Origin of the sequence: Methanocella arvoryzae MRE50, from assembly GCF_000063445.1 — an archaeon.
GTDB lineage: Archaea > Halobacteriota > Methanocellia > Methanocellales > Methanocellaceae > Methanocella_A > Methanocella_A arvoryzae.
Genome location: NC_009464.1, coordinates 737854 through 850620, shown reverse-complemented (window position 1 = coordinate 850620; position 112767 = coordinate 737854). Strand labels below are relative to the sequence as shown.

The 112767-nt window shown below is 55.0% G+C and carries 117 protein-coding genes, 1 tRNA gene and 1 pseudogene (1 of these 119 only partly in view); 62 read left to right on the top strand and 57 right to left on the bottom strand.

From position 1 onward, the window contains the following. Window positions 1-519, top strand: partial view of a metallophosphoesterase gene (locus RCI_RS04405; protein WP_012035194.1) — the 3' portion only. Its footprint begins 6 nt before the window's first position; the window shows 519 of its 525 coding nt (coding positions 7-525); the start codon falls outside the window, past its left edge; its stop codon occupies window positions 517-519. Window positions 520-525: 6 nt separating this feature from the next. On the opposite strand, the gene RCI_RS04400 is transcribed toward RCI_RS04405, so the two are convergent. Beyond that, window positions 526-798, bottom strand: coding sequence for a hypothetical protein (locus RCI_RS04400; protein WP_231844940.1), 273 nt, complete (start codon window positions 796-798; stop codon window positions 526-528). 257 nt (window positions 799-1055) lie between these two features. Between RCI_RS04400 and RCI_RS04395 the strand changes: the two genes are divergently transcribed. From RCI_RS04395 to RCI_RS04385, 3 genes are read left to right on the top strand one after another with little or no spacing between them, the layout of a single operon-like run. Continuing rightward, window positions 1056-1361, top strand: coding sequence for a hypothetical protein (locus RCI_RS04395; RefSeq protein WP_012035192.1), 306 nt, complete (start codon window positions 1056-1058; stop codon window positions 1359-1361). A gap of 6 nt (window positions 1362-1367) precedes the next feature. Continuing rightward, on the top strand, window positions 1368-1862 hold the full coding sequence (locus tag RCI_RS04390) for an NOB1 family endonuclease (protein WP_012035191.1): 495 nt from the start codon (window positions 1368-1370) through the stop codon (window positions 1860-1862). Between the two features lies 1 nt (window position 1863). Further along, window positions 1864-2487, top strand: a complete 624-nt coding sequence (locus RCI_RS04385) for an orotate phosphoribosyltransferase-like protein (protein ID WP_012035190.1) — start codon at window positions 1864-1866, stop codon at window positions 2485-2487. 56 nt (window positions 2488-2543) lie between these two features. Here RCI_RS04385 and RCI_RS04380 read toward each other — a convergent pair whose 3' ends face one another. Further along, on the bottom strand, window positions 2544-3737 hold the full coding sequence (locus RCI_RS04380) for a glutathione-independent formaldehyde dehydrogenase (RefSeq protein WP_012035189.1): 1194 nt from the start codon (window positions 3735-3737) through the stop codon (window positions 2544-2546). 250 nt (window positions 3738-3987) lie between these two features. Beyond that, a complete protein-coding gene (locus tag RCI_RS04375) occupies window positions 3988-4539 on the bottom strand; it encodes a nicotinamide-nucleotide adenylyltransferase (protein WP_012035188.1) in 552 nt (183 codons plus the stop codon). A 130-nt stretch (window positions 4540-4669) separates the two neighbouring features. Between RCI_RS04375 and RCI_RS04370 the strand changes: the two genes are divergently transcribed. From RCI_RS04370 to RCI_RS04345, 6 genes are all read left to right on the top strand, one after another. Beyond that, the gene (locus tag RCI_RS04370) at window positions 4670-5296 is read left to right on the top strand and encodes a CDP-alcohol phosphatidyltransferase family protein (RefSeq protein ID WP_012035187.1); all 627 of its coding nucleotides are present in this window, start codon (window positions 4670-4672) and stop codon (window positions 5294-5296) included. Between the two features lie 309 nt (window positions 5297-5605). Continuing rightward, complete coding sequence (locus tag RCI_RS04365; protein WP_231844939.1) at window positions 5606-6271, top strand: PHP domain-containing protein; 666 nt, start codon at window positions 5606-5608, stop codon at window positions 6269-6271. Between the two features lie 150 nt (window positions 6272-6421). Continuing rightward, on the top strand, window positions 6422-6970 hold the full coding sequence (locus tag RCI_RS04360; protein WP_012035185.1) for a hypothetical protein: 549 nt from the start codon (window positions 6422-6424) through the stop codon (window positions 6968-6970). 106 nt (window positions 6971-7076) lie between these two features. Then, window positions 7077-8513, top strand: coding sequence for an alanine/glycine:cation symporter family protein (locus tag RCI_RS04355; protein WP_012035184.1), 1437 nt, complete (start codon window positions 7077-7079; stop codon window positions 8511-8513). A gap of 329 nt (window positions 8514-8842) precedes the next feature. Next, complete coding sequence (locus tag RCI_RS04350) at window positions 8843-9163, top strand: transcription factor S (protein ID WP_012035183.1); 321 nt, start codon at window positions 8843-8845, stop codon at window positions 9161-9163. Window positions 9164-9305: 142 nt separating this feature from the next. After that, the gene (locus RCI_RS04345) at window positions 9306-10046 is read left to right on the top strand and encodes a DNA polymerase sliding clamp (protein ID WP_012035182.1); all 741 of its coding nucleotides are present in this window, start codon (window positions 9306-9308) and stop codon (window positions 10044-10046) included. Window positions 10047-10099: 53 nt separating this feature from the next. Here RCI_RS04345 and RCI_RS04340 read toward each other — a convergent pair whose 3' ends face one another. After that, a complete protein-coding gene (locus RCI_RS04340; protein ID WP_048198023.1) occupies window positions 10100-10291 on the bottom strand; it encodes a hypothetical protein in 192 nt (63 codons plus the stop codon). Between the two features lie 280 nt (window positions 10292-10571). On the opposite strand from RCI_RS04340, the gene priL reads away from it, so the two are divergent. Continuing rightward, window positions 10572-11672, top strand: coding sequence for a DNA primase regulatory subunit PriL (priL, locus tag RCI_RS04335; RefSeq protein WP_012035181.1), 1101 nt, complete (start codon window positions 10572-10574; stop codon window positions 11670-11672). Between the two features lie 501 nt (window positions 11673-12173). On the opposite strand, the gene RCI_RS04330 is transcribed toward priL, so the two are convergent. Next, entirely contained in the window at window positions 12174-14282 is a 2109-nt protein-coding gene (locus RCI_RS04330) for a DHH family phosphoesterase (protein WP_012035180.1), read from the bottom strand. Between the two features lie 491 nt (window positions 14283-14773). On the opposite strand from RCI_RS04330, the gene RCI_RS04325 reads away from it, so the two are divergent. Both RCI_RS04325 and RCI_RS04320 read left to right on the top strand, forming a co-directional pair. Then, window positions 14774-15049, top strand: coding sequence for a hypothetical protein (locus RCI_RS04325; protein ID WP_012035179.1), 276 nt, complete (start codon window positions 14774-14776; stop codon window positions 15047-15049). A gap of 94 nt (window positions 15050-15143) precedes the next feature. Beyond that, window positions 15144-15217: transfer RNA gene (locus tag RCI_RS04320), tRNA-Val, on the top strand. Between the two features lie 202 nt (window positions 15218-15419). On the opposite strand, the gene RCI_RS04315 is transcribed toward RCI_RS04320, so the two are convergent. Further along, window positions 15420-16367: a cation diffusion facilitator family transporter gene (locus RCI_RS04315; RefSeq protein WP_012035178.1), complete on the bottom strand. Its 948-nt coding sequence runs from the start codon at window positions 16365-16367 to the stop codon at window positions 15420-15422. Window positions 16368-16558: 191 nt separating this feature from the next. Between RCI_RS04315 and RCI_RS04310 the strand changes: the two genes are divergently transcribed. Next, complete coding sequence (locus tag RCI_RS04310) at window positions 16559-17059, top strand: hypothetical protein (protein ID WP_012035177.1); 501 nt, start codon at window positions 16559-16561, stop codon at window positions 17057-17059. 110 nt (window positions 17060-17169) lie between these two features. After that, on the top strand, window positions 17170-17424 hold the full coding sequence (locus RCI_RS04305; protein WP_012035176.1) for a SemiSWEET family sugar transporter: 255 nt from the start codon (window positions 17170-17172) through the stop codon (window positions 17422-17424). 41 nt (window positions 17425-17465) lie between these two features. Here the strand turns inward: RCI_RS04305 and RCI_RS04300 are convergent, their stop codons facing one another. From RCI_RS04300 to RCI_RS04290, 3 genes are all read right to left on the bottom strand, one after another. Continuing rightward, window positions 17466-18098, bottom strand: a complete 633-nt coding sequence (locus RCI_RS04300; RefSeq protein WP_012035175.1) for a hemerythrin domain-containing protein — start codon at window positions 18096-18098, stop codon at window positions 17466-17468. 119 nt (window positions 18099-18217) lie between these two features. Continuing rightward, window positions 18218-19102 (bottom strand): metal-dependent hydrolase, encoded by an 885-nt coding sequence (locus RCI_RS04295; RefSeq protein ID WP_012035174.1) that lies wholly within the window; start codon window positions 19100-19102, stop codon window positions 18218-18220. A gap of 69 nt (window positions 19103-19171) precedes the next feature. Continuing rightward, window positions 19172-19525, bottom strand: a complete 354-nt coding sequence (locus tag RCI_RS04290) for a hypothetical protein (RefSeq protein WP_012035173.1) — start codon at window positions 19523-19525, stop codon at window positions 19172-19174. Between the two features lie 187 nt (window positions 19526-19712). Here RCI_RS04290 and RCI_RS04285 point away from each other — a divergent pair, with 187 nt between their 5' ends. Both RCI_RS04285 and RCI_RS04280 read left to right on the top strand, forming a co-directional pair. Then, window positions 19713-20504: a DUF169 domain-containing protein gene (locus RCI_RS04285; RefSeq protein ID WP_012035172.1), complete on the top strand. Its 792-nt coding sequence runs from the start codon at window positions 19713-19715 to the stop codon at window positions 20502-20504. Window positions 20505-20553: 49 nt separating this feature from the next. Continuing rightward, window positions 20554-22857, top strand: a complete 2304-nt coding sequence (locus RCI_RS04280; RefSeq protein ID WP_012035171.1) for a DNA topoisomerase I — start codon at window positions 20554-20556, stop codon at window positions 22855-22857. Here the strand turns inward: RCI_RS04280 and RCI_RS04275 are convergent. After that, window positions 22754-23476, bottom strand: coding sequence for a hypothetical protein (locus RCI_RS04275; protein ID WP_148266522.1), 723 nt, complete (start codon window positions 23474-23476; stop codon window positions 22754-22756). The genes RCI_RS04280 and RCI_RS04275 overlap by 104 nt on opposite strands. A 67-nt stretch (window positions 23477-23543) precedes the next feature. Next, window positions 23544-23699 (bottom strand): hypothetical protein, encoded by a 156-nt coding sequence (locus RCI_RS16920; protein WP_158308869.1) that lies wholly within the window; start codon window positions 23697-23699, stop codon window positions 23544-23546. 265 nt (window positions 23700-23964) lie between these two features. On the opposite strand from RCI_RS16920, the gene RCI_RS04270 reads away from it, so the two are divergent. The 4 genes from RCI_RS04270 (at window position 23965) to RCI_RS04255 (ending at window position 27225) form a co-directional block, all read left to right on the top strand. Continuing rightward, the gene (locus RCI_RS04270) at window positions 23965-24510 is read left to right on the top strand and encodes a PadR family transcriptional regulator (protein ID WP_081477279.1); all 546 of its coding nucleotides are present in this window, start codon (window positions 23965-23967) and stop codon (window positions 24508-24510) included. Window positions 24511-24515: 5 nt separating this feature from the next. Then, window positions 24516-25649 (top strand): ABC transporter permease, encoded by a 1134-nt coding sequence (locus RCI_RS04265; RefSeq protein ID WP_012035168.1) that lies wholly within the window; start codon window positions 24516-24518, stop codon window positions 25647-25649. 25 nt (window positions 25650-25674) lie between these two features. Further along, window positions 25675-26364 carry an ABC transporter ATP-binding protein gene (locus RCI_RS04260; protein WP_012035167.1) on the top strand — a complete coding sequence of 230 codons (690 nt, stop codon included), beginning with the start codon at window positions 25675-25677 and terminating at the stop codon, window positions 26362-26364. A gap of 66 nt (window positions 26365-26430) precedes the next feature. Next, the gene (locus RCI_RS04255; RefSeq protein WP_012035166.1) at window positions 26431-27225 is read left to right on the top strand and encodes a hypothetical protein; all 795 of its coding nucleotides are present in this window, start codon (window positions 26431-26433) and stop codon (window positions 27223-27225) included. A gap of 34 nt (window positions 27226-27259) precedes the next feature. On the opposite strand, the gene rd is transcribed toward RCI_RS04255, so the two are convergent. Beyond that, complete coding sequence (gene rd, locus RCI_RS04250) at window positions 27260-27424, bottom strand: rubredoxin (protein WP_012035165.1); 165 nt, start codon at window positions 27422-27424, stop codon at window positions 27260-27262. 165 nt (window positions 27425-27589) lie between these two features. On the opposite strand from rd, the gene RCI_RS04245 reads away from it, so the two are divergent. Then, on the top strand, window positions 27590-27946 hold the full coding sequence (locus tag RCI_RS04245; RefSeq protein ID WP_012035164.1) for a hypothetical protein: 357 nt from the start codon (window positions 27590-27592) through the stop codon (window positions 27944-27946). A gap of 89 nt (window positions 27947-28035) precedes the next feature. Here the strand turns inward: RCI_RS04245 and RCI_RS04240 are convergent, their stop codons facing one another. From RCI_RS04240 to RCI_RS04230, 3 genes are all read right to left on the bottom strand, one after another. Continuing rightward, entirely contained in the window at window positions 28036-28353 is a 318-nt protein-coding gene (locus RCI_RS04240; RefSeq protein ID WP_012035163.1) for a hypothetical protein, read from the bottom strand. Between the two features lie 87 nt (window positions 28354-28440). Beyond that, a complete protein-coding gene (locus RCI_RS04235; protein WP_048198017.1) occupies window positions 28441-29076 on the bottom strand; it encodes a hypothetical protein in 636 nt (211 codons plus the stop codon). Between the two features lie 167 nt (window positions 29077-29243). Further along, window positions 29244-29813, bottom strand: a complete 570-nt coding sequence (locus RCI_RS04230; RefSeq protein WP_148266521.1) for a tetratricopeptide repeat protein — start codon at window positions 29811-29813, stop codon at window positions 29244-29246. A gap of 99 nt (window positions 29814-29912) precedes the next feature. Here RCI_RS04230 and RCI_RS04225 point away from each other — a divergent pair, with 99 nt between their 5' ends. Beyond that, window positions 29913-30677 carry a hypothetical protein gene (locus RCI_RS04225; RefSeq protein WP_012035160.1) on the top strand — a complete coding sequence of 255 codons (765 nt, stop codon included), beginning with the start codon at window positions 29913-29915 and terminating at the stop codon, window positions 30675-30677. Between the two features lie 691 nt (window positions 30678-31368). Here the strand turns inward: RCI_RS04225 and RCI_RS04220 are convergent. Further along, complete coding sequence (locus tag RCI_RS04220) at window positions 31369-32322, bottom strand: MBL fold metallo-hydrolase RNA specificity domain-containing protein (RefSeq protein WP_012035158.1); 954 nt, start codon at window positions 32320-32322, stop codon at window positions 31369-31371. 235 nt (window positions 32323-32557) lie between these two features. On the opposite strand from RCI_RS04220, the gene RCI_RS04215 reads away from it, so the two are divergent. Further along, the gene (locus tag RCI_RS04215) at window positions 32558-32767 is read left to right on the top strand and encodes a histone family protein (protein WP_012035157.1); all 210 of its coding nucleotides are present in this window, start codon (window positions 32558-32560) and stop codon (window positions 32765-32767) included. A 56-nt stretch (window positions 32768-32823) separates the two neighbouring features. On the opposite strand, the gene RCI_RS04210 is transcribed toward RCI_RS04215, so the two are convergent. The 8 genes from RCI_RS04210 to RCI_RS17460 form a co-directional block, all read right to left on the bottom strand. Continuing rightward, window positions 32824-33867 (bottom strand): DNA-methyltransferase, encoded by a 1044-nt coding sequence (locus tag RCI_RS04210; RefSeq protein WP_012035156.1) that lies wholly within the window; start codon window positions 33865-33867, stop codon window positions 32824-32826. Between the two features lie 12 nt (window positions 33868-33879). Next, on the bottom strand, window positions 33880-34770 hold the full coding sequence (locus RCI_RS04205; protein ID WP_012035155.1) for a ketopantoate reductase family protein: 891 nt from the start codon (window positions 34768-34770) through the stop codon (window positions 33880-33882). A 41-nt stretch (window positions 34771-34811) separates the two neighbouring features. Then, a complete protein-coding gene (locus tag RCI_RS04200; RefSeq protein WP_012035154.1) occupies window positions 34812-35207 on the bottom strand; it encodes a transcriptional regulator TbsP domain-containing protein in 396 nt (131 codons plus the stop codon). An 81-nt stretch (window positions 35208-35288) separates the two neighbouring features. Then, on the bottom strand, window positions 35289-36551 hold the full coding sequence (gene hflX, locus RCI_RS04195; RefSeq protein WP_231844936.1) for a GTPase HflX: 1263 nt from the start codon (window positions 36549-36551) through the stop codon (window positions 35289-35291). 88 nt (window positions 36552-36639) lie between these two features. Further along, window positions 36640-37155, bottom strand: a complete 516-nt coding sequence (locus tag RCI_RS17465; RefSeq protein WP_012035152.1) for a nitroreductase family protein — start codon at window positions 37153-37155, stop codon at window positions 36640-36642. A 95-nt stretch (window positions 37156-37250) separates the two neighbouring features. After that, the gene (locus tag RCI_RS04185) at window positions 37251-39434 is read right to left on the bottom strand and encodes a heavy metal translocating P-type ATPase (protein WP_148266519.1); all 2184 of its coding nucleotides are present in this window, start codon (window positions 39432-39434) and stop codon (window positions 37251-37253) included. Between the two features lies 1 nt (window position 39435). Beyond that, window positions 39436-39771: an ArsR/SmtB family transcription factor gene (locus tag RCI_RS04180; RefSeq protein ID WP_012035150.1), complete on the bottom strand. Its 336-nt coding sequence runs from the start codon at window positions 39769-39771 to the stop codon at window positions 39436-39438. 138 nt (window positions 39772-39909) lie between these two features. Beyond that, on the bottom strand, window positions 39910-40041 hold the full coding sequence (locus RCI_RS17460) for a hypothetical protein (RefSeq protein ID WP_269446491.1): 132 nt from the start codon (window positions 40039-40041) through the stop codon (window positions 39910-39912). Window positions 40042-40236: 195 nt separating this feature from the next. On the opposite strand from RCI_RS17460, the gene RCI_RS04175 reads away from it, so the two are divergent. After that, window positions 40237-41571, top strand: a complete 1335-nt coding sequence (locus RCI_RS04175; RefSeq protein WP_012035149.1) for a signal recognition particle protein Srp54 — start codon at window positions 40237-40239, stop codon at window positions 41569-41571. Between the two features lie 74 nt (window positions 41572-41645). After that, complete coding sequence (gene trmY / locus RCI_RS04170) at window positions 41646-42224, top strand: tRNA (pseudouridine(54)-N(1))-methyltransferase TrmY (protein ID WP_012035148.1); 579 nt, start codon at window positions 41646-41648, stop codon at window positions 42222-42224. 98 nt (window positions 42225-42322) lie between these two features. Here the strand turns inward: trmY and RCI_RS04165 are convergent, their stop codons facing one another. Beyond that, window positions 42323-43309, bottom strand: a complete 987-nt coding sequence (locus RCI_RS04165; RefSeq protein ID WP_012034999.1) for a transposase — start codon at window positions 43307-43309, stop codon at window positions 42323-42325. 93 nt (window positions 43310-43402) lie between these two features. Here RCI_RS04165 and RCI_RS16120 point away from each other — a divergent pair, with 93 nt between their 5' ends. Next, the gene (locus tag RCI_RS16120; RefSeq protein WP_158308868.1) at window positions 43403-43927 is read left to right on the top strand and encodes an RDD family protein; all 525 of its coding nucleotides are present in this window, start codon (window positions 43403-43405) and stop codon (window positions 43925-43927) included. 52 nt (window positions 43928-43979) lie between these two features. Here the strand turns inward: RCI_RS16120 and hgcB are convergent, their stop codons facing one another. The 7 genes and pseudogenes from hgcB to RCI_RS04130 all read right to left on the bottom strand — a co-directional run bounded on the left by hgcB (window position 43980) and on the right by RCI_RS04130 (window position 47694). Next, window positions 43980-44336, bottom strand: a complete 357-nt coding sequence (gene hgcB / locus RCI_RS04155) for a mercury methylation ferredoxin HgcB (protein ID WP_012035145.1) — start codon at window positions 44334-44336, stop codon at window positions 43980-43982. Further along, the gene (hgcA, locus tag RCI_RS04150) at window positions 44336-45334 is read right to left on the bottom strand and encodes a mercury methylation corrinoid protein HgcA (RefSeq protein WP_012035144.1); all 999 of its coding nucleotides are present in this window, start codon (window positions 45332-45334) and stop codon (window positions 44336-44338) included. The genes hgcB and hgcA overlap by 1 nt, the downstream gene beginning before the upstream one ends. Before the next feature lie 12 nt (window positions 45335-45346). Beyond that, the gene (hgcC, locus tag RCI_RS04145; RefSeq protein ID WP_081477276.1) at window positions 45347-45640 is read right to left on the bottom strand and encodes an HgcAB-associated protein HgcC; all 294 of its coding nucleotides are present in this window, start codon (window positions 45638-45640) and stop codon (window positions 45347-45349) included. 90 nt (window positions 45641-45730) lie between these two features. Beyond that, a pseudogene (locus tag RCI_RS17455) lies at window positions 45731-45916 on the bottom strand (nitroreductase family protein); the annotation flags it as partial. Between the two features lie 100 nt (window positions 45917-46016). Further along, on the bottom strand, window positions 46017-47003 hold the full coding sequence (locus tag RCI_RS04140) for a transposase (protein WP_012035141.1): 987 nt from the start codon (window positions 47001-47003) through the stop codon (window positions 46017-46019). Between the two features lie 60 nt (window positions 47004-47063). Further along, on the bottom strand, window positions 47064-47453 hold the full coding sequence (locus RCI_RS04135) for a type II toxin-antitoxin system VapC family toxin (RefSeq protein ID WP_012035140.1): 390 nt from the start codon (window positions 47451-47453) through the stop codon (window positions 47064-47066). A gap of 4 nt (window positions 47454-47457) precedes the next feature. Then, window positions 47458-47694, bottom strand: coding sequence for an AbrB/MazE/SpoVT family DNA-binding domain-containing protein (locus tag RCI_RS04130; protein WP_012035139.1), 237 nt, complete (start codon window positions 47692-47694; stop codon window positions 47458-47460). A 113-nt stretch (window positions 47695-47807) separates the two neighbouring features. Here RCI_RS04130 and RCI_RS04125 point away from each other — a divergent pair, with 113 nt between their 5' ends. From RCI_RS04125 to RCI_RS04100, 6 genes are all read left to right on the top strand, one after another. Next, window positions 47808-49130 carry a tRNA pseudouridine(54/55) synthase Pus10 gene (locus RCI_RS04125; protein ID WP_012035138.1) on the top strand — a complete coding sequence of 441 codons (1323 nt, stop codon included), beginning with the start codon at window positions 47808-47810 and terminating at the stop codon, window positions 49128-49130. Beyond that, complete coding sequence (locus RCI_RS04120; protein ID WP_012035137.1) at window positions 49103-49402, top strand: 50S ribosomal protein L21e; 300 nt, start codon at window positions 49103-49105, stop codon at window positions 49400-49402. Before RCI_RS04125 ends, RCI_RS04120 begins: the two co-directional genes overlap by 28 nt. 15 nt (window positions 49403-49417) lie before the next feature. Next, on the top strand, window positions 49418-49768 hold the full coding sequence (locus RCI_RS04115; protein ID WP_012035136.1) for an RNA polymerase Rpb4 family protein: 351 nt from the start codon (window positions 49418-49420) through the stop codon (window positions 49766-49768). 68 nt (window positions 49769-49836) lie between these two features. Then, window positions 49837-50409: a DUF655 domain-containing protein gene (locus tag RCI_RS04110; RefSeq protein WP_012035135.1), complete on the top strand. Its 573-nt coding sequence runs from the start codon at window positions 49837-49839 to the stop codon at window positions 50407-50409. Window positions 50410-50513: 104 nt separating this feature from the next. Beyond that, window positions 50514-51296 carry a 16S rRNA (adenine(1518)-N(6)/adenine(1519)-N(6))-dimethyltransferase RsmA gene (gene rsmA / locus RCI_RS04105; RefSeq protein WP_012035134.1) on the top strand — a complete coding sequence of 261 codons (783 nt, stop codon included), beginning with the start codon at window positions 50514-50516 and terminating at the stop codon, window positions 51294-51296. Beyond that, the gene (locus RCI_RS04100; RefSeq protein ID WP_012035133.1) at window positions 51293-51874 is read left to right on the top strand and encodes a HemK2/MTQ2 family protein methyltransferase; all 582 of its coding nucleotides are present in this window, start codon (window positions 51293-51295) and stop codon (window positions 51872-51874) included. The genes rsmA and RCI_RS04100 overlap by 4 nt, the downstream gene beginning before the upstream one ends. A gap of 88 nt (window positions 51875-51962) precedes the next feature. On the opposite strand, the gene RCI_RS04095 is transcribed toward RCI_RS04100, so the two are convergent. Together RCI_RS04095 and RCI_RS04090 are read right to left on the bottom strand one after the other, a co-directional pair. Then, window positions 51963-52790, bottom strand: coding sequence for a DUF2785 domain-containing protein (locus RCI_RS04095; protein WP_012035132.1), 828 nt, complete (start codon window positions 52788-52790; stop codon window positions 51963-51965). Between the two features lie 114 nt (window positions 52791-52904). After that, window positions 52905-54386 (bottom strand): DUF1254 domain-containing protein, encoded by a 1482-nt coding sequence (locus RCI_RS04090; protein ID WP_012035131.1) that lies wholly within the window; start codon window positions 54384-54386, stop codon window positions 52905-52907. 206 nt (window positions 54387-54592) lie between these two features. On the opposite strand from RCI_RS04090, the gene RCI_RS04085 reads away from it, so the two are divergent. The 4 genes from RCI_RS04085 (at window position 54593) to RCI_RS04070 (ending at window position 58048) form a co-directional block, all read left to right on the top strand. Continuing rightward, on the top strand, window positions 54593-56035 hold the full coding sequence (locus RCI_RS04085; protein WP_012035130.1) for a bifunctional ADP-dependent NAD(P)H-hydrate dehydratase/NAD(P)H-hydrate epimerase: 1443 nt from the start codon (window positions 54593-54595) through the stop codon (window positions 56033-56035). 87 nt (window positions 56036-56122) lie between these two features. Continuing rightward, window positions 56123-56608, top strand: coding sequence for a cyclic pyranopterin monophosphate synthase MoaC (gene moaC / locus RCI_RS04080; protein WP_012035129.1), 486 nt, complete (start codon window positions 56123-56125; stop codon window positions 56606-56608). Then, complete coding sequence (locus RCI_RS04075; RefSeq protein ID WP_012035128.1) at window positions 56605-57354, top strand: RNA methyltransferase; 750 nt, start codon at window positions 56605-56607, stop codon at window positions 57352-57354. Before moaC ends, RCI_RS04075 begins: the two co-directional genes overlap by 4 nt. Window positions 57355-57418: 64 nt before the next feature. Further along, window positions 57419-58048 (top strand): metallophosphoesterase, encoded by a 630-nt coding sequence (locus RCI_RS04070; protein WP_012035127.1) that lies wholly within the window; start codon window positions 57419-57421, stop codon window positions 58046-58048. Here the strand turns inward: RCI_RS04070 and RCI_RS04065 are convergent. Both RCI_RS04065 and gnd read right to left on the bottom strand, forming a co-directional pair. Continuing rightward, window positions 58045-59241, bottom strand: coding sequence for an AI-2E family transporter (locus tag RCI_RS04065; protein ID WP_012035126.1), 1197 nt, complete (start codon window positions 59239-59241; stop codon window positions 58045-58047). The genes RCI_RS04070 and RCI_RS04065 overlap by 4 nt on opposite strands. Before the next feature lie 117 nt (window positions 59242-59358). Further along, the gene (gnd, locus tag RCI_RS04060; protein WP_012035125.1) at window positions 59359-60291 is read right to left on the bottom strand and encodes a phosphogluconate dehydrogenase (NAD(+)-dependent, decarboxylating); all 933 of its coding nucleotides are present in this window, start codon (window positions 60289-60291) and stop codon (window positions 59359-59361) included. 371 nt (window positions 60292-60662) lie between these two features. Between gnd and psmB the strand changes: the two genes are divergently transcribed. The 3 genes from psmB (at window position 60663) to RCI_RS04045 (ending at window position 63792) form a co-directional block, all read left to right on the top strand. After that, window positions 60663-61286: an archaeal proteasome endopeptidase complex subunit beta gene (psmB, locus tag RCI_RS04055; protein ID WP_048198008.1), complete on the top strand. Its 624-nt coding sequence runs from the start codon at window positions 60663-60665 to the stop codon at window positions 61284-61286. 42 nt (window positions 61287-61328) lie between these two features. Further along, window positions 61329-63239 carry a beta-CASP ribonuclease aCPSF1 gene (locus RCI_RS04050; RefSeq protein WP_012035123.1) on the top strand — a complete coding sequence of 637 codons (1911 nt, stop codon included), beginning with the start codon at window positions 61329-61331 and terminating at the stop codon, window positions 63237-63239. 100 nt (window positions 63240-63339) lie between these two features. Further along, entirely contained in the window at window positions 63340-63792 is a 453-nt protein-coding gene (locus RCI_RS04045) for a pyridoxamine 5'-phosphate oxidase family protein (RefSeq protein WP_048198006.1), read from the top strand. Between the two features lie 502 nt (window positions 63793-64294). Here RCI_RS04045 and mtnP read toward each other — a convergent pair. Both mtnP and RCI_RS04035 read right to left on the bottom strand, forming a co-directional pair. After that, window positions 64295-65071: an S-methyl-5'-thioadenosine phosphorylase gene (mtnP, locus tag RCI_RS04040; RefSeq protein WP_012035120.1), complete on the bottom strand. Its 777-nt coding sequence runs from the start codon at window positions 65069-65071 to the stop codon at window positions 64295-64297. 355 nt (window positions 65072-65426) lie between these two features. After that, window positions 65427-66215: a class I SAM-dependent methyltransferase gene (locus tag RCI_RS04035; RefSeq protein ID WP_012035119.1), complete on the bottom strand. Its 789-nt coding sequence runs from the start codon at window positions 66213-66215 to the stop codon at window positions 65427-65429. A 178-nt stretch (window positions 66216-66393) separates the two neighbouring features. On the opposite strand from RCI_RS04035, the gene RCI_RS04030 reads away from it, so the two are divergent. Then, window positions 66394-67074 (top strand): hypothetical protein, encoded by a 681-nt coding sequence (locus RCI_RS04030; RefSeq protein ID WP_158308867.1) that lies wholly within the window; start codon window positions 66394-66396, stop codon window positions 67072-67074. A 747-nt stretch (window positions 67075-67821) separates the two neighbouring features. Here the strand turns inward: RCI_RS04030 and RCI_RS04025 are convergent. Together RCI_RS04025 and fdhF (RCI_RS04020) are read right to left on the bottom strand one after the other, a co-directional pair. After that, the gene (locus RCI_RS04025; RefSeq protein WP_012035116.1) at window positions 67822-68865 is read right to left on the bottom strand and encodes a coenzyme F420 hydrogenase/dehydrogenase beta subunit N-terminal domain-containing protein; all 1044 of its coding nucleotides are present in this window, start codon (window positions 68863-68865) and stop codon (window positions 67822-67824) included. Further along, window positions 68862-70934: a formate dehydrogenase subunit alpha gene (gene fdhF, locus RCI_RS04020; RefSeq protein ID WP_012035115.1), complete on the bottom strand. Its 2073-nt coding sequence runs from the start codon at window positions 70932-70934 to the stop codon at window positions 68862-68864. Before fdhF (RCI_RS04020) ends, RCI_RS04025 begins: the two co-directional genes overlap by 4 nt. A gap of 234 nt (window positions 70935-71168) precedes the next feature. Here fdhF (RCI_RS04020) and RCI_RS04015 point away from each other — a divergent pair, with 234 nt between their 5' ends. Beyond that, a complete protein-coding gene (locus RCI_RS04015) occupies window positions 71169-72257 on the top strand; it encodes a formate--phosphoribosylaminoimidazolecarboxamide ligase (protein WP_048198003.1) in 1089 nt (362 codons plus the stop codon). A 529-nt stretch (window positions 72258-72786) separates the two neighbouring features. Here RCI_RS04015 and RCI_RS04010 read toward each other — a convergent pair. The 4 genes from RCI_RS04010 to RCI_RS03995 form a co-directional block, all read right to left on the bottom strand. Continuing rightward, a complete protein-coding gene (locus tag RCI_RS04010) occupies window positions 72787-73560 on the bottom strand; it encodes a carbonic anhydrase (protein WP_048198002.1) in 774 nt (257 codons plus the stop codon). 42 nt (window positions 73561-73602) lie between these two features. Then, the gene (locus RCI_RS04005; protein ID WP_012035112.1) at window positions 73603-74712 is read right to left on the bottom strand and encodes a Coenzyme F420 hydrogenase/dehydrogenase, beta subunit C-terminal domain; all 1110 of its coding nucleotides are present in this window, start codon (window positions 74710-74712) and stop codon (window positions 73603-73605) included. 1 nt (window position 74713) lies between these two features. Continuing rightward, on the bottom strand, window positions 74714-76825 hold the full coding sequence (fdhF, locus tag RCI_RS04000; RefSeq protein WP_012035111.1) for a formate dehydrogenase subunit alpha: 2112 nt from the start codon (window positions 76823-76825) through the stop codon (window positions 74714-74716). A gap of 115 nt (window positions 76826-76940) precedes the next feature. After that, complete coding sequence (locus RCI_RS03995; RefSeq protein WP_012035110.1) at window positions 76941-77873, bottom strand: formate/nitrite transporter family protein; 933 nt, start codon at window positions 77871-77873, stop codon at window positions 76941-76943. Window positions 77874-78594: 721 nt separating this feature from the next. Between RCI_RS03995 and RCI_RS03990 the strand changes: the two genes are divergently transcribed. After that, on the top strand, window positions 78595-78984 hold the full coding sequence (locus tag RCI_RS03990) for a universal stress protein (protein WP_048198001.1): 390 nt from the start codon (window positions 78595-78597) through the stop codon (window positions 78982-78984). Window positions 78985-79031: 47 nt separating this feature from the next. On the opposite strand, the gene nuoB is transcribed toward RCI_RS03990, so the two are convergent. From nuoB to hyfB, 6 genes are read right to left on the bottom strand one after another with little or no spacing between them, the layout of a single operon-like run. Then, window positions 79032-79775: an NADH-quinone oxidoreductase subunit NuoB gene (nuoB, locus tag RCI_RS03985; protein WP_012035108.1), complete on the bottom strand. Its 744-nt coding sequence runs from the start codon at window positions 79773-79775 to the stop codon at window positions 79032-79034. Window positions 79776-79783: 8 nt separating this feature from the next. Continuing rightward, window positions 79784-81358, bottom strand: coding sequence for a hydrogenase large subunit (locus RCI_RS03980; RefSeq protein WP_012035107.1), 1575 nt, complete (start codon window positions 81356-81358; stop codon window positions 79784-79786). After that, the gene (locus RCI_RS03975) at window positions 81355-82818 is read right to left on the bottom strand and encodes a hydrogenase 4 subunit F (protein ID WP_012035106.1); all 1464 of its coding nucleotides are present in this window, start codon (window positions 82816-82818) and stop codon (window positions 81355-81357) included. Before RCI_RS03975 ends, RCI_RS03980 begins: the two co-directional genes overlap by 4 nt. Continuing rightward, window positions 82815-83477 carry an NADH-quinone oxidoreductase subunit K gene (locus tag RCI_RS03970; protein WP_012035105.1) on the bottom strand — a complete coding sequence of 221 codons (663 nt, stop codon included), beginning with the start codon at window positions 83475-83477 and terminating at the stop codon, window positions 82815-82817. The genes RCI_RS03975 and RCI_RS03970 overlap by 4 nt, the downstream gene beginning before the upstream one ends. Before the next feature lie 9 nt (window positions 83478-83486). Continuing rightward, window positions 83487-84428 (bottom strand): respiratory chain complex I subunit 1 family protein, encoded by a 942-nt coding sequence (locus RCI_RS03965; RefSeq protein ID WP_012035104.1) that lies wholly within the window; start codon window positions 84426-84428, stop codon window positions 83487-83489. Window positions 84429-84432: 4 nt separating this feature from the next. Then, window positions 84433-86478 (bottom strand): hydrogenase 4 subunit B, encoded by a 2046-nt coding sequence (hyfB, locus tag RCI_RS03960; protein WP_012035103.1) that lies wholly within the window; start codon window positions 86476-86478, stop codon window positions 84433-84435. Window positions 86479-87001: 523 nt separating this feature from the next. Between hyfB and frhA the strand changes: the two genes are divergently transcribed. The 5 genes from frhA (at window position 87002) to RCI_RS03935 (ending at window position 92112) form a co-directional block, all read left to right on the top strand. Further along, window positions 87002-88255: a coenzyme F420 hydrogenase subunit alpha gene (gene frhA / locus RCI_RS03955; protein WP_012035102.1), complete on the top strand. Its 1254-nt coding sequence runs from the start codon at window positions 87002-87004 to the stop codon at window positions 88253-88255. Beyond that, the gene (gene frhD, locus RCI_RS03950) at window positions 88252-88734 is read left to right on the top strand and encodes a coenzyme F420-reducing hydrogenase, FrhD protein (RefSeq protein ID WP_012035101.1); all 483 of its coding nucleotides are present in this window, start codon (window positions 88252-88254) and stop codon (window positions 88732-88734) included. The genes frhA and frhD overlap by 4 nt, the downstream gene beginning before the upstream one ends. Before the next feature lie 73 nt (window positions 88735-88807). Beyond that, window positions 88808-89509: a coenzyme F420 hydrogenase subunit gamma gene (gene frhG, locus RCI_RS03945; RefSeq protein WP_012035100.1), complete on the top strand. Its 702-nt coding sequence runs from the start codon at window positions 88808-88810 to the stop codon at window positions 89507-89509. A 10-nt stretch (window positions 89510-89519) separates the two neighbouring features. Next, entirely contained in the window at window positions 89520-90380 is an 861-nt protein-coding gene (frhB, locus tag RCI_RS03940; protein WP_012035099.1) for a coenzyme F420 hydrogenase subunit beta, read from the top strand. A gap of 982 nt (window positions 90381-91362) precedes the next feature. Then, window positions 91363-92112, top strand: a complete 750-nt coding sequence (locus RCI_RS03935; protein WP_012035098.1) for a carbonic anhydrase — start codon at window positions 91363-91365, stop codon at window positions 92110-92112. 37 nt (window positions 92113-92149) lie between these two features. Here the strand turns inward: RCI_RS03935 and RCI_RS03930 are convergent, their stop codons facing one another. Then, window positions 92150-94744 carry a helicase C-terminal domain-containing protein gene (locus tag RCI_RS03930; RefSeq protein WP_012035097.1) on the bottom strand — a complete coding sequence of 865 codons (2595 nt, stop codon included), beginning with the start codon at window positions 94742-94744 and terminating at the stop codon, window positions 92150-92152. A gap of 173 nt (window positions 94745-94917) precedes the next feature. On the opposite strand from RCI_RS03930, the gene RCI_RS03925 reads away from it, so the two are divergent. From RCI_RS03925 to RCI_RS03915, 3 genes are all read left to right on the top strand, one after another. Continuing rightward, window positions 94918-95739: an alpha/beta fold hydrolase gene (locus RCI_RS03925; RefSeq protein ID WP_012035096.1), complete on the top strand. Its 822-nt coding sequence runs from the start codon at window positions 94918-94920 to the stop codon at window positions 95737-95739. 228 nt (window positions 95740-95967) lie between these two features. Further along, entirely contained in the window at window positions 95968-96753 is a 786-nt protein-coding gene (locus RCI_RS03920; protein ID WP_158308866.1) for a ComEC/Rec2 family competence protein, read from the top strand. 40 nt (window positions 96754-96793) lie between these two features. Continuing rightward, window positions 96794-97015 (top strand): DUF3006 domain-containing protein, encoded by a 222-nt coding sequence (locus RCI_RS03915; protein WP_012035094.1) that lies wholly within the window; start codon window positions 96794-96796, stop codon window positions 97013-97015. Between the two features lie 3 nt (window positions 97016-97018). Here RCI_RS03915 and RCI_RS03910 read toward each other — a convergent pair whose 3' ends face one another. Beyond that, on the bottom strand, window positions 97019-97378 hold the full coding sequence (locus tag RCI_RS03910; RefSeq protein WP_012035093.1) for a NifB/NifX family molybdenum-iron cluster-binding protein: 360 nt from the start codon (window positions 97376-97378) through the stop codon (window positions 97019-97021). After that, a complete protein-coding gene (locus tag RCI_RS03905) occupies window positions 97371-97727 on the bottom strand; it encodes a NifB/NifX family molybdenum-iron cluster-binding protein (RefSeq protein ID WP_158308865.1) in 357 nt (118 codons plus the stop codon). The genes RCI_RS03910 and RCI_RS03905 overlap by 8 nt, the downstream gene beginning before the upstream one ends. Before the next feature lie 142 nt (window positions 97728-97869). Between RCI_RS03905 and RCI_RS03900 the strand changes: the two genes are divergently transcribed. The 4 genes from RCI_RS03900 to RCI_RS03890 all read left to right on the top strand — a co-directional run bounded on the left by RCI_RS03900 (window position 97870) and on the right by RCI_RS03890 (window position 100508). Continuing rightward, window positions 97870-98169 carry a hypothetical protein gene (locus RCI_RS03900; RefSeq protein WP_148266517.1) on the top strand — a complete coding sequence of 100 codons (300 nt, stop codon included), beginning with the start codon at window positions 97870-97872 and terminating at the stop codon, window positions 98167-98169. Window positions 98170-98251: 82 nt separating this feature from the next. After that, window positions 98252-99541, top strand: a complete 1290-nt coding sequence (locus RCI_RS03895) for a UDP-glucose dehydrogenase family protein (RefSeq protein WP_012035090.1) — start codon at window positions 98252-98254, stop codon at window positions 99539-99541. A gap of 187 nt (window positions 99542-99728) precedes the next feature. Then, window positions 99729-99857, top strand: coding sequence for a hypothetical protein (locus tag RCI_RS17450; protein ID WP_269446490.1), 129 nt, complete (start codon window positions 99729-99731; stop codon window positions 99855-99857). A 45-nt stretch (window positions 99858-99902) separates the two neighbouring features. Further along, complete coding sequence (locus RCI_RS03890) at window positions 99903-100508, top strand: LysE family translocator (RefSeq protein ID WP_012035088.1); 606 nt, start codon at window positions 99903-99905, stop codon at window positions 100506-100508. Window positions 100509-100775: 267 nt separating this feature from the next. Here RCI_RS03890 and RCI_RS03885 read toward each other — a convergent pair whose 3' ends face one another. Continuing rightward, window positions 100776-101624 (bottom strand): ribose-phosphate diphosphokinase, encoded by an 849-nt coding sequence (locus RCI_RS03885; protein ID WP_012035087.1) that lies wholly within the window; start codon window positions 101622-101624, stop codon window positions 100776-100778. Window positions 101625-102231: 607 nt separating this feature from the next. Between RCI_RS03885 and RCI_RS03880 the strand changes: the two genes are divergently transcribed. From RCI_RS03880 to RCI_RS03860, 3 genes are all read left to right on the top strand, one after another. After that, entirely contained in the window at window positions 102232-103041 is an 810-nt protein-coding gene (locus RCI_RS03880) for a molybdopterin synthase (protein WP_012035085.1), read from the top strand. Between the two features lie 9 nt (window positions 103042-103050). After that, complete coding sequence (glmM, locus tag RCI_RS03875) at window positions 103051-104382, top strand: phosphoglucosamine mutase (protein ID WP_012035084.1); 1332 nt, start codon at window positions 103051-103053, stop codon at window positions 104380-104382. Window positions 104383-105269: 887 nt separating this feature from the next. Then, the gene (locus tag RCI_RS03860) at window positions 105270-105515 is read left to right on the top strand and encodes a hypothetical protein (RefSeq protein ID WP_148266515.1); all 246 of its coding nucleotides are present in this window, start codon (window positions 105270-105272) and stop codon (window positions 105513-105515) included. Window positions 105516-105901: 386 nt separating this feature from the next. Here the strand turns inward: RCI_RS03860 and RCI_RS03850 are convergent, their stop codons facing one another. The 3 genes from RCI_RS03850 to RCI_RS03840 all read right to left on the bottom strand — a co-directional run bounded on the left by RCI_RS03850 (window position 105902) and on the right by RCI_RS03840 (window position 108543). Further along, window positions 105902-106954, bottom strand: coding sequence for an RQC domain-containing protein (locus tag RCI_RS03850; RefSeq protein WP_012035079.1), 1053 nt, complete (start codon window positions 106952-106954; stop codon window positions 105902-105904). 246 nt (window positions 106955-107200) lie between these two features. Beyond that, window positions 107201-107521 carry a translation initiation factor eIF-1A gene (eif1A, locus tag RCI_RS03845; protein WP_048197994.1) on the bottom strand — a complete coding sequence of 107 codons (321 nt, stop codon included), beginning with the start codon at window positions 107519-107521 and terminating at the stop codon, window positions 107201-107203. A 71-nt stretch (window positions 107522-107592) separates the two neighbouring features. Beyond that, window positions 107593-108543, bottom strand: coding sequence for a tyrosine--tRNA ligase (locus RCI_RS03840; protein ID WP_012035078.1), 951 nt, complete (start codon window positions 108541-108543; stop codon window positions 107593-107595). Between the two features lie 183 nt (window positions 108544-108726). On the opposite strand from RCI_RS03840, the gene RCI_RS03835 reads away from it, so the two are divergent. From RCI_RS03835 to RCI_RS03820, 4 genes are all read left to right on the top strand, one after another. Continuing rightward, window positions 108727-109356 (top strand): hypothetical protein, encoded by a 630-nt coding sequence (locus RCI_RS03835; RefSeq protein ID WP_012035077.1) that lies wholly within the window; start codon window positions 108727-108729, stop codon window positions 109354-109356. A gap of 142 nt (window positions 109357-109498) precedes the next feature. Beyond that, on the top strand, window positions 109499-110191 hold the full coding sequence (locus RCI_RS03830; RefSeq protein ID WP_158308864.1) for a glycerophosphodiester phosphodiesterase: 693 nt from the start codon (window positions 109499-109501) through the stop codon (window positions 110189-110191). 147 nt (window positions 110192-110338) lie between these two features. Then, window positions 110339-111682 carry an adenylosuccinate lyase gene (gene purB, locus RCI_RS03825; protein WP_048197992.1) on the top strand — a complete coding sequence of 448 codons (1344 nt, stop codon included), beginning with the start codon at window positions 110339-110341 and terminating at the stop codon, window positions 111680-111682. A gap of 30 nt (window positions 111683-111712) precedes the next feature. After that, a complete protein-coding gene (locus RCI_RS03820; protein ID WP_012035074.1) occupies window positions 111713-112462 on the top strand; it encodes a glycosyltransferase family 2 protein in 750 nt (249 codons plus the stop codon). Window positions 112463-112767: the final 305 nt, after the last annotated feature.

Below are 112767 nucleotides of genomic sequence, written 5' to 3'. Positions count from 1 at the left end.
ATTCTCGCCCTATCGGATACGCACCTGTCCTGTCCGCTGCCCCGGGAACTACTGGAGCTTGTGGGCAAGGCTGACCTCGTGGTTCACGCAGGTGACTTTAACACGCTGGAGGCTTACGAGTCGCTGAAGGGCGGCAGTAAGCGCCTTGTCGCGGTCCACGGCAATTCGGACACTCCTGCCTTAAAGGACCTGCTGCCGGAGAGCGAGAAGTTTGAGGTCGAAGGGATCCGGTTCGGGGTGGTGCATACCGGTAAGCACACCTCTGACCTGACCAACATGAGGTACCTGGCCCTCGAGATGGGCGTGGACGTGCTGATCTTCGGCCACATCCACAGGCCGCTCATCGATCAGACCGACGTCCTGCTGGTATGTCCGGGAAGCCCTACCTTCCCGCGCATGTCCGACCCTTCAGTCGTAGAGCTGACTGTCCAAAACGGGAAGATTTCCGGCAGCATCGAAAAGGTGGCGTCAGGCGACGTCTGCGGCTACCTGACTTTCGCCCGGTCTATAAAAGGCTGATAAAGGCTAATTATCCACTGTGTCGAGGGTGGTCTGCGAAGTGAACTCGATGCTCCTGTTGGCGCCGTAGAATGCCCTCCGGGTCACATTGTACCGGCTTCTGATCTGCTCCGCGACGTTAGTCCTGACGACGATGATCCTGTCCTTGAACGAATCCCTGGTGCTGAGGTATTGCAGGCCGCTAAAACAGTCCTTCACTTTCTCGGCTTTCAGCATTGCCAGGTATTGTTCGACTGAGACGATATAGTATTTTTCAGGTGCCTTAATCGGCATTTCCATATCCATACCCCGGATATCCCGTTATAATGTACTTATGCTATAAGTAGCTGACCCTTTACGAAATAAGGGTCCGCTGACACCTCCCATTACGGGTTACCAGCCTGCGATACCAGTGTTTATCTAACGGCCTTCTCACGCACTGTCTGTTCGTTTAAAATTGCGTTATTCAGCAATATTGGGGCCATCTATCTCTCAATAAGCCAAAGAAATTAAAATATAAAATACTAACATATAAATAAAGGTCTGCTCAAATTGATATGGTCAGAATGCGAACGCTGTTGATCGAGCTGGACGACGAAGTCTCTGCCTGGGTAGAGCGGAGGCGGGGCCGGATGAGGCCGGAAGAGTATGTGGGCAGGGCGCTTAAGGAATACCTGGCGATCGACGAAAAAGGGATGGCGGTCAGGTTCACCCGGGCCCACGAGCAGATGTCAGATAAGCTTGACGAACTGCAGCAGCGTATCACCAGGCTGGACGAGAGCCTCCACGCCGGCTGCTCAGGGGCGCCCGTGAAAGAATCTGGTAACGCTTCGATATATTTATATCGCGGCCGGAGAAAATAAGCAACAATGGTCACCACATATGTGCTGGATACGTCCGCTTTCATCTACGGCACAATACCGGGCGACGGCGAGATCGTGACGACGCCGGGAGTTTATGGCGAAGTAAAGGACGAGCAGTCTAAACTGCGGCTCGATATGCTTCAAGGGCTGCAGATAATACCGCCGCAGGACTCGTTCATTCAGGCCATCGGGAAGATGGCCGAGGCGACGGGCGACGATCAGCGGCTGTCCGGGACAGATCGGGACCTACTTGCCCTGGCGCTTGAACAGCAGGCTGCAGGCAAAGACGTCGAGTTGCTCACCGACGACTACTCCGTCCAGAACATCGCCCGGAAGGCGGGCCTGCGCATCCGTGCCCTGAGACAGAAAAAGAGCCGGTACGGGATCGTCTGGGAAATGCGCTGCACCGGCTGCGGCAGAGCCTACCGGGAAGGCGAGACATGCGAAGTCTGCGGATCGCCCCTGAGGCAGAAAAAACGATTCGCTACGAGGAGTAAGTGACATGAAGAACGTTAACGACCTTATCGAGAAGGCGATCGAACTCAGGAACCGAGGTCTCCGCTCCGGCGAGATCGCCGACGAGCTGAACATTTCCCGGGAGACGGCTACCTGGCTGCTCACCCGGGCCAGGAAGGAGACCGGAGCACAGGCGCCCAAGGATATCTTCATCGACTGGAGCACCATCGGCAAGAGCTCGAGCCGGCTCATGCTCATCGCCACCTGCATGGCTGACATGGTAGAAGAGGTCCTTAACGAGATGGATACCAACGTGGACGTCGTAGTAGGCATCGCTCTGAGCGGCGTACCGCTCGCCAACGTGGTGGCCTACCAGTACGGCGTCGACCTGGCAGTCATCCATCCCGGCAAGCACCGGTCAGACGACACCGGCAAACACCACCAGATGCAGCCCACCGTCAGCGAGAACTACGCGAACGTAAAAGGTAAGCGGTGCGTCATCATCGACGACGTGATCACCACCGGCTCTACTATGGAAGAGACGATCAAGCTCATCGAAGACCAGGGCGGAGAGGCTGTGGCCATCGCGGTGATCATCGACAAGCGCGGCGCCGACACAATCAGCAACGTGCCCGTCAAGCACCTGATCCGCATCGGCCGGGTCGACTGAGATTTTAAGAAAGGATGCCGGTGCTACCGGCATCGAAAAAATTTTTCTGTCCGGTCTCAGATAAACCGGATTACTGCCTTGACGACTTCGCTGCCGCGCTTGTCGAACTCTTTATAAGTCTCGGGCGCATCGCCGATTTTAATGTGATCCGTCACTATAGACCCCGGGCTCGCTTTGCCCGCTATGATCTGGTCCCGGAGGAATGCCTGGAAGCGCTTCACAGGAGTCTGGCCGGTGCCGATCTGCAGCCCTTTCTCCCACATCAGGCCCCATGGCATCATGATCATCCCGTTCTTCTCCGCTTCTGTTTTTCCCCTCGGATCGCTCATCGTGTAGACGCCGATAATGCCGACCGTCGCGGTATAATTGGCCACGCGCGCAATGTCCAGCAAGACCTGGTTCGGCTTGAACTGGTCCGGGTTCTGCCGATCGTACGCCTGGTAGCCCACCGCATCGATCACGCAATCCACCCCTCGCAGCATCTTATCCTCTCCGTACCGCATAGCGTCGTGCAGCGGACGCATCGTCTTCAGGTGTTCCTGTATCTGAACCACGGGGTCTCCGTCAAGGAAGTTGATCGGTATAGCCCCCAGCGACAATCCCATCTCCAGCCGCCTCTTATCCTTATCCACTAAGTAGACGATCGGAGCGCCCCGCATGAGCGCGCTGTGGACGCACAGCAGCCCTACCGGCCCCGCTCCGAAGACCGCCGTAGTTTTTCCAGGGGCTACCTGAGCCAGCTCTGTCGCATAATACGCCGTCGGGAAGACATCTGCCAGCATCAGAAAGTTATCCTCGTTGCTGTCGCCTGGCCGGCCGGGCAGCTTCAGGCAGGCCCAGTCGGCATGAGGGACCCGCGTAAACTCCGCCTGGGCACCCAGGTACGGGCCCATATGTGTGTACCCGTATGCCCCTCCCGGGTTCGCCGCGTTCATCGTCAGGCAGGCATTCGTGAAGCCGCGCTCGCAGTTGAAGCAGACGCCGCAGGCGATGTTGAATGGCACCACCACTCTGTCACCTTCTTTCACCAGCCTGACCGCATCGCCGACCTCCTCTACTATGCCCATGGGCTCGTGGCCAAACACAAGCCCCGGCTGTGCGTCCGTGTGCCCGTCGTACATGTGCAGATCGCTGCCGCAGATAGCGCTGCTGGTCAGCCGTAAAATGACGTCCGTCGGATGCTCGATCTGAGGCCGGGGGATGTCTTTGACTGCCACGCTCCCCGGGCCCGTATAGACAACTGCTTCCATGATCTCAACTCACCATCACAGAGTCTGTACGGCCGCACAATAACATTTGCAACGATAAAGTAAACCTGTTCAGGCCGGGATATCAATAATACCGGTGGCCTTGATTGGCGTACGGGGGAACTTTTTGTAAAAAGTTCCCCCTGCGCCCCCTCAAAAACATCGTTTTTCCTGCTGCCCTTCGGGCTGCGATCGGGTGTCGAGAGTCAGGGGAACCTTTTTGGAAAAGGTTCCCCTGACACCCCCTCTAAAACTAGCTCTCAATGTCACCTTTCATGCTGACCTGCTTCAGCCTTTCAATGCCTCCGACTTCTTCCACTACCCTGACTACCGCCTGAGGAACCAGCTGCTGCCAGTCCTCGCCTGACAGCATCCTACGCCTGATCTCGGTGCCCGAGTAGGCGACCCTGTTGTACATAGGCGAGTGCTTCAGCTCGTAGCCCGCCTCGGAGAAAAGCCTCGATACCAGGGGGTTGTTCGAATAGACCTGAGAAAACGGCGGAGTCATGGATTCCACGTGGGACACCCAGATGGCGTTGCGGTAGATATCGTTGATCGGTATGACGTAATAGTAAAGGTCCAGGTCTTCGAGGCTGCGGGAGATCATCATGATCCGCTCGCCTGCGGTGAAAGGATTTTCTGGAGTATGGCTCAGCTGGGCGCTGCCGATGCCGATCACCAGCTCATCCACGTCCTCGGCGATCTGGCTGATCACCTTCAGGTGCCCCAGGTGGAACGGCTGAAAACGGCCGATGTAAAATGCGCGGCTGACGCCGCTCCGGGAATGGGCAGATGCCTTGGCCATGTCACTACTCGGATAAGGATATCGCACGGTAAGTATTTTAATGTATCATTAGCGCCTGCTGTATCACGGCGACGCCCATCAAGTTTAAGTACTAATTCCCTCAACAATTCATGTCCCTGGAGGGCGGCGTTTGAACCTTACCAAGTACCGAGATCACCTGATAGGCTTGATCAGCCCGCTGTCTAAGGTTTTTGCCGCTACCGGCATCACCCCTAACCAGATCACGCTGCTCTCTCTTTTGCTCGGCATAGCCGCAGGCACGCTCTACGGACTCAACGTTGCCTATGCAGGCGCAGCCGCGTTGCTCTTATCCGGGCTGCTCGACTTCATCGACGGCGGCGTGGCGAGGATCAATAAAAAAGCGTCGAAGTTCGGCGCCGCCATCGACTGGATCGTCGACAAGTACGTGGACTGTATCGTGCTGCTGGGCATCGGCCTCGGCGGCATGGTCGACATGCGCCTCGTTGCCGTCGCCATCATCGGGTCGATGATCAACACCTTCATCAAGCCAGTCGTCTACGCGGAGATCGGCTACCAGCAGAAGCACGACGGCAAGATCAAAGACCCCCTCGAAGGCATCGGCATCTTCGGCCGGCCAGAGACCGTCATCACTCTGATAGTATTCTCCTGCCTCAGCGCCTACACCTTCTTCGGCTACAGCGCGATGACTATAGCAGTCGCAATCGTGGCAATCGGGACCAACCTGTCCGCCTTACAGCGCGTGTTTTACCTGTACTGGAACAGGAATAGGTACTAAAGAATACCCATGATTACAGGGCATATTCCCCATAAACTGATTTTTCACTACAGAGGCTCACGGAGAAACGGTTTACCACAGAGGCACAGAGATGCACAGAGATTGTTAGATAGCATGCTGGGCATATGGCAGATTATATAATAAGTCTCTGTGCGTCTCTGTGCACTCTGTGTCTCTGTGGTAACCAGTCGCTTTGTGAGCCTCTGTGCACTCTGTGCACTCTGTGGTGAACCCATAGATGCCAACGGGGTCATTAGTCATCATGGTCATGTTAAAACCAAAATTATAAGCCCGCACGAGCCATATTTAGTGAGCATTACCGGAGCTTTCCTCATGAAGGTCGACATGCACGTTCATACCTCTAAATCGGACGGCAGGGATAGTGTGCACAACGTCATCGAGGCGGCGGAGGCAAAGGGGCTCGATCTGGTGGCAATCACCGACCACGGGCCGGGGCACGGTAGCGCTGTCACCGAGAAGATGGTGAGGGAGACGAGAAAAGAGGTGGAGTTGCTCCAGCCGTCCTACCGGGTCAAAGTGCTCGTGGGCATCGAGGCTGAGATTCTCCCGACTGGTGAAGTCTACCTTTCCGATCGCGATGGCATGGACCTCGTCCTCGCATCCTTTCACGGAGCGCAGTCCTGGGAAACATACTATCATGCAGTTTTACGGGCGGTGCAGGACGAGAAGGTCGACGTGCTCGCCCACCATGCGTGGAGCGCGGGCGTCCAGTTCAGCCCTATTCAGGAATATGAGGACCTGCTGGTCGAGGCGCTCCGGGACAACAACGTAGCGATCGAGATCAACTCCAAGCACTGCCTGCCCTCCTGGGATTTCCTGGCAAAGTGCCGGGATGCCGGGGTGAAGTACACAATAGGCAGCGACGCTCACAAGGTTGCAGATGTCGGCTCGGTGGCGTGGGCGAATAACACGGCCAGACACATTTTCAAGAATGAAGGGCTGTTTTTGCCATAGCTATCTCATCTCCAGCCCTGTTGACAGACGAACCCAACAACTTATCAGACGTGCTACCGCCCCACTATTGCCTGATTTTGTCGGCGCACATATATCGAGATATTGTTATTATTAGCCGCCAATATAATTGTAGGGTAAGGATGCGTTATCATGGACCCTAAATATGCAGCGGCAATCAAGGCTGGCGTCATCGCAGCCATAGTCCTGATCCTGCTGACGCTCGCCGGCGATATTCTGGTCAACGTGATCGGCGGGCAGCAGTTTATGGAAGAATCGATGCAGTGGCAGGAGCAGTATGCAGATCCCGAGAACCTTCCGGAGGGGCCGCCTGAGCTGCCATCTACAGGCTTCATGGGTATAAGCCTCGGCTATCTGGCTATCCAGGCGCTGAAGTTGCTGACCTTTATCGGTGCGGGAGCGCTGGCGGCAAAGATGGCGCCATTTGTCACGAAAGGCGAAGCCGCCCTCGCAGGTGCTATCGCCGGAGCCGTGGCGGAGCTCATTCACCGGCCGGTAGCCATTGTCCTGTCCATACTCTTCAGCTTCCTGACCGGGTATGACGGTACCTCGATCATCGGCTCCCTCATCGGCAACATCGTCTGCTGTCTGCCGGTAACGCTGATTATCGGCGTCATTCTGGCGGTCATCGGGGCGCTGCTGTACTCCCTGATCAAGAAACCGCCTGTGATTAGGCCCTGAGTAGCTAAGCCGGCGCATGTATGGGCTGCTTGCGCCGGCTAAAACCGATATCTATTTATCCGATTTGTACTCTAGCCCTTTCATATTATCTAGTTGAGGAAATTCCATGGGAGTTCTAGAGGTTGTACAACAGGTGATAAACACCGTTAACGGTTGGGTGTGGGGCCCCGTAATGCTGGTCCTGCTGGTAGGTACTGGCTTGCTGCTGACCCTGAGGCTGAAAGGCCTGCAGTTCCGGGAGCTGCCGCATGCCTTTGCCATGATGCTGCACGCGGCGAAGAGCCGGAAATCTGACCAGGAGGGCGACATCCCCTCGTTCCACGCGCTGTGTACCGCCCTGTCGGCCACGGTCGGCACGGGTAACATTGCCGGTGTCGCTACTGCAATAGTGCTCGGTGGCCCGGGTGCGCTGTTCTGGATGTGGGTCACTGCCCTGGTGGGTATGGTGACTAAGTACTCGGAAGCAGTCCTGGCGGTGAAGTACAGGACGAAGAACGCCGACGGGACTATGTCGGGCGGCCCGATGTACTACATCGAGAAAGGGCTGAAGATGAAGTGGCTCGCCATGCTGTTCGCCTTTTTCGGCATGATCGCGGCGTTCGGTATCGGCAGCATGGTGCAGGCGAACTCGGTTACGCTCGCCCTTACCTCTCAGGTACAGGCAATAGGCAGCGTCGACGTGCCCGTGCTCGGCAGCGTCTCTCTGCTCAGCGTCGTCATAGGCATCATCCTTGTCTTTATCACTGCTCTTGTCACTTTCGGCGGCATCAAGAGGATCGGCGAAGTCGCATCCGTCCTGGTGCCCTTCATGGCCATTCTGTATGTCATCGGCGGCTTGCTGGTGCTGGTCCTGAACTTCTCTAAAATACCGGACGCTTTAATGCTGGTCTTCACCTACGCCTTCACACCCTATGCGGCGGTCGGCGGTGCGGCAGGCTACGCGGTTTCGCAGGCTATCAGGTACGGTGTGGCGAGAGGTGTCTTCTCGAATGAAGCCGGTCTGGGCAGCGCACCTATCGCATATGCAGCGGCCAAGACTAACAAGCCCGTATACCAGGGCATGATAGCGATTACCGAAGTGTTCATCGACACGCTCATCATCTGCTCGATCACCGGCCTGGTAGTGCTGACCAGCGGCCTGTGGGACGACGGCACGTTCTCAAGCACAGATCTGACGATCGCGGCCTTCGCTAACTCTCTGGGTCCGATCGGCCTGCTGATCGCCGTCGCCTCCGCAGTCCTGTTCGGGTATTCGACCATCCTCGGCTGGGCTTACTACGGAGAACAGTGTTTCCACTACCTGTTCGGCAACAGGATGAAGCGGGTCTATAAGATCGTCTTCCTGGCCGCGGTGCTGTTCGGCTCCGTGACTAAGGTCGGCCTGGTATGGGATATCTCCGACACGTTCAACGGCATGATGGCCATACCCAACCTGATCGCCCTCGTTGCGCTGAGCGGAGTGGTCGTCGCGGAGACGAAGAAGTACTTCGACGAGCGCAAGGCTGGCAAGAAGAGCGGCGGTATCGACAAGGTGCCGGCCTAAAAGGGGTATACTACTTACCCCTTTTCTTTTTTATGACACCGTGATGTCCTGATCGGTGAGCGTCATTATTCCCTGCGCAAATAATTTTTATAATATGAGGCAATGAACTTAAGTGAAGCCGGATCGGACCGGGTGATAGCGCCGCAACCCTTAAGCTTACTGGCGTCTATTCAAATCCTCACAGATGCCTGAGATGGCCGGTGATATCGATCTGCTGCAGGCTGAGAGCGCAGCGCGCAGAACGCGTTGTCCTGTACGTACAAGCGAACTGCCGGACTGGCTTAGGACTGCCACGCATAGTACGATCGATGATGAGAGGGAACTAACTCATGGAATTCTGTCCTAAATGCAAGAGTATTATGAGGCCGGGCGGTGGCGGCATGGTGAAATGCCGCAAGTGCGGCCACGAAAAGAAGGCACAGGCCGGCAACATGATTGTCGGCGGCCCCGTCAAGGATCAGGAACGCGAGATCACTGTGCTGGACGAGAAGCAGGACGCGGGCCTGCCCACCACTGAAGAGGTCAAGTGCCCCGACTGCGGGAACCAGAAGGCCTACTGGTGGATGCGCCAGCTGCGCAGCGCCGATGAGAGCGAAGTGCGCTTTTTCCGCTGTACAGAGTGCGGCAAGACCTGGCGTGAGTATAACTAACGCCGGGCATTTACAGGTATACGTAGGTATGCGTGAGCATGAGTATCATGCATACATGCATGACCTTCGTACCTCTATCAAAGCTTTTATTTAGCTATAGCGTTAACTACAGTTAGTAATAACCAAGGGCAAGGAATATAACATGTTCAAGGCGGCAATCAATGCAGAGGTCTTCAAGGACGCGATCGAGGCCGTATCGACGCTGGTCGACGAGGCCAAGTTCAGGATCACGAAGGACTCCATCTCCGCACGTGCGGTTGATCCTGCCAACGTCGCCATGGTGGCATTCGACCTGAACGCTAAGGCGTTTGACACCTTCGAGGCTACCGATGGCGAGATAGGCATAGACCTGGTCAGGTTCATGGACATCCTCGGCATGACTGCCAGGGACGACCGGCTCGAGCTAAACCTCAATGAAGAGACCCGCAAACTGGAGATTCGCACGGGAGGGCTCGCATATACTCTGTCGCTGCTCGACCCCGGCTCCATCAGGAAAGAGCCGAAAGTGCCGGCTCTCGAACTGCCCGGAAAGATCGTGCTGAACGGCGCAGAGCTGAAAAGAGCAGTCAAGGCTGCGGAAAAGGTATCCGATCACATGGCCCTGGGCGTGCAGGACAAGACCTTCTACGTCGAGGCCGAGGGCGACCTGGACAAGGTGCGCCTGGAGATACCTGAATCAAACCTCATCTCTCTGCAGGCGACGAGCAACGTAAGGTCCTTATTCTCGCTGGACTACCTGAACGACATCGTCAAGTCCCTGGGCAAGGCCGAACAGGTAACCATCGACCTCGGCACCGACTACCCTGTCAAGTTCACTTTCAGCATTGCCAGTGGCAACGGCACTGTCATCTACCTGCTGGCGCCGAGAATCGAGTCTGAGTAAATGAATTTACAGGGAAAGGCTCAAGTTTGTACCGCAAACTTGACGCCACTACATTATTTTCTTTCAGCTTCTTTCCCCTTCTGGATTAGCTCCCTGACTCTCTGGCCGCCTTTTACCCCGCCCTTGTGCCCAATCTCCTCGTAGAACTTGCGATCGTGGGACTTTGAGGTAGCCTGACCGCCCTTGCGGCCTGCCTCTTTTACAGACATGCCGCCTTTTTCTGACACTTCCATCCTCCTGGCCATATCATCACCAGAATCTCATCCGTACTATATTGCAATGAAAATGACCCGTAGAAAAAACAAAACTTGGACCTGTTGGTCCTGAATGTGGACAGAACGCGAACACCAGGCGGAGCTCGGTGATTTAAGCTAAAGTTTCGTTGTCCGGGCGATTACCGTGGATAGTATCAGTATCACATTTTTTCAATTACCTGGCAAGCCCTGAAAAAAGTTTTTACCTCTGGCCCTGCCATTATTACAGGAATAGCTTATACTGCTACAGTCAGCACGAGGAGCACCTGTCATGGACGCGGTCGGCTTTGCAAAGTATCCGTTTACTCAGGAAGCGCTGTCCTACGTCAGGGACCGCAACTACTCCATGGAGGACATCCTTCAGAAGCCGGCTTACGGACAGGTGCGGCTGAGGGCTAAAAAACGGGTCCTCAACTCGATTAAGGGCGATGTCCAGGCAGACGATCTGCTGCCTGACCCGGAGCGGGAACTGCTCTCTTATCCGGTTGCCCGTATGCTGGTGGCGATGACTGAAGACCAGTACCTGATGAAACGGTTTGCGTTGTGGGAATCCAAGCGGGCGTATACCCTGCTGCTCGACGAAAGCGACACCGGCCTCATGGACGTGGGCCGGGACTTCGGCATAACTGCCCGGGCGAAAGACCGGGAGTTCATCATCCACTTCACCGACTATCTTCGGTATGCCGCCGGGCTGCGGAACCTCGAGTGGAAGCTGATCAACCGAAAGGTAGTGGCTGGTATGGTCTATGTGTCCCGGGAAACTTTTACCCGCCTGCTGGAAGAGGCGGTCAGAGAAAAAATCCAGGCCGGCTTCGGCGCTAAGGTACCGGCGGAAATGAAGCCTGTACTGGAGCCTTACCTGGCGGAGATCCGGGAATCGCTGGATAAGCTCAAGAGCGAAAAAGGCCTCTCAGGCGATGGTGAAGTAACCCAGGACTCGTTCCCGCCCTGCATGAAAAACCTGCTGGCAGACCTGCAGAAAGGCATAAACCTGCCCCACACTGCCCGGTTCGCCCTGACCTCCTTCCTCGCCAACATCGGACTCGACAAGGACGCCATCATGGATTTATACCGGATGGCCCCCGACTTCCGGGAGGACCTCACCCACTACCAGGTGCAGCACATCACCGGCGGCAGCGGCACCGAGTACACTTGCCCCGGGTGCAAGACCATGATGACCTACGGCAACTGTATCGGGAAAAACAAGTTATGCGAGTATGTCACCCACCCGCTGTCCTACTATCGGAAGTCACAGCGGAGGAGGGCGAAAGAGATGGCGGCAGCGCAGGCGTTCAAAGGAAGCAAGGATAAGGCTGTCGATACTGTCGCTGAGAACGTTCATGTAGAGACCGGTAACTCGCCGGGTAATTGAATCCTGTCGTGCTGAAGCCCCTGAGCCTGCGATAGTGGACGAAAGCTGCACTATCTACTATTACCAGAATAATTGCATACTGTTGTTTCTGTGTTCGTGAACGTTGACGAACGCTGCGCTGTGCCAATCCTCACAGATGCCACAGATTCCGATTGATTCCACAGATTCCTCTGCAGAATCCACAGATTACTACTCGATATCACAGAAGGAAAAAGCTAATATCGAACGCAGATAGTCATCAAATGAGCACTCTATCAGAATATTTTTTATTATCTGTGGAATCGAGCATCATCTGTGCAATCGAGTAGAAATCTGTGGATTCTGTTTCAATCTGTGAAATCTGTGTGGTTTTGCACAGCGCAGCGTTCGTATTGCTATCTCACCACCCAGAAACAACAAGAAAACGCACAGCACCGCTTTTTTGTTTGAAAAATGATTTGTGGTGCCAGGGATACGATACTTGTGCCCCCGGCACGAACGATTCGCGATCCTTTTCTCTTGTTAGCCCAGCGGGTCCTGCCCGATCTTCTGGATCATCTTCTCGAGGACTTCCTTTCTCATGCCCTCGACGAACTTGATCGAGCCGACCACGAGGTGGCCGCCGCCGTTGACGCCGCCGCCCTTGATCTCCTCGCGGAGTTCCCTGACCATCCTCGGGATGTTCATCAGGACGCCACGGCTGCGGAGTACTGCAAAGTCGGGCCCGAAGCCCAGGGTGATGACAGGCTTGCCTTCGTTCTTCTTACACATGCGATCGTGGATCTCGCCGGTCATCTTGCCCGGGGGCGGGAAGGTGAACCTGTGGGCGAACAGCTCTACGTCTATGGCGTGCAGCAGGGCGCCGTTGGGCAGGTTTATGACTTTCACGTGAGGCAAAGAGGCATCCATCTGCTCGTTGATCATCCTGTTGGCGTGCTCGTCGAGCAGATCTACCAGCTCTCTGTGGCGCTTTGCGCTGCCGAAGTTGAGGATGTCGTTGACGATGCCTCTGCCATCGTTGTACCTTAGCCAGAACTGCTCGAAGTCCAGGGCTAAAGCGATCTTTTTCAGCTCGTCCTCCGAGTATTTATCCTTGACCAGCTCCAGGTACTTCGCTCTCTCCGGGGCCTCCGACCTGTCGCCTACCGCTGCCACCGCTGCGAGGTGCTTGATCTCCTCGGTGACGTCCGGGTTGATCATCCTCGCGAGTTCGGTGCCGAGCATGCCTGCGGTGATGCCGAAGTCTCCGCCGGCGTGGTACGGGTTGACGTGGCCTTTTAAATAAGGGTCGACGATCGTGTCCGGGTGGTGATGATCCACGACCAGCAGGTCGATATCGTAGACTTTAGTGTACCTGTAGGCATCGATGTCCTCTTCCGTCGAGCCGTTGTCCATCAGTACAATCAGCGGCATGCGCTGGCCGAACCGCTGGTTGTCTTCCAGGGCCATGACCAGGTCCTTGTTCACGTCTTCCAGCTCGTAGAACGGCGCCTTCGAAGGCGATCGGGAGAAGAAGTGGTGCTCAGCATCAGCGTCTCCCTGTGCTCTGATTAAGGGCAGGCAGGCCCGCTCTATTGCTACGCCTGCGCAGATGCCGTCGGCGTCCGCGTGGTGCCTGATGATGATCGGCTCCGACTTGAGGATTGCTTTCCTTATGCGAAGGGCGACTTTCTCCATCTGGGGCCTGAGCTTCTCCAGCACCTCGCTCTGCACGAGGAATTCCACGTGGTGCGGAGCAGCGCGCGCCTCTATAGCATCCTCTATGACTTTCCTGACCTGCGCCGCATCCCCGTCCGACAGCTTTTTCATGTCCAGGACTTCAAGCTGCAGGCCGTTGTTCCTCTTCGTGATCTCGCCGGTGACCTTGACCATATCCTCGAGGCCGACGTCCGGGAACGCTCTCTGGCCGGCTTCGACGAACGCGGCACACGAGACTGAGCCCTCCTCGTCTGCAACTGTGAAGATCGTGGGCCCGCTGGTCTGCTTGACCTGGACGATTTCGCCGCTGATGCTGACCAGCTTGTTGATGAACTTAACAATGTTCGAAGACTTAGTCCTCGGGAGGTTCTTCTCCACCTCAACCACCTGGAAAGAAGTCACCTTGTGGGGCAGCAAGTCAAAGTTGCCGTTCGGCTTGATCGAGTTGATCTTGACGATGACATCGTCGCCAGGCACATATGGCCTGTGAACGTTGCTGGAGTGGATGAGACCTTTTGTCTGGTCGTTCAGGTTCACAAAAACGCCGAAGTCGGCCAGGTTGGCCACTTTGCCGAAGTATGCCTTGCCGACCTCCAGGTCCGATACGTCGCATGCCGGTGTAAGCTTGTAGACCGGGTGGATGCCTTTACAGTTCTCGCAAACGGTCAGGCCGGGCAGGGCGGGCTTGCCGCAGATGTCGCAGTCTGCCAGCTTGCCTGTGCCTCCGCAGTCCTTGCACTTCTCTCTCTCCTGCCATTTGCCGCTTCCCTTGCACTTGGGGCAGAAGCCGCCGAGCATGCCCTTGAGGTCCTTCTCGGACATCTGCAAGAGGTTCATGCTCTTGACCTTGCCCTGGCCGCCGCAGGCAGGACAGGTCTGCTCTCCTTTGATGACATGGCCCTTTCCCTGGCATGTCGGACATTCAGTACTCATGATAATGACCTTATAAATTCGCTTGCAACGACATCCGGAGGAATTAATATATATTTTCCCCTGTCGCCATCGAACGTACCACGCACGTGGCCATGATCGCTGTTTAGAAAGTGCCGGGTCGCGCAGGCAGTACACTATGAAGCTTCTGGATATATAAAGATGTTGAGAATAGATGGACGTGGAAGCGTCTATCGGCGCCGATCACTCACAGGCCATGTGATTGTAGATCGTCAGGCCGGGGCTGATCCATTCGGGCAGGCCGTTTGCTGGAGCATATGAAGTCAATATCTCATCTCGCCAGGTCATTTCCCCACCGCCGAACGTCTCAGCTTATGATGCTGGCGATCGGCAGCCATAAGCGTTTTTACGCCGTTTGTGAAATTAACTTCCACAGAACTCCTTGCGATAAAAGCGCCCGGCCTGGCATATATCCGCCTGTCCACTAGCAAGTATTTAATTTTTGTTAAAATAATATTGTATGGAGAATCTCTATGACCACCATATCAGGAGCCGAAAGAGAAGTTATGATGTACCTGAAGTCCTCGCTGCACCACAACAGGTTCGACGGCGTGAAGGCGAGTGAGATAGCCAATAACATAGATAAGCCTGTCCAGGACGTGATCGCAGCCTGCGAGACGCTCGAGCAGAAAGACCTCGTCGCCATCGAAAAGCGGGAAATGAGTGAAGGGAAAGCCAGAGACCTGGAGGTACACATCAAAGAGCATGGCATAGACTTCCTGAGGAAAGAGAAAGGAATACCCCTGTAAGGGCGGCTGACTTCACCATTATTTTTCTGCTGGCAGTTTTCGGCCGATAATTTTATAAGAGATGAAAGGTAGTGTAATGCTGCAATTATTGATGGGGCCTGTGGTCTAGCTGGCTATGACGTCGCCTTCACACGGCGGAGGTCAGGGGTTCGAATCCCTTCGGGCCCACTAGTTTGTTTTGAGGGGCTCCCGGGGACTTTTACAAAAGTCCCCTGGGTCTCGACACCCGAAAAAGCCCTGAAAGGGCACTTTTAAAGCGATGTTTTTGAGGGGGTGGCGAGGGGGGCTTTTTACAAAAAGCCCCCCTAACACCAATCCTTAACAACTTTTTCAAAAGGTTTTCCTGTGATTGACAACTTGTACTATCGTACTACTCTTCTTCCCTAAACTGATATTTACTACATTCCCGCACCCTGCACTTCTTACACTCGTCCCCGTCCTTGCAGGGCTCAGTATGGATGATGATGCTGGCCCGGGGGAACCTGTCCTTGATGTCCTTTTCGATGTGGGTCGCCAGGCAGTGGGCCTGTTCGATGGTCAGCTCTTTGGAGACGACGAGGTGCAGGTCGATAAACCTGTCCGAGCCAGATTTTCTTGTCCGGAGCTTGTGGAAGCCCGCATACTGTTGCGAGTGGTCCTCGATGATCTGGCAGATCTCGTTTTCCTCTTCCTCAGGAAGCTTGACGTCCATCAGGTCTTTGACCGACCTGACGATCAGCTCTACCGCTGCTTTAAGGATGAAGACCGCCACGAGGATGGCGAAGATCGGGTCAAGTATAGTGATGCCTGTCAGCTTGATCGCGACCAGCCCGGCGAAGATGCCCAGCGAGGTCAGCACGTCAGTCCGCAGGTGCCAGGCGTCTGCCTCCAGAGCTATGCTTTCGGTGCGCTTCGCCGTTTTCATCAGCCTCTGGGAAACGTAGAGGTTCACGATGGCCGATAAGAGCATGACTGCAATGCCCAGGCTGACGTCCTCGAGGACAACTCCATGAAGGATCTTCTCGTATGCCTCGTAGATGATGAAGCCTGCCGCGACGAAGATCAGCAAAGCCTCGATGGTGCCGGAAATGTTCTCCAGCTTGCCGTGGCCGAACGCGTGCTCGTGGTCCGGCGGCTTGCTCGATGTGCGGACGGAAAAATAGGCGATAACCGCAGCGACGAGGTCTATGCCCGAGTGAATGGCCTCAGAGATCACGCTCACCGAGCCGATCATGACGCCCACGATCAGCTTGAGGATGACCAGCGACAGGTTAGACACTATCGACAGGCGGGCGATGCTCGTTTTCTCTCTGTTCAGCTCCTCTATACTGCTACTCATCGTTTCTCACAGTAACTGGTAAAACACGCGATACGTCTTGATTATATTTAGGGTTATCGTACGGATGGAACTCCGCCCCTCCCCGGACGCAGAAAATAAACCCCGTTAAGTTTACGGAGGTTCCTCCGCAATGGTAATTGTTATAAGCGGAGAGGGTGTAATACTACTAAAACTAGTGGAGATATCAGGGAATGATTGAAGAGCTCGGCATCAAAGACATGACCGTCAAAGAGTTTCTGGACGACCTCATGGACATCAAAGGCTATACCAGCATCATCTGCCCGCTGACCGAAGAGTACCTGGCCGACCACAACCGGACGCTGTTCTACGACGGCGACATTCTCGAATATCAGATCGGCACGAACAGGATCGTCAAAGTCGTCGTCGACGGCGAGCAGCTTCACATCAAAAAGGACGGAGTCGAGTACACCGGTGCTAAAGCAAGGGCTCTGTTCAGCGGGGACAGGGAGTTCAAGGCCTGGAAGAGAACCTGCGATGGCGACAAGAACGCGCTGATCAGGGATGCCTGCGCAACTGTCCATGTCTTCCATGTCAACTACGTGTACGCTCTTAAGGAGCTGCAGCTTCCGAAGGAACTTACCTTCTGCACGATCAGAGAGATGATGTCCTTCGTCATATCCCGGGAATTCGAGGCCATCGGAGCCCGGTACATGCCTTACAAGGAAGCGTAAAACCGCTTCCCGGGCAGGAAGCCCTGAGTCTCCTGCTTTTTTTATATTTTAACACGCGGATTAAGCGAAAGATAAACTATTTCTACTTGCAGCGGGCTTTTTCCCGGGCAATGGATTCCGTGATCATACTGGGGCTGGCCGCAGGTGCGCTGACTACCGGCAGCACTATACCCCAGATCCTCAAGATTCTCAAGACGAAATCCGCAGGAGACATCTCCACTCTTTTCTTCCTCTTCATGGGCTGTGGCATGCTGCTCTGGCTAATCTATGGCATCCTCCGCTCGGACATTATCATCATCCTCTGGAATCCGCTGAGCCTGAGCTTATGTCTCATCATACTGGGGCTGAAACGGGTTTATCCGTAGCTTTTATAATGCGCAGCACAGCGTGCACCCTTTTTATCTGCTCACTCTGGGGTGAACCGGCTGATATCCGAGGTCCCGGCGACGGCTTCGATGGCGGCCAGGCTGTCCATCATATTCCGGAACCTCTGGTCTCTCATCAGCCCTTCTTCTTCCCCGCGCATGATCGCCTGGATGTTCATGATCTCGTCGCTGGACGCGAAGTCGTACAGCGCCGGGAACAGGACTGTCTCTTCGATCGCAGCGTGCGACCTGTACATGACGATAAATGACATGCACAGCCTCACTATCTCGTTCATCTCGCCGACTGTATCCACTCCTCCCGCCTGCGTCGTATCGATGATCCTGTCGATGATGGCCCTTCCTCTGTCATGCTGCAGCCTCAGTGTTTTCAGCAGGTCTTCGTGACGACCGGAAGTCTCTATCCTGGGAAAGATCAGCCTTTCCTCGTCTGACATATGGTGTTCCGCGCCCAGCTTTTTCATGAGCAGGGCGGCCCGGTTGAGGGGTCGCAAGTCCATGCTTGCGCCGTTGGCGATACTGGCGATCATGCTCTCGATGGAGATCATCAGCCGTTCCATCAGGGCGTGATCTCTCGACAGCATCTCTGTCGGCGAGGTCATCACCGACTCCTTTCCGAACCTGCCGGGGGGTTCCTGCGGCGCGATCTGGACCATGCTACAGGTAAAAGGTAAAATCCATCCGTGTAGTGTGTTAAGCTTCGTAATAATCATCCCCGATCGACGAGTACGGCGTCAGTCAGCAATAACGTCACCCGCGTTCGGAGTTGTCCGCATTACCGGCCGCTTTCCTTTTTCACGGGCACCCGGACGCTTTTGTAATAGGGGGGATACCAGAGGTATCCGTGTTCCCGCAGCGGATCGATGTACCTGACCTTGTCCCCGTCGTGTTCCTCTGTAACCGCATACGAATGATAGCGCAGGCGCTTTAGCTCAGGGCTCTCCATGTCTTGCTGCCTGCCGGCAGGCTGCCCTCTGCATTTCTCGAACACTATGTTCTCCCCCGGTCCCCTGAGCAGGCTGTACTTTATCACTCTGACCGTATCCGGAGTCTCGGTAACTGCCAGCCAGTCGATCGGTATGAGCCCCGGTATCGTTTTACCGTCGATGCGGCTGCCGACGTACACCTTGAGCGATACGCTGGCCAGGACGACGGCTGTAAAGAACAGTACATAGGGCAATGGATGGCCGGTGTCGGCTAAGCCCGCCACGATCAGTAACAGGTATATTATGCTCGCCACTGTCAGAAAAATGCTGGGGCCCGCCATGATACCCAGAGTAAACTTATGATCGCTGAGCGGGTATAGCAAAGGTATGCCCGGGTACGCCAGATAGTCCAGAACTATGTGCGACAGACCGCCTGCAATCGCGGCCAAAATCGCAAGGATCGGGCTGACAGGCCCGTATGCCGGCAGCGCCATGGTGACAACGATAAGCCCGATCACGGCGAACAGGACCGAGGTCGCAACAGCCCCGGCTATGCTGTGGGTAATCCCGCCATGGGTGAAGATATACAGTCGCGGATCCCTGTCGGAAAACCTGTGGAATACTACGTCTATGTCCAGGACGACTGCTCCCAGGACTGCAAAAGGGACAAGCTCTGGCCGGCCAGCAGCGGTAAAAACGACTGTTATAGCGAGGGCATGTGTCAGGCTGTCCACGTGATCAATCTCGGCGCTGGCGGATAAATACGTTACTTTTGTCCGCCCGCGTCACGATCGGCATTCCCGCTACTGAACGATCAGGCAGCCTGGCTCTTCAGGGTTCCGGGGCGTGGCATTGTAGTCAGGGCATCCCGGGCATCCTGGGCAGCCAAGGTAGCCTGGGTATCCCTGGTATCCCGGGCTGCCCAGGTAGCCGGGGTAACCCGGATTATAAACGTAGCAGCCGGGCTCCCCCGGTGTCCTGATCGGATTATCGGGACAGCCGGGACAGCCCGGGCAGCCCATGCCAGAGTTCGAAACCCATGTCGCAGGCTGCTGGTACGCTCCGGTGCCGAAGCCCGGGTACGCCTGAGCCACCACAGGGGCTGTCAGTGCTATCAGTAATGCTATCATCGTCATGATCTGCGCTGTTGTTTTCACTTCTGATCCCGGTCCACAGGTCTGGCACTATTTACATAATGCGAACTGATGTCATGAGCGAGGATACAGTTGTCCGGGAGCAACTGGAGCGCTCGCGTGTAACGATCACGCTGCCAGGTATGCGGAATCCTTTCCGATCGTTTATCATAAAATAGCGCCAATCCCTAATGGTAACTAGTGGTTCCTTATGCAGTCCGATTTCTCGATCAGCCATGTCGACGCAAAGCTCGTACAGGCCGGCAGGCTACACTTGAGGCCGGTTTACACGTTCGCGGCCGATACACTTCCAGCAGGGGCAGTCCAGGTCTCGGCAGTGGTCACCGAAGGTCATAAGTGCCTGGCGAAGGCCTTGCTGATACAGGCTATCCACCCGGAAGTACCCCCGGTCTACCTGGGCGGAGATGCGATGAAAGGCTGCTGTTTTGGCGCTTCTGCCTGGCTGGGATTCATGAAAATGCCTCCGATGATGAAGGCCATGTATGCATCCGTGCCAAAAGGTGACGGTAAGCATAACGCTCACTATCTGAAGGCGACGCCTGATCTATGTGAAGCAGGCCTGAAAAGCCTCGGCAGGCTGATCCCGGCCGGAAAATACCTGGTTATGGGGACCTGTGACGAGAGGACAGAAAGCCTGGCCCGGCCTGTTTCGGCGCTCTGCTTTGGCACTGCAGAGCAGATCCGTAACCTTTGCGGTCTGGTCCACTTCAGCAGGGCCGACCTGTTCAACCCGGTTATCGCTGCATGGGGCGCTCACTGCGCTACTTTTATCTCTTATCCTGCCGGGCTGTGGGAGAATGTCCCGAAGGATACCGCTTTTATCGGTCCTGCCGCATCATACGGCAACGACTGGTTTCCGCCAGACCTGCTGGCCCTGAGCATGCCGTACCGCATGGCGGTACAGTTGTCCGAGGATTATGGGCAGTCGTTCGCAGAAAAATGCCCGGATAAGACGTATCCGGCGACCCGGGATCAGCTGTAGTTCCGGCCACCGTCATCCTCATAAGGTATGCCGGTTTATGTGTTACGGCATGCACCTGATCATCACCGAGAAGCACGACGCGGCCAGCAAGATCGCTGCCATCCTGTTCAAGGACAGGACGCCGGAGCGCATCAACGGCGTGCCGGCATACAGATCTAAGGCAGCGGATGCCCTGGTGATCGGCCTGGCAGGGCACATCCTCGAGCTCGACTTCCCCGAGGCCTACCAGAAGTGGAGCGCATTTCCGCCCAGGGAGCTGATCAGGGCACAGGTGGTCACCTACCCGTCGAAAAAGGACCTCGTCGGAGCACTTGCTACGCTGGCCACAAAGGTGACCCGCGTCACCATTGCCACTGACTATGACAGGGAAGGCGAGATGATCGGCGTCGAAGCCTATAACATCATCAAGAAGATCTCCAGCCCGACGTTCGACCGGGTCCGGTACAGCTCTTTCACTAAAGAGGAGATTACGAAAGCCTTTGCCAGCCCCACTGCAGTCGACTTCGATCTGGCGGCAGCCGGGGAGTGCAGGCAGGAGATAGATCTCGTATGGGGCGCAGCCCTGACCCGCTTCGTCTCCATCGCCGGAAACAAGTTCGGAAAGGACTTTTTATCCGTGGGCCGGGTGCAGACGCCGCTGCTGGCATTGATCGTAGACCGGGAAAAGGAGATTCAGGCGTTCACCTCGAAGCCCTACTGGGAAATCGTAGCCACGCTGCTGAAAGAAGACCGGTCTTTCACGGCTTCCCATAAGCGGGGGCGGTTCGACAAAAAGGAAGAAGCTGCTGCCATCCACAAAAAGCTCGGCAAAACTGCGGTGGTCAAAGACGTAAAAGCAGACCGGAAAAAGGAGCAGCCCCCGATCCCCTTCAACACAACTGAGTTCGTCAAGGCAGCCAGCGCGCTGGGATTTACCGCGGCCAGTGCCATGCAGATCGCCGAAGCTCTGTACATTAACGGCTGGATCTCTTATCCCCGTACCGACAACACCGTCTACCCTGATACTTTGAATCTCAAAGACCTGCTCGGAATATTCAAGACCAGCCCCGACTTCGCGAAGAGCGCGCTTGAACTGCTGGCGATGCCATCGATAACGCCTACGAGGGGCAAGGTCGAGACCAAAGATCACCCGCCTATCTATCCGGTAGCCTGCGCGATGCGAAAGGACCTCGACGACAGGCAGTGGAAGCTTTACGAGCTCGTGGTTCGCCGATACTTTGCGACGCTATCGCCTGCATGTGAGTGGGAAACGATCAAGGCAGAGATCGATATCTCGGGAGAGCCGTTCGCAGCTAACGGCAAGCAGCTCGCAGTTCCCGGCTGGAGGAAACACTATCCCTACGGCCTGCAGAAGGACGAGCTATTGCCTCCTCTTAAGGCCGGCGATCCTCTCCTGGTCCGGAAAGCCGATCTACTAGAGAAGAAGACCGAGCCGCCCAAGAGATATGGCCAGGGCAAACTGGTCCAGATGATGGAAGACCTCGGCCTCGGCACCAAGGCCACGAGGCACGAGGCGCTGGCGAAACTGTACCAGAGGGGCTTCATCGAGGGCAACCCGCCTCAGCCGACGGCCACCGGAATTTCGCTGATCGACGCGCTGAAAGCTTATGCCTCGGCTATAACCAGTAATGCAATGACCAGTAAGCTGGAGCGGGATATGGACGCCATCGCAGCCAGCCAGCTTAAGAAAGCTGCCGTCGCGAAGGAGTCCCGGGAAATGTTGGACAAGGTCTTCGACCAGCTGGAGAAAAACCGCCTCGAAATCGGCCGCATCCTCCGCTCAGGCTTTGCCGCGGACAGCGACATCGGGCCATGCCCGCTGTGCGGTTCCGCGCTCGTGGTCAGGGAGAGGAAATCGGACAAGAACAAGTTCATCGCGTGCTCCGGCTTCCCGAACTGCCGCAATACTTACAACGTCCCGCCAGGTACCCTCAAATTCGACAAGACCGTCTGCGAAAAGCACCGGCTCCACCACGTCAAGGTGACCCCGCCTTCGACCAAAGGGCCTGACGGCAAGGCAGTCAGGGGCAAGGCTTACGACTTCGGGTGCCCAGCCTGTAGAAAGGAAAACCCCTCGGTAATGCCCCCCTGCGTCAAAACCTGTAAACCCGACCTCAGGGCGATGATACCCCACGGCCGGGAATCCGGAGAACTGGTGACCACTGAGGCTCACAGAGTGACCGGTTTACCACAGAGGCACAGAGACGCACAGAGGTTCACAGAGATTTTTACAATCATCATTATGATGCTCACGCTGCGCTTACAGCTCCTTTTCTTCTGTCCTTCCAGATATCCCATAACGTCACCAGTAACAATACCGGTCCCATTGCAACAAGGGTCAGGTAGAGGATGACTATCGGTACTGAGATGACAGGTAAGAGTAAACTGCATATTATGCCGAGGATCGTAAGCATCGTCAGCAGTATCACGAGGTCATTTCGGCTGAAATGTTTAGTCTGCAAGGCAAGGTCTCCGGCCCCCGGCTCATCCGGCTTCTTAAGGTACATGAGTAGCACGATCACCGCATAGATGCAGAAGGTTAGCAATATAGTGAGAGGCGGAGCTATTCTTTCCGGCAGCAGGAATACGAAGGTCACTATGTACAGCAGCGCCAGGTACCCTATGAGGATGGCAATGCCCATTTTGCCCAGCCGGAGCGATTCTATCGAGAACTGCCCCCCGTAGCGCCTGGAGGCTATCCAGTACAGTATTTCGGCAATTGCGGCGCTGCCAAGAATGCTCAGGACAACCGCAGCGACATTGCCTCCGGCATTTAAAGACAGGAAAGCTGCACCGATGACGACGACCGCTATTGCCAGTAACCAGTTCATGCGCTTTTTTGCCAGGATTCGACGGTGCCCGGATAATATCCTGTTCTCCCCGGACAGTATCTCAAAGCACAGCGCCGGCAGGATGAATACCATTTTGGCAGACCGCGACACTTTCATAGCGGCAGCGTCTTGCCCTGACATAGAGTACTATTGGTCAGGGCCTGTTGAAAAGTATGATGGTGGCAATGCCACTCGAGAAAAATGTAGTTTAGGCGGCTATGATCTTCTGAGCCGTAGTGATTGTGGCGATCTCGTACTCTTCGTGGATACAGCAGTCGCTGCAGCCTTCCCTGTTCTGGCAGAAGAGCGTCTGCTTGTGTGGGCACCAGCTTCCGTAAAATCTCAGCTTTTCCTCGGCAAGCATTTCTGTTCGGACCACCTGTTTAGTATTAGCTATCAGTTATCTCCGCAATTATTTAACCGTTGCAGTAAATCTCGTACAATAATTACGATTTTGTAATTACAGCCTATTATTTGCCTTAATATCTCCTGAGCAATGTGTTTCGGGGAAATGATAATCGATACAGTTCTCCTGCATGACAGACTTCCCTCACAGCAAGCTATAAATACCCGGACTGCTATTAGGTCAATAAGACATAGGTCAATTTGACATAGTACAATAATAACCTATGTCCATCAGAACTAGGTCGTATGGCACAATGGCTGATCTGGACTTAATCATACTCGGCTCGCTGCTGGGAATGCCCGCCCACGGGTACCAGCTGAAGCAGAACATCGAGCTTACCTACGGTAAGAGGTACGTCAACCTCAGCAACAGCCGGCTTTACCCAAGGTTATCAAAGCTGGAGGCAGACGGGTACATCGAAGGCAAGCGCGAACCGCAGGAGAAGGTGCCGGACCGGAAGACGTTCCACGTCACGCCGGCGGGCATTGAGAGGCTTAAAGAGCTGGTCGCAACGCCGCTGGGGCCGAGGGAGGATGAATTCGATTTCCTCGCCCGGGCATCCTTCTTTGGGCTCATAACTGCCGACGAGCGGCGGAAGATCATAGAGCCGCTATACCAGGCAAAGGTAAATGAGCTGGCCGAAGCCCGCAAAAAGCGGGAGCAGTTCGGCCAGTACATGGATAAGTTCTCACTGGCGGTGCTGGACTACGGCATCGCGGCCATCGGCAACACGGTGGAGATGTACAGGAAACTGTTAGATGCAGAGTGATAGTGATGATCGATATAGCACTGAAAAATATGTGGCAGAGGAAGACCCGGACCGGGCTGACGGTGATCGCTATCGCCGTCTGTATCATGCTGTTCCTGGTTCTCTCCACCGCCACGGGCACGATGGACCAGATGTTTGCGGATTCCCAGAGCCGGCTGACCGGGCAGATATATGTAAAGACGCCGTCTGCGCAGTCTGGTGCCGTGCCGGAGTTCCCGCCGGTCTCCTCGAGCATGACTATGGAACAGGCTGACCAGCTGATGATGGTGGCCGGCATCGACGAAGCCAGTTCCTCGCCGTTGCTCCTGGTTCCCCAGGCACCCTCGCTCTTTCAGAACGGTCCCCCTCAGGTGATCGTGGTGGGCATCACTCCCGGCAAAGAGAAGGCCTTCTACGGTGACGCGCTGATCGACAGTCCATGGCCGATCATTCGCCTGGGTGACAGGGACGTAATTCTCGGCGCATACGCTGCCGGCACCCACTATAAGGTGAACGTAGGGGATCAGATTACCGTCCAGAACCGGAACCTGACCGTGGCCGGCATCGCACAGCCTACAGGTTCCATCATCGTCGACGGCATGGTGCTGATGCCTCTGAATGTGGCGCAGGAGATCTTCAACCGCCCGGGCGTCTCGACCGTGATGCTCACGGCGCCTTCGGAGGACAAAGTCGACTCGGTAGCTGCCGCTGTCAGGACTCAGTTCCCGGAGCTGGAGGTCATGACCCAGAAGGACGTGGCTGACACACTGAACAGCATGGCGTCGACGACGCACACTTTCATGGGTATGATCAACCTGACGATGCTGGTGGTGGCAGGCGTGGTGACGTTGATGGTCATGTTTATGTCCGTCTCGGAGCGGACGAAAGAGTTCGGCATGCTCCGGGCGATTGGCGCAAGCCGCCTGAAAATCCTGGCCATGGTGATGGAAGAATCGGTGATCATCTGCCTGATCGGCAGCGCCGTCGGCGTGCTTATCTCATTCGTGGTCATGAAGATCATGTTCGGGGCGGCGTTCGCATCGGTCGATGTGATCCTGCGGGCTGTCCTCTTCATGACGGTCATCGGCATCATAGCGGGCCTTATTCCTGCGTACAGATCGGCAAAGATTCAGCCGCTGGAGGCGATTCGCTATGAGTGAACACCATGGTGTTGAACAGCAGGTGATGAACGTTCAGGCGGCCGGGGGCGAAGTCGTACTGGAGGCCAGGGGCCTCAAAAAGTCCTATCGCATGGGCAAAGTGACGGTAGAGGCGCTCCGCGGTGTAGACCTCGCCATCAGGCGAGGGGAGTTCGTCTCCATTATCGGGCCTTCAGGCTCGGGCAAGTCGACACTCCTGAACCTGATCGGCTGCCTGGATCAGCCTACGGCCGGCCAGGCCATTATCGACGGGCAGGACGTCTCCCGCATGAAGGACCCGGCGCTGACCGCAGTCAGGTGCAGGAAGATCGGTTACGTGTTCCAGAAATTCTACCTGCTGCCCTTCCTCACCACGCTGGAGAACGTGGAGCTGCAGGCCCGGCTGGCCGGCGTCAAAGATAGCCGGGCCAGGTCGGTAGAGGCCTTGAAGCTGGTCGGGCTTGAGGCCCGGATGAACCACCGCCCGGTCGAGATGTCGGGCGGCGAGCAGCAGAGAGTGGCCATCGCCCGGGCACTCGTAAAGGGTCCGGCCTTACTGCTGGCCGACGAGCCTACCGGCAACCTGGATACGAAGACCGGGGACTTGATCATGGACGTGTTCAAGCGCCTCAATAAGCAGGGGCTCACCATTGTCATGGTCACCCATAACCCAGAGCTGGCAGCCCGGACGGGCCGGGTCATCAAGGTCAGGGACGGACTGATCGAGGAAGCCTGATCCGCTTCCTCACATTTTTTATTCTACGACATGTCTATATAATCCCTTAACCTAAAGTGCCGTATCATGCTGGAGATCTACTGTGACTCTTCCTTTAACGAAGACAGCCCTTCTTTCATCGGCTGCGTGATCCTGGCCGACAGCCTCGAGGTACACCAGTCCTCCACCCGGGTGCTGCCCGATCCGAAAAGCAACCTGGAGTGCGAGATGGCCGCCATCGAGCTGGGCATGCGCATGGCCAGGGTTTTTCGCAGGGGGGACGAGCCAGTAGTCGTCTATAATGATAATACTGAAGCAGTGAAAGCCTGCCTGGATGACGAGGCGGCCCTTTTCCCGGTCGAGTTCGCGCCGAGGGAGAGCCCGTACCTGTCCATGGCTGACCGCCTGTCGAAACGGTTTCCGCAAAAGCTGGCAGAGGTCGCCGACCTCTGCAGGAAGCCTGTCGAGTCCTTCACCCCCGACATCCTCCGGGACATCGGCGAAAACCGCCGGGCAGTGCTCTACCTCGTCCGGGATGCCGGGCGCTCCACTAACACGAAAAGCGTTTACAGGCTGGTTGTCCGCACCATCGATGGCGTAATCTCCGATGATCTGACCTTCGAGGCCCGGTCAGGAGAGGTTAAAAACATCAAGGTGGCCAGAGATGTTTCTGAGAACGTGAACCTTATAACCGCTGATCTGGACGGCGCCTACTTCCTGCTGACCGACGAGACGTGGGGCCTCCGCCAGAAAGGCGGAGAGGCCTACTCTGCCCTGCCGTGCGCGATCCCTCACCGCGTCATCTGCCACGAGGTCGATCGTTCGCCCGAAAACCTCTGGCGCCGGGTGCAGTCTTTACTGCACGGAGAAAGCAGGCAATAGGGGCCCTATGGCAGGGTGGTTTCTGCCTGTCACCTTATTCGACGACTTTTTCAAAGAATGTCTTATCCACGTTACAGACCGGGCAGGTCCAGGTATCGGGGATGTCTTCGAAGGCTGTGCCCGGCTCGACGCCGCTGTCCGGGTCTCCTTTTTCCGGATCATAAACGTATTGACAGACGGTGCATATCCACTTGTCCATAATTCTGACTCCTGGTACATATTAGCTGTAGGGCTTCATAAGCTTATAGTCCGATAAAGGCGCCAGACGGGCTGCGAGGGCCATTCATCGGCAAATATATGCATAATCAGGGCTATCATTATATGAAACCGGAAGATAGCGGTTAAAAATATGTGAGGACTGAGCATGAGGGACTGGGATGTATGGCAGAGGCACCCTGAGTATACCAGCGTTATCGCACTTGGGGGCAGCCTCCCGAAGAGCATGGTGGAGAAGCTTGAGAAGATCGGCTTTGTCGTAGACGACGGCAGCAAGCCTGCTATCAAGGCAGGGCAGCTTTTCTTTTTACATGCCAAGAACAGCATGGAGAAGTACGAGTACTTCCGGAAGGTGGACGAGTTCAAGAATAAGTACGGCGAGGAACCTCTGCCTGTCCATCTAGAGGAGTTGCCAGAGCTGATCATGCGATTCGTGGGAGACGTCAGCGTCGAACAGTGCCTGCAGATCAGCAACTTCGCGCTGGACGAGCTGCTGAAAAAGTAACTTTTTTCTCCATCTCTCTGATAACCGGTGCCCGCACATGCGGGTGGCCGGATTATTATCCTTAAATCGACAGACGGTCGTTGTCCCGCCTATAGCCAGTATGCTATCAGGTACAGTACAGTAAGCATGGCGATATCCGCGACTACGGCTATCATTAGTATTGCTGTAGTCCATTCCAGTACCCTGCTGATGATGATGTTGTCCAGCGCCAGGGACAGGAGCATCAGCGGGATCAGGAGATACATCAGGTATCCGGCAATAGCGTATGCCTGTTCAGCCCAGGAGTCGTAGGTGACCGTCGCCGAGGCCATTCCGGTGACTCCTACGTAGAAGAACAGGATACAGATGGCGGCAATGGCGATCAGCATCAGCCACAGCAATCCGTTGTCAAAAAAGCTCCTGTCCATGTCCTTGCCTTCATTATCACCTACGGCATCACGGAAGATATATTTTCTCCGCTATGCAGCCGGAGCTAAACCATCTGTCCTCCGGCGCTAAGCCTTTACAGGTGATGCTTTCGGCCGGAGCAGGTTCAGAGGCATATAGACGCAGGCAAGCAGCATGATCAGCCCGATTACGAAGAAGTACATCGGGTTCATGGGCATGTTTAGCAGGAGCCATAGTGTGGGAAATACTGTGACCAGGAGCACAATATCCAGGCCTGTAAGCATCAGCGCGGTCTTAAGGTCCTGCAGCATGGCGACGATGAAGAAACAGCCGATGAATAGCCATAACGCTTGTACGTAGGTAGTCAGGTTCAGCTCCGGTACGGCGTTCACTGGCACTTCGAAGAGTATCATGACGACGGTGATGATCACCAGCAGGATACTACTGGCCAGGCTGAGGAGCAAATGAGCTGCGCTGCCTGTCAGCTTCACGGGGGCGCCGGGCTTCTTTGCTACTGTTGCCGCTTTTTGTGGGGCTGGCTTTCCCTGCTGTTTAGCCGCAGTCTGCTTCTTCGCCGGCGCAGGCGCTTTTGCTGGTGTCTGCAGTGCAGGTGCTACTGGTGTTGCTTTGCTTTCCTGATCAGGGGCTGGCAAGTCCAGGCTCACCATCGGGGCCGGCAGATCAAGTTCTCCCGGCGACATTTTTAGCATGTCAACATCGGGCAGTTCTCCCTCAAGGGCCATTTCCATTCCTCAACTCTCAATACTGAAACAATTCAGCCCCGAAGGGCTCAATTATGCTTAATATAGCCTCGTAAAGATTTAACCTTTTTGGTAAAAGCTTATTTTTTAAAAAAGAGCTTAAAAAAAGATTATTTCGCAAATGTAATTAAAAATGTGTAATGACTGGCTTAGCCATTTATATTGTAGAGCGCCCTTGCCTTAGTTAGCAGTGTTTCTGCTTCTTTATCTTTCCCCATCCCGTGGAGAATGACAGCCTTGTTCATGAGGGCATCCGAGTACCTGCCGTCCAGCTCGATGGCCTTTTCCACGTACTTCAGGGCTTCTTCATCTTTTCCCAGGCCATACAGCGCGATACCCTTGTTGTTCAGCGCTTCCTTGTCTGCGGGATTCAGTGCCAGCACCCGGTCGAAGCACTCGATCGCCTTAGCATTCTCGCCCATGCCGACGTACATCATGCCTTTATAGTTTATCGCATCCCTGTTCTTGGGGTCTATGGCGAGGATCATATCCAGCAGGCCGATCACTTCGTTATAATCGAAAGGCTTCAGCTGGCTTTCACTCTCGCAGTTCTCGAAAGACTCCATCTTCTCATTGATCTTTGCAAAAAGGGCCTTGACGCTGTCTTCGGTAGCCTCAGACTTCTTAGCGGCAGACTTTTTCAGAGGCTTTGCCGAAGTTGCGGCCTTCTCTGGCTTCTTTACTGCCTTTTTAGCCTTCGGTGTCCTGGGTACGGTCATAGCATACAATAGGTGATGCAACTCTATAAAGCTTACCGGCCGGGATAAACTATTCATACAAACAGGCTGTAATAGGCTGGCAGCAGACTGGTAAGCACCATGAAATGGGAACGGCTAGCTATACTCTTTATCATTATCATTACGCTGACCGTGTTTCTCGTGCCCGTCATTAAGATGCCACCCGTCCCGCACTCCATTACCGTGAGCGCTCCCGCGGGCGAAATCGGCGCCGGCACTACCCTCGCCTACCTCATTATCTCCGGCCTGCTGGCAGGAATCAGCCCCTTGCTTGTCATAGCCTCCCTCTTTCTCGGGGGCCTGCTGTTCATCTATGACAAGAGCCGGATTCCCCGGTACACCCGGTATTACCTGGTAGGCATTTTCGCCATGTTCTTTACTTTTCAGTATGACCTGACTGTCCCTGGCGCAATAGAGTCGAGCATCTTCAACTTCAGGATCATGATGCTGATGGCCATCGCGAGCATCCTGCTTGCTATCGTGGCACAGGAGTTTTCTCCAGGATTTGCCAGGCGGGCGGCGAAAAACGAGACCATCAAGGTAACCTTCTTCATCTTCGTCGGAGCGCTGGTCGCCCTGGCCATACTCATGTACGGCGGCGGCTCCGCGTCTCCGGTTATCGGGTTCGCTCTGCAGTCGAGCTACAGTACAATCTTCCTGCTGCTGATCTACAACATCTTTACGATCCTGCCCTCCGTCATCTTATTCGTCGTGCTCGGCAGCGTCGGGGTGAGCATCCGCACCCCGCTGGCAAACGACAAGGAAACCGTCCTCCTCATCGGCACCATCTTCCTTTTGATCTCGCTGCTGACGCTGGAAGTGGTGGCCTTGATCACAGGGCAGTAAAAGTTGCTCTGGCTGGTATTATACTTTTATTGTAGCTTTTTAGATATTCGTCATTCAGGTCCTCCCTGGCCTCCGGTTCCTCACTATCCTCCTCTCTGATCTCCTGACCTCCCTGACCTCTCCCTGAGATCGTTCTCTCTGATCTCCAGTGCCTCCGAAACCTCCCTGTTGCCCGGCTTACGCACACGCACCATGGAAAATGGGAGGATGGGGAGTGCCCGGAGGTCCGGGAGACTTTTCAAGCTGGGAGGTATGAGAGGTCTGGAGGTCTGAGAGGAGGAAGGTGAGGGGCCGGAGGATTTGAGAGGGAAAATCGGCTGTCGAGAATCGCCTTGAGAACGCCTGCATTCGCAGGCGTTCAACAGGCGAATATCCCGGCTCAGGAACTCTTCAAAAAGTTTTAGGAATTACTCGTTTATGAAAAGTGGGTTTTCAAGTAGGGGATATAAAAAATTGGACTGGCTCGGCCCCTGGAGGCCTCGGTTTTAATTCGCAAAGGCGCAGAGGCGCAGGGGCGTAAAGGTTTTCTGATTAGACTTTGCGTCGCTGCGTCGTTGCGCCGACGCGACCGAAGGGTCGAATCCTTGCATATTGCGAACTAAATACAAGGCGGCTGGGCGCCGACGATATCCACATTTTTTTATGGGACTATAAACCGGTCATACCATCGCTGATCAAACGCAACGCTTCTTCATTGAAAATTGGAGAGTGTCAGATGCCCTTTCTTCAATGGCACCGCCTCGATACCCAGCTTCGTCCTGATATCTTTGGCCAGTTCTTTAGAGAAGCCGTGCAGGGTGTAGACGATCTCGGGGCTGACTGCCTTTGTGAAATCCATCAGTTCCTGGTAGTCAGCGTGGTCGGATAGCGGGAATGCCGTGTCTGTGTAAGCCGCACGCGTGAGCCCGCGGTCCATTGCCCAGCCGGACACTGAGGCTGTTCTGGCACCTGCGACGAGGTACTTTTTCAGCAGAGGGTCGCGCTTGCCGCCTCCCGGAGCTACGATGACTGCGGGCTCGCCCGGCTCGTCCGGCAGCATTTCTGCATCCAGCCGGTATCCGAACTTCCTGAGTACTCCGTTGACCTTCAGGACCGGCCCGGTCGTGAATAGCTCTGTCCCCTCCAGGGCTGCGATGACTTCCTGCGCCTTGCCGAAGGTGTATGCGTAAAAGATCGTATGCTTGCCGCAGGCGGCGTTGTCTTCGGCCCAGTCGCGCATTGCTCCGACGGTTTCCTGCGTGGGCGGGAATACGTATTTATCCCGGCCGAAGGTCGACTCGATGATGAGGGTGTCGGCTTTTACTGGCCGGGCGCCCGGCGAAAAGTACTTTTTCCTCGTACACAGGTCGCCAGTGTACAGGACTTTCTTGTCACCGTTGATCAGGAACATGCTGCCGCCCGGCACGTGCCCGGAGTCCAGCAGGTCGACGTGCTCGCATGTAGTGCGCTCTACTTTTACGCCTGCCCTGCTTTCCACGATCGCGTGTGTGATCTCTGACGTCACTATCGCCTGGCTCAGCGAGGATGGCACGTGGTCGAAGTGGCCGTGTGACACGAGGTTGACGCAGTCCCTGACACAGCGTTTCGGGTCACAGCGGTACTCTCTGCTATTATAGACGGATACCCCGTTGTCCAGGTAGATCATCGGACCTGTCTCTGCGGGGCACGTTAAAATAGTTGCCGATGAAACCCAGTATATAGGCTTTCCTGTAAAGCGATGCTTTCCCATGCATATATAATACTAACCGGCTCTCTCCCCATGGTTCTGCCCATTTAAAAGCTATTTAAAGGCCTGTTAGGCAAAAGATATAAATACAGGGGTTTTTAAGTAACATATATCGTTAAATCCGGTATTTTTTACTGCGAGGAGGTGGATACAGATGAAAGAACTACCCGTCGCATCAGTCGACAGGATCATCCGGAACGCCGGCGCCGACAGGGTCAGCGAAGACGCAAAGGAGGCGCTTGCCGCCATACTCGAGGAGTACGGCACCAAGGTCTCTGCAGAAGCCATCAAGCTCTGCAAGCATGCGGGTCGCAAGACCGTGAAGGAAGAGGACATCCGGCTTGCTTCTCAGCGGCTTCACTAAATAAGCGGGGGAAGGCCATGGCAGGCCTGACTCTTTCCCTTTTATCCATTTTTAAATCAGAATTGCCATCTTTTAAAGCTGTGCTTCACCCGGTATTGCCCGGCCGCGCTCTTCTTCACGCTATCCGCCAGCGGGAGGCGAATGTTGGTCTCCTGGGACGTGGTGACGGCAAAGTCGTAATGATCTGACCTGTATCGTCCGGCTCCGCCATCGCACGCCATGCCAGCGAGCCGCCGGTGCTTTTCCAGCCGCTCTGCAACCACCGCCTCTGTCAGTCTCATTACCCCGGCCACCCTCTCGTCGATGATCTGCTCCAGGGTCCCGTCTATCTCGTATCCTGCAGAGTTCCTGGCCGATGCCATGGCCGCCAGCATGGTCGTCCCGGTGCCTGCAAAGGGGTCGAGCACTGTGTCGCCATAGACGGAGTACATCTGTATAAGGCGATACGGAAGCTCAAACGGATAGGCGGCAGATCTGTTTCTGCCCTTGCCGTTCAACTGCTGTGGTACTCCTTTCAGGTCCGACCAGACGTCCGAAAACCAGGCGTTGCGCTCTTCTCTAAAATAGGCGCTTTGCCGCCTGACCTTCGCGTCTTCGCCGAACTGCCGGTTACCGCCCTTACGGAAGATCAGGATGTACTCGTGCTCGAGCGTCACATACGCGTTAGGGGGCAGCATGCCGGAGCCCATGAACTTGTTAGGCTTGTTCGAGGTCTTCCGCCAGATGATCATAGGCAGCACATCATACCCTGCCTTTACGAAAAAATCGGTGATCCGCACGTGATTCGGATACAGCCTGAAAGCATCGCTCACCTTACGGGTTGCGTCGCCTATGTTAATACATACGATGCCCGATGGGGCCAGCACCCGGTCAGTCTCATGCCAGACTCTGTCCAGAGCCCGGTGCATCAGCTCGTAAGCCCGCTTTCCATCTCCTGCTTCCAGCGCTTTCCGTACTCCCGGGCTTGAGGCACTGAACTGCCGGTCCCACATCTCGATCATGGGGTACGGTGGCGAGGTGACCACGAGGTTGACTGATCCGGCTGACAGATCCTTCATATCCCGGGCGTTGCCGAAGTATATCTTATGAGTCGTAATCATGGTGCTCCGGTGCTATTGATGCCTGTGTTCAATCCCCCTGATCAGCGCAGTGATGGTATCGTTGACCGGCGTGGGTATCCCGCAAGCCCGCCCGATCTCGGCGATCTTGCTGTTCAGCACGTCGATCTCCGTGCGTTTTCCCTTCGTCACGTCCTGCAGCATCGAAGACCTGTTGCCAGCAGTGTCCCTGATGACCCTGTAGGTCTGCTCTACTGGATCAACCCCTACCCGGATGCCTGCTGCCCTGGCCACTTCTCCCGCCTCAGATACTGCTGCGGTAACCAGCGCTTTCAGCTCCGGAATCTCGAGGAGCATACCATTCTTCAGCCCGGTGATCGCGGTGATCGCGTTGATCCCCACGTTGGCGAACAGCTTCTCCCACTGTGCAGCCCTGATATCGTCGGCGATCCTCGCTTTCAGGCCAGCCTTCTCCAGCGCTATGAGCGCCATGTCCAGCCGGTCTCTAGCGCCGGGGTCGGTCGAGCCCAGCACCGTCTCCGTGTAGCCTGCCACGTGTACTCTACCGGGCTCCAGGAAGACCACACCGCTGTATGATACTCCTGCAGCTACCCTGCAGCTGCCGATTTTCGCTGCGGCCGCCTCGTCGCTGCCGAGTCCGTTGCTGATAACGACCACCAGCGTACCGGGGTTAAACGACAGGCCTTCGACTGCTGCCTCCACGTCATACGACTTGACAGCGGTAAAAACCAGATCCGCAGGCACAGGGCGGTCTGAAATGCGTGGCTTTGCCGTGGCCTGAAACACCCCGTCGACCTGCACTCCCTTCTCGAGCGCTTCCCGATACTTCGGGCGGCACACCAGCGTGACATCCTGCCCTGATGCCGCCAGCATAGCGGCGTAAAACGTGCCGAGAGCGCCAGCGCCGATGACACTGATCTTCATACCAGGTACTTAGCGCGCGACGGTATATTTGTGTTTCCCGCCTAATGCCTGGGCTCGGCAGGTTCCGGTTCAGCTAACCCGTCTTCCTCAAGCTTGAAGAGTTCCTTGAACCTGTCGTTGTTGATCCTGAGGCGGATCCTCGGACGGCCATACTGAGCTCTCACATTCTCTTCGTATATGACGCCGAGGCCCTCCAGGTAGTTCTTACGCCTGGAGAACGTTGCCTTGGAGGCAAGCCGGGTGTGCTCTCCCCACGCCACCACGTCGAAGAACAGCTCTTCGTTGTTCGCTGCTGCGAGGAGCAAGACAGCTACCATATCTATGGTATTGGGCTTCAGCATCGTGTATTTCTGATCGGATAACAGTTTGCTCAGCTTGATAAAATCCTGGATAGTATTATGGCTGAGGATTTCTGGCTCGTGTTCGGCAGGATGCATGACTAACCATATTTTGCTATTGATATATTATCTTTTGCTTATTAATCTATTAATAAGCAAGCCCATATGCGTATGCCGATCTTACTGGCATGCGCCTTTCTGCATCCAGTCCTGCGTCCGCTCTGCCAGCCGGCTCAGCACGCTTTCCCGGGCATCGACCGAGACCCTGATGCAGGGGCCTTTCGGGCCGGTGCCATACTGCACGTCTCTGACAATGGCTTCATCGTACAGCTGCGACAGCGTCGATAAGCCTTCCTCGGTATGGGGCAGCGTCAGCTCTGCTGAAACCCACTTCGGCAGGAAGAACTCCACGGTAGCCCGCAACTCCTCCAGGCCATCGCCGGTTCTGGCAGATACCGCCACCGGGTGAGGGGCCAGGTTCTTGATTGCCGCTTCCGTCCGCTCCAGCGTCGGGAGGTCGATCTTATCAATCTTGTTCAGCGCAGTGATCACCGGTATCGGGCCGATCTTGCCCCAGAGCGTGTCGTGGCAGGTGGCCAGCTTCTCGAGCACCACTTCCGGCGGCTCGCTGGCATCTACTACCAGGATGATCAGGTCTGCAAGATATATCTCTTCCAGTGTCGAGCGAAAGGCTTCCACCATGAAGTGGGGCAGGTCCTTGATAAAGCCGACCGTGTCGGTCAGCAGCACCCTGCGCCGGCCCGCCTCCATCATCCGGGTCGTCGGCACCAGCGTAGTAAACAGCTGATCCTTAGCCACGACCGTCTCGCCTACCAGCGCGTTCATAAGCGTGCTTTTACCTGCATTGGTATAGCCGGCCAGCGCTACCATGTCAAAGCCCCGCTCCTTGCGCCGCAGCCTGGTCTGGTCCTGTCTCTTTCTAATGACGGCGAGCTCTTCCTTGATCTTCGCGATCCTGCCCGTGATCTCGCTCTCGTAGATGTCCGCCTGATACTGGCCGAGGCCTTTGAAACCCGGCTGCTCGCCCCTCCGGGCCAGCGTGACCTTCATCCGTGCTCTCGGGCGCTCGTAGATCAGGTTTGCCAGCTCCACCTGCAGCCTGGCCTCCTTAGTCCGGGCGCGCTGCGCGAAAATTTCCAGAATGAGGTTAAAACGGTCGATGACCTCGACCTGAAACAGCTTAGATAAGTTATACGCCTGCACTGCGTTCAGCTTTTCGTCAAAGATCACCTTGTCGGGCCGCTCTGCGGCCAGAAGTTCCGAGACTTCCTCCGCCTTTCCTCTGCCAATACAGTAGGCCTTATCCGGCAGAGGCCGGACCTGGGTGATCTTGTCCAGCACCTCGTAGCCCGCGGATTTGGCCAGCTCTTCCAGCTCGTCCAGGTTCTGATCTCTGTGCTGGGGGTTAATCCTCTTAATCAAAATAGCACCGGGCATGGTCCACCTGAAACCGGATAGAACCGGTACTCCCGTGATTATGCTTTCCAGCTATTTGAAGGTTCCACTTTCTTTAGAATGGGGGCGAGCCGGAGCGAGGCACGTATTTTTCCCGGTACACCAGGTCTGCCAGATCTTTTCTGGGCCTCGCGTCAGGGGCCTCGTCAGGATATCCCAAAGTCATACAGACCACGATCTTATCGTCCTGCGGTATGTGGAGCACTGACTTCATGTAGTCATCGTCGAAGTACCCGATCCAGCACGAGCCGATGCCCGCTTCCCATGCGGCGAGCGATACATTCTCCATAGCGATCGCCGCATCCACCTGGTACCACTTATCCCCCGGATTACTGAAGCACGCAATAAACACGGCACAGCCGGCCACGTGTTCCATGTTGCTGCAGGCTTTGGCCGTCAGCTTTTTCTGCTCCTTATCCCTGACTACTACCATCGCCCAGGGCTGCCGGTTCGACGCAGACGGCGCCAGCCTCGCCGCCTCAAGTATCCGCCACAGCAGATCCTCGGGGATCGGCTGGTCCTTGTACTTCCTGATGCTCCTCCGGGTCTCGATCGCCTTGAAAACGTCCATGTGCTTCGCTTAATATTTTTAACTATAGATATAAAAAAGTACGTACCGGGGCTGCAGGGATTCGATGGGCCCCCGAGTCCCGGGCAATCTTGCTTTTACCGCAGTAATCTCATCCCGTTCAGGATCACTATGATCGCCGCCCCGGTGTCGGCAAACACGGCCATCCAGAGGTTGGAGAAGCCTGCCAGGGTCAGCCCGATGAAGAGCAGCTTGACCACCAGCGAGAAGGTCACGTTCTGCTTGATGACGCTCATCATCCGGCGGCCAAGCTTGACCAGGTACGACAGCTTCGAGAGGTCGTTGGACATCAGGGCGATGTCCGCGGTCTCGATGGCCGTGTCCGAGCCTGTCGCGCCCATCGCTATGCCGATGGATGCCTCTGCGAGGGCGGGGGCATCGTTGACGCCGTCGCCCACCATCGCCACGTGCCCGTACTTTTGCCTGAGCCGGGTGATCTGGCTCACTTTCGCTTCCGGTAGTAGGCCTGCATAGTACTCGTCTACGCCGGTCTGGCGGGCGATGGCCCTGGCCGCCTGCTCTCCGTCTCCGGTGAGCATGACCAGGTGGGGGACTCTGGCGTCGTGCAGCGCTTTAAGGGCAGCAGGGCTTTCCTCTCTGACTCTGTCCATGATGGCGAAGACCGCGAGGATACCCTGGGGCCCGCCCAGGATGACCGGGGTCTTACCCGCAGCCTCAAAGGCTGCGATAGCTTCCTGCACCTCGCCGCCCAGTTTCTCGAACATGCGGGCGCTGCCTATGCTATACCGGACTCCGTTCACTGTCGCCGTGATTCCCGCCCCGGGCACGGCCTCGAACGACTCTGCCTTAAGCACTCCGTTGTTCCCGTTGGCCCGCATGATGGCGGCCGCCAGCGGATGCTCAGACCTGTCCTCTATGGATGCGGCGAGGTGGATGGCCTCCTCTCTGCTGCAGCCATAGGTGACTACGTCCGTGACTTCGGGCCTGCCCTCGGTAAGAGTGCCTGTTTTGTCAAAGGCGATGGCCTTGATGCGGCTGCACTCTTCAAGGTATGTGCCGCCCTTGATGAGGACGCCGTGCCTCGAAGCGTTGCCGATTGCGGCTACAATTGAGACGGGCGTCGAGATAACCAGCGCACACGGGCAGGCGATGACCAGCAGCACCAGCGCCCTGTAGAACCAGGTATCGAACGGCATCCCGAAGAGCGGGGGGATGGTCGCGATGGCGGCTGCAACCAGGATGACTGCGGGTGTATAATATTTTGCGAACCTGTCCACGAACTCCTGCGCCGGGGCTTTGCGGCTCTGGGCTTCCTCGACCATGTGGATGATCTTCGACAGGGTGTTCTCTTCGAACAGCGTCGTCACTTCGACTTCCAGCGTGCCCCGCTCGTTCATGGTGCCCGCGTATACCGGGCTGCCCTTCCTTTTCTCCACCGGGATCGATTCCCCGGTGATGGGCGCCTGGTTGACCGAGGAGACGCCATCTACTACAGTGCCGTCCATTGCGATGCGCTCGCCGGGCCTGATGATCAGTATGTCGCCGGGCACGATCGACCGCACCGGGACTTTCCGTTCCTTTCCGTCGACGAGGACAGACGCTTCCGCGGGGGCGAGGTTGATCAGCGACTTGATCGAGTTCCTCGTCCGGTCCAGGGTGTACGATTGCAGCGCAGACCCTACCGAGAACAGGAAGATGACTGCGGCGCCTTCTTCCCACTGGTTGATCAGGATGGCCCCTGCTACGGCGAGCGTCATCAGCAGGTTCATGTCCGGCGTAAGCGATTTCAACGAGTACAGCGCGCTTCTGAAGATATAGAAGCCGCCTGTGACAATAGCGAAGGCGAAGCACAGCGTCGGCACGTACCACGGCAGTCCCAGGAAAGACGCAGCCATTCCCGCAGCCAGGCCGATGCCCGATGCTGCCGTCGAGAGGATTTTCCGGTACTTCCTCAGGAAGCTCTCCTTCGGGCTCCCGTTGCCCTGCAGCTTGTAAGTGTACCCCATCCCCGAGATGGCTTTTCCAATCTCGGCTACAGGGGTCGAGTGCTCTACCGTTAAAACAGCCGTAGAAAAGTTTAGCGCTGCCCTGGCTACTCCGGGCATCTCTGAGACATACTTTTCCAGCTTTGCCGCACAGTCTGCACAGTCCAGCCCCCGGATTTCGAAGGTGTGCACTTCGATGTGGCCCGGGGCGGCGTCCGGCGACGCCTCCCGGCCGTTCTTCTGCTCCGGCTTGTGCATCTGCTCAGCCACGCAGCAGCTGCATGTTTCGGTATAGGTTGTTAGCTTCTCCATCATATCACCCGTGGGCCACGTGCTCTACGCACAGGTCAAACAACTGCTTTACGTGACCATCGTCTATAGAATAGAACGTTGATCGGCCTTCTCTGCGCGCCTTTACGATGCGCAGCGTCCGAAGCGTGCCGAGCTGGTGGGAGATGGCCGACTGGGTCATCCCCAGTGCAGCCGCTATCTCCTGCACCTTCATCTCCCGGCGCTCCAGTACGTCCAGGATGCGCAGCCGGGTCACATCGCCCAGCGCCTTGAAAATCTCTGCAGCGGCAGATAGAGTCTCAGCCTGCGCATTTTCTCCCTTGCTTCGGGGGCCGATCAATTCATGGGAATTGTTGAACATATGAATGAATGTTCATATGTAATAATGTTATATATACTTTTCCCGAAAGGCGAAAAAAATTACTAAAATGGTAACTGCATCGCGTATGACCCGTCAGCGCCGGCACAGCACAGCGATCGCTGGCAGCTGTACCCCGGCTTAGCACTCGCCGACAGGCTTGCTGAGCTCTTCGAACCCGTAAATATGTGAATAGACGTTCTTACACTCCTCGCTACAGAAGCCGTCTATAATTTCTCCATACTCTTCGCTATATTTGCGTTCACACATCATACAACGCATAATCCAATCCCCATCCTAGTTGGTTGCAACCGTACATAAACAATTTGCTCTTTCCGCGGGGCAAATATCATATACGGTTAATTATATATCGCGTATGGCCGGCAGCGGTATACACAATGTTTATATGTTACTGGCATAATTACTCTCGATAAAGCCCGAAAGGGCAGAGAATACCGGAGAACACCTATGGTACTAGACAACCTCGGCACATCGTTGAAGGACGCGCTCAGGAAGATCGCCAACTCAGGCAAGATCGACAAAGAAGTCATCGACGAAGTGGTCAAGGACATCCAGCGGGCCATGATACAGGCCGATGTGAACGTCAAGTTGGTCATGAAACTGTCCAGCACGATCAAGAACAGGGCGCTCACCGAAGCTCCTCCTGCGGGCATGAACTCGAAGGAGCACGTGCTGCGCATAGTTTACACTGAACTGGTCAACATCGTCGGCAAGGCCACCCCGGTTGCCTTACAGTCCCAGACGATCATGATGGTAGGCCTGCAGGGTTCCGGTAAGACGACTACGTCTGCCAAGATTGCGAGGTATTTCGCCCGCAAGGGCCTGAAGCCGGCAGTCATCTGCGCGGACACCTACAGGCCCGGTGCCTACGACCAGCTGAAACAGCTTTGTGACAAGCTGGGTGTCGGGTTCTACGGTGAGGCAGGCAACAAGGATGCCGTCGCCATCGTCCGCAACGGGCTGAAAGAGATGGCAAAGTACGACGTCAAGATCGTCGACACGGCAGGCCGTCACGCTCTGGAGACCGACCTCATCCAGGAAATGAAGGACATCTACGGGCTGACCAAGTTCGACCACAAGCTGCTGGTACTCGACGCAGCCATCGGCCAGCAGGCCAGCGAACAGGCCAGAGCCTTCAACGACGCTATCGGGATTACCGGCGTAGTCATCACCAAGCTCGACGGTACCGCCAAAGGTGGCGGAGCGCTGTCGGCAGTATCTGACACTAACACTTCCATCGCCTTCATCGGTGTCGGAGAGACGCCGGACGACATGGAGCGGTTTGACCCCGACGGGTTCATCTCCCGGCTGCTAGGCATGGGCGACCTGAGAGCCCTCGTGGAACGGGCCAACGAAGTCCTGCAGAAAGACGACGTGAACGTCGAGAAGATGATGCAGGGCAAATTTACGCTCAACGACATGTACGACCAGCTCGAGGCTATCAACAAGATGGGCCCCCTCAAGCAGATCATGTCCATGCTGCCCTTAGGCGGCCTCGGCGGTAACATCACCGACGACATGTACAAGATGACCCAGGACAAGCTGAAAGGGTATAAAGTCATCATGGACTCCATGACCGCCGCAGAGCGAGACGATCCTAAACTAATAGGCAGCAGCCGCATCGCCAGAGTCGCCCACGGCTCCGGCAAGTCCCCCGAAGAAGTCCGGGAACTGCTCAAGTACCACAAGATGATGCAGAAGGCCATGAAGGGCATGAAAGGCGGCGGCCCGGGTGGCAAGATGAATATGCAAAAAATAATGAAGCAAATGGGGATGAAGTGACTTAAGCTTCAGTGCTGGCGCCCATGGCGCCATCCACCCACAATAATTAATACTCTTAAGCATAACTATCCACCATGCGCAGGTTCGTTGTCGTGGGCCATAGGGCCGTCACTACTCCTAAATTTTCTCTGAACGATCTTCCCGGCGGAGCCGGACGGATGGACATCATCGCCAGATGTGTTAACGCATCGCTATTTCTGTCGCACGACCTGCGAAGGGATGTCGAGTTCTTCGCCATACTTCTTGGCGAGCCCACCCCGCCAGTCACCATCAAGTTCAGCGGCGAGCATGTGCGGTATCTCAGCCCGGACGAGCGGAGTCCTGCAGCCTTGATTAAGAAGGCGCTGGAGAGAGGCATACCTGTCGAAGGTGAGGCTGAGGCGACGCCTGGCGTGTACATCTCGAAGCGGTCGTTCGCCGATCTGATCAACGGCATGGATAATCTTGTATACCTGCACGAGGACGGGGAGGACATCCGGAGCGTGGAGCTGACAGGCAACGAAACCTTTGTGCTGAGCGATCACCAGAACCTGACTCCCGAAGAGGAGGCGGTGCTGGAAGCGAAGGGCGCGAAAAAAGTCAGCCTCGGCAAGAAACTGTACCACGCCGACCACTGTATTGTCATGGTGAACTGGGAGACCGACCGGCGCTGAGGCGCCGGAAGAGCCCGGGCCTCATTCTGTTTTCCATTCGAATGACTACTGATAGTATACCAGAGTAAATAATAATTACAAGGAGACTTTTGCATAATTCACTCGATGATCGTTGTCCTGGGGTTTGCTCCCTGTTTAACCTGGTAGAGTACTTGTATCTGTCGTGCTATCAGGGTGAGTCCGGTCTTTACAGTAACTCGAAGGATTCCGGTAGTTTTTACTCGTTTTAAGGTGAGGTGCTCTTTCAACAGGTAGTTCGTGTACTCGCAGTGCATCCTGTTTTTATATAATTTGTTCATGGTGATGTCGTGGAAGGGGATGTACTCCTGTATTCGGTACCTGGGTAGCTCTTTCTTCGTGTTCCGCCGGTTAACTCGGTTGATCAATGGTATGCCGATCGGGTATATGCGTTCCAAGTGCTCTTTAGAGTCATAGGCAATGTCAGCGAACAATCCCTTAACAAGGAGTATGCGACTGCCCATTTTCCTCTGTAATGGCAGTAGTTGTGTAGTGTCATGCATGTTGGCAGGAGTGACAATACTGCAGATCGGCGCCAGTGTAATCAGATCGTAAAGTAAGTGGATTTTGTACCCGTAGTACATTTTATCATTGATGTGATCGTACCCCCATGAGGCCTCAGGATCACTCCGGGTGAACGCAGGGAGGCTGGTACTGTCTACCCCAACCATGCTCATGAAATCCGGGTTTTTCTTCCAGATCATGCTTGTCAACAGGACCATGATCCGGTCGGTGTCTACCTGGTCTTTGAATCTGCTGAACGTGCTCTCACTAGGTAATTGGTCGAAGCCGAGAATCCGCATTTTATAATTGTCGCCCTTGAGTATTCTTACTAGTTCACTGACACTCGAGAGATTTGCCAGTTCCATGTAGAGAAGTGCTCGTAGCAAGGCGATCCGACTGTACTGGGGAGGCCTCCCAATCTTATTATTCTTCTCGAGGTATCGGAAACGCTGCCAGTCAACCGCTTCCAGCATCATGAGCGGTATGTCAGAAAGTATTTTACAATGGCAATCGAAGCAAGAAACGGGCATCTGCCAGCCCGTACCAACGTTTTTACTATGCATAAAAACGCCAACGGCTGCAATGCCCATATACTTGTTATCGACTTATGCAAAAGTCACAATTACAAGTATAGCCTATCCTATACTGGTGGTTTATTGAGAAGCATCAGTCCTCACGATACCAGTTTCGATCCTGTGCACCCTGTTCTTGAGCCCCCTGTCTTAAACTATGCCGGCTTCCTTATCCGGCTGGTGGCATTTCTGATCGACTCTCTAATAATGGGCGTTATCGGATTTATCATCATGATCCCTGCCATGATCATCTACTTTACGGCGTTTTTCATGAGCACCGCCTCAGAAGATCTCGGCGTCATGCTGATTATGATCGCAGTCCTTGTGCTCCTCATCTCGATCCTGGTAGTGATCGCCGCGATGGTGGTGTACAGCGCGTGGTTCGAGAGCTCGAAGTATCAGGGCACTCCCGGGAAAATCCTGCTCAGGCTAAAGGTGGTCGGCGAAGACGGCGAGCGCATCAGCTTCGTGACAGCGGCGCTCAGGTACATCCTCAAGATGCTGTTCAGCAATTTCTTCTACATCGGCTTCATCTTCATCCTGCTCAACGATAAAAAACAGGGGCTGTATGACCTGCTGCTGAAGACCTGCGTGATAAAAGACGAGTGATTTTTTATTTTTTCCTCTGAGACAGAATAAAGTAAAGAGGGCCAGCGCGGGCCTACTTTTTCTCTCCACAACCGCAGGACTGCTCAGTGGTGCTGCTACCACAGCAGCCCCCGTCCCCGCAGACTTCCGGCCCTCCGGTGAGCGCCGCACGAATCATGGCGGCAGCGCAGCCTACTCCGCTCTGGACCTTGATGGCGCCCGAGGGACAGTTGAGCTGGCAGGCGCCGCACTCCATGCAGGCCTCCTTGCGCTCCAGCTTTGCCACGGTCTTCGCCTTCATCAGCAGGTTTGTGCTCTTGCGCTCTTCCTGCCCGAAGACGGCGTGAGGGCAGACGTTCCAGCACATGCCACAGCCGACGCACTTGTCCGGGTAGTACTCCAGCGTATTGTCTGTGTAAGAGTTGAACATCAGATCACCTTCAGGAAATTAAGTGCTGCCACTGTCAGCTGAATGAGAGTGCCAATGCCAGCCATGACTGCCATTACCGGTATGTACCTGTAGATCTCCTTGCGGACGCCAGTCCTGGACGGGTACGGCGTCGAGCCGGTAAAGTTCAGGGACAGGTAGGCCGTGATGGGCGGCATGATCAGCAGGAAGGTCAGCATCCACAAAACCGTCCAGACAGTCGCAGGGGAGTTGCTCAGGTATGTGTACCCGGCGAACGGGAGTGCCAGTACCAGCCCGAGGAACAGCCCTTTGGTGCTGTAGTCCTTCGTGGGCAGGTACGGGAGCAGCACCGGGAAGAGCACTACGCCTGCAAGCACTGCTGTCACGGCCGCGAGGGCGGAGACCAGGCCGCCGGTGAGAAAGCCGGCGATCGTAAGCAGTATCGCCGGGATCAGGGAGGCGACCAGCTCCACAGGTATCAGCACGATCCGGTCTGCCACCGGGAACTTCACTCTGCGCATCTCCGGTGTGGCCTTTCCTGTTCTCAGGTACTCCGGGATATCGGCAGCCCGGATGGGGCCGTATTCCACCTTGAACCCGCTTCGCTTAGTCACTTCGAATGCATTGACGCCCGGAGCGCCAAGCTGAGGCAGGATGAGTTTCTTATGGGACACGACGTTAGCCAGCCCAGTCAATGCTATCCTGTTGACAAGCTCATCTGTCCCGAAGGTGCCTTTTCCGGCAGCGCACCAGACGTTGATGCCATAGGTATTAAGGACAAGTATATAGCAATCGATACCTTTCAGCGAGGATCGCAGGGCGTCGAAGCTTAAGGTATAGTTCGCGGTCACGAAGACTGGCGACTCTTTCGTGGGTTTGCCCAGCGCATACAGGCCGGGCTCTACCAGGTGCTCATTGCGCTTCCAGGACCAGCGTGCAAGGAAGTGGTCGAATCGATTTTTCCAGGTTATTTCACTGTCGATCTCAGTTACCGTCGATTTTGCGAGCGATGCTTCCACGTCTAAGCCCTCCTACTCCGGATCCAGTTCCTTCACCATCGGCCCAAGCATGTCCTTGACCATGCCTGCCAGGGCATCCGCCTTAACTAAGGACATGCAGCAGATTGAGCCGTCTTTCTCCCAGCTCACGATGGCCAGCTTGTCCCCGGGCTTGATGCCCGCCCGGTCTCTCAGATCTTTCGGGAGCACCATCTGCCCCCGTTCGTCGACGCTAACCAGCGCTTCGACCTTCCAGGGCTGCAATTGGGGCTTTGCAGGCGTATCACAGCAGCCTGGCTCTGGCGCGTTCTTCGACTTCTTTACCATCGTATCACAATCACCTCTACAGCGGTATCCTATATAAGTATTCTGATTATTCAGAATATTCTGATTTAGTTGATAATTCTTGTGCTAGTTCTATGCAATCCAGCTCAGCAGAACTTCTCTCATTCGTTCCGGAGCTTTCCTGCCCTCGCTGGTAGGGTAGCCGAAGACCAGCGTCGCCATCAGCCCGTACCCTTTCGGGACTTTCAGCTCTTCCCTGGTTTTCCTGTCCGTCCCGAGCGGGGCGGCGAGGCCGATCCAGCAGCTGCCCAGCCCGAGCGAAGCTGCAGCTTAAAAATTTTATTGCAAAATACTCGTTATTTCATCTTGAAGCGGCAATAGTGAACTATATTATTCAGACATGAGACTTTTGCATAATTTATCCGATGATTGTGGTCCGGGGGTTTGCTCCTTTAACTAGCTGGTAGAGTACTTGGATTTGTCGTGCTATCAGTGTGAGTCCGGTCTTTATAGTAACTCGAAGGATTCTGGTAGTTTTTACTCGTGTTAGGGTGAGGTGTTCTTTTAAAAGGTAGTTGGTGTACTCGCAATGCATCCGGTTTTTATATAATTTGTTCAGGGTGATATCGTGGAAGGGGATGAACTCCTGTATCCGGTACCTGGGAAGCTCTTTCTTAGTGTTTCTACGGTTAGTCCTGTTAATCATAGGTATGCCCAACGGGTAAAGACGTTCGATATGCTCTCTGGAATCGTAGGCAATATCAGCAAACAGCCCGTTCATCAATAGGCTGTGCGAGCCCATTTTCTCTAGTAGCGGCAAGACCTGTGTGGTGTCATGAATATTGGCTGGAGTCACTACACTGCAGATGGGCGCTAACGTGGGAAGATCGTACAGCAGGTGTATTTTGTACCCGTAATACATTTCGTCGGCGATATGATCGTAGCCCCACGCAGCGTCCGGATCTGTCTTGTTAAACGCCGGAAGGCTCGTGCTGTCCACTCCGACCATGCACATGAAATCCGGGTCTTTGTCCCGTATCATGCTCCTCAGAATCCGCATGATCCTGTCAATCTCAATGCTTTCTTTGAACCTGCTGAACGTGCTTTCGCTCGGCAATTGATTAAAGCCAAGGATCTCTAATTTATATAAATCACCGGCCAGTATTCTTACCAATTTACTAACGCTCGGAATACCGGCCAACTCCATGTAGACGAGGGCTTTGAGTAAAGCGATTTTACTGTAAATCGATGGCCTGCCACGCTTATTATTCTTCTCAACGAAGCTGAAACGCTGCCAGTCAACCGCTTCTATCATCTCAAGGTACGTGTCAGAAAGTATTTTGCATTGGCAGTCGAAGCAAGAAACGGGCATCTGCCAGCCCGTACAATCGTTTTTACTGAGCATAAAACCGATACGGCTAAGATGCCCATATACTTTTTACCGATTTATGCAAAAGTCTCTTATTCAGACATGCTTATTCATGAACTCTTCCGGGGTATAGACTTCATCGACCCACGTGAAGTGTTTCTTATTATTGGTGATCAATGGAATTTTACGCTTGTATGCATAAGCGCCGATGGCGTAGTCTACGGCGTGGGCCGACAGGTCGTACTTTATGAGCGCATTATTGGCCGCTATCAAGGCGAGCGACCTATCAAAGGGTACGATCTCGATATCCAGCCCTGCTAACGTACTGATAAAATTCGCCACAGATCCGTCCGTTCTCCTCATCTGATAGTACGAAAGCTCCATGAACGCATGGGCGGGGAGATAGCCTTTTACATTTTTCTCTTCCATCCAGAGCAGGAACTCCGGGCCACTGCTGAAGACATTTGTATCGAGGCAGACATCCATCAGTTTATCCTTCCCTGAACATTCTGTCGAAGCCTTTCCTGAATTCTTTGTCAGTTTTGTCGAGGTCCTTGAACCCCTCCACCATCTCGTAGACGAGGTCTTTCAGGCTCTTGATGACGATCCTGTCATCTTCTTCGATGAAGACTACTTTATCGCCTGGCTTTACCCCAAGCTTCTTTCGGACATCGCCTGGCAGAGTTATCTGGTTTTGACTCGATACTTTACTCGATACCGATTCCATTTATGATCACAATATTTTAAATGATACATCATACATTAAATGTTATTGCTGGATCATTTAAGTTGTATCGGGAAAGGTTTAAAATGTGCAAGCACATCATGAAATCCAGCAACATGACAATTCTGGATACAGCAAAACTCATCCTCAAGGAAGGCCCGATCTGCGATGCCTGCATGGGGCGGCAGTTCGGCAAGCTTTCGACCGGGCTGACCAACGCCCAGAGGGGCAACGCTATCAAGCTGACCTTATCGATGGAAGCGGCCGCAAACGGCGATATGGAACTACAGAAAGAGCTTGCGCCCACGCTGCCGCAGGCGAGAAAGCTCGTGGGCGGGGAAGAAGAGGAATGCTGGCTATGCAGAGGCCTGTTCCAGCGTCCCGAAAGGCTCACAGAGTACGCGGACAGGTGCGTCGAAGCCGCTCAGGGCTATGAGTACGACACGTTACTGGTAGGCACAAAGGTGCCACCTATCATGTCCGAGAAAGAGGAAGTGCTCTGGGCAGAGTGCGGCATAACTAACGCCGAGCCGCTGAAGTCCGAGCTGAACAGGGAAGTCGGCAAGCTGGTCTCCCAGATGACTGGCAAGCAGGTCGACTTCAAGCGCCCCGACGTGCTTTTCACCCTCCACCTCGCGGACGAGACGGTGAAGCTTCAGGTCCAGTCCTTGTTCATTTACGGCCGGTACAACAAGTACGTCCGGGATATTCCTCAGACCCGGTGGCCCTGCCGGGAGTGTGGCGGAAAGGGCTGCGAACGGTGCAAGAACACGGGCAAGATGTATACCAACTCTGTGGAAGAGCTGATCAGCCACAAGGTCATCGAGGCGTTCAAGGCCCATGACGGCGTGCTGCACGGCGCTGGCAGGGAGGATATCGACGCCATCATGGTGGGCGATGGCAGGCCATTCGTCATGGAGGTTATGGACCCCCACGTGAGGCACGTAGACCTGGCAGCACTGAAGGAGCAGATCAATGCCTATGCAGAGCCTAAGGTAAAAGTGTCTGACCTCGTATACGTGGGCAAGAATGCGGTCGAAGAGGTCAAGTCGCTCAAGGTCAACAAAGTATACAGGCTTAAAGTTATATACAATGAGGATATTTCAATAGAAACACTTAAATCTTCGATAGCTGCTCTATCTAACTCGGAGATACTTCAACGGACGCCTGAGCGAGTCGCACATCGACGTGCCGATCTCGAACGAATAAGGCACGTTTACGGTATCGACCTCGTAGAGCTGAACGCGGAGGAAAAGTACTTCGTGATCACTGTCCGCTGTGAAGGCGGGCTATATGTGAAAGAGCTTGTTTCCGGTGATAACGGCAGAACCCGGCCATCGCTGTCGGCGTTGCTCGGCATACCGGTCAAAGTTCAGGAACTCGATGTCACAAAGGTTGAAGGAGGAATATCATGGCAAGATCACATGGCGAGAGATTAAAGACGAGGCACAAGTTCAACAAGGATCTCAGGGCAAGAGGCCTCTCCCCGGTCAGCAAGGCTGTGCAGGAGTTTGAAGTCGGACAGAAGGTCCACATCGACATCGACCCGAGCGTCCACAAGGGCATGCCCTACCGCAGGTTCCAGGGACTTACCGGCGAGATTCTCGGCCAGGCAGGCCGCGCATGGTTCGTCGGCATCAGCGACGGTGGCAAGAAGAAGACCGTTATTGCCCGGTCACAGCACCTGAAGCCGCAGAAGAACAGCGCGTAAACAGCAGGGATCGTAATGATCATCAAGAAGGTAATAAGCGAAGAGTTACTCACCCTCCCGGAAGTCCGGGACATGCTCAACCAGATCAGGGATGAGCGTGAACAGGCCGGCGTAGAGCTCCGCTACGAACAGAAGCGGGCTGTGGAGCACGCCAACACGTTCTCCAAGACTGACGGCAAGGCTTCCCGGGAAATGGTCAACGAGCTTCTTACCCTTGAGAAGATGAAGCTCGACATCGCGATCAAGATCGCAAGCCTGTGTCCCCAGACCCGGGATGAGCTCAGGTCTATTTATGCAAAAGAGCGTTTCACACTGAGCGATGCCGAGCTGAAAGCCATCTTAGATATAGTAGCAAAATATATCTAAGCAATACTTTATTTTATCTTAAGTCAATATGCTATTATAACTTGGTAACCAATCAGGGTGAACTATCGATGACCACGACCCACGCTATCGACATCAAAGAGCAATATGCTTACGTTCTGGATTATATGCCCACGGGCCATGGGGACGATACCAGGCCCATCCACCTGAGGGAGCCGCTGGCCCAGGCCCTCGGCTCGGAGTATTTCATCCTGCTTGAGCTGGTCATGAAAGAAGGTGCTAAGGTGGAGATCGGGGGCAGGGTCTTCGTCGGCAAGGGCGATCGAGACGTGGTTAAGCGGGTCGAGAAGCGGCTGAAGTACGAAGAGCTATCCAACGGTGCCAAGCTTGAGCTGCCTTTCATGATCGAGAAGATCGTGAAAGAGAACGAGGCCAAGTACGTGGAATTCTTCAACATCGCCCAGCCGATCACCACCCGGCTGCACATGCTGGAGCTTCTCCCGGGCATCGGGAAGAAGATGATGTGGGCAGTGATCGACGAGCGTAAGAAAGGGAAATTCAAGAGCTTCAAGGATATAGAAGAGAGGATCAAAGGCTTGCATCATCCTGACAAGCTCATCGCCCGCCGCATAGAGGAAGAGATCAAGGACGAGACCATAAAATACAGAATGTACGCTAAGTAAGCGTACGAGTATTTCTGTCTCACCGGCATGTTCAGTGCCACCGGCATGTTACATGCCACCGGCACGTATCGTGCCGGCTTCACCGATTTTTTGGAGCACTAAAAATGGATCTCGCCCCCGATAAACGCAAGGACCAGCACTTTTTGATCGATCAGGCGGTACTCCACAGGATCGTGGATGCCGCCGCGCTTTCCTCTGACGAAGTCGTGCTCGAGATCGGCGCCGGCCCCGGCAATCTGACCCGGCTGCTGGCGCAGAAAGCCCGTCACGTCTATACAATCGAGATGGACCGGCGCTTTGCAGAAGCGCTCGAGGCCGACTTTCAGGGCTCTAATGTTACCGTCATCCATGGCAATGCCCTGAAAGTCGAGTTCCCCCGGTTCGACAAAGTGGTGGCTAACCTGCCCTACTCTATATCTTCAGACGTCACCTTCAAACTCCTGAGTTACCCTTTTAAGTTTGCCATCCTCATGTACCAGCGGGAGTTCGCGCAGAGGATGGCCGCTAAAGTGGGAGAGGAAGACTATTCCAGGCTGTCTGTCACGGTGCAGCATTTCGCCGATGTGAAGCTGCTCTTCAACGTCTCCCGGCGGGCGTTTAACCCGCAGCCCGAGGTCGAGTCGACTGTAGTTAAACTGACCCCGAGGCCTGCCGGCTATACTGTCGCAGATGAGGAGCTGTTTATGAAACTGGTCACCGCGGCGTTCGCCGGCAGGCGGAAGAAGCTGAAAAAGGCGCTGCTTAACGGGGCTCACATGATGGGCCTGAAAGACCCGCAGTCAGTCATTTCGGCGCTGCCTGCAGACGTGCTTGACAGGCGGGCAGAACAGGTGTCTCCAGAGGAGTTCGCACTCCTGGCCAATGAAGTGGCGAGGCTGGTGGCATGACCGTTCGGATTTACCGGGATAAAGAGTTCGAGCTGCTGGAAGGCGTCTACGATCCCGGGGACGACTCGTTCCTGCTTGTCGAAGCGGCGCTCAAGGATATCCGGGCGGGCGAGAAGGTGCTCGAAGTGGGTACGGGCTCAGGCGTCGTCTCGTTTTTCGTGAAAGATGTTACCCGCGTCATAGCCACGGACATCAATCCGATCGCCTGCCAGAACGCCCGCCTCAACGGGGTCGAAGTCGTGAGGACCGACCTGTTCAGCGGCATCTGCGGCCAGTTCGACGTCATCATCTTCAATCCCCCCTATCTTCCGACATCAGAGGACGAAAAGCTCGATACCTGGCTCAACCGGGCGTTCGACGGCGGCCCGGACGGCAGGGATGTCATCAGGCAGTTCCTGGCCGGGGTCAAACGGATACTGCCGATCGGAGGCCGGGTTTTGACTGTGTTCTCATCCCTGACCGACATCGACGCCGTGGCCGAACTGTACCGGCAGCACGGCTTTTCTGTGGAGACCGTTGCGAGGGAAAAGGTGCCTTTTGAAGTGCTGGTCGTGTTCAAATGCGTCCGGCTATCCTGATCATCATCACCGTTGCAGTCGCTTATTACTACATGAGCACTAAAAAGTAGGCACGGGGAAGCATACCCCATCCATTTTTCTTTTGCCATTAAAATTTGCTCAGCTTTTGCAGAACGCTCTCTATCAGGGGCCTTATTTGTCCCTCGCTGCCATCGGGTGACAGCCGGAAGTACAGGCTTCTTAAAAACATCTTCACGTTATTCCGGAGGTAGTCGTCCCCGGGGTGGGAGCCGCTCTTCTGGATATCTCCGAACCTCTCCAGCCACCCGGCGATCTCCCTATCGTCCAGGATTCCTCTCCCGAAGATGCCTACCACTGCCCTGGCCAGTCTTTCGTCTTCCTTGTGGATGTAGATGTAATTGCCGATGATCACTTTTTCGCTGATCACGTGCAGGATGTCCAGCAAATCCTGCTTATCCTCTAACTCCCCGCACTTCGCCAGCTCCCCCAGGACGTCTGCGGCATGCGCTGTGGAGTGAGCCCAGCCTTTTTCCCCGACGTAGCCTCTGACGTCTTTTTCCTCCGCCATATACCTGACCATTTTGGCCTTGACCTCACGGACGTCTTCCGGGGTGAGGAAGCTGTTCCTCCTGTGGGCGTCGAGGATCAGCGCCACAACCAGCAGCGAGAACGTCCTGGTGAAAACCGAGTCTGTCCCTTCTTCTCCGATCCTGTAAAAGGCGTGCGAGTCGTCCAGGCAGACATTCAGCAGGCGTTTCAGCTCTCCCGGAGAAAATTGATCAGTTTCTATCCAGCCGGCGAACGTCTCGTAGATGAGATCGTCTCGCAACACCGGATCTGTCGAGCCTATGCTGGCCAGCATCTCAGAGACAAGGCTGGTGTCCACCATACTCTGTCCTGGATTACCCCGAATGCTCGAGAGCCGCTCCTTCAGTGTCTGCACAGTTGTGGTCATCTTCTTCCACATGTCATACTGCAGTCAAGATGTTAATTATTACGGAGCCGCTTCACCGTTTCGTCCATTGGAGAGCTGCACTGTATTTATGATTAACTTGCTAATATATGACTGCTAACCGGTCTGTCTCCTGACAGGCGGAATCTGGTACGTCCCATCCAGCACTTGCGGTCGGGGCTGGTACATTCGCAGGATCAGGTAGAAGTCGCCTTCTGGCGTCGGCAGCCAGTTGGATTCTTTTCCTTCCGGGACGTCGTGCTGTATGTATATCTCCAGCGACCCGTCCGGATTATACTTTAAACCGGGGGTCCTGTCTCCTATCGAGTACCGGTAATATGGGTTGGGCACCAGCATGTAAGTGGTCGAGTTATACGCCGTGAGGGACCAGAAAGCGTCGACGGGCGGGAGGTTGCCGCTGCCAAAGCGGATGACGTACCTGTCGGCTCCGTTTAGCGGCGCCCCCTCGTTGCTGGTCATTGCTATGGCATACACTGCTTCTTCGGGGACGTTTGCCCCGAGGCCGCCTACTGCTATTGCGGCCCTTGTCAGGTAATCGCTGCCGTAGCTGCCCGTCTTTGTGTTCATCAGCCAGGTGGTGCCTTCTCCGCCACGCTGGTTTGCCCATGCTTCCTGGACGATCCGCTCGCCATCGACGATCGCCCGTGCCAGCCCGTCGCCTATCTCCTTGTTCAGCCCTGTACCGTACGGGGACTGAGGTTGCATCAGGCCTATCCGGCTGAAGCTGGCCATCAGTTTCTCCTCGCCTGCCGGGGGCGGGTTGTTCAGCATTGCGACCCGGAGTTCCTCGAAGAATTTCAGCCTCTCCTGCACGTTAGGGGAAGGCTTATACTGTTTGTAGTCTGCCAGAGTCAGGTTCTGGGCCGGCGCTGTCTGGTTTCCGAGCCGGCTCAGCGGCGTCAGCGTAAACTGGCTCTGGAGGGCCGCGGCATTCGGCAGGTCGTCGTAGCCGTTTACCAGTATTCTGCCGATGATCCAGACCGTGTTAGTCGGGGACTCGATCACCGTCATGTTTCCCGGCAGGCTGCCGTTCCAGCCCGGGCCGACGATGGCGAAGCTGCCTTCGCCTGTGCCGGTGGTCCGCCGGCCCACGCTGGCGAAATTATTTGTGTAGGCGTCGAGCAACTGCATGACATAATACCGATCGCCAGTATCCGGGACATGAAGGATGACCGGCTCTTTACCCAGCTCCAGCCAGGCGGTGGAGTACAGGGTATCCGCATTCGGAGTGACTACGTCAGTATCCTCGGGGGTGGCCAGCCTGGGGATGTGCCCGAACTGGTTCACCGGGGCATGGCCCGGGCCTGGAGTCGTCGTAAACACTTCCTCGGTCCGCTGCATGATAACCGGCGCGATCCCGTAGACGTAAGCCTGCAGCCCGATCTCGTACGACTGGTTTTCCAGCGACCTGGCGGGGTCGACAGGTCCGGTAAACGTAGTCATGTCTCCGTTGGTCGCCGTGACTGTCGCCGCCATCGGGTACGGCAGCACCATCATAAGTACTAGCAACATACAGGCAATTCTTGTCGCCCACGCCAGGCCTGAAGGGCGAGGCTCTCCGCTATCGACTTTTCTCATGGCCAATCCATCCCTGTGAATATAAGGTGATTATAATTATATATTTATTTCAGAATTATCTGACGCTCTGTCGTGCCGTCTCCCGGGCACCGGATACACCATATCTTGCCTAAAGAACGCCCTTTTTCTCTAGATTCCTGCTGCAGGTGCCGGCAACTATTATTTGATCGAGTGCAAAATAACTCTGTACGCGAGGATGGCTTCCGATGGTTGAATACGTCACTGCCGAAGAGATGCGGGCGCTCGAGGCGAACGCGGACTACTATGGTGTCAGCTATGGCACTCTTATGGAGAACGCGGGAAGAAAGGTCGCCGAAGTTTTACGGGCTCTATACGGCTGCAAGCGGGTACTGGTGGTATGCGGCAAGGGCAATAACGGCGGAGACGGGTTCGTCGCAGCCCGCTACCTGGCCATGTCGGGGTGCCACGTCTCCGTCATCCTGCTGGGCAGAGCGTCAGACGTGAAGAAAGGCCCGGCAGTAGAGAACCTGTTCAAGCTGCGGATGGCCAAAGTCGACGTCATGGAGATCGAGGCGCCAGAGATGCTGACACGGGAATCTTTCGAGGCCTGCGAAATCATTATCGACGCTATCCTGGGCACGGGCAGCTACGGCGTCGCCAGAGGCCTGGCAGCACGGGCCATCAACCTGATCAACAACAGCCCGGCCATCAAAGTCTCTGTCGATACCCCCAGCGGCTTCGATGCCCGTACCGGGCAGTGTCCGCTTTGCGTCAAGCCCGATCTGGTGGTTACTTTCCACGCCATGAAAAAGGGGCTGGAGCGTTATAACACAGAAGTGGTCGATATCGGCATACCTGAAAAGGCGATGACTCACGCGGGCCCGGGTGATCTGCTGTTAATAAAATCCCGGGGGGACTTCGAGCATAAAGGCCAGAGCGGCCGGGTGCTCGTAATCGGGGGCGGCCCTTATATCGGAGCCCCTGCGCTGACTGCCATGGCTGCTTTGCGCACCGGGGCGGACATTGTCACAGTCGCATCTCCCCGCCGGGCAGCAGACATTATCGCATCGTACTCTCCCAACCTGATCACTTATCCGCTCTCGGATCGCAACAAAATTACCGGTGCAGACGTTGATCTTTTGACGGAGCAGATCAGCCGGCACGACGTCATTGTTATGGGTATGGGTGCGGGGCACGATCCTGAAACGCTTAGAGCGCTGGGGGAAATCATGAAGCTGTGCGACAGGGTGGTCCTGGATGCCGACGCTCTTCAGCCCGAGATGCCGCTCAAAGGCATAGTAACCCCTCACCGCGGTGAGTTCAGGCGGATCAGCGGCATAGATGTCGCAGGCGACGGCCAGGAAGAAGCCAGAGAGTTCTCTCGATCGAAGAACCTGGTCACCCTGCTCAAAGGCCGGACTGACGTGATCACCGATGGCCAGCGGGTGAAGCTCAACAGCACCGGCAGCCCCGGGATGACGGTCGGGGGCACCGGCGACGTACTTGCAGGCATCACCGGAGCCCTGTATAGCGTGAACCCTGCTTTCGAGGCCGCAACCGCTGCTGCCTTTATCAGCGGAGCGGCCGGGGAGATGGCTTTCAGGGAAAAAGGCTACGGACTGCTGGCGACGGATGTCGTCCACTGTATTCCGTACGTGATGAAAGAGTTCAGGCAGCAGCAGGGCTAAGTGTTATAAACTACGGGAAATCTAAATTAACTGTTGCAACTATAGTGATTCGTGATACTGGAATTATTAAGTTCGGGAGCCAGAGCAATGCCAGCTAAGGATTTCACCCACGTGGATGGGGATAAGGTAAAGATGGTTGACGTGGGCGCCAAGGCAGACGTCCTCCGGATAGCAAAAGCACAGGGCACCATTCGCCTGACTAAAGATACGATGGCCCTGATCAAGGCAGGCAACGTCAAGAAGGGCAATGTGCTGGCTACCGCCCGGGTAGCGGGAGTTATGGCTGTGAAGCGCACCTGGGACTTGATCCCGCTCTGCCACCAGATTCCTGTGAGCGGCATCGACATCGACTTCGAGGTCGGAGAAGAAACCATCACTGCAGTAGTCGAAGTCCGCTCGACAGGGAAGACCGGGGTGGAGATGGAGGCGCTGACTGGTGTCAGCGTGGCGCTGCTGACTATCTGGGACATGGTCAAGTCCGCAGAAAAGGACTCTACCGGCAATTACCCGGAAACCCGCATCACCGACATTAAAGTTGTCCATAAGATCAAGGAGACTCCTGGCAAACCATGAGCGTAGAGACTTCGATGCACGTCAGGGTCGTGCTTGTCGAGCCAGCCTTCGAGGGCAACGTGGGATCTGTCTGCAGGGCTATGAAAAACTTCGGATTCGACGACCTCGTGCTGGTCCGCCCGTGCGAACTGGGCAATTCCGCGAAGGCGATGGCTTCTCACGCTCAGGACCTGCTTGCCAGCGCCGCCATCGTCGACACTGTCGAAGAGGCACTTGATGGCGTGAGCGTCATCGTCGGCACCACCGGGAAGCCCGGGAGTTCCACCCGCGAGCACATTCGAATGCCGTGCTTCAGCCCCCGGGAGCTGAAGACACTGCTGGAAGACAAGCAAGGCACTGTCGCCCTATTATTCGGCAAAGAAAACCACGGCCTTCCCAACGAAATCCTGGAGAAGTGCGGAGTAGTGCTCAGCATCCCGACGTCGGACGACTACCCTGTGATGAACCTTTCCCACGCCGTCGCTGTCGTGCTCTACGAGCTCGCCGATATCAAAGGCAACGATTTCCTGCTCGCGGACAGCGAGATGCAGGAGATCCTCTACCAGCACGTCGAGCAGCTGCTGGATAGCATCAACTACGCAGATTATAAAAAAGACAAAACCTCGTTAATGATCCGCCGCATCATCGGCCGGGCGATGATCAGCCCCCGGGAATACTTCACCCTCATGGGCCTGATCCGCGACATCCAGCTCGCGCTGGCCAGAGCCGAAGCCGGGCAGGACACCTCATGGGTGGAGAACAATTAACAAAAACGCTTTCCCGGCGCCTTTTTATCGTCATCTTTTTCTCTCCAAACGGAGATTATCTAGCATGAGACTGCTTGCGGTGACTGATTTTCACAACACGTTCGACCGGCTGCCGGATATCCTGGAAAGGGCAGGTAAGGTTGACGGAACGCTGATGGCGGGCGACTTTACCCAGTTCGGCCCGACTGAGCAGGCGAAGGCTTTGCTGGAGAAACTGCCGAGGCCGGTGCTGGCTGTACCGGGCAACTGTGACCAGAAGGATATTATCGACCTGCTACGGGAGGAGGATGCCAACCTCCACGAGAATAAGATACGCCTGGGCAACGTCACCTTCATCGGCATCGGAGGATCTAATCCTACGCCGTTCAACACCCCGATCGAGTTTTCGGAGGAGCACATAAAGGCCGAGCTGGAGCGGCTTCTGCACGGCGTGACGGGCCCCGTCGTGCTCCTGTCTCACGCGCCTCCCAAAGGGCACGTGGACGAGATCCCGGGAGGTATCCATGTGGGAAGCACGTCGGTGGCGGAACTGGCGCCTAAGTTTACGGCGATCGTATGCGGGCATATCCACGAGTCGAGGGGCATCTCTCACCTTGGCAAGACCGTCATCGTCAACCCGGGGCCGGCCTCGATCGGCAACGCCGCTATCCTGGAGATCGACGACAGCGGGCACGCGAAGGCCGACCTGATCTAAGGCTGGCGCCGTCTTCTCTTCGGAGGCACCCGGCGTCTTCCGGCGCCGGTTCTGCCGCCGTTTTCCTTTTTCTCGGCGTTGAGGCCCGGCACTACAATTTTGAAATAGTGGGTGATGATCACCAGCGCCATCGCCCCGAGGAACAGGCCTGGAACTCCGAAGATCACGGGGCCGATAATGTAGGCCAGCATTAGCAGCCCCACATCTACTTTGCCGTGGGAGACGAATGGCCTCAGTAGATAAGTAGGCAGGTTTTCGACCAAGACGAAGATGGCTATCGCCATCACGATCAGGTACCACCAGTACCTCGAGAACGACCCGTTCATGAGCGATTGCGCCAGGGCATATATCAAGATCGGTATGTCTACCATCCAGCCGCCGAGCACTGGCAACAGGGCCGCGATGCCGCTGAAGATGCCCAGCAGCACAGGGAATGGAATGAGGAAAGCAGGGTCCGGGGCGAAAAAGTTGAGGGCGCTGTACACCACCGTCGCAATGATGGCGAAGAATATGATGCTCAGGATGTTCCCGAAGAAGACCTTCTCGAAATCGTCGTCAACTGCTTTGACGTAGCGTACAAAGAGCCCGTCGTGCTCCTTCATCAGCCCCGGGAACGAGGACTTGAACCACCGGGCCAGTCGGTCGTCGTAGAGCAGGAGAAAGAAAGCCAGCAGTAACATCAGTATGGTCTTAAAAGCGACGTCTACAAGGGTCATGCCAGTGGCGTACAGCAGATCCTTGAGGCTGAAGAGCGAGCTGGAATAGGCGCTCAGCCGATCGTACCAGTCCTGCAGGACATTGCCCAGGCTCTCGTATTTAAAACTGCCATTCGTGAAAGACTGCTGTATCGCAGATATCGACGTGCTCAGGTTGGACAATTGTCCCGGGGGCAGCAAAGGTATATTCACCTGAGCCAGGAACGTATTCAGCTGGCCGACGGCGAACAGGATCAGGTACAGGATGATGGCAAGCAGCGGCAGCGTCAGCAGCAGGAGACATCCCAGCGCTACTACCGCCTCGTTTTTAATGTACTTCTGAAGCCGCCTTTTTACCGGCCGGGTGATGTAGTACATAAACATGGCAAAGACGATCGGGGTAACGTAAGGCAGGCTAATCCACACGATAAAAATGACTATCGCCATTCCCAGCAAGGCCCATTTGGCCTCGTAGAGCTTTGTCAGAAGGCTCTGCATATAATTAAATGTTTGGGTTCATCTGCTTAATTCTATGAGCCAGTATTACGCGATGCCTTCGTGAAAGTACTAAAAGCGCAAGATGCTGCTGAACGCCTCCTTAGCGGGCTTTGACCTTCACATTTTACTCAGCCTGCTGGTGTGCCGCTCCCTGGCTATCGCCTCGTCTTTCCCGAGCGGGTGGTGGCCATACCCATGCCGTAGCAGGGCGACTGCTCTGTTACTATCCTGTCCGCTGCCCCTGGAGGCGAACAGGCTCATGACCGAAGCGGAGATGATCGGCACTGCAATCTCCCTCTCGATGGCGTACTGGACAAGCCAGTTGACCTCACCCGTATCCTCCACATAGGTGGGTATGCTGTCAAAGTTCTGTTCTCGAAGCCCCTTTGCCATCAGCTCTACCAGCCAGCCCCTGATGACCGAGCCGTGGGACCAGTTCTCGAACACCTTCTCCAGGTCGAACTGGTATTCGCCGTGCCTGAGCAGTTCTACGCCTTCGCCAATCGCATGATTCATACCGAACTCAATGCCGTTATGCACCAGCTTGGCATAATGCCCCGAACCCGGGCTGCCTGTGTAGAGCACACCTCCATCGACGGCCAGTTTCTTCAGGACCGGCTCCGCGAGCTCAAACCCTTCACGGCTGCCGCCGACCATGAAACACGCCCCTGTCCGGGCTCCGTCCACTCCGCCGCTGGTACCGCAGTCGAGCAACCTGAAGCCCTTTTTCCGGAGGGCCTCTTCTCTGGCCACGGAATCCCTGAAGAACGAGTTACCTCCATCCATCAGCACGTCCCCTCGCTCCAGGTGGGGGATCAGGCTTTCTATGACTTGATCAATGATCTGGCCGGCGGGCAACGACAGGTAGATGATCCGGGGGGTTCTCAGGAGTCTGGCAAACTCCTCATACGTATCGGCTATATGAATGCCTCGCGTGGCGAAGTCCGGATGGCTGTGCTTCGAATGTGCCACCACCTCCACTCCTTTCTCGACGGCTTGCAGGGCAAGGCTGCCGCCCATTCTTCCCAGTCCTATTATCCCGAGCTGCAAATTATCACCATCTGCTATCTGGCGGGTGCGGTGAAAACTGTTAATGTTACTGACAGCGGGGCTCTCAAGCCGACTTACGCGGGCATCCTCGACTAATAATTCGACCATCGTGTGCAATACAGAGTACGCAGATACTACTCCGCGCTAAATCTATGCGATCGACTCTACACCGGGCTCACTAAAGCGCAAGGTTTATAAATCTAAGATGTATTTTACATATCAAGCAAAGCAGTCTTTTCTCTGTTATCACTGCGTAGCCTCAAGGTAAGTTTCAAAAACCAACTGCGCCAGCTTAACGGGGAAAGGGTTATATATACAAATAAAATATTAATATGTGACTAATTTTGTGTCCATTCTTAAGGGGAGTTTTGATGGAAGACAAACAGTACAAAGGCACTACTACCATCGGAATAATATGCGACCAAGGCGTGGTCCTCGCTACTGAGCGCAGGGCTACCATGGGTAACTTCATCGCGAGCAGGGATGCTCAGAAGATCTATCGCATTACTGATAACGCAGCTATGACTATTGCAGGCTCGGTGGGTGACGGCCAGAGGCTGGCACGCATTCTGCAGGTCGAGGCTAAGTTGTTCGAGCTGAGGCGCCACGGCAGCATGTCGATCAACGCGCTATCTATGCTCCTCTCTAACATCCTCGCAGAGATGCGCTATGCGCCCTACTATGTCCAGGTACTAATCGGCGGCTTAGACAAGGCCGGCCCGAAAATATACTCTCTGGACCCGCTCGGAGGCCGGATTGAGGAGGAGAAGTTCGTCTCTACCGGCTCGGGCTCGCCCATCGCTTACGGCGTACTGGAAGACCGGTACAAGCCCGGCATGAGCGTCGAGGAGGGCGTCGAGCTCGCAGCCAGGGCCCTGGAGTCCGCGATGAAGAGAGACTCTGCCTCGGGCAACGGCATGCAGTTCTGCGTGATTACTGCCGAAAAATTCGAAATCTTCGAGAGGGAGGTAAGCAAGCAGGTCATCAACGCTTGATTTGCTTACTCTCTTTTTTATTATGTCATAGGTGAAAAAACGATGACCATAGACGATGTTTTAAATGAACTCAGGGCGAAGATAGCCGATAAGCTCCCTAAGGGCATCACTATCTCCGGCCTCGAGTTCGAGGGGCCTGAGCTTGTTATCTACACGACCGAGCCCAGGGCTTTTGCCGATAACGGTGACATCATCCGATCGCTGGCAAAAGACCTCCGCAAGCGGATCGTGGTCAGGCCCGATCCGAAAATGCTGCTGGATGCAGAGCAGGCCATCGATAAGATTAAGCAGATTGTGCCGGCTGAATCCGGCCTGAGCGACTTTTATTTTGACCCCGATACCGGGGAAGTCATCATCGAAGCCGAAAAGCCCGGCCTTGTCATAGGCAGGCATGGCTCTACCCTGAGGGAGATCACCAAGCACATCGGCTGGACTCCTAAAGTCGTGCGCACGCCGCCCATCGAGTCCAAGACTGTCAAAGACATCAGGCAGTACCTGCGTACTGTAAAAGACGACCGCAAGCAGATCCTGAAAACCATCGGCAGGAAGATCCACAGGCCTGTCTCTACCAAAGACCAGTGGATTCGTGTCACCACTCTGGGCGGCTGCAAAGAAGTGGGAAGAAGCTCTTTCCTGCTGAGCACGCCCGAGACCCGGATTCTCATCGACTGTGGTGTCAACACTGGCGCAGAGAGCAACGGTACCCCGTACCTGTACGTGCCCGAAGTGAGCCCGCTCTCCAGCATTGACGCAGTTGTCATCACCCACGCCCACCTTGATCACTGCGGCATCGTGCCGCTGCTGTTCAAATACGGCTATGAGGGTCCCATTTATGCGACGCCGCCGACCAGAGACCTGTCAGCTCTGCTGCAGCTCGACTACATCGAAGTGGCGAACCGTGAGGGCAAGAGGCCGCCATACGACTCCGCGTTGATCAGGGAAGCCCTGAAGCGGACGATCACGCTGAACTACGGCGACGTCACAGACATCGCCCCCGACGTGAGGCTGACCTTCTACAACTCCGGCCACATCCTCGGCTCCGCCATCGCCCACTTCCACATCGGCGAAGGCCTGTACAACGTAGCATTTACCGGCGACTTCAAGTATGAGAAGAGCAAGCTGTTCGACGCAGCGGTCAATAACTTCCCCCGGGTAGAAACTGTCATCATGGAATCTACCTATGGCGGCATGCACGACATGCAGCCCGCCCGCAGGGAAGCCGAAATCGAGATCCAGCAGGTCATCAAGCAGACCCTCGCCAGAGGCGGCAAAGTCCTGATCCCGACCTTCGCGGTAGGCAGAAGCCAGGAAGTCATGATCGTGCTCGAAGAGGCCATCCGCCGCGGCATCATCGACAATGTGCCGGTGTACCTCGACGGCATGATCTGGGAAGCGACCGCCATCCACACCACGTATCCAGAATATTTGAACGTGGAGCTGCAGGACATGATCTTCCACAAGGGCCAGAACCCGTTCCTGTCACCCTCTTTCGTGCAGGTCGACTCCCCGCAGAAGAGGGAGAAGATCCTCGCAGACCCGTCCCCATGTATCGTGCTCGCAACATCGGGCATGATGAACGGCGGGCCGGTCATGGAATACCTGAAGACCTACGGCCACGACAGGCGGAACACGCTGATCTTCGTCGGCTATCAGGCTGAAGGTACTCTCGGCCGCAGGATCCAGAAAGGCTGGAACGAGCTCCCGATGTCCGTCGGAGGCAAGACCGAGATCATGAAGATCAACCTCCAGGTTACCACCGTTGACGGTTTCTCCGGTCACTCCGACCGCCGCCAGCTGATGGAGTACGTGAAACGCATGGACCCGAGGCCCGAGAGGATCATTACCAACCACGGTGACGAGAACAAGTGCCTCGACCTCGCCAGCTCTATCTACAAGAAGTACAAGCTGGAAACCAAGTCTCCGATGAACCTGGAGACAATTCGACTGATATAATTTCGAGGGGGCCAGCCCCTCGGCTTCTTTTCTTTTAGATACTTTCTTATACCCTTCCACGTAACGTGATCATGGACTGGCGCTTATGCAAGTGACCTCTATGATGACTATTCTTCCTGAGATGACCAGAGCTGAGATGGAGCAGCTGCTGGCTGAAGAGCGCGTCGGAAGAGTCGGGCTGAACGACGATCCTCAGCCCTATATCGTTCCGACCGACTTCGCATACCTGGGCGGCGTAATCTACATACACACTCCTGCCGCAGGCAGAAAAGCCAGGCTGGCCAGAAGTAACCCCCACGTCTGCTTCGAAGTCGACCGGTACAACAGCACCGTCACGGACTTCCAGAGCATCATCATCCGGGGCAGGATCACCGAGGTTTCCAGCCCCGACGAGCGCCGCAAAGCCATGCAGATGCTGGCCGAAAAAGCGGCCAGATCAGGCGGAGTCATACCCCATGGCAAGTCCCCTGGCAACTCCGCCAGAATCGCGATTTTCAAAATAGATATCGGAGACATGACCGGGATCAAGTCGCCGGCTAACGGGCACCCCTAATAAAGTTGAAATATTGTAGGAACAACTGCGGCATGGAGACAGCATTGCACCAGTACTCTAAGGCCTATTTTTCTAACCACGGCGGCACAGCGACACTGAGACAATTGCGATCTACAACAACCAGATGGTAAATAGAACCACGGCGGCACAGCGACACTGAGACAATGGCGTACAGATAATACTGAACTCTTTTTTAGATCCACGGCGACACGGAGACAGCCCATTAATCAATAACGGCTTACTGTCAAGGTGTTTCAGTATCTCCTTATGATCTCGTGACCGGTAAACCACTTTCTATAGTGATTCCTGGTTTATCCAGTATATTAACAATAGACGGATTGTCTCCGTGCAGTCAGTCCGCCGTGCCGCTGTGGATCAATAAAAAAGGAGACTTGCTATTCAGGTACGGTTATCGCCGTGTCGCCGTGCCGCCGTGGTTAGAAACATTTGTTTTCCAGTTGTCAGGATAAGGGTCAGTGCCGCCATGGTTAGAACGCCTGATCTAATTCATTTTGCCCGGCGCATCTTTACAGGTGCACTTCCTGACTTCGGGCACTGTGGTGATGCAGCCGACGACGTAGCTGGCGAGGACGGTTTCGATCTTTTTCATGGCTTCGAGGACTTCCTCGTGGGTGACGACCTTCGAAATGCCTGCCGCATAGTTGGTGGCTACTGATATGCCGGCATAGCACATGCCCAGCTCTCTGGCCAGGACTACTTCGGGCACTCCGGTCATGCCCACCACGTCGCCGCCGAGCGTGGCGTACATCCTGATCTCGGCAGCCGTCTCGAACCTCGGCCCCTCGGTGCAGACGTAAGTGCCTTTATCGTGCAGCCGGATGTCTCCCCTGGGCGCGGATAGGATGCACTGGCGCAGATCATGGCAGTACGGCTCGGTCATGTCGGTGTGGACGACACAGCCGTCCTCGTCGAAGAACGTGATGGGACGGGCTTTAGTGAAATCCAAAAACTGGTCGAGCAGGACGAAATCGCCCGGCCGGATCGCTTCCCGCAGGCTGCCCACGCTGGAGATGCCGATGATGCGCTCGATGCCTGCCTCTTTCAGCGCTATGACGTTAGCCCGGTAGTTGATCCTGTGCGGAGCGCAGGTGTGGCCCTCTCCGTGCCGGGGCAAAAAGACGAATTCGGCGCCCTTCTCGTTCTCGTAAAAGAATAGCGTGGCGTCTCCATACTTAGTCCTGACTACCTTCTTCTCTTTCAGATTACAGCCGGGCACACAATAGAACCCGCTGCCGCCAATGATCGCCGTACGGGGCATAGCCTGATATATTCCGGCATATCCATAAAAGGCTTCCGCAGGCCGGAGTCTACCACTCAGCACAGCGATTCTATCTCACCACAGAGATGCACAGAGAAACGGCTTACCACAGAGGCACAGAGAAACACAGAGACGCACAGAGCAATTTCCTATTTTGAGGATAGCGGATGCTGAACTTTTTCGGTAATGCCAACTCTATAAGCCTGACACACATAAGCTGATCCATAAGCTAAAAGAAAGATATGGGCACGCTTTCCGATTATAATGTAAATCTCTGTGCGTCTCTGTGCCTCTGTGGTGAATCGTACCTTGTGGGTCTCTGTGGTGAGCCATGCGAACGACGCATCGTGATAGCTTATTTCCGGCACACGAAAAGCCCGTACCCGAAGTGCCCGACATACTTGTACATCTTCTGCGTAGTGTCGATAATTCTCTTGGCTTCCGGGTTGGTGGCATAGAGCCACATAGTCTTGAGCGTCGAGATCAGGAAGGTACCCATTCCATCGGCCTTCTTCGCTTCCAGCTCGACCTGCGGGTCGGCCACATAGTGAGAGGCCTCGACTGTCGGGAAATGCTTCTTAAAGGTCTCCTTCCAGTCCTCATAGGTCATATACCCCTGGCTGGTCTTCGAGGAAAATGCGTTAAAGATCTCTTCGAGGTCCTTTATATCGTCTTTCAGCTTTTCGTTGGAGGCTCTGGTGATGCAGACTTCGTTGTCGCAGACGATGCCGCCGGGCTTGACTACCCTGCGGTACTCTGATATGGCTTTCGCCACGTCCTCGACGAAAATCGTGACCGATTCCACGAACACAGCATCAAAGCTGTTATCCTCAAAAGGCAGCTCTCTCGCATCACCCTGGAGGAACTTTGCCTTCCCGTCCAGCCGCAGCTTTTTCGCCAGCGCCGAGGATTTTTCCACCATGGCCGGCATGATGTCTATGCCTGTGACAGCGCAACCGTGATCTCCGGCCAGCCTGCACGAGGTTTTGCCGATGCCGCAGCCCACGTCAAGCACTTTCATGTCCGGGTTAATCTTCGCCTTTTCGATCAGTATATCTGTGGCGGCTTTGCCGCCGATGTGCCTGGCATAGCCTGTGGAGGCAAGCATATCCAGGTAAGAAAAGTTTTTTTCGCTGTCGCCCACGCCTTTTACCCCGGATATTATTATTCACGGCATTTTATATACAATGTGGCTTTTAAAAGCGGCTACGACTACTGAACCTCAGTAGTGCCATTTCATTGTTCCACTCAAACTCAACGATGGGTATATACTTATACACGTACAATTGCCGTTTAAGCTTGCGTGAAGACCCATGACTCCGGTGCCCCAAAAATCTCTGGTGAGAGATGAAAGCCTTCAACAATACAACCGGTTTTCCGTCGAAGATTTTGCGGCTTTCTGGAAGTACGCTTTTCAAAAGCGGCGTATAGGTCTCCTCATCTATCCCGCGGTATGCCTAGTCCTTTTGCTGGGCTACTATCAGCTCGTCCAGTATTATACTGGTAACGTCCTCAGCGTGGACGCACTGGTTGTATCAGTACTGACGGTGGGCCTGTTCGCGCTCTTCTTCATCTACCTCCCCTCGATGCCCGGTGAATACCAGTACCGGTTCAACGGAAAGCTTCGAGAGGACCTGGCACCGGGCGAGATACGGCAGCTGCTCATGGACCTCCTCGCAAAATCGCTTGAACAGGCGTCGGTGATACTCACAGTCCTCCTGGCCGCATGCGTGACAATATACCCGGCCGCAAAGGGCCTGATGCTGCCGGATTTCTGGGCATGGGTCTTAGTCGGAGGGACGGGCATCAACATCTACCTGCTCTCGCTCGTCATAGTTTCCCTGGGCAAGTTTAACCGGGAGCATTTGAGTAAGACTTTTATCGTCGAGGAGTACCATAGGTATACCAGCTTAGACAACTATAAAAAGCTGTTAACGATTCTTGGTATTGTCGATCTTGTGGGGATCATCATTCTGGTAGCAACTCAGCTTTCCGGGCTCTGAGCGACATACGTAACCACTCGCCTAATAAAAAATGGATTTTCAGGTAAAGGCTATGAAAAATTAGAAGTTGGCCTTGTATAGGTCGAAAATACCGCCAGGCACGCCAAGGAGCCAAGCTCGCCAAGAGCTAATTTTTCATAGAACGCCAAACTATAATTTTTGTGATCGTCGTGGTTCCGATCGAAAAAGTTCCTGGCGTGCCTGGACCCTTGACATTCCATGAAAAATCTGGGTCCGGGAGGTATTGAGAGGTCGGAGAGGAGGTCGGAGAGGTTCACGGAGTTCAGAGAGAACGTTCAAGCTGGGAGGTCAGGGAGGTCATGGGGGTCAGAGAGGAGGTTATGTGAGTACCCGGAGGTCAGAGAGAATTAACTTAAAAAATCCTCTCAGACCTTTCCACACTCCAAGACCTCCTCTATGACCTCGATACCCTCTCGAACCTCCCAGCCTGAAAATCCTCCCCCGCCTCCCGGGAACTCCCCGACCTCCAGGAGTTTTTCATCGGCTTAACTTGAAAAACCAGTTTTCAAGAGGCGAGTGCTTGGCGGCCTTGCAACTCTCGCCTAAACTACAAGTTTCATAGGATGCAGTGGCGCCAGGACGCAATGGCCTATCGATAAAAACATTGCGCCTCCGCGTCGTTGTGCCTTTGCGATTTAAAACCGAGGCCTCTCGGGGCCGAGCCAATCCCCTTATTCATATCCCATTTCGCCATGGTGCAGCGTTCATCCTGGCGGGTCGTCAGATCTATAGATCAGTCTCCAGTCTTTTCTGCACATCGTGATAAAGCTTGGAAATCGGAATATCGACCGGGCAGACGTCGTCGCAGCACCCGCAGTTGACGCAGTTCTGGCCTACGGCGGCAGCTTTGGCGATGTGGTAGGAGAAGGCGGGAGGTAGTCTTCCTTTGCCCTCGTAGTGGGGGGTTTTGAGCTTTGCCTCAAATGCCACCGGGCAGTAGAGGATGCAGCCCTGGCACTTGATGCACTTGCTGAACTCCCTGGCCCAGTAGTCGATGTCGGCGTTGTTGAGGCTGAACTGCTCCGCCTGGTGGCGGGCGGCCAGCTTTGCCATGCCTTTGTTGATGCGAGACCGCATTTCCACGCCTTTTGGATCAGGCGGTGATAGCTGCAGGAGGCCGGCCTGGACTGCGATGTCGAGCATCCTGGCTCCCTTTTCCGAGTTGACCTCGACGAAGGTGGCCTTGCCTGCTTTGGGGCCGACGACGCCCCAGTTGCCGCAGATGAGGTCGGTCATGTACGGGATCTTGGTCTCGCAGCGGAGGCAGTTCTCCCGCCTGCTTTTCTCGTTCTTCTCGACCTCTTCTCTCACAAAAGCCTCCATGATCGAGGCGTTCATCCGCTCGATCAGTTCCCTCGTTCTGATCGGGTGGACGGTGCCTCCGCAGTTGAGGCCGATCATGGTGACGTTTTCCAGCCTGACCTTGCCCATGCTGCCCAGCTTGACGAGGGTCCGGGCGTCGCAGGGCTTGACTGTCACCGCGATCTTCATGTTCCTGGCACCGTCTAAGTGGCGGGCGATGAACCTGCCTATGTTGATATGAGCGCTGTGCAGCGATCCTGCGGATCTGATCACCTCGTCGGGGCTGGTGATAACTGTGGGCACTCCATCATATATGTCCGCGCCCTTGATCATGACTACCGCCGCGTCGATCAGGCCCGCTTCCAGCGCGTGCTTCAGCATGGTGGTGATGGCTCCGCCGTTCTGCGCTTTGCGCCGAATGTCCTCATCGGTGGTGGTGACGTAGTACATGTCCCCCCGGGTGATCATTCCTGTGCCTCCTGCGTAGTACCTGTAACCTTCTCGAGCTTCACCGCACAGACTTTCAGCTCCGGCATCTTCGAGACAGGGTCGAGCGCTGTGTTAGTCAGCCTGTTGGCGGCCGCCTCCGCGAAGTGGAAGGGGATGAAGACGGTGCCTTTGACGATGGCATCCGTCACCCTGGCGGCGAGCTCGATCTGGCCTCTTCTTGACGTGACCCTGACCATGTCGTCCATCCTGATGCCCAGCCTGCGGGCGTCCAGCGAGCTGATCTCCACGAATCCCGAGCGTACCTCCCCGTCCAGCGAGGGCGACCTTCGGGTCATACTGCCCGTGTGGTAGTGGAAGAGGATTCTCCCGGTGGTAAGCACGAACGGGTATTCGGCGTCAGGCTGCTCGGCGGGAGGCCTGTACTGGACAGGCATGAAGATCCCTTTGCCATCCGGGTGATTGAAGCCGTCCGTGAAGAGCGTGGGGGTGCCGGGGTGAAGGGCGCCGGGGCAGGGCCACTGGACGCCCTCGGGCCTGAGCAGCCGGGGATAATTGATACCCCTGTACTGTGGCACTATCGTCGTAAGCTCGTCGAAGATTTGCTCTGGCGATCCATACTCGAAGCCTTCAGCTCCCATCTCTGTAGCAAGCATGCTGATGATCTTCCAGTCCGGCAGGGCTTCTCCGGGCGGCTCGACCGCTTTTCTGATCAGCTGGACCCGGCGCTCTGTGTTAGTAAACGTGCCATCCCTCTCCGCAAATGTTGCTGCAGGCAGCACTACGTCGGCATATTTTGCTGTCTCTGTCAGGAAGATGTCCTGTACTACGAGAAATTCAAGACCGTCCAGAGCCCGTTCGACTTTGCCGGTGTCCGGGTCGGAGACAGCCGGGTTCTCGCCTACCACGTACATGGCTTTGATTTTGCCGCCGAGCGCAGCGTCGAACATTTCGACGACGGTCAGGCCCTGGCCGGGTATCTCGCCGGCAGTCTTCCACGCCGCCGCAAACTCGGACCGGGACTGGTCTGTGATCTGCCGGTAACCCGGAAACACGTCTGGCAGGCAGCCCATATCACAGGCGCCCTGCACGTTGTTCTGGCCCCGGAGGGGGTTGACACCGGAGCCTTTCTTACCCACGTTGCCGGTCAGCATCGCCAGGTTCGCGATAGCGTGCACGTTGTCTGTGCCTGTGCTGTGCTGGGTGATGCCCATAGAGTACAGGATGGCCGAGCCGCCGCTGGTCGCGTAGATGCGGGCGATCTCTCTGATCGTGCTGGCGTTGATGCCAGTGATCGCCTCCGCCCGTTCGGGGGTACATTCTGCCACGGCCTGCTTCAGTTCCTCGAAGCCTCTTGTCCTGGCATCGATGAACCTGCGGTCTTCCAGCCCTTCTGTAATGATGACGTGGGCCATGGCGTTCAGCAGGGCCACATCTCCCCCGCTCCGGAGTGGCACGTAGATATCGGCATGCCTGGCTGTCATGTTGAATCTTGGATCAGCGACGATCACCACGGCGCCTTTACTTCTGGCTTTCAGGATCCGGCGGGCGATGAGGGGGTGAGCTTCAAAGGTGTTGGAGCCGATGATGAAAATGCACTTCGCTTCCTCGATGTCCTTGATCGAGCCGGTCATGGCTCCGCTGCCAAAGGCCCCGGCAAGGCCGGAAACTGTGGAAGAGTGGCAGAGCCTGGCGCAGTGGTCAATATGGGGGGTTTTCAAGACTGCCCGGGCGAACTTCTGCAAAAGGTAATTTTCCTCGTTGGTCGCCCTGGCCGATGCCAGGACGCCTATCGACTCAGAGCCGCATTTCTCCCGGATTTCGGCGAGCCTTTCAGAAACGAGCTTGAGTGCTTCAGGCCAGGTCGCCCTGGTAAGTACGCCATTCTTGCGGATGAGGGGTGCTGTAAGCCGGTCGGGGCTGTGGATGAACTCGTGGGCGAAGTTGCCTTTCGGGCATAGCTTGCCTTCGTTGACCGGGTGGCGCTTCCAGGGCTCGACGCCCTTTACTCTTCCATCCGCGCACACAAGGTTAAGGCCGCAGCCGCAGCCGCAGTAAGGACAGATCGTCGGCACGAGCCTGAGTTCCATAGTGCATTCACAATTGTGCACTATTGAATACTTTCCCGGGCTGTCCTGCAAGGGATCGATTAAAAATTGGTCTTTCGAGAACTGCCGGGTGCGGGCATTTCTCGCAGCATTTTCTCATACTATACTATGTCTTTCTATATATTAGTTTTCGGCATACTATGGCCGCATACCAGATGCCCGTATAGATAAACGTTAAATAATGAGCGTACGAAGTACTAGCTAAAGGTGAGGTCTTTGGTCATCTCAAAGGACGAAATAAACCAGGTTGTTAAAAAGTACGATAAGAATAAGATCACTATCTGTACGATAGGCAGCCACTCCGCACTGCACGTCTTCAGGGGCGCGTACGACGAGGGCTTCAGGCGATGTGCCATCTGCGCGAAAGGGAGAGAGGTTCCTTACCAGCGCTACAAGTCGGCGGAAGAGTTCATCATGGTTGACAAGTTCTCCGATGTCAACGATGAGAAGATCCAGCAGCAGCTGCGAGACATGAACGCCGTCATCGTGCCCCACGGCTCGTTCGTAGCCTATGTGGGCCTTGACCGGATCGAGAACGATTTCCTGGTTCCGATGATCGGCAACCGTAACATCCTGCGCTGGGAGGCGGAGCGGGACAGAGTTACGAAGCTCTTTGAGGCGGCCAACATTCGGAAGCCCATGAAGATCAACGGCCCTGACAAGATCGACCGGGCTTGCATGGTCAAGTTCCCCGGCGCCAGAGGCGGCAGAGGATACTTCGTGACGGACTCTCCGGCGGGCTTCGACGAGAAGATGAAGCTCATGATCAACAAGGGCTGGCTGACGGAGGAGGACCGGGCAAAGGCCCACATCGAGGAATATGTGGCGGGCGACATCTACTGCATGCACTACTTCTACTCCCCGCTGACAAAGACCGTAGAACTGCTGGGCATGGACAGGCGCCACGAGGCCAACATCGACGGCCTTGTCAGGATCCCGGCCAAAGACCAGATAGAAGCCGGCCTGCAGCCCACCTACGTGGTCACCGGCAACTTCCCGATCGTCGCAAGAGAGTCTCTGCTCGACCAGGCCTTCGGCATGGGCGACAGGCTGGCCGAAGTGGCCGAGAAGATGGTACCTCCCGGTCTGCTGGGCGCTTTCTGCATCCAGACCATGTGTACCGACAACCTGGAGTTCGTGGCATTCGAGATCTCCGCCAGGCAGGACGGCGGCACCAACACCTTCATGAACGGCTCCCCGTACTCCTATCTCCTGTACGGCGACGGCATGAGCATGGGCCGCAGGTACTCCCGCGAGGTCAAGAACGCGCTGGCAGCAGACAGGCTGGAAGACATTCTAACATAAGTACGTCTATAGCTCCGGTGAATCCGGGGCTCTATCTATTTTTTATACGGCGATTCAACAAGATGAACGTATGGCTGTGCGTTCTTTGGTTGCTCTTGTGCGGTGAGACTGCAAGACGAACGCTGCGCTGTGCCAGTCCTCCCAGATGCCACAGATTGAAACAGAATCCACAGATTACGACCGATTGCACAGATAACGCTCGATTCCACAGATAAACAAAAAATGTTCTGATCGATTGTACCAGTATGATTGTTATCGGTGATATAATAATATTAGAGTATTCCATCTGTGCTATCGAGTAGTAATCTGCGGATTCAGCAGAGAAATCTGTGGAATCAATCAGAATCATCAGATTCTGCATAATCCGTGGAATCTGTGAGGATTGGCACAGCGCAGCGTTCGTGTACGTTCACGGGCACACAGAGACAACTGTTTACGAGTATACTATTATTGGTAGTAGACGCAACGCAGCGATCGTATTGATATCGTACGCTATCCGAGTAGCAGGAAATCTAAAGAAAAAAATAGCTTAATAAACAAGCAGCCTTTTGACCCTGTTCAGGACAATCGTGCTGTTGCCCGCGAAGACGTCCAGCTTCTTCAGCTTCTCCACGTCGGTCTCGCCGTTGATGTTGATGATGCTGACGCTGCCCTTGCTTGTGGAGTAGATGTCCTTGAAGTCGTAGATGGCGCCCACGATCATCATCTTGCCGCTGTATACCAGGTTCCTGATCGAGGCATCGTTGAGCAGATTATCTATCTGTTTGTCGACGTTGGCCTCTGTGACCAGTGTCTCGAAATAGACCTGTTCGCTGATGGGCGTCAGGGGCTTTGTTTTCGACTCCTTGATGTACTGGGACAGGCCGCCTCTCCTGATGAGCAGCTTCTGGACCTCTGCCACTGTCGGCTTGATGAAGTCGAGCGACTTGATGATCCGGTGGTGCTCGTCCTTGAGCTCTAAGGTGGAAGCGTGGACGGCTCCGCAGCCAGTGTGGCCCATGATCATCAGTATGGGCGTGTGCAGGTGGCCGATGCCGTACTCGATGCTGCCCAGGTTGGGCTCTACCCGGTTGCCGATGTTTTTTATGGAGAATATCTTGCCGATCTCGTCATCCAGCGCCTTTTCGATGACCCTGGAGTCCGAGCAGGTGACCAGGGTGATGTCCGGGTGCTGGCCGTCTAAGATGTCCCTGTACTTGCCTGCGCTCGTGGCTTCAGCGGAGTACTTATCGTTGTGCATGAGCTTGTCAATGAGGGTGATCAAGCCCTTTTCTGTAGTAGCTGAAGTAGCTGTTTCTGACATTGTTGACCTCCTGAAAAAAGAAAAAAATTGGGAAAGGAGATCTTAGCTGATCTCCTGTCCGATGCGCTTCGCGACTTCGTGATACAGCCTGGAGAGCGGGATCTCTACCGGGCAGCCATCTTCGCACATGCCGCAGTTGATGCAGTTGTTGCCGAGCGCCGCAAGCCTGGCCATGTGGTAGCCCATCGAAGGCGGGATGTCGCCCATTCCTTCGAAGGCCATGGGCTTCAGCTTCAGGTCGAAGATGACGGGGCAGTTGACTGTGCAGCCCTGGCACTTGACACACTTGCTGAAGTGGCTTGCCCAGAAAGCGGGGTCTGCAGCCTCCGAGAAGTGCTTCTTCTGGTGCTTCGCGGCGAGCTTGATCATCGACTCGTTGATCTTGGCGCGCATCTCGATGCCCTTCGGGTCAGGAGCCTGGGTCGTGATAGCCTTAGCGTTGGTGGCGCCTTCCATAAGCTTGGCACCGTTCTCACTGCAGACTTCCACGAAGGTGGCTTTCCCGGCCAGCGGCCCGATGACACCCCAGTTGCCGCACGCCAGATCCGCCATGGTGGGGATCTTGATGTCGCACCGCTGGCAGTTCTGCCTGCGGCCGCTGCCGTGCTCTTCCAGCTCGTCGATCGAGACTTCCTTGTGCTCGTGGTTCTTCGTCACGATGATGAACTTACCCTTGGCGATCTCTTCCTTGATCACGTCGTCCGGGCTGACGCCGTAGTACTTTTCGATCATATCTCTGCCGATGACCGGGCGGACCGTGCCGCCGCAGTTGAGGCCGATCATCAGGATGTTGTTCCTGTTGACCTTGCCCTGCTTCGCCGCGGCGAGGATAGCGCTGGCGTCGCACTGCTTGACCGGCAGTGCGATCTTCATGTCTTTGGCCCCGTTCATGTACTGGACGATGAACTTGCCGATGGCCGTGGGTGCGCAGTGGAGCGAGCCTGCGGACTTGACGAGGTCTGCCGGGTTGGTGAAGACCGTGGGTACGCCGTCGTACAGGTCTGCGCCCCTGGTGATGGCGACTACAGCGTCGACCATCTTGCTCTCCAGCGCGTACTTCAGCAGTGCGGTGACTGCTCCGCCGCACTCGCCGGCCTTACATATGTTCTCCTCTGTGGCGCAGGCGTAGAACATGTCCTTGACTTTGACCATGTTATTGACCTCCTATCTTCGGTGCGACTTTCACAGCCGCGGCAGCTGCTTTCTTGTCTTCCTTCGGTATGGGTATGATCTTTGCTGCACAGGCCTTGAGCTCCGGCATCTTGGCGAACGGGTCGAGGACCGGGTTGGTCAGCTTGTTGGCGCTGCACTCGTTGAAGTGGAACGGGATGAAGATAATGCCCTTCATAATGTTGGGGGTTACCTTCGCGGATATCTCGATCTCTCCTCTGCGGGATACGACCTTGACCTTGTCGCCCATCTTGACTCCGAGCGCCTTCGCGTCGACCGGGTTGATCTCGACGAAGCCGGTCTTGACTTCGTTGTCGAGGGTGGCGGACCTTCTGGTCATGCTGCCAGTGTGGTAGTGGAAGATCATCCTGCCCGTCGTCAGTAACAGCGGGTAGTCTGCGTCGGGCACCTCTGCGGGTGGCTTGAACGAGACAGGGAAGAAGATACCCAGGCCGTCCGGGTGTGTGAATTTGACCGTATGCAGGATCGGGGTTCCGGGGTGGTCTGTAGCCGGGCAGGGCCAGTGAAGCGCTTCTGGCTTTCTGAGCCTCTCCCAGGTCATGCCGGCATATTGCGGCGTTACTTTCCGGACTTCCTCAAAGATCTCCTCGGCGGACTTGAAGTCGAAGCCTGCGACGCCCATCTTCTTTGCGATGGCGCAGATGATCTCCCAGTCTTCCTTCGCCTCTCCGGGCGGGCTGACGACTTTCTTGAGCAGCTGGACGCGTCTCTCGGTGGATGTGAACGTGCCTTCCTTCTCGGCAAACGAGGCGGCGGGCAGTACGACGTGAGCGAGCTCTGCCGTCTCTGTCATGAAGATGTCCTGGACTACCAGGAAGTTCACAGACTGGAGAGCGTGCTTGACGTGGTTTATATCTGGATCGGATACCATCGGGTTCTCACCCATGATGTACAGCGACTTGATCTTGCCCTCGTCTATGGCGTTCATGACTTCTACGATGGTCAGCCCAACCTTGTTAGGCAGGTCGGGGACTCCCCATGCCGCTGCGTACTTCTTGCGAAGCTCGTCGTTGATGACTGCCTGGTAACCGGATACTACGTTGGGCAGGCAGCCCATATCGCAGGCGCCCTGCACGTTGTTCTGGCCCCTCAGCGGGTTGATGCCGGTGCCGGGCCTGCCGATCATGCCGCACATCAGCGCGAGGTTGGAGACCGAGACGACGTTGTCCGTGCCGCAGGCGTGCTGGGTGATGCCCATCGAGAACAGGATGGCAGAAGCGCCGCTGGTGGCGTACATCCTGGCGATCTTCTTGATGGTGTCGGCCGGGACGCCAGTGATAGGCTCCGCCCATTCAGGCGAGCACTTCATGATCTCTGCCTTGATGGCTTCGAAGTCCTTTGTCCTGGTCTTGATGAACTCTTTGTCTTCCAGGCCTTCGGTCAGGATCGTATACATCATCGCGTTGAGCAGGGCAACATCGGTGCCGCTTCTGTGCTGGACGTAAATGTCCGCCTGCTTGGCGGTGATGTTGAACCTCGGGTCGCAGACGATGATCTTTGCTCCTCTCTCTTTGGCCTGGACAATTCTCCGGCCGATGAGGGGGTGATCCTCAAAGGTGTTGGTCCCTATGATAAACAATAGTTTTGCGTCCGCTATGTCCTTGATCGTGTTAGTCATAGCGCCGCTGCCCAGCGTCTTGGCCAGGCCGGCGACCGACGTGCCGTGGCATAGCCTGGCGCAGTGGTCGATGTTCGGTGTCCTGAGCGCGACCCTTGCGAACTTCTGCATGACGAAGTTTTCTTCGTTCGTCACTCTGGCAGAAGCGAAGCAGGCCATCGATTCGGGCCCGAATTGTGCGTTGATCTCCTTGAACTTCGAAGCGACGAGGGATATTGCTTCGTCCCAGCTTGCCGGGACAAACTTTCCGTCCTTCTTGATGAGCGGAGTAGTCAGCCTGTCGTTCCTGTGGATAAACTCGTGGGCGAAGTTGCCTTTCGGGCATAGCTTGCCTTCGTTTACAGGATGTCTCTTCCAGGGCTCGACTCCGACGACTTTTCCATCCTTTTCGACCAGATTAATACCGCAACCGCAACCGCAGTATGGGCAAATCGTCGACACAAGTTTTAAGTTCATAGTTACACCAGTAGTTATGTCTATGTTGCTTAAATAGGGAGGGGTTCCGTCCCTCCCTTTTTGCTTTAGACAGGGAGGGCTGCAACCCTCCCTTTTTTCTTTCCTTCATGCCTCCTTACTTCGGAGCAATCTTTGCTGCGTCCGCGGGCTGGGGCGGGGTAACGCATACCGGGGACCTGATGTAGACCCACCAGTAGGCCATCGCTACGAAGACTGCCGCTCCGACGATGTTGCCCAGGGTGACCGGGATCAGGTTGTTCCATATGAAGTTGACCCATCCTCCGGCGCCGAGAAGTAAAGCCGGTATTGTGACATTTGCTGCAGTCAGGGTAGCGGCGATGCCGGCATCGTTGGCTGCGAAAATGCCCAGCGGGATGAAGAACATGTTGGCGACGCTGTGTTCGAAGCCGATGGTTACGAATGCCATGATCGGGAACCAGCAGGCCATGATCTTGCTGACGATGTCGTCAGCGCTGATTGCCAGCCAGACTGCGAGGCATACGAGCCAGTTGCAGCCGATTCCTCTGAAGAACGCCTGCTCCCAGGTCAGGCCTACCTTGCCGCCTGCTACTGATACTGCCCAGCTCGCCCATGGCATGGCGTTGAACAGCCCGGTCATGTAAGCGAGGAAGAACGCCACGAAAATTGCGCCGATAAAGTTGCCAATAAATACTAAGGTCCAGTTTACTGTCAGGCCTTTCAGCCCGGTCTTCTTATCGAAAAGTGCCATTGGTGCAAACATCATGTTACCTGTCAGGAGTTCAGAGCCTCCGATGACGACCAGCATGAGGCCGACAGGGAACACTGCGCCCGCAGCGAACTTAACGAGTCCGCTCGGCATAGCTATCTTATTGATCGATCCATCCGCTAGCGTGATTGTGCCGTTAGAGAGACCTCCGGCTACAATTTCGCTTAAGAGCGCACCAAATGCAATGTATGCGCCGGCCAGGAAGGCCAATACGAGTAACTTAGTCCACGTTGTGGTACATTTAGTCTGTCCTGAAGCAATCGCTGCCTTAGCAATATCTGCAGGTCCTTTAAATGCCATACTTTAACCTCCTATCCAAAGTATTGATGCATGATGGCTGCTATCGACAGGGCAGTGCATCTTACCCCATGCCCTGATTTAGCAAACCATAAGAAAATTTACTATTTATCTACTAATTAGTATATATATGTTTCCATGGAATGATCCTTAAAAAAATTTATGCCAGGGATGTGAAAAAAAGCCGTATTTTTTCACAGTCTCCAGGCAAGTGATTAGGCGGTATGCAATTAGACGATTATCCGTTCTAGAATATAAATCTTTCATACATCGATTCATGTGTATATAAAAAATAAAATGAATTACGTCGACCAAATCGTAACTACATTACTATTTTATAAAATAAAATTTAAGCAATTTGGATTACATTCCTATGGAATTCGATAAATAATCTGTCATTAAATTTACCCGGGAAATTAAATTTATTTCATGAATCGTTCTGTCATAAATTTTAAAATTTTATGTAATGATAATTAATGATAGTTTATTTCAATTAATGAATGTCATCCCATAATATTTTCTTATGCATTTCCTTATTACATTTTTATAAGTTAGCACTTATATACATTAGTTTAGCTAATTCTATTTTAGTTATATAAGTTCAAACTGGAAAATTCAACTATTAATTTTGTTCATAGCAAATTTTTCTACAGAGCCGACTTTTATAGAATACCATAAGCCTAATTATCAATGGGGTGAGATATCATCAGCATCGGGTGTGAAAATGAATGTCCTACTGGCAACAGACGGCAAACCGCATTCCGATAAAGCGGTAAGTTATGCTATCGAGTACTCTGAGCGCTTCGGGGCGAACCTGTTCATCGTGTTTGTGGTAAGCCCCAGGCACGGCGAGGACCGTGATGCTATCATAAAGTATGGTATGGGCGTGCTGGAAACCCTCAAGCAGCAGGCCCTGGAAAAGAAGATCCCGGTTACGACGATGCTCGAAGCTGGCAACCCCTATGAGGCGACGCTGGCAGTTTCCGACCGTATCAAAGCCGACGCAATCATAGTGGGCACTTCCGGCAAAACCGTGCTCGACAGGGCGCTCATCGGCAGCGTATCGGAGTACATTGTCCGTAACGCAAAGTGCACCGTTATCGTCGTACGATAAAAAGATTAATCTTTATATCGTCGTGCGCTAAAAAAATTTATCCTTTTTCACTTGCGCTTTTCTTCCCACCTGTCTATGGCGAGCATGATCCCCTGGATAATTGCCTGAGGCCTCGGGGGGCAGCCAGGTATGTATACATCCACCGGGACCAGCGCATCCACGCCGTTGTAGACTGCGTACGAGTCCCTGAAGATTCCGCCCGTAATAGCGCACGCTCCCATGGCTATAACCATCTTCGGGTCGGGGGTGGCGTTGTATGACTGCATTAGCCCGCGTTCCATGTTTCTGGTGACCGGCCCGGTGACGAGCAGAGCATCGGCATGTCTGGGGGAGGCGACAATGTGCAGGCCGAACCTTTCTATGTCGTAGATGGCGTTCGAGAGCGAGTTGACTTCGACCTCACATCCGTTGCAGGAGCCGGCATCTACTTCTCGGATGGCGAGAGATCGGCCGAAGGCTTTCTTTATCTTCTTCTCCAGCTCCCTGCCTGAGGATTCGACGTCGAAGTCCGGCTTTGCCTTAGATGCCAGCTCATATTCCCCTGTCATCCTTATAGCGCTGCACACGTCGGCGCAGGCTGCGCAAAAAATGCACCTGCCCGGTGATATGTCAAAATTGTCGTTGATTGCCCCGGAGGGACAGGCTGCAAGGCATTTTCCGCAGCGGTCGCACTTACTTTTATCGATCGCAGGCATGCCGAGGAACTTTTCTGGGGCTCTGAAGGGCTCTGCCGGATACTTCGAGGTCACTACGCCTTTTTTGAGGTAGCCTGCTTTGAGTATGTCGAACATTTTTTCACCTACAGATCGTTACCCGAATAGGACAGGTTAAAGCTCTTGTTCACCAGCGGGAAGTCCGGAACTATGTTGCCCGGCGTCGCGATTTCCATGGCCAGCCAGTTGCAGAACGACGGGTCTCTGATCTTATGCCTGAACGGCCGGTCGTTCTCGCCCGATAAAATCCAGTGGAGCAGCTCGCCTCTCGGTGCTTCCACGAGGCTGATGCCGACTCGACCCTGGGGGATATTGCCCGTAGCTGCTCTGATCTTTCCTGCAGGCAGCCTGTCCAGCGCTTGCTCTATTATGCTCATGGACTCGTAAATCTCGCCTATCTTCACCTGCATGCGGGCATTAACATCACCCTCTTTCCGGATATGGACGGCGAAGTTTAGATCGCTGTAGGCTGCGTAGGGGTGGTCCCTCCGGACATCCCGGCTGACACCGCTGGCCCGGGCTCCCGGCCCTACGATGTTCAGGCTCACTGCGGCCTCCAGGGGTAGCTTGCCAGTCGTCTCAGTCCTGTCCAGGATGGATGTCTGCCTGTTCACGAGATCCACGAAGTCCTTAAAGTCCAGCTTGGCTTTGATTATTGCAGTCCTGATCTTCTCTATATCCTCCCGGGTCAGGTCCTGTCTCACGCCTCCTATCTTGTTAACCGATCTCAACAGCCTGCTGCCTGTTATACACTCGTTCAGCTGCAGCATTCGCTCTCTCAAAATATAGGCATGCTGAGCGCCGACATTGTATGCCGTATCGAGGGATATGCCGCCTACGTCGCCCAGGTGATTGTAGATCCTCTCCATCTCCAGAAACACGGTCCTGATATACCGCGCCCTGTCTGGCACCTCTATGCCGGCAAGCTGTTCTACTGCCTGGCAGTACGCTGTCGAATGGGCCATTCCATTGTCGCCCGAGGTGCGCTCCGAGAGGAATACTCCCTTGTCGTAGGTCATGCTTTCGGAGATCTTCTCGATGCCTTTATGCACATAGCCCATGCGGATCTCTAACATGAGGACGGGTTCGCCGGCCACACTGAAGCGGAAGTGGCCGGGCTCGATGACGCCTGCGTGCACCGGACCGACCGGTATCTCAAAGACGCCTTCACCTTCGACCCTGTGATAAGGGTAGTAGGTGTCCACTTTAGGCGGCCTGCCCGGGGCATCTTTTCGCAGCGGGTGGTAATCCTCAGGCCATGTATCGTACAGCACGAGCGGCCTGAGGTCCGGGTGCCCGACCGGAGTAAGCCCGAACATGTCAGCGATCTCCCTCTCGAACCAGTTGGCCGAGTAGATCATGGGTGTCAGGGACTGGAAAGTTCCAGGCGATTCAGGCACTTCTGCTTCGATGCTGACGATCAGGTTTTCCGACGCAACCGGCATCACCGCGTACATCGTGTACCCGCCGGTCATCTGTCTTGTGTCTGCCACGTGCAGCGTCGCCAGTGACGCCCCGTATCTTTTTGCCACAAAGGATGCTACGTAGGGAAGTGCGTCTTTGCCTGCCCTGACGAACACGTTGTTCCCGACATCTCTTGCCGACGCCATCTCTTCGCCGAAAGCGGCGGTGATCTCGTTGGTTATGTTTTTAGCTGTCATACGGAGCCTCCGAAGATGGTCACAATCTGGGTCAGTATGTCGCTGAGTGCCAGTGGGACGTAGACACCCATGATCAGCGTGGCGAGTAACAGGACTGCCATTACGCACAGGCCCAGGTAGTTGGGCTCACCTTTGATTGTGCCCGGGGCAGGCTCTCCGAACACCATCCTGCCCACATGGTACATGAATCCCGCGAAGATGATCACCAGCAGGAGCAGGTACAGGACGCTGACAACTATGTTGCCCTGAGTAAAACCGGCTATCAGGATGATGATCTCGCTGACGAAAATGCTGAACGGGGGCGAGCCGGTTATCGCCAGGGCTCCGGCCACGAAGCACATGGCTGTCCAGGGCATTAGCGCAGCGATGCCTTTTACCTCGTCGATGTTCTTGGTCTTGAACTTCAGCAGGATGTTACCTGCGCCGAAGAACATGAGCGACTTGGTGACGGCGTGATTGAGGATGTGGAGCAGTGCGCCGAAGATTCCTACAGCACCGCCAATTCCGAAGCCGATGGCGATGATGCCCATGTGCTCTATGCTGGAGTAAGCCAGCAGTCGCTTGTAATCCTTCTGGATGATGATGAAGGCGGCGGCTGCTGCAAGCGACAGCAAACCGAAGACGATCAGCAGCGTCCCGGAGAAGTCAGGGCCCAGCGCATTTGTCGTTATGATATGATACCGCAGGATACCGTACATGGCGCAGTTCAACAGCACTCCCGAAAGCAGGCCGCTGATCGGCGTAGGCGCTTCACTGTGGGCGTCCGGCAGCCAGGTGTGCATCGGGGCGAAGCCTGCCTTGGTGCCATAGCCGATGATCACCAGTATGAAGGCGATCTTTAGCAGTGTGGGATCCAGGCTCTTAGCTTTCTCCGCCAGCATCGGCCAGTTGAGCGCATCTGCAGATTCTCCCAGCGTGTTAACTGAAGAGGCGTAGAGCAGGATCGTGCCCAGCAGCGCCAGCGTAATGCCCACGGAGCAGATGATGATATATTTCCAGGCAGCCTCCACTGAGGTATCCTTGTTATAAAAGCCGACCAGGAAGGCGGAAGCCAGTGTGGTAGCCTCTATCGCTATCCACATAATGCCCAGGTTACTGGATGTGCAGACCAGCAGCATGGTGAAGATGAAGACGTGGAAGAACGTGAAGTAGTAGCGCAGCCTGCCGAGGTCTATCTTCTTCTCCTTGTACTCGTAGCCCAGGTAGCCTATCGAGTAGATGGCAGCTGCAAGGCCGATGAAGGAGATGATGACCAGCATGTAGGCGCCGAGGCTGTCCACGTACCACAGGCCGCCTGAAACCGGCCCTCTGGTAAAAACAGTGTATGCGAGATATACACAGCCCGCCATTATTGCCAGGGCGCCCAGTGTGCTCACTATCTCGACTGTCCGCTTATGCTTGATCAGGTAACATAGCGCGGCTGTTATCAGGGGTATGATCAGCAGCGTTTCGATAATCAATCTCTCAGCCTCCTGAGGATGCCTGTATCAATCGTATCGAACGTCTTGTTGATCTGGAAGGCGAAGATGCCCATGATGAGCACTCCTACCAGGATATCGAAGAAGACTCCTATTTCGACTATGAGGGGCATGCCGTATGACGTAGAGATCGCCGCCAGGAACAGCCCGTTCTCCATCACCATCAGGCCCATGATCTGGGTGATCGCCTTTCTGCGGCTGATCATGATAAAGAAGCCGATGAGGACGACTGCGATGGATATCGCGAGGCAGTTCTTAGTGATGGCGCTGCCCTGGGCTATGATCGGCTCGGTGATGAAGTACGAGAGGATCGCCAGGCCGCCCGCAACCAGCAGCGACGCCGGGACGTTGAGCATCATCTCCACTTCCCTGTCGACGTTGATGCGGTTCATCGTGTATTCGATGAACCTGGGGATGATGAACGCTTTGATGATGATCGTCAGCGCCGCGACCAGATAGATGTGCGGACTGCCGGTAAAGTACGCGACCGCCGCTCCCAGCAGCCCCAGCGCCAGCGACTGGATGGCGAGGGTTCTCACCCAGGGGTACAGGCGGGTGTGGGCGACGATGAGGAACGTCGTCAAAAAGATTACGACCGCGAGGCCGTTGATGATGTTGTTTCCGAGGGATATGTCAACCATTTGAAAGCCTCACAGTATATAGTACGACATGACGGCCAGCAGCGCGAGCGTGAACGATACGGTTAGCAGGTTCGGCAGGCGGAACAGCCGCAGCTTTGCCATGCAGGACTCGATGTAGGCTATGGCGCCTGCCATGATCAGAATCTTTACCAGCAGCGCGACCAGCCCTATTGCGAGGCCTGCGGGAGCCAGGCTGGTGGCTATACCCCATGGCAGGAAGACGTTGGCCAGGATGGTGAGGAACAGCGCCAGCTTGACCATCGAGGATAGCTCCATCAGCGCCAGCTGTTTCCCGGAGTACTCGAGGATCATGCCCTCGTGTATCATAGTGAGCTCCAGGTGGGTGGCCGGGTTATCTACCGGGACGCGGGCGTTCTCAGCCAGCGTGACGATGAAGAGGGCGGCGAAGCCGAGGAACAGGGAAGGCCTGATCAGCTCCAGCCCATTGACTGAGAGCTGGTAGGAGATGTCTCCAAGGCTGGTCGTGCCGGCGATTAGTGCCATTGTAAAGATGGCGAGCAGCATCGTGGGCTCTGCGATGGCGGAGATCGTCATTTCCCTGCTGCTGCCCATGCCGCCGAAAGCACTGCCAGTATCCAGGGCAGAAAGGGCCATGAAGAAGCGCATCATGGTCAGCATGTATACCACGACAATGAGATCGCCCATGAAGCTCAGCGAGGTCGTCGAGATCACCGGCACCATAAGGACAGCCACCAGTACCGCTGCCATGCAGACGTAGGGCGTCAGGTGAAAGACCCACGATGCATTACTGGAGACTACCGATTCCTTGCGGAACAGTTTGTAGAGGTCGAAGTAAGGCTGGAAGACGCTCGCCCCTTTACGGCTCTGCATCAGCGCCTTGAGCTTTCTGATCACGCCCGTGATCAGGGGAGAGATGGCGACGATGAACGCCGACTGGAGGACTATTAAGGCTATTTGGACCGGTTCCATGGGATCACCTGAAGATGATCAGGAGCAGTACCAGCGTGATGAAGATATAGGTCAGGTACGCCTGAATGCTGCCTGTCTGGATGAAGCTCAGCCGCCGTGCGAGCTTTACGACAAAGCCCGCAAGAGGGTTGTACAGGTACTTTTCGAAGAGCGGCTCGGTATGGTCCGCGTACGTCAGCTCCTTGCTGATGTACGGCGAAGCCGTCGGCCGGGCCACCAGTTCCTTGCTGGGTCGGTAGATGGCGCTGAAGATCATGTTGATCGATTTAGCGTACGCAGTGCCCGTGTACTCGTTCCTGTGGGAGAGCCTGGTGCCGCAGTCCCAGGTATCTCCCAGGACAATCTTTCTCCTGCCGCCATAATAACGGGTAATAAGGTATACGGCTGGCAGTAGCACTATCATCAGCGCGCCTATCGCCAGCGGAGACATGCCCGAGAACGACGTGACGACCGGCTCCATGACAATGCCGTATGTCATCTTCGAGGCCACGCTGGTGCCGATGATGGTGGCTGTGACGCTGTCGATAGCCGGGACAATGAAGACTGACATCAGTCCTGTCACTACACAAAGTACTGCCAGGATCGCCATGCCGGCAAGCATTGTCACCGGCACATCCTTCGCCTCTGCGGCGTGCTCCGTCCTCGGCGCTGCCAGGAAGGCTATGCCGTATGCCCTGACAAAGCAGGCGGCGGCCAGCGCTCCGGTTAGTGCGAGCATGCCTATCGTGACCGGGATGAGGATCTTGACGATCATCTCCGGGAAGTTGAATGACAGCAACAGCGACTGGAAGATCAGCCATTCGCTGACGAAGCCGTTCAGCGGGGGAATAGCCGAGATCGACAGGGCACCCACGAAGAAGAAGACGCCCGTCCATGGCATGCGCTTTGCGAGGCCGCCCATCAGCTCGATGTTTTTGGTGTGAACTGCGTAGAGGACCGAGCCAGCACCCATGAACAGGAGCGCTTTGAACAGCGAATGGTTGAACGCGTGGAACAGCGCAGCAATGAGGGCCAGCGCTGCCAGTTCTTTAAGCCCGTAGCTCACGAATACCATCGAAGCGCCGATCGCTATCAGGATGATCCCTACGTTTTCCACCGTGGAGTACGCGAGCAGGCGCTTCAGGTCAGTCTCGTTCAGGGCGAACAGGACCCCGAGCACTGCGGATAGTGAGGCCACCAGCAGGACGAGCAGGCCCCACCAGGTATCGGCCACGCCCAGGAACTCGAAAATGCAGCGGATAAGCATGTAGATGGCCGTCTTGACCATCACGCCCGACATCAGCGCCGATACATTGCTGGGCGCAGCCGGGTGGGCATACGGCAGCCAGACGTGCAGCGGCATGATGCCTGCCTTGGTGCCGAAGCCGATGAGGAACAGGACGAAAGCTAAGCTTTTCACCAGTTCCGGCAGTGCCGCTCCGGCACCCTTGAACGAGGCAAAGTCAAACGACCCCGTGGTCGTCGCGAGCAGCAGGAATCCTACAGTAATAAAGGCCGTGCCCAGGTGGGTCATTACGATGTACAGGAAGCCTGCGCTGACGGCCTCTTTCTTCCGGTTCTCGTATACGACCAGCAGGTAAGAGAGGATCGACATTACCTCCCAGACGATGAGGAACTGTATTGCGTTACCAGCCGTGACTACGAGTATCATCGAGAGCAGGAAGAGGTTAAAGATCGATCCCAGCAGGCCGATGCTGTACTTGCCCACGTATTCCCGGGAATACCCGATCGAGTAGACGGAGACCGCAAAACCCACAATAGAAATAGCCAGGATAAAGAAAGCGCTCAGGGGATCTACTGTGAATGACATCTCCCCGAACGGAGTATACATCGGTAGTATCATCCGTAACCCCGGGCTGAGTTCCGGGTTGAGTCCAGGGCCCAGGAGTATAACTGCGGCGAGGGTGGCGCCAATTACCGATGTCATAGTAGCGGCGCCAAAAGCCACATAAGCACAATACTTGTTTCTTCGTAATACGATGGCGCCGCAGGCGCCGATAAGGGACGTCAGGACCAGTGCTGCAAACAGGTATTCCAGTTTCACCTGCATACGCCTCCCTTCGCCGATATAAATAACAATCCGTGAATTGGCCTCGTTTTAAGGACCCCACTTTGTGAGTCCCTTAGATTCCGCTTTAAAGCTTAAATCTTTCGTAGAGGGCAACTATTTGCCTAAACGCTTGCTGTATGAAGGTATCGCAGATAAATGATAATTATTAATAATTAAAATACTGGTAAACTATCTGGCGCAGATTTACAGCCGTAGCTTACATAATATATTGTATGACTTACGCCTGGGTATCTACCGGGGGATTTATAATGGATTACATATATATTTTAATCGTTTGTATGTCTTTTCTGTATCCTTGTGCTGGCAGTGCCCGGGTAAAAAAAGACTACCAATATACACTTATCAGTTATTAAGGTATCGCACATATGCTGACAGGAGCGCATGCAAATGCCCTCTTGTATTTTTTATAAGTAAACATTTATATATCACTTACAAAATTAGTCTCAAAAGAGAAAATTTATATAAGGTAGCGGAGTGAAAAGATAACCTAGAGGCGGTATATTTGAGTCAAACAGTAGTAGTATCACCGACAACTCGACACGAAGGACACGCCAAGTTAGTCCTTGAAGTGGACGACAACGGGATTGTTACCCAGGGTAACTACCTGAGCACCACTCCCGTCAGAGGATTTGAAAAGTTTATAACCGGAAAGCCAATGGAGTTCGCGCCTGTTGCATCGTCCAGGTTCTGCGGCATCTGCCCCATTACCCACGCCAGCGCATCGACTGATGCGATTGACAGGGCGCTCGGCATCACCCCGCCGAAGGACGGCGTCGTGCTGAAGCACCTGTGCAACATGGGCAACAAGCTCCACAGCCACCCCCTCCACAACCTACTACTGCTCCCGGACTTCTTTAAGGCAGACCCCAACGGTGCGCTCGCCGCAACCGTCAGGATCCAGAAGCTGAGGAAGATCGGACAGGCAATTGTAGACATCACCGGTGGAGAAGCAATCCACGCCCCGAACATCAGGGTCGGCGGTATGCAGCACAACATCTCCGAGGCTGCCAAGAGGAAGATCCTCGAGATGCTGAAGGAATACGAGCCGATCATGAAGGAACAGAACGAGGCTATGCTCAACGCGTTCAAGAACTCCGACGTCCCCAAGACCCTCGGTGTCCACGACAACGAGCTCATGGCCACAGACCTGCACTACGGCAACGCAGACCTTTTCGAGCAGGAGTACTTCTACAGGTTCACCGAGGTTACCCCGAGGTCCTGGTACCCCAAGGCAGAGGTCGGCGAGGAAGCCTGCGGCACTGCACCCCTCATCGGCGGCAAGGCAGTCGAAGGCGGCCCGAAGGCAAGGATGACCAGGTTCGCAGGGTTCGGCGCGAAGGACTGCTTCGGCTTCGACCCCAAGGGCGCCATGGCCATCAACATCGCAAGACAGATGGAGATACCCTTAACCCTCGCAAAGGCAAGGGAACTCGCAACCCAGCTTGACACCACCAAGCCCACCATGAACAAGCCACCCGAGTCGGGCGGCGACGGCCAGAGGCTCGGTGTCGGACCTCAGGAAGCCCCCAGAGGTGTCAACGTCCACACTGCTAAGGTGAAGGACGGCAAGATCACCTACTACAACTGTCTGGTAGCCACCACGTGGAATATCCTTACAGTCGGCAAGGCTTGCGAAGGCCAGCACTACAAGTGGGCGGAATATGTTGTCAGGGCTTACGACCCCTGCGTCTCCTGTTCGACACACATGATTGTGATCGACGAGGAGGGCTCGCTCGTAGCCGAGGGCAACATATGATGTTGGAACAGGAAACCTTAGTAGTTGGCTGCGGCAACGTCCTTTTCCAGGACGACGGATTTGGTCCGCGAGTCGCCGAGGAACTCTCGAAATACGAGCTACCGCCTGGCATAAGGGTCATAGATGCTGGTACGGGTGCACCGCACCTCATCTTCACCCTTCTCGACGAGACCTGCAAAAAACTCATCATCCTGGACTGCATCGACTGGAAAGCAAAACCAGGCTCGCTGCGGAAATTCACAGTGGATGAACTGCCCAAGGGAAAATTCCAGGATGCCCACAACTGGACCCTGTCCGAACCATTGCACGCAATTAAGGACAAGGTCAACATCGTGGTCATCGGATGTCAGCCGGCGAAGGTTTCCGAGCCTGATATTGTCTGGGAACTCACCGAGGATGTAGAAAAAGCGATTCCCCAGGCCATCAGAATGGTATTCGAAGAGCTAGGGATCGACTATGGGAATATTCGACAAAGTTAAGGGGATCATAACTGGAGCGCCGAAAGTGGAAACTACGGCGGCCCCGGTACCAACTAAATCGGAGGAAGTAAAAGTGGCTAAGCCAAAGATTGCATACGTTCACTTAAGCGGCTGCACAGGCTGTCTCGTATCGCTTGCGGACACCTACGAAAAGCTGCTTGATATCCTGGGCGCAGTGGACATGGTTTACAACCTGACCCTCGCAGACCAGAGAGAATTGCCGGAAGGCAAGATCGATATCTCGATCGTTGAAGGCTCTGTGTGCCTTCAGGACGAGCACAGCGTACACCTGATTAAGGAAGCACGGGAGAAGTCGGGCCTCGTAGTGGCGCTCGGCGGCTGCGCAGCAACGGGCTGCGTCTGCAACTTCTGCCGTGGCGGCCAGGCAAACCAGCCGCAGCACGAGTCGTTCGTGCCCATCAACAAGCTGGTCAAGGTCGACGCGTACATCCCCGGCTGCCCGCCCGCACCGGAAGTCATCTACAACTTCTGCATTGCGGCTGTCACCGGCGACATGGACTACCTCAAGCCCTTCATGGCTGGCGAGGTCGGCGGCTACCACTGTGGCTGCGACCTGAATACCAAGGTTATCCAGAACTCTCTGTGCATGGGCTGCGGCACCTGCGCATCCTCCTGCCCCACCAGGGCCATCGACATGGAGTTTGGCAGGCCGAGCTTTAACAACATCCGCTGTGTAAAGTGCGGCGCTTGCGCGGCAGCATGCCCGAGGATGTTCCTGCCTGTTGAACAGATACAGAAGAAGCTTATGGTGTGAGGTGTCTGACATGGCATTCGGAAACTACAAGGAAGTAATGGCCCTCAAGGCTAAGGACAACGCAATCACCGGTGTCGCACAGGACGGCGGTGTGGTAACTGCACTGCTGTGCTACGCCCTCGACCAGGGCGTGATCGACGGCGCCATCGTCGCCGGCAAGAGCGACACTCCCTGGCTGCCCAAGCCGGTCGTCGCCACCACCAAGGAAGAGATCATCGCCGCGGCTGGTACCAAGTACACGATCAGCCCCAACATGGCTGCCATCAAAACCGCAGTCCGTGAGTACGGCCTGGACAAGGTAGCCCTCGTAGGCACCCCCTGCCAGATCTACGCTGCCCGCAAGATGCAGCTGTACCCGTTCGGCGCAAGGCACGTCGGCGACAAGATCGCCCTGACCATCGGCATCTTCTGCACGGAGAACTTCTCCTACGCAGGCCTGAAGACCATCATCGAGGATCACTGCAAGGTGCCCGTCGAGTCCGTCAAGAAGATGGAGATCGGCAAGGGCAAGTTCTCGGTCAAGGCCGCCAAGGATGTGGCAATCCCCATCAAGGAGACCCACAAGTACGAGCAGGACGGCGACCACGTCTGCACTGACCTCACCGCTGAGTTCGCAGACATTGCCACCGGCAGCATCGGCACCCCGGACGGCTGGAGCACCACCTTCACGAGGACCACCAAGGGCAGCGACCTGATGAAGAAGGCAATCGCAGCCGGCGTATTCGAGACCAAGCAGATGTCCGAGTTCGCAGCCCCCATGGGCCTGGCAATGCTCGAGAAGCTGGAGAACGGCAAGAAGGACAAGGCCAAGAAGCACGCCGCCGAAAGGCAGGCACTCGGCCTGTACGTCACGCCGGGCATCCTGTACTAAGAGAGCTAAGATCGATGAAGTGCGGGCTGAAAGCCCGTGCTTTTCTTATTTTAAAACTAACAAACCTTTAATAATAAAGCTAAGCACTATTCCGGAAGAACAAAGAAAGGCGTCTTTTTTCAAGTAGTTTCTGAGGCTAAACTAAGTAGTACTCCGGTAATTAATCAAAGCAATATCCGTGGATATATATGTCCTTACCGGAACCTTTCGGGGAGTCAGGTACCATTTACACGAAGTACCCGAAGTACTCAAAGTACGATAAAAACGGCATGCTGGAAAATGGTCTTATCGTAAAACTTCGTTAACTTCGCGTACCTTGCGTACTTAGTGTAAATGGTACAGGCGCTCGTACAAAATGTTTCAGTGAGGACTCATGGATGAAAAGAATATTGTCAAGTAAGGGTACGAAAAATTGAAAGTTGGCCCTGAATAGGTCGAAAATACCGCCAGGCACGCCAAGGAGCCAGGAGCGCCAAGGTTTTTTGCGATATCTTCTGATCCTGATCACAAAATCCTTGGCGTTCCATGAAAAATCTGGGCCCGTGAGGTATTGAGAGGTCAGGGGGGAGGTCGGAGAGGTTCACGGAGTTAAGAGAGAACGTTCAAGCCGGGAGGTCATGGAGGTCATTGAGTTCAGAGAGGAGGTTATATGAGGTACCCGGAGGTCAGAGAGAATATCTCTAAAAATCCTCTCTGACCTTTCCACACTCCCTATCCTCCTCTCAGACCCTTTGATCCTCTCTAACCTCCCGGCTTGAAAATCCTCCCAGACCTCCCGGGAACTCCCCGACCTCCAGGAGTTTTTCATCGGCTTAATTTGAAAAACCAGTTTTCATGAGATGAGTGCTTGGCAGCCGTATAACCATAGCCGATATAACACATTTTTCATAAGACTATACTTCGTGTAAATGATACGAACGATTGTACAATCCTCTTCCCGGCAAGTCTATAAACCTGCAACCCTATTCACGACAGAGTCTCTATGCAGTTTAAGAGCGGCGTAATCACCCTTATCGACAAGCTCGAGTACAACGACGAGTACGCGGCCGAAGTTACCCGGCATGGCAAATATGACGAGCATCTCGAGGCGCAGACGCCGGATATCACGCTGGTGACCTGCTCGGACTCGAGGGTGCTGGAGAAGTGCCTGGACGACGAGATCGGGAAAATCTTCTCTATCAAGAACATAGGCAACCGGGTGATGCCGAACCTGGGCAGCATAGAGTACGGTACAGGCTTTCTGAAGACTCCTCTCTTGATCATTCTCGGGCATACGGGCTGTGGTGCCATTCACGCATCGATGAGCGACATCAGCAATGAACATACTCACGTGACGAAGTCCCTGGAGTCCATTCGCCCGACGGCGGCTAACATTCAGAAGCTCATCATCAGGAAAGGCGGTATCGCCGGCTATATGAAAGAGCATCTGCCGAACCCGGACTCTCACATCAGTGAGCAGGACTACCTGGAAACTTTAGTTACTGAAGCCAACGTGGACAGGCAGGTCGACATCCTGCTCGACGACGAGCCGATCAGGAAACTGGTCTACGACGGCAAGCTAATGATCATCGGCGCCATCTACGACTTCAAGGACATCTACTCGCCCCGGAGAGGATCGATCTTCATCATCAACGTGAATGGGGAAACTGATGTGAACAAGCTCAAGGTGGTCGACTTCCTGTCGGATGAGCGGCTCATTACAGATCGCATGAAGCGGCTTCTGCAGTATTAAAATCCTGATGGTATGGACAGGCGTTTAGCCTTAACCATTACTTTTTGCCGTATATCTTCTTGACCGCTTTTCTCGCTTCGTCCCTGACGTTCTTATCCTTGTGTCTGAACAGTAGCTGGAGCGGGTCCAGCGCCCGGACGTCTCCAAGTCTCGCAAGCGACCAAATGGCATTCATGATCACTTTTGTGTCCGAATCGTCCAGCGCCCTGATCAGCGGCTCGACTGCTTTTGGATTACCAGTGGTGCCGAGGTCCATGGCTGCCTTCCATCGCATGGAGCTGTTGGGGCTTTTGAGCCGGGCGAGCATTCCGGACAAAGGATCGGTATCTTCTTGCGCCTGAGCTGTCAGGGGCTTTACCGTTTGCGGCTTCAGGGTTGCTTTTGGCGGTTTCTTCTCCATCTTTGTCCTTTTACCGCCGTCTGACATGGCCATACCGGATGCCGGCTGGAAAGCCGGCAGTTCGATCGGCCCAATATTTTTGAAGAATTCGACCATGGCAGGCTTGACGTCTTCGGGTTTGAGCTCGACGAACTCTTTTCTCTCTTCTTCCGGGAATTTGTAGAAGTAGCCCATCTTGCCAAACCGGTCAGAGTACTGCTTCGTGTACCGGCTGTCCACGAGGATGGTGACGCCGTAGTCCGTCGGCGATCGTATGACCCGGCCGCAGGCCTGTCTGATCTTCTTGACCGCCGGCTGGGATACGACGTACTCCATGCCTTTGCCGGGGTACAGGCTTTCGTAGGCGTTGATGATCGCCTGAGATCTGTCATCTCTGTAGTTCTGCAGCCCGACGCCGACGATGACGACTGTGCGGCACCTGTCGTACTTGTAGTCCACGCCTTCTGTCAGGGTGCCCCAGAGGTAGGCCATCAAGACTGCTTTACTGCCCGAATCGCCGTACCCGAAGAACTGGTTTTTCAGCTTCTCTGGAGAAGTACCCTTTTCCGGTACCAGGACCGGGACATCGGTCTTGATCAGCTGCGAATACTTCCTCGCCTCTTCCGCCGTCTGGAAAAAGAAAAGCACATTGCCTGCGGAGGCTTCTATTACGTCCTGGAATAATTGCACCAGCGTCTTCTCGAGATTTTGATCTCCCCTGTTAGCGAACATGAGGGGCCCTGCATTCACCACTATCGTCTTCCTGCGCTCCGGGGGGAACGGGCTGCCGAAGGCGATCTCTACTGTATCCCGCTTGATCCGCAACACTTCTTTCAGAGTGTCGAATGGCTGCAGGGTTGCGGACATGAGCACTACTCCGGCAGGGCCGTCCAGCAGCGGCTCAGACAGCTCCCCGGCAATGCAGTTGCACAGCTCCAGGGCGCCGTACAGCCGGGCGTCGGCAGTCTTGCGCACGCTGATGACCGGGTAGTGGGCGTCGCTGGATGACAGCTTCACGTAGTGATCGAGAAAAGTCGCCACGTCGAGGAGTTTGGAGCCGTCGAACGAGGGAGTCCTTCCACTCTTGAAATCTTCCTCCGCCTGAGCGTAGATCGCCAGGCCCATCATCTGAACCCTGAGCAGGGCCTCGTCGAGCGAAATACCGATCGCTGACAGCTTTTCTCTAAAGGCTATACAGAAGAAGTCGTCGGTGCCCGCGGGGTCGCGTATCCTGATGTCGATACCCCTCGAGGTAATCCGCTCGGCCTGCCCGAACTTGAGCCTGTCGCTGTAGGTCTGCCTGATAGTCTCTTTTAAGGTAGTCAGCAGCCTTGCCTCTTCCTTGCCTTTCCTCAGCTCGGCCTCATTATAGGTTTCCTTGTCTGCTTTGAGCCTTATAACCTCTTTCTCGGCCAGATCGATGGTAATTTCATCGATAGGGGCTAATGCGCTGGCTCTGGCCTGTTCTTCTAAGTTGTGGGCTTCGTCGAAGATGAGGATGACGTCTGACAGCTTGCACCCGAGGACTGTCAGGAAGCGCTCCCTGAACTCGGGTTTGATCAGGTGATGGTAGTTGCAGATTACCAGATCGGCCTCCCGGAGGTAGTCTTTCAGCAACTCGTAGCCGCACTTGCCCTCTTTCTCGGACTGGTCGATCACGTCTTCCGGGGACCTGACGCTGTCGTAGAGCCACTGCCTGAACCTGTCATTCGGTTCTTTGAGCGTCTTGTAAAGGTAGTCACATGATGAGGCCCGCAGTCTCCTGATCGCATCCTCCCTCATCGTCATGCTCCGGGTCAAATTGTGGCGCTCGTCCGGACTCATGCTGCGCCAGTCATCCGTCTTCATCAGCTGTCGCATTTTGGCTGTGTCTTTCTCTGCATCAAGCAGGGCGTCGGTCGCGAGCATGGCCGACCTGCAGGCGTGGACATTCTTCCCGGCCGGGCACATCTTTTCCTTGCCGATAAAGGTGACTGCCTTGATGCCTGCCTTCGCCCTGATCTCCCGGGCTTCTCCTATAAACTGGGCCATTTGCTGGTGCACCGGCGTGGCTATGATCACCTTTTTTCCAGTTTCCTTGCCTACGGCCAGCGCAGGTGCCAGCGCTGAAAGCGTCTTTCCCGTGCCGCAGGCACCCTCGAAAAGCACCATCTTGCTCTCTCCGAGGGCTTTATAGATCGTCTCCATTGCCTTTTCCTGGTTCTGGTAGCAGGATGGCTTAGGAAAGTACCTGTGGTAGGGCTGATCACTCATGATAAAAGTCTAAGAGCTATACTACACCCGGGTTATATTACCGTTCTGGTTCGGCTGCGCTGAAAGTATTATCATATCGGCAACCGCCTACAGGGTTTACGTGGCTTTTCGCCTGCCCTGACACGGGAAACGCATAACAGCATATCCCGCATCTTTACATATGGAGACTCTTTATGTTCCAGCGTATCGGCAACGTCGACGTATACTACGAAGTAGTCGGCGAAGGGAAGCCCGTGCTGATGATCCACGGCTACGGCCTTGATCATTACGTGATGAGCGGCTGCCTTGAGCCCATCTTCACAGGCCGTCCAGGGTACCGGCGCATATACTTCGACCTGCCGGGCATGGGCCAGACTAAAGCCAGCCGGACTATCGACAACTCTGACAGGATGGTGGAGCTGATAGTACGTTTTCTGGAACAGGTGATTCCGGAAGGCACATTTCTGGTTGCCGGAGAATCCTACGGCGGCTACCTTGCCAGAGCGCTCATCCTCCATATGCCGGAGCGCATAGACGGTGTGCTGCTGATTTGCCCGCTGGTCGTTCCAGAACGCCATAAACGCAGGCTACCACCACGCATCGTTATCGTTAAGGACGAGGCCCTTCTCAATTCGCTGAGCCGGGGGGAAAGGGATCACTTCGAATCCATGGCTACAGTGCTCGACGAGTATACGTGGACACGGTTTAAGCAGGATATCATGCCTGGCATAAGCCTGGAGGACACGAACTTTACTGAGGGGTTCCAGAAGTACGGTTACCCGCTGTCGTACGATGTGGATGATCATCCTCCCTTTGAAAAGCCGTTCCTCCTGCTGGCCGGACGTCAGGATATATCTGTGGGCTACCAGGATCATCTTATGCTGGTAGAGAACTATCCCCGGGGCACTTTCGCCATCCTCGATCGGGCCGGCCATAGCCTGCAAATCGAGCAGGCTGCAGTTTTCAACGTCCTGGTAGAAGAGTGGCTGGACCGTGTAGAAGAAAAGGCCCGCTAAGTATCCCATAAATTTAAACGTTTATCTCATTATACTATTACACGGTTCCGTTTGCCGAACAGGTAATTTAGTATGTCTCATTTCACAGAGAAAAAGTCAATTCTTGCCCTATCTGGAATATTTACAATTATTTTCATCACTATTGCCGGCTGTATCACTCCTACACCACAGCCAGTGCCGACGGGTACGATTACCGCTACGCCTGTAATTGCTACCCCTGGAGTATCAGTGACCCCTGTACCTGGCAGTGATCTGATCGTACACTTTATAGACGTGGGCCAGGGTGACTCTATGCTCGTACAGTCCGGCGGCAAGAACATGCTGATCGACGCGGGCACCCTCGATTCGGGCAGCACCGTCACTTCGTATTTGAAAGAGCACGGCGTGAGCACCATCGATGTACTGGTCTCCACTCACCCCCATAGCGACCACATCGGCGGCATGGCCGAGGTGCTGAATGCTTTCCCAGTGAAGGTTATCTATGATAGTGGCGTGCCCCACACGACTCAGACCTATGAGCGATACCTGACGCTGATCGACCAGAAGGACATCAAGTACGTGGTTCCAGAGCCAGGAGACATGATAGACTTCGCCCCGGGCGTCGTAGTGCAGGTGCTCGCAGTGGCCGGAAACTACGAAGACCTGAACGATCGGGCGATCGTGCTGAGGCTGACACATGGAGGCGTGTCGTTCCTCTTCATGGCTGATGCAGGCTTCGACGTCGAAGGCGACCTGCTCAAATCTGGCTACAACCTGCAGAGCGACGTACTCAAGGTCGGGCACCACGCCAGCAAGTACTCCTCCGGCACTTCCTTCCTTAAAGTTGTCCAGCCGAAGATCGCCGTGATCGAAGTCGGGGCCGGCAATCCTTACGGTCACCCGACCAGAGAGGCAATGAATCGTCTTGAGGCTGCGGGAGCGACGATCTACCGCACGGACTACGATGGCGACGTCGTCGTGACCTCGGACGGCAAAGGGATTACAGTTGTAGCAGAGCGGAGGGCGCCAGCATAGCTTAATCTAAAATGACTATAATTAATATGGACTTGAGATCATGAAAGCCACAATCGACAGGTTCGAAGAAGACCTCGCAGTGCTGATCGTCAGGGGCGAGGTGCCGACTGTACTGCACATCCCGGTCTGGCTGCTGCCAGAGGATTGTAAAGAGGGCGACATCCTTGATATTTGCATATCGAAAGACGTCGAGGGCACCGAAGCGGCTAAAAAGAGGGTCTCCGATCTTATCGAGAAGCTGAAAAAGAAATCGAAGGACTGATCCTCAGTCCAGCATCTCGCCCGGCGTATGGACTTCGGTCAGCATGTCGGCCTTGAAGTCCTCCAAAACGTCCTCCAGCGTGCCTGCGGCACCCTTGAAGACCCGGATGCCCTCACCCAGGAGCACTGTCAGCATGTGCGGGCCGATAAAGCCTGCGAGCACTATTTTGACTCCCTCGTCGGCAAGGAATTGCGCGTTGGTCTTCGGCTCCGGCTTCTCCTGATCGTTGTGCATGAACCTGAGATCGCTGATCTCTCCATGATCGTACTCAAAGACGGCGAAGTCCTCGGCCATGCCGAAGTGATCATTCAGCTCCGACAGCATGCCGTTGGCAGATTCGATCGGGACAGCCACCTTAACCATGGCAGTGTCCCTCGCACGGGTTCAGATCTGACCTGTCCTCCAGCCGGCCATCGATGTACGAGCGTACTGCATCCCATACTGTGCCCACAGCTCCCACATGCACCTGCATGCCTGTGCCCGCGATCATCTGGCGCTCCCGCTCTGTCAGCGATTTGACAATCACCGCTTCTACGCCTTTCCCTTTCAGCGTAAACACCAGCCTGCCTGTGTCAGTTCCCTCATCCACCGGGACGGCTTCGAAATCCTTCTTTATCCTGTCATTATCCACGTTAACTACGATAGCGAACTTACATCCGGTGAAACCGTCATGCAGGCCTGCGTCCATTCCTGCGTTATTAATTGCTGGCACCGCTAATCTCATGGTGATCATATGGTTTGGGCCTGATCAGTTAAATTCCTGATGGGTGTCCGTCTTCAATTGAAGTACATCTTCAATGGAGGCCATGATAAGAAAAGCTATATGGCGTCTACAATACTATAAAATACAGGATATGCCCCCCGACTACCCCATCGTGATCACCCGCCCATGCACCGACGCCCCAAACAGGTTCATCGCAGAGTCCAGCTTCGGGCGCAAGCTCGACATGCAAGCGGTATGTGAGACCTCAAAGGCAATCCCCGGCGCAAAGTGCTCTGAAAGCCTCGGCGTGGCCAAGTTCGACTACAAGGACTGGACCTTAATCCTGTACCGCTCCGGACGGGTCGATCTTCGGAAGATTAAGGACGAGGCTGACGCGAGACAGGCGATGGGGGAGATAGAGGCGCTGTTTTCCGGCTGTTTCGTACTCTAAGCGTCCTTATTTTTCTCTATTCTTGTGCGAAGGACATCACAAATTATTTGTTTACCAACGCTCTGATATGTCAGTGGTTTTCATGAAGATCAGCATTATCGGAACGGGTTATGTGGGTACCGTGACAGGTACCTGTTTCGCGCACAGAGGCAATGACGTTATCTGCGTGGACGTCGACCCCGGCCGTATAAATAAGATCAACCAGGGCATTCCGCCCATCTACGAGGAAGGGCTGGAAGAACTTTTAAAAGAGCATGCCGGCAAGAACCTGGAAGCGACGGCGGACTACGATTACGCCATAACGAACAGCGACATCTCCTTCATCTGCGTTCCCACTCCTACAGACGCCAGCGGCAAGATCGATCTCCGGTTTATCCGGGAGGCGAGCCGCAGCATCGGTGAGCGCCTGAAGAACAAGTCCTCCTATCACGTAGTTGTTGTCAAGAGCACCGTGGTGCCCGAAACCACTGAAAAGGTCGTCACCCCGATTCTGGAGCAGGCCTCCGGGAAGAAGGCGGGCAAGGACTTCGGCGTGGGCATGAACCCCGAGTTTCTGAGAGAGGGCAAAGCGGTCTACGACTTCATGAACCCCGACCGCATCGTCGTGGGCGCGGACGATCCGATGGCCGGCGAAGTCATCAGAAATCTGTACGCCGGCTACACGTGCCCCATTCTTACAGCGGACACCAAGACCGCCGAGATGATCAAGTACGTCTCCAACGCGTTCCTGGCGACCAAGATCTCGTTCTCCAACGAGGTCGGCAACATCTGCAAGCTCCTCGGTATCGATACGTATAAAGTCATGGAAGGCGTGGGCCTGGATGCTAGAATTTCCCCGCACTTCCTCCGGTCCGGCCTCGGCTTCGGCGGCAGCTGCTTCCCTAAGGACGTAAAGGCGCTGGTCGGCAAGGCCTCCGAGGTGGACTACGAGCCTATTCTGCTCAAGACTGTGCTCGAGGTCAACGAGAGGCAGCCGCTGATCGCCTTGAGGCTGCTGAAGAAACACGTCCCCGACCTGAACGGCAAGAAGATCGCCGTGCTCGGCCTGGCGTTCAAGAACGACACCGACGATATCCGGGAGTCCAGGGCAATCCCCTTAATCGGCATGCTGCTGGCAGAAGGTGCCGTCGTGACTGCCTATGATCCCATGGCTTCGGAGCACATGAAAAATGTCTACCCCAACATCTCCTACTTCAGCAACGCGGGCGACGCCCTCGATGGTGCCGACGCGTGCCTGATCGCTACTGAGTGGGGCGAGTTCGGCAAGCTCAACGGCGAGTTCGGGCGGATGAAGTCGAAGATCGTGATCGACGGCCGCAGGGTGGTCAATCCGGATATCAAAGGCATCACCTACGAAGGCATCTGCTGGTGAGTGATCTTAAATATAATACTGGACCCGGTATACTTACAAAAATGGTACAACAAGGCTTTAACCTTTTACGCCAAATAAACCCTTAAGTGGTACTATGCAAGTAGCCGGAATCTGTCCAATCTGTAAAAAGCCCTCGAACCGCCTGAGCACGTGTAAGATGTGTCACAAGGTCGTGTGCAGCCACTGTATGGTACACAGCGTCTGTAAAACTTGCTATGAGCGGCGTCACCCGAAACGCGCCGTCGTGGACGATGAAGAGGCGGAGCGGGAAGAACGGATGGAAAGGCGCAGACAGCAGGAACGACAGCGCTGGTGATTTTCCGCAAAACCTTTTTTAGGCAATAACGCTACAATTGCAGCTATGTTTGACCTGTCAGGCATCATAGCTGGCATCCTGCTGGGCCTGTCGCTGGGCGTCCCTCCGGGGCCGGTGAACGCGGCCATCGCCGCCGAATCGGTAAAGAAGTCCTACGCAGGCGGCATCATGATCGGCCTCGGCGCAATGACTGCCGATTTTTTTTATCTGATCCTGACGGTAATCGGAGTTTCTGTGCTGCTCACAGGGGCTACAGCCCGCACCCTCATCTCAGTCGTAGGCGGCCTTATCCTGCTGTACTTAGCCGTGAGCACTCTCAAAAACTTCCGCAGCCCCCCGGAGGAAAACGAGGGAAAACTGCTCGGCCACCCGTATGTAAAAGGCCTGTCCCTTGCGATCACCAACCCAATGGGCATCGTCTGGTGGGCGACAGCCGGAGCAGCCTTCGTTGCACTGTTCAACGTCCTCGGCGTAGCGGGGTTCATGTTCGGGCTCTTCGCGTGGATCACCAGCCTGTCCCTCGCCGTCCATTATGCAAAATCGAAGTTTAAGGCACTGTACCCGGTCATCATGCTCGCCAGCGGCCTGTGCATGCTGGCCTTCGGAGTTATACTGATAGCAGATGTAGTCCGGCCTGTGCTGGGACTCTAAATGAAAACCCCTGAGAGCGTGGGAGTTTTACCATAGAGATGCACAGGGAGTTTTTCACCACAGAGGCACAGAGTGCACAGAGGTTCACAGAGACTATCCCTACAATTGGTTTTTATTAAATCTAAATAGAAAATCTCTGTGCGACTCTGTGCACTCTGTGGTTAACCGTTTCTCTGTGCGTCTCTGTGCGTCTCTGTGCCTCTGCGGTAAAAAATTAAATTGCTGCACGTTGTGGTTATTACACACACGGGGCCTGGGTAAAAAAGTTTATTTTCTCAGCGCTTCAGCGATGATAGGCGCAGCCGAGATTCTGCTGGTCGCCTTCTCGAGCGTGTCGGTGGAGATGACCGACTTGATGCCGGCGCGGTAGAGCTTGATTACAGCGTTGCCGACGAGCACAGGGTGGACGCAGCCGAGATGTACGTCTTTTGCTCCGATGACTCTCAGTAGTTTGGCTGCCTCTGCGATGGTGCCGCCGGTGCTGACGATGTCGTCGAGCAGTACTACGTCCCGGCCTTTGACGTCAAGGTTCTTGGGGGCGATCTTGACTTCGGTGCCCGAGAGCCTGGTCTTCTCCAGGTAGTCGTACGCGAGGCCCTTTAGTGTTGCCGCAGACTTGACCAGATTTAGGGCGCCATCGTCAGGCGCGAGAACGAGCGGGTTGTGGAGCTTCATGCCCTCGATGTGGTTGCCGATCTCCGGCGCCACATTCAGGTCCTCTGCCTTACAGGGGAAGTGTGCCAGTACGGAGCGGTCGTGGATGTTGATGGTGAAGACCTGATCGGCCTTAATAGTGCGGGCGATAGCCCGGCTGCTGATCGGCTCTCCCGGGTTGAACCGCTTGTCCTGCCGGGCGTAGCCGAAGTACGGGATGACGACTTTGAGGCTCTTCGCCTCGTCGCAGGCGTCGATGAGCTGCAAAAGGTAGATGTAGTCTCTGGCGGTCGGGGTGCTCTGAATGATGACTATGTCGTTCCCGGCCACCTCGCCGGTCACCCTGCTGTACACTTCGCCGTCCGGGAATTCCTTGTAATCCGTCAGGTCGATGTCGCAGCCCAGCAGTGCCGCCGTCCGTGTTGCCAGCAGCTGCGAGGCCGGCCCTGCCACGATCCTCATGCCCATTCACATACACCTTTTTTATTACTTTTATTATCGCTTGTTGGCTACTTGCCCTAAAGGCATATAAATCTATCCCGCCCCTGGTTATCATAGTGGATTTTCCAGTTGCCGGTACATCGTGAGACCGCAAGACAAACTCTGCGCTGTGCTACCATCATTACCAGAATGCTCGTATCCTGTTGTCTCTGTGTGCTCGTGAACGTACACGAACGCTGCGCTGTGCTAATCCTCACAGATGCCACAGATTCAGGTTGATTCCACAGATTTCTCTGTCGAATCCACAGATTACTACTCAATAGCACAGATGGAATACTCTAATATTATTCGATCACCGATAGCAATCATAAAAGAACAATCGATCAGTTTTCTGTTTATCAGTGGAATCAAGCGTAATCTGTGGCATCTGTTCTAATCTGTGGCATCTGTGAGATTTTGCACAGCGCAGCGTTCGTATTACTGTCACACCATACATAGGCAACCAGTATGGCACAGCGCAGCCTCGTCATCTTAACGGGAAGTAATCGGATGGATTACGTGCATATTCCTTCCCGGCACCCGCCCGCGGTAAACTTTAATGCTTCACGCATACATTATTCTGTATCTTATGAAGGTCATTGCCATAGTGGGATACAAGAAAACGGGAAAGACTACGCTGGTGGAGCGGCTGGTTTCGGAGCTCGCGAAAACAGGCAAGGTAGGCACGATCAAGCACTCGCAGGACGAGATCCTGCCCTTCGGCGGGGACACGGACCGGCACCTGGCGAGCGGCGCCTCGGTGACCATCGGCGTTACGCCGACCCGCAGCGTAATGGTGCTCAAGACCAGCGACATCAATAGCGCGCTTAAAGAAATGTCTATGCAAGGTGTCGATTACGTCGTGGTCGAGGGCTTCAAACAGAGCCGTCTGCCGAAAATCGCCATCGGCGACGTCGAAGCTGAGAACATCGTCGCCAGGGTGGACATCAACGCCACGGGAGAGCAGCTGGCCGCTATTGCTAAGGCTCAGCCGGACGAGGTCACGCTACCCGAGCTGATCGCCAGAGTACATCGCAATCCTGAGATCAAGAAGGCCGGGGCTATCGGCACTTTCACCGGCATCGTGAGAGAAATTGCCAAAAACGAGATCACTAAGGCCCTTGAGTTCGAGAGCTACGATGTTGTGGCCAAAGAGCGCATCGCGAAGATCGAGGCTGACCTGAAGCAGGCGCCGGGCATTGTCGACGTCATCATCCACCACAAGACCGGCAGGATCGAGGCGGGGGAAGACATTGTCTACATAGTCGTGGCCGCCGGTCACCGGCAAGAACTATTCCCTATACTCCGCGAAGCTATCGAAAGGGTTAAGGAAGAAGTGCCCATCTGGAAGAAGGAAATGACAGTCTCCGGTGAGTACTGGGTACATGACAAGGAGTGATTGATTTTCATGGCATTATTTGGCACTAACGGAGTCAGGGGTATCGCGAACGTGGAGATGACACCTGAGATGGCGATGAACCTGGCGAAGAGTATCGGCACGCTCAAGGGCGGTAAGATCGCAGTAGGGCGGGACACCCGCCAGTCCGGCGAGATGCTCAAGAGCGCCGTCATCGCGGGGCTGCTCTCCACTGGCTGCAGCGTGGTAGATCTGGGCATCGCACCCACGCCGACCGTCCAGTATTACGTGAAGCACCACGCAGATGCGGGCATCATCATCACCGCCTCCCACAACCCTCCCGAGTACAACGGTGTCAAAGGCGTCGCAGGCGACGGCACGGAAATGTCGAGGGCTGACGAGGCTGAAGTGGAGAAGATCTACTTCTCGGGCAGCTACAGGCAGGCGAACTGGAGCCAGACTGGCGAGCTGTCCAGCTTCGACCCGAAGCCTATGTACATCGACGGCATCATCAAGGCCGTCGACGCGGAAGCGATCAGAAAGAAGAACTTCAAGGTCGTCTCCGATACCGGTTGCGGAGCGGCCAGCCTGACCACGCCCTTCCTGCTGAGGAAGCTGAACTGTAAAGTCATATCGCTCAACGCCCAGGTCGACGGCACCTTCCCGGGCAGGAACCCGGAACCCACCGGCAACGAGATCAATGACCTGAAAGCAGCGGTAGTCGCAGCCGGCGCCGACATGGGCATCGCCCACGATGCAGACGCAGACCGGGCAGTTTTCGTGGATGACAAGGGCAGGTTCGTCAATGAGGACGTACTGCTGGCCATGATGACGGAGTACAAATTACAGCGCAAGCCCGGCACTATCGTTACTCCGGTCAGCTCTTCCTCCCTCATCGAGGACATTGCGAAGAAGTACGGCCAGGAAGTCATCTGGACTCAGGTGGGCAGCATCCACGTAGCCCGAAAGATGATGCAGGTCGGCGCAGTCTTCGGCGGAGAGGGCAACGGCGGCCTGATCTATCCGGAATTCCAGTACTGCCGGGACGGCGGCATGTCCGCGGCCTCGGTGCTCGAAATGCTGGCCACGACCGGTAAGAAGCTGAGCGAAATCGTCGATGCAGTGCCCTGCTATAACAGCGTTAAGGAGAAGATCCACTGCAAGAACAAGAATGAAGTCCTGAAGATGATCGCCACCCACGCGAAGGGCGATAAGATCGACACTACCGACGGCGTCAAGATCTTCAATAATGATGGCTGGGTGCTCGTCCGGGCTTCCGGCACGGAGCCGATCATCCGGGTCTTTGCTGAATCGAAGACTTGTGATGGTGCGAAGAGGCTGGCTGAGTATGGCGTCAGCCTGGTGACCGAGTACAATAAATAAAAACGATCTTCTTCTTTTTTCGGTTCTTCTCCGACTGCTGGATGTAGAATCGTATGCCGATAATTAGTTGTTGACCATTAATAGTTTGAAAATATCGCCAGGTACTCGCTTTATGAAAAATGGGATATTCAGGTAGAGGCTATGAAAAATTGAAAGTTTGCCCTGCATTGGTCGAAAATACCGCCAAGTCCGCCAAGGAGCCAAGCCCGCCAAGCCGAATGAAAAGCTGATTACTGCTTTTAGTATCACCCATATTTCTTGGCGGCCTTGGCCTCTTGGCGAGCTTGGCGGCTAAAAAGCTCATCTCCGTGAAACCATCCCTGGTCCCCATCCTTGACAGGGATCTGATCTGATCATGCACAATGTGAGAACAGGTTTCGGTAAACCGTCCAAAATTGAGGAAGAGCAACATTTTTATTTTTCAGATAATTATGGGCATAGTGGCATAATTATTATGTCTCATTAGCTTGTAATTGACTGGTGGTATCTCATGGAGTAGTGAACGTGTCAGTTAAAAATATCTTGATCTTATTGTGCATCCTTGGGATGATTCCTATCCTCGGGTTTAACTTTTTTGTCCTGATCGCTACTGGCAACTATCCCCAATTTGTATTAATGTTAATGCCGATTTGCTTCGTTCTTAGTCTTCTTGCAGGTAAATATGCGAAGCAATACCAGCGTCCGCTTGCGGTACTATCCCTTACCCTTGGCATTCTACTTGGGGCATCGGTTATACTTGTCACAGAAAACTTGTACCTGAAGGGAATTATGCTATTACTGACTATAGCCTGGAGCTTTATTGTGCTGATAGGGGCCTATAATGTGTTTATTAAGAAGCAGCCGCTCGAACGATCTGAGAACGGGTGACTAATGAGGGTGGTCTACTGATGCCTGAAACCAAAGATCCCCGGCAAATGAGCCCCGACGAGTTCTACGATGCTCACATAAAACCATATGCCCTGCTATATCTAGTGTTTGAATTCATCGGTATACCCGCTATCCTGCTAACTGGCTGGTTCCTGCTGGGTAAATGGCCGGCGTGGGTCGTACCAATGATCTTTGTATACTTTGCCCTTAATATTGCGAGTATATGGACCAGGGGTCGAAGCATGGGAGGTATCCGTCTCAGATGATCGTCCCCGGGAGCCTTCCGCATACACAAAAAATCGGTGCTATTCTGGGCGCGATCATTGGTTAATCACGGTAGCAATAGGAGTTTATGCTGTAATCGCAGGAAATCCGCTTAATGGTACGATTATGCTCTTACTGGGCGGCTTCATTTTAATCTGGCTGGTAGGCCGGCAACTGAAAATGTGGGAGCGGGCGATAGGGGTATTCGGGATAGTTATCATGCTGTTCGTGGCCATCTTACTCGCATTTAGCGTAAAAAACAGCTACATGAGGGCACTACTGCTCTTAGCTGCCCTGTTATGGGGTTTCTTTGTTCTTCTTGGTATCTATAACATATTTGTCAAGATACGGCAGCCCCGATCTCCCGTGTAATCGGCCGCACAGTTTCTCAAGGCCTTTCCTGATCTGCCGATTCATGGCCTCTTTTCTCAACTTTATAGGCTGTGTGAGCCTCTCTGATTATGTACGGCTCTAACGCCTCGGGCGGGACCTCTTTCTGGGCGCTGGTCAGGGTAATTTTAGCGTTCCTCAGGAAAATCTCCGGGTACCGGCTGTAGAACAACTGTTGATCGATCGACCGCCTGTATTTCTCTTCCGTGAAAAGTCTGTACTGCTCTGACTCTATCTGGCCGGAGGCTGCAATCCGCTCGTACAGGGCTTCCAGCTCTTCCTTTGTCTTTTTTAGTTCATCCTGCAGCGACTGTATATACTCCTGCATGTTGTATGCCGCTTCCAGAGGATCGTTTCCCCATGGACTGGGCTCGTCCTTCGGAGGTTCAGCCAGCGTGCTGCCCATTACGATGCCGTTTTCGCTCACGTGGGCGCTGACCATGTCCAGGATGGCTTCTCCGTAGTTCTGCGCCTTTCTGGGGCCGATGCCCTTGATGGCCGTGAGCTCGTCGATCGACATCGGATAGAGAGAGCAGATGGCCTTGATGTCGCCGTTGGTGAGGATGACGTAAGGTGGGTTCTGCTGCTCTTCTGCGAGACGATTGCGCCATAGCCGGAGTACCTCGTAGAGCTTGAGATCGTACGTAGCAGGCAGACCCTCTGATTTAACTTCTACCGGTTTCGGCTCGGCCACTTTTACCTCTACAGGCTTGCTCAACTGAACTCTGGCAATGCCATCCGCAATCTCGACGCTCCGCTCGTTGAGAGTTATAACTGGATACAGCCCCGGCTCTCTAGTCAAATAGCCCTGAGCGACCAGTTCGTTCACCCAGGCTTTCCACTGATCTGCGGAATATTGGCTGCCGATGCCGAAAACTGGCAGCTGATCATGCTTCTGGTCCAGCACTTTCTTGAGCTTTTTACCAGCGATGACCTGGCCGATATGGGTGGCGCCATATGGCCACTGAAGCTGGCGGATGCACTCGATAATAGTCTTAGAAGCCTCGGTTCCGTCGACAGTTGTTTCTATAAAATCGTCCAGTGTAGACATCACAAATGCCCCTGTCGCCTACGATCAGGCCTCATTCGAGATATCTTTTAAGCCCAACCTGTATAATATTATCGTTGTGGCTTGAGAGCGAAGGTCTGGTATGCTCGTGAGCTTTTCTTAGAAAACGAGTATTGGCTGGCGCCGTCCTTTGTTTGGATGTCTGGCGCCATGCCGTTGATCTTTTTTCACAAGGTTTGTTTTGGTGATAAACTGTTTTTAGTTGATCACTACAATCCTTTCTCTGGCTCAAGACAGGAAGCCCTTCTTTTGCAGCCAGTCGACCTGGGGCTGAGTATACCGCCAGATTACGTCGGCCTTGTCGTTCTGGAATTCCCAGGGTACGACGATGACTACGTCGCCTTCGCGGATCCATATCCTCTTCTTGATCTTGCCCGGTATCCGGCACATTCTGGTAACGCCGTCAGTGCAGTGGACGACGACCCTGTTAGCGCCCAGCATGTTGGTAACGGTGCCGAGGAGTTCGCCATCCCTCTTGTTAGGAGTGCGGACTCTGGTAAACTGCTCGCCTTCGCCAACTGTGGGCTCATTTCTGTTTGGCCTGTTCAGTTTATCACCACTTCTGTTTCGATTTAGATGCTTTAAAGCGATGCTAATATATGAATTTGTCTAATTATACCTTACATTCGGCTTCTGACGGCCTCGAGTATCTGGTTCATGTACTTCGCTGCCGCCTTCTTGAGGTCCATCGGGTGTACCTTCTTCTCCGCAAAGTCGTTGCGAAGTGCCTCATAGCTATCGAAGGTAATGTTGCCGCCGTGTTTCTCGGGCCGCTCGATCGTGATGCTGTCGTACTTCATGAATATGTGGTACCTGAAGAGGTCCAGCACCGGGTTGTTTTCGGTGACGCCGATGGGGCAGAACGCCTTCTCGATCTTCTTCGTCACGGACTCTGCCGGCTCGTCCACGCTGATGTTGTTACCCTTGCTCGACGACATCTTGGTGCCGTCCAGCCCGAGCAGGATCGGAGTGTGGAGGCAGATCGGGCTCTTGTACCCGAGCGACGGGAGGGATTCTCTGGCCAGCATGTGGATTTTGCGCTGGTCGATGCCGCCCATGGCCACGTCGACGTCGAGGTAGGCGATGTCCAGCGCCTGCATCAGCGGGTAGACCATCTGGGATACTCTCGGGTCTTCCGCGTCCCTGGATACTTCGTCCATGCTCCTGCGGGCCCTGTTGAGGGTAGTGTCGCAGGCCAGCCTCAGGACATCCGTCTCGTACTTCGGGGATAGCTGGTAGCTCGTGCCCAGCACGAACCTCGTCCTGTCCTCGCTAAGGCCCATGGCGATAAAGCAGCGCTTGTTGTACTCGGCGATCTTTGCGATCTCCTCCATCGTGCCCTTGCGGTTGAGATAGGCGTGAAGATCTGCCAGCAGGACGGTCACTTCGAACCCTGCGTTCTGGCAGTCGATAAGCTTGTTTACAGTAATCATGTGACCCAGGTGGATGTTGCCACTGGGCTCATAGCCGACGTAGACCTTCGGGTGCGGGTTGGCATCCATCAGGCTCTTCAGTTCGTCTATAGTCACCACTTCTTCTACGTTTCTGGTGACAAGTGCAAGCTTGTCCATTGATACACCACTGCGTATTTAGTATCTCACCGGCTATAAATCATTTTGGTCAAGGCTTTGCCGTGAGCAGGGCAGGATTACACCATTGCGGCTCGAAATCCGGCGCCGGTCCGGTAAACCTGTATCTCCTCAGTTACCGCAAAATTATATAGGAGTAAGTAGTAAGGCACATGGGGACGGAATATGGACGGTAAAAAGTATAAACCGTTAAGCGGAGGCCAGGGCGCCTTCAGCGGCTCGATCGAAGGCAAGATTGTGATTGTACTGGTACTGATCGTCATTGTACTGGGTGCCGTAACGTTTGCCCTGTTCTCGACGAACAAAGCGCAGGAGGCGGCGATACTGGAAAAACAGGCCGAATACGATGCGTTAAGCGTGAACTTCAGCCAGATCAGCGCCGACTATGCCACGCTGAACGCTAACTTCAACCGTCAGACTGACGATTATCTCTCTATCAAAGCAAATTATGACAACGTGTCCGAGCTGTACAACGCGTTGCTGAACAAGAGCAGCCTCGTGGACAACCGGCTGAACACCTTCCTGGAGGCCGATCCGGCAGTCTCGTACACCTATCGTGTCGAACCTAAGGTGCTGCCCGATGGCAGGACCGACAATCTCCTGACCATCGACGTCTACAACGTCGGCAAGACTGACGTTGCCATGGTCAACGTCCTCTGGACCCTTAACGAAAGTGGCAGCATCAACGCTTATAATAAGTCCTTATCGTTCCTGAGGACCCTCGATAAGCGCCAGGTAACATGGGAGTATGACAGTAACGCGACTCTCGTAAGCGTCTGGGCAGGGGTAGGCTAAGCCTGCCTGACGAAAATTTCTGGCCGGGTACCGGCGGGATTACCGCTTTTGCGGTTATCCCCGCTTCACTGTTTTGTTTTCGTCTCTCGCACGCCTAATTTCTTTAAGCGTGTATCTCCCATATTCTCGTATGTATGATTTCATGGTCATCGGTCACAGGGGCGCCGCGGGCTACGAGCCGGAGAACACGCTCCGCTCCTTTCAAAAAGCGATAGAGCTCGGGGTGGACTGGATCGAGCTTGACGTCCGGCGCACCGCCGACGGGCACATCGTTGTCATGCACGACGATACCGTGGAGAGGACGACGAACGGCCGGGGTAAAGTGAGCGAGATGAGCCTCGCCGACATCAGGAAGCTCGACGCCGGCAAGGGCGAGAAAGTGCCCACATTACAGGAAGCCATCGATCTGGTGAAGAGCGGCCAAAAAAAGCTGATCATCGAGCTGAAGCTCGAAGGCCTCGAAAACGACGTGATCGACATCGTGGAGAAAAATAACTTTTCAGAGGACTGTATCATCTCTTCCTTCTTCTACTACTCCATCCGGCGGGTCAAAGAACTCCGGCCAGGCATCATGACCGCCGCCATCGCTAGCAAGCTCCCCATCGAGTTCCACCGTTTACACAACGATTTCCTCGCCGACACGATCTTCCTGAGAAAGGACATCGTCTCCCGCGACATCGTCGACGAGGCACACAGAGACGGCTTTTTAGTGTGCGTATGGAACATCGACGACTCCCGCGACGTGGCCAGATACGCCGACATGGGCGTCGACTTCATCAGCAGCAACTATCCAGACCGGCTCAGACAAATAGAGCCGCATGCGGTAACGGCCTGAGCTGATAGTGGATGATAGCTATAACAAACGCCGGAAAACTGATCAAACGCCAGGACGCTATTCTCATCACTCTGGCCAGCGTATACTATTTAATGGTCGTGTGCATATCTAAGCCTTGATTTTACTCTCACAGGATGATTGATTTTCATGGCAATACACCCGATTGAGTTCAGGTACGGGACGCCGGAGATGAAGGCGGTCTGGACAGAGGAGGCCAAACTCCGAAAGCTGCTGCTGGTCGAGGCTGCGCTGGCCCGGGCGGAAGCTGAGGTCGGCATCGTGCCGAAAGAGTGCGCCAGGATCATCGGCGAAAACGTGGATAAGGTAAGCGTCGAGCGGGTCCGGGCGATCGAGGACGAGATCAGCCACGACATGATGGCCGTTGTATTAGGCTTCGCAGAGGTCTGCGGCGAGGAAGCGGGCAAGTGGATTCACTACGGGGCTACTTCTAACGACATCCTGGACACGGGCCTGGGGCTGCAGTTGAAAGACTCTCTCGATATCATCGAGGTCAAGCTCCAGAAGCTGAAGATGGCGCTGCTCGAAAAGGCGGATGCGACGAAGACGCTGGTCACCGCGGGCAGGACTCACGGCCAGCTTGCAGTCCCCACTACTTACGGGCTGCGTTTTGCGATCTGGGCGATGGAGGTTTCCCGGCACCAGGAGCGGCTCAGTCAAATGCGCTCCAGAGTGGCTGTCGGCCAGATGAGCGGTGCCGTAGGCACTCAGGCGGCTTTCGGCAAGGATGGAATCAGGATCAAGGAGCTCACGATGAGCTACCTCGGCATCCCCGCCGTCACAGTCTCGAGCCAGATCATCCAGCGCGACCGGCACGCAGAATACATGATGTTCCTCGCGGGCGTCGCGAGCACACTCGACAAGATCTGCCTCGAGATCAGGCTCATGCAGCGCAGCGAGATCGGCGAGCTTGCCGAGGGCTTCGGTAAGAAGCAGGTGGGCTCTTCCACGATGCCGCACAAGCGCAATCCCATTAATGCCGAGCAGGTCTGCGGTCTGGCCCGGGTTGTCCGGTCCTACGTGGAGCCGGCGCTGCAGAACAACGTGCTGTGGGATGAGAGGGACCTGACCAACTCGTCGTGCGAGCGGGTCATCATCCCCGAGGCCTCGATTCTCCTCGACCACATCCTGAACAAGGCCATCCGGGTCATCACCGGCCTGACCTTCTATCCTGAAAATATCAAGCGCAACCTCAACGTCCTCCGGGGCGTCCAGATGAGCGAAGCGGTCATGATCGCTTTAGCGAACAGGGGCTTCGGCAGGCAGAAGGCTCACGAGATCGTCAGGGAAGCCTCGATGAAGGCTTTCGAGCAGGGCCTGACACTAAAACAGGCGCTGCTGGAAAACCCCGAAATTTCCGCGAAGCTCACTCCTGCAGAAGTCGACATGATCACCGACCCTGAGGGGTATATCGGCACTGCGGTCGAGCAGGTTGAAGAAGTCCTGCGGAAAGAAGGCTACAAGACAAAGTAATTATATATAAAACGATATATTAAGATATGCATGACTAGTAATTGCTTGCTGCTCCTGCCCACGCTCAACGAGGAAGAGGCGTTGAAAGCGCTTGTGCCCGAAATCCCTTCCAGCTTCAGGGTACTGGTGGTCGACGGCGGCTCTACGGATAGAACGAGAGAGATCGCCGAGGGGGCAGGCTGTCTTTTTTTGCAGCAGCAGTTCGGCAAAGGCAAAGGCTGCGGGGTCAGGACGGCCATGCAGTACTTTTTGAAGGGCGATCACGAGTACCTGGCCATGATCGATGCGGACTACACCTGCGACCCCCGGGAGATCGACCGGCTGATCGAGCGGCTCGGGCAGGGCTACCATGTCGTCCTCGGCAGCCGGGATCCACAGAAGCAGGTCGAGCTGCTGGGCCGGTTCTCGCTGTTCATCAACCGGCTGACGTCAGGGCTGACTACGCTGGCCTACAGCCAGGATCTGCCTGACATCCAGAGTTGCTACTGGGTCTTTACCAGGAAGGCGGTGGAGACTATCTACCCGGGGCTGTCGGCCTGCGGTTTCGACATAGAGTACGACATCGTCTTCAACTCGTGGAAGGAGGGCCTGAAGATCGGGTATTGTCCTGTCACGATAAGGGCCAGGAAGGGGGAGTCGAAGTTCACGAAGTATCTGCGGCTGAAGCAGATCTGGTTCGGGCTGACCTACATCTACAGGAGTCTGGTCATTATGGCAAAAAGGGCTCTGCGGGGCGGCAGACATGAGGCTGAACATGCCAGTCCGAGGCCGGATAAATAAAGGGTTTCCTCTCGGGCGAGCCTGACGTATGTGATGTACTCAGTCAAGTGTAAAATCGGGATAATTTCTAAACAACATGGCTGATCGTTGTCTAATTTTTAACTGTCAGCGCCTCTTGTTCTCATATGGGCAATGTCCGACCACGATCACGTAAAAAGGCACGTAGTGTCCGGGGCTAAGTGCCGAAAACCTGCTTGCCGGGATGCTTCTGGTCGCCACGATGGTCTATCTAATCCTTGCGTTAACCATGCGCCGGGCGAACATAGGGGAACTCTGGGCGGCAATTCGATAGGATCGGTAAAGCC

Bases quoted from the DNA above. Each gene is read 5' to 3' on its own strand.
- fdhF (WP_012035111.1), bottom strand. From the start codon at position 76,825: ATGAACTTAAAACTTGTGTCGACGATTTGCCCATACTGCGGTTGCGGT.
- RCI_RS03980 (WP_012035107.1), bottom strand. From the start codon at position 81,358: ATGACAGCTAAAAACATAACCAACGAGATCACCGCCGCTTTCGGCGAA.
- priL (WP_012035181.1), top strand. From the start codon at position 10,572: ATGGACGCGGTCGGCTTTGCAAAGTATCCGTTTACTCAGGAAGCGCTG.
- RCI_RS17465 (WP_012035152.1), bottom strand. From the start codon at position 37,155: ATGGACGTTTTCAAGGCGATCGAGACCCGGAGGAGCATCAGGAAGTAC.
- RCI_RS03890 (WP_012035088.1), top strand. From the start codon at position 99,903: ATGTTTGACCTGTCAGGCATCATAGCTGGCATCCTGCTGGGCCTGTCG.
- RCI_RS04165 (WP_012034999.1), bottom strand. From the start codon at position 43,309: ATGCATAGTAAAAACGTTGGTACGGGCTGGCAGATGCCCGTTTCTTGC.
- RCI_RS04355 (WP_012035184.1), top strand. From the start codon at position 7,077: ATGGGAGTTCTAGAGGTTGTACAACAGGTGATAAACACCGTTAACGGT.
- RCI_RS04380 (WP_012035189.1), bottom strand. From the start codon at position 3,737: ATGGAAGCAGTTGTCTATACGGGCCCGGGGAGCGTGGCAGTCAAAGAC.
- RCI_RS03910 (WP_012035093.1), bottom strand. From the start codon at position 97,378: ATGGTTAAGGTGGCTGTCCCGATCGAATCTGCCAACGGCATGCTGTCG.
- RCI_RS04090 (WP_012035131.1), bottom strand. From the start codon at position 54,386: ATGAGAAAAGTCGATAGCGGAGAGCCTCGCCCTTCAGGCCTGGCGTGG.
- RCI_RS03935 (WP_012035098.1), top strand. From the start codon at position 91,363: ATGCAGTTTAAGAGCGGCGTAATCACCCTTATCGACAAGCTCGAGTAC.
- RCI_RS04270 (WP_081477279.1), top strand. From the start codon at position 23,965: ATGTCCATCAGAACTAGGTCGTATGGCACAATGGCTGATCTGGACTTA.
- RCI_RS04070 (WP_012035127.1), top strand. From the start codon at position 57,419: ATGAGACTGCTTGCGGTGACTGATTTTCACAACACGTTCGACCGGCTG.
- frhD (WP_012035101.1), top strand. From the start codon at position 88,252: ATGATGTTGGAACAGGAAACCTTAGTAGTTGGCTGCGGCAACGTCCTT.
- RCI_RS03880 (WP_012035085.1), top strand. From the start codon at position 102,232: ATGAAGGTCATTGCCATAGTGGGATACAAGAAAACGGGAAAGACTACG.
- RCI_RS04140 (WP_012035141.1), bottom strand. From the start codon at position 47,003: ATGCTCAGTAAAAACGATTGTACGGGCTGGCAGATGCCCGTTTCTTGC.
- RCI_RS03830 (WP_158308864.1), top strand. From the start codon at position 109,499: ATGGTCATCGGTCACAGGGGCGCCGCGGGCTACGAGCCGGAGAACACG.
- RCI_RS04215 (WP_012035157.1), top strand. From the start codon at position 32,558: ATGAAAGAACTACCCGTCGCATCAGTCGACAGGATCATCCGGAACGCC.
- RCI_RS03840 (WP_012035078.1), bottom strand. From the start codon at position 108,543: ATGGACAAGCTTGCACTTGTCACCAGAAACGTAGAAGAAGTGGTGACT.
- RCI_RS04110 (WP_012035135.1), top strand. From the start codon at position 49,837: ATGACCACGACCCACGCTATCGACATCAAAGAGCAATATGCTTACGTT.
- glmM (WP_012035084.1), top strand. From the start codon at position 103,051: ATGGCATTATTTGGCACTAACGGAGTCAGGGGTATCGCGAACGTGGAG.
- RCI_RS04385 (WP_012035190.1), top strand. From the start codon at position 1,864: ATGAAGAACGTTAACGACCTTATCGAGAAGGCGATCGAACTCAGGAAC.
- RCI_RS04400 (WP_231844940.1), bottom strand. From the start codon at position 798: ATGGAAATGCCGATTAAGGCACCTGAAAAATACTATATCGTCTCAGTC.
- RCI_RS04240 (WP_012035163.1), bottom strand. From the start codon at position 28,353: ATGGACAGGAGCTTTTTTGACAACGGATTGCTGTGGCTGATGCTGATC.
- RCI_RS04360 (WP_012035185.1), top strand. From the start codon at position 6,422: ATGGACCCTAAATATGCAGCGGCAATCAAGGCTGGCGTCATCGCAGCC.
- RCI_RS04285 (WP_012035172.1), top strand. From the start codon at position 19,713: ATGCAGTCCGATTTCTCGATCAGCCATGTCGACGCAAAGCTCGTACAG.
- RCI_RS04350 (WP_012035183.1), top strand. From the start codon at position 8,843: ATGGAATTCTGTCCTAAATGCAAGAGTATTATGAGGCCGGGCGGTGGC.
- RCI_RS04045 (WP_048198006.1), top strand. From the start codon at position 63,340: ATGATGACTATTCTTCCTGAGATGACCAGAGCTGAGATGGAGCAGCTG.
- RCI_RS17450 (WP_269446490.1), top strand. From the start codon at position 99,729: ATGGTACACAGCGTCTGTAAAACTTGCTATGAGCGGCGTCACCCGAAA.
- RCI_RS04340 (WP_048198023.1), bottom strand. From the start codon at position 10,291: ATGGCCAGGAGGATGGAAGTGTCAGAAAAAGGCGGCATGTCTGTAAAA.
- RCI_RS03850 (WP_012035079.1), bottom strand. From the start codon at position 106,954: ATGTCTACACTGGACGATTTTATAGAAACAACTGTCGACGGAACCGAG.
- RCI_RS03820 (WP_012035074.1), top strand. From the start codon at position 111,713: ATGACTAGTAATTGCTTGCTGCTCCTGCCCACGCTCAACGAGGAAGAG.
- RCI_RS04175 (WP_012035149.1), top strand. From the start codon at position 40,237: ATGGTACTAGACAACCTCGGCACATCGTTGAAGGACGCGCTCAGGAAG.
- RCI_RS04100 (WP_012035133.1), top strand. From the start codon at position 51,293: ATGACCGTTCGGATTTACCGGGATAAAGAGTTCGAGCTGCTGGAAGGC.
- RCI_RS04005 (WP_012035112.1), bottom strand. From the start codon at position 74,712: ATGGTCAAAGTCAAGGACATGTTCTACGCCTGCGCCACAGAGGAGAAC.
- hyfB (WP_012035103.1), bottom strand. From the start codon at position 86,478: ATGCAGGTGAAACTGGAATACCTGTTTGCAGCACTGGTCCTGACGTCC.
- RCI_RS04275 (WP_148266522.1), bottom strand. From the start codon at position 23,476: ATGTCAGGGCAAGACGCTGCCGCTATGAAAGTGTCGCGGTCTGCCAAA.
- RCI_RS04185 (WP_148266519.1), bottom strand. From the start codon at position 39,434: ATGATGGAGAAGCTAACAACCTATACCGAAACATGCAGCTGCTGCGTG.
- mtnP (WP_012035120.1), bottom strand. From the start codon at position 65,071: ATGCCCCGTACGGCGATCATTGGCGGCAGCGGGTTCTATTGTGTGCCC.
- RCI_RS04395 (WP_012035192.1), top strand. From the start codon at position 1,056: ATGGTCAGAATGCGAACGCTGTTGATCGAGCTGGACGACGAAGTCTCT.
- RCI_RS03925 (WP_012035096.1), top strand. From the start codon at position 94,918: ATGTTCCAGCGTATCGGCAACGTCGACGTATACTACGAAGTAGTCGGC.
- RCI_RS04200 (WP_012035154.1), bottom strand. From the start codon at position 35,207: ATGCATCCTGCCGAACACGAGCCAGAAATCCTCAGCCATAATACTATC.
- RCI_RS04230 (WP_148266521.1), bottom strand. From the start codon at position 29,813: ATGACCGTACCCAGGACACCGAAGGCTAAAAAGGCAGTAAAGAAGCCA.
- RCI_RS04210 (WP_012035156.1), bottom strand. From the start codon at position 33,867: ATGATTACGACTCATAAGATATACTTCGGCAACGCCCGGGATATGAAG.
- psmB (WP_048198008.1), top strand. From the start codon at position 60,663: ATGGAAGACAAACAGTACAAAGGCACTACTACCATCGGAATAATATGC.
- RCI_RS04255 (WP_012035166.1), top strand. From the start codon at position 26,431: ATGCTGGAGATCTACTGTGACTCTTCCTTTAACGAAGACAGCCCTTCT.
- RCI_RS04325 (WP_012035179.1), top strand. From the start codon at position 14,774: ATGACCACCATATCAGGAGCCGAAAGAGAAGTTATGATGTACCTGAAG.
- RCI_RS04305 (WP_012035176.1), top strand. From the start codon at position 17,170: ATGGATTCCGTGATCATACTGGGGCTGGCCGCAGGTGCGCTGACTACC.
- RCI_RS04135 (WP_012035140.1), bottom strand. From the start codon at position 47,453: ATGGATGTCTGCCTCGATACAAATGTCTTCAGCAGTGGCCCGGAGTTC.
- RCI_RS04235 (WP_048198017.1), bottom strand. From the start codon at position 29,076: ATGGCCCTTGAGGGAGAACTGCCCGATGTTGACATGCTAAAAATGTCG.
- nuoB (WP_012035108.1), bottom strand. From the start codon at position 79,775: ATGTTCGACATACTCAAAGCAGGCTACCTCAAAAAAGGCGTAGTGACC.
- RCI_RS04330 (WP_012035180.1), bottom strand. From the start codon at position 14,282: ATGAGTACTGAATGTCCGACATGCCAGGGAAAGGGCCATGTCATCAAA.
- RCI_RS03900 (WP_148266517.1), top strand. From the start codon at position 97,870: ATGCCCCCCGACTACCCCATCGTGATCACCCGCCCATGCACCGACGCC.
- RCI_RS03885 (WP_012035087.1), bottom strand. From the start codon at position 101,624: ATGAGGATCGTGGCAGGGCCGGCCTCGCAGCTGCTGGCAACACGGACG.
- RCI_RS04025 (WP_012035116.1), bottom strand. From the start codon at position 68,865: ATGATCACCCGGGGGGACATGTACTACGTCACCACCACCGATGAGGAC.
- RCI_RS04265 (WP_012035168.1), top strand. From the start codon at position 24,516: ATGATCGATATAGCACTGAAAAATATGTGGCAGAGGAAGACCCGGACC.
- RCI_RS04180 (WP_012035150.1), bottom strand. From the start codon at position 39,771: ATGTTCAACAATTCCCATGAATTGATCGGCCCCCGAAGCAAGGGAGAA.
- RCI_RS03970 (WP_012035105.1), bottom strand. From the start codon at position 83,477: ATGGTTGACATATCCCTCGGAAACAACATCATCAACGGCCTCGCGGTC.
- RCI_RS04115 (WP_012035136.1), top strand. From the start codon at position 49,418: ATGATCATCAAGAAGGTAATAAGCGAAGAGTTACTCACCCTCCCGGAA.
- rsmA (WP_012035134.1), top strand. From the start codon at position 50,514: ATGGATCTCGCCCCCGATAAACGCAAGGACCAGCACTTTTTGATCGAT.
- RCI_RS04010 (WP_048198002.1), bottom strand. From the start codon at position 73,560: ATGTCAGAAACAGCTACTTCAGCTACTACAGAAAAGGGCTTGATCACC.
- RCI_RS03930 (WP_012035097.1), bottom strand. From the start codon at position 94,744: ATGAGTGATCAGCCCTACCACAGGTACTTTCCTAAGCCATCCTGCTAC.
- RCI_RS03965 (WP_012035104.1), bottom strand. From the start codon at position 84,428: ATGGAACCGGTCCAAATAGCCTTAATAGTCCTCCAGTCGGCGTTCATC.
- RCI_RS04050 (WP_012035123.1), top strand. From the start codon at position 61,329: ATGACCATAGACGATGTTTTAAATGAACTCAGGGCGAAGATAGCCGAT.
- RCI_RS04085 (WP_012035130.1), top strand. From the start codon at position 54,593: ATGGTTGAATACGTCACTGCCGAAGAGATGCGGGCGCTCGAGGCGAAC.
- RCI_RS03835 (WP_012035077.1), top strand. From the start codon at position 108,727: ATGGACGGTAAAAAGTATAAACCGTTAAGCGGAGGCCAGGGCGCCTTC.
- RCI_RS04245 (WP_012035164.1), top strand. From the start codon at position 27,590: ATGAGGGACTGGGATGTATGGCAGAGGCACCCTGAGTATACCAGCGTT.
- RCI_RS16920 (WP_158308869.1), bottom strand. From the start codon at position 23,699: ATGCTTGCCGAGGAAAAGCTGAGATTTTACGGAAGCTGGTGCCCACAC.
- RCI_RS04375 (WP_012035188.1), bottom strand. From the start codon at position 4,539: ATGGCCAAGGCATCTGCCCATTCCCGGAGCGGCGTCAGCCGCGCATTT.
- RCI_RS03990 (WP_048198001.1), top strand. From the start codon at position 78,595: ATGAATGTCCTACTGGCAACAGACGGCAAACCGCATTCCGATAAAGCG.
- RCI_RS04125 (WP_012035138.1), top strand. From the start codon at position 47,808: ATGACAATTCTGGATACAGCAAAACTCATCCTCAAGGAAGGCCCGATC.
- purB (WP_048197992.1), top strand. From the start codon at position 110,339: ATGGCAATACACCCGATTGAGTTCAGGTACGGGACGCCGGAGATGAAG.
- RCI_RS03895 (WP_012035090.1), top strand. From the start codon at position 98,252: ATGAAGATCAGCATTATCGGAACGGGTTATGTGGGTACCGTGACAGGT.
- RCI_RS04225 (WP_012035160.1), top strand. From the start codon at position 29,913: ATGAAATGGGAACGGCTAGCTATACTCTTTATCATTATCATTACGCTG.
- RCI_RS04220 (WP_012035158.1), bottom strand. From the start codon at position 32,322: ATGATCTACCTGGACAACGGGGTATCCGTCTATAATAGCAGAGAGTAC.
- RCI_RS04075 (WP_012035128.1), top strand. From the start codon at position 56,605: ATGAGCGTAGAGACTTCGATGCACGTCAGGGTCGTGCTTGTCGAGCCA.
- RCI_RS04310 (WP_012035177.1), top strand. From the start codon at position 16,559: ATGATTGAAGAGCTCGGCATCAAAGACATGACCGTCAAAGAGTTTCTG.
- RCI_RS04065 (WP_012035126.1), bottom strand. From the start codon at position 59,241: ATGCAGAGCCTTCTGACAAAGCTCTACGAGGCCAAATGGGCCTTGCTG.
- RCI_RS04130 (WP_012035139.1), bottom strand. From the start codon at position 47,694: ATGGAATCGGTATCGAGTAAAGTATCGAGTCAAAACCAGATAACTCTG.
- RCI_RS04205 (WP_012035155.1), bottom strand. From the start codon at position 34,770: ATGAAGATCAGTGTCATCGGCGCTGGCGCTCTCGGCACGTTTTACGCC.
- hgcB (WP_012035145.1), bottom strand. From the start codon at position 44,336: ATGTTCAACTCTTACACAGACAATACGCTGGAGTACTACCCGGACAAG.
- rd (WP_012035165.1), bottom strand. From the start codon at position 27,424: ATGGACAAGTGGATATGCACCGTCTGTCAATACGTTTATGATCCGGAA.
- RCI_RS17460 (WP_269446491.1), bottom strand. From the start codon at position 40,041: ATGATGTGTGAACGCAAATATAGCGAAGAGTATGGAGAAATTATAGAC.
- RCI_RS03915 (WP_012035094.1), top strand. From the start codon at position 96,794: ATGAAAGCCACAATCGACAGGTTCGAAGAAGACCTCGCAGTGCTGATC.
- RCI_RS04315 (WP_012035178.1), bottom strand. From the start codon at position 16,367: ATGAGTAGCAGTATAGAGGAGCTGAACAGAGAGAAAACGAGCATCGCC.
- RCI_RS04120 (WP_012035137.1), top strand. From the start codon at position 49,103: ATGGCAAGATCACATGGCGAGAGATTAAAGACGAGGCACAAGTTCAAC.
- RCI_RS03995 (WP_012035110.1), bottom strand. From the start codon at position 77,873: ATGGCATTTAAAGGACCTGCAGATATTGCTAAGGCAGCGATTGCTTCA.
- RCI_RS04095 (WP_012035132.1), bottom strand. From the start codon at position 52,790: ATGACCACAACTGTGCAGACACTGAAGGAGCGGCTCTCGAGCATTCGG.
- RCI_RS04300 (WP_012035175.1), bottom strand. From the start codon at position 18,098: ATGGTCCAGATCGCGCCGCAGGAACCCCCCGGCAGGTTCGGAAAGGAG.
- hgcC (WP_081477276.1), bottom strand. From the start codon at position 45,640: ATGGTAAAGAAGTCGAAGAACGCGCCAGAGCCAGGCTGCTGTGATACG.
- RCI_RS04260 (WP_012035167.1), top strand. From the start codon at position 25,675: ATGAACGTTCAGGCGGCCGGGGGCGAAGTCGTACTGGAGGCCAGGGGC.
- trmY (WP_012035148.1), top strand. From the start codon at position 41,646: ATGCGCAGGTTCGTTGTCGTGGGCCATAGGGCCGTCACTACTCCTAAA.
- RCI_RS03860 (WP_148266515.1), top strand. From the start codon at position 105,270: ATGCCTGAAACCAAAGATCCCCGGCAAATGAGCCCCGACGAGTTCTAC.
- RCI_RS04280 (WP_012035171.1), top strand. From the start codon at position 20,554: ATGCACCTGATCATCACCGAGAAGCACGACGCGGCCAGCAAGATCGCT.
- frhB (WP_012035099.1), top strand. From the start codon at position 89,520: ATGGCATTCGGAAACTACAAGGAAGTAATGGCCCTCAAGGCTAAGGAC.
- fdhF (WP_012035115.1), bottom strand. From the start codon at position 70,934: ATGGAACTCAGGCTCGTGCCGACGATCTGTCCTTACTGCGGCTGCGGC.
- RCI_RS04345 (WP_012035182.1), top strand. From the start codon at position 9,306: ATGTTCAAGGCGGCAATCAATGCAGAGGTCTTCAAGGACGCGATCGAG.
- RCI_RS04390 (WP_012035191.1), top strand. From the start codon at position 1,368: ATGGTCACCACATATGTGCTGGATACGTCCGCTTTCATCTACGGCACA.
- moaC (WP_012035129.1), top strand. From the start codon at position 56,123: ATGCCAGCTAAGGATTTCACCCACGTGGATGGGGATAAGGTAAAGATG.